Consider the following 115,343-nt stretch of genomic DNA (forward strand, 5'->3'; position numbering starts at 1 on the left):
GGAATGCTCCGAAATATGCATTCTTTAACTGTCAAACAAAGCTAATCGACACATTCAGAGAATTGCACGACGGCACACTGGCATTTCAAGGTAATAGGGCAATCGTCTTGAACCTAACTGAACCACTTCCCAAAGCACCAATCAAGCAGTGCTTAGAGCTAGCCTTAACTTATCAACAACGAAAACATCTACCGCTTCTTGGCGCGTAACTCTTACGCGCTGTCATTATATTTTTTAAACTGGTTATCTGTGTTCTAGCTATCACTCTTTAAAGCGCTAAGACTGTACCATCTTGATTAGTATCAAGAGGCTAGGGAATCTCTATAACCAACGCTGATTGTATTGCTTACCGTTTAAAAAGGTGTTCTAGTCACCTTGTATTTCAGACTTAAAAGGAAGTTGTATGAATTTAGATAAAGCCAAAAAACGTATCGCAAAGCAGGTTAAAAAAGGCGACCACGGATACCCAAAAATCACGTTAGCGTATTACGGGACGACCAAAGATCTCGCAACGGAAGTCGCGGTTCAATTTATGCTGGGTGAGGGCGATGGTGTTCAAGAAGAGCGTTTTTCTTGTGAAACCGAAATCCGAGATAATGAATTAGTTCAAACGACGTTACTCAAGATAATCGAGCGAGCAAATGTTAACTCAGTGATTGAAGTTGAAGGCGTGGCTGTTCTTTAGTTTGCTTTAGCCTGGAAACGAAGCCAACACGAGAACTCAGGTGTATAATCCACATTTTTATCAAATTGGGCAGGACACATGGCGATCTCGTTTGAAACTCAAAGACTAAAAGTAGAAGAAGTCGCAGGTGAACTTACTGTTCCTGAACGTTCGGCTCTGCTTGAGCGAGTACCTGGCATTCTAATCCCGTCAGTCGTTGAAAACCTTCCACCATACTTTCATGGTATTGTGTCAGGTGAGCTGGCTGAAATTTGGCTCGACCGAATGTTGTCGGAGAGCCGCTTACTTCAAGTGAAATCCAACGATAATCAATTAATTGGTTTTCTGTTCGCTTATGTAGAAGACGAAAGTGATGCTCATATTGGCTACTTGCTTGCAGAAGAATGCTGGGGCAAGGGTTTCGCGAGTGAGTTATTGCAGAGTTTCATCACAGAAGTCGCAAAAACCGAGTCATGGTCCACACTGATTGGCGGTGTCGACCGTTCAAACATAGCCTCTACACACTTACTTAATAAGCTAGGTTTTGTTGAGCAAGCCTCTGACGAAAGTGCCGTGGTTTTCTATGAATATAAGCTTTCTCGTCTTAACTCTTAATTCTTAACTCTGAGCTCTCAGCTCTTAATTTCTAATCCCTAACTCAAGCCACATCTGCGTTATACATTCATTGCCAATGTTTACGTCAATTGATAGGGAAGAAACCTTATTACACCATTCAACTGAGAACCGAGAGCAGCGAGTCTAGTTAACGTGGGCTAATTCGGCACTATGTGTTTCATTAGCGACTTTCCAATCGCCCCCTAAGGCTTTATAGAAAACAGGCTTTGTATCCACATTAGACCATACTGGTTTAGCGACCTCGACCATCTACCATTACGATGATTGTTTTAGAGATGATGCTGAGATCAGCGGCAATCCAAGACTTAACCGAACATAGGCTTAGTGCATAACTGTGGTCAAAACCTACTTTACGACGTACATCATCAATACAGGTGTCGTAACCTTGATTTACTTGTGCAAGCCCTGTAATACCAGGCATTACACCGTATGTGCGGTCGGCAAAGTAAGGAATTTCGTTCTCTAGTTTGGTGTAAAAAGTAGGGCGTTCAGGGCGCGGGCCAATTAGAGACATTTCACCTTTCAGTACATTGATCAGTTGTGGCAGTTCATCAAGACGTGTCTTTCTCAAAAAGCGGCCAACAGGCGTGATTCGTGGGTCATTCGCGGTAGCCCAAACTGCACCAGAGCGAGTTTCTGCATCCTCGTACATGCTACGGAATTTCATGATCTCAAAGATTTCCATTTTCTCCGGTGTCGATTTACCAACGCGCAATTGACGGTAGAAAATAGGGCCACGAGAAGTGAGTGCAATCGCCATCGCAATCAACGGAAATACGGGCGCTAGCAAAATCAAAGCAATCAGTGAGCTTACAAAATCGAAAGTACGTTTAGCACGTGAGATTTTGTATTGGTATAGGTTTTGGGTAGATAGCTGTTCGATGTTCATCATAATAAGTCCTTAATGATTTGCTCGTGTCCAAGGTGAGTTTTCTAGTCCGATTAGGTAACGAATGCCACCAATGAAGTTGGCGTAGTGTCCAACTATCAAATAAGAGATTAATGAAATAGGTTTGTTTACTAGACGCTTTGGCAAGATGCAGCCAAGGACGCCAATGGTATAAACGGCAACTTGAGCCCATAACAGCGCTTCAAATACCAAGTAGTTGCTAAGTAAGATTGAGCACACTAAGCACACAATCATTAAATATGGAGTGAGTAGGCGAAGTCCTTTTCCTGAAAAGAACGCAAACGCGATGCCTTTAAACTTCGGGCTGAACAAGGCAAATAATTGAATCGCTTGTTGCATGTTGCCCGCTGAAATACGAAGTCTTCTTTTGAAGTCTGTTTCTAGGTTCGATTCTTCTAGCTCTAATGCAACCATTTGGGTTTCGTATTCGGCGATGTAACCTTGTTTAACGATTTGCATCGGTAAGATGAAATCATCATTAATAGTGTTGAGTGGAAGCAGTTCAAACAGGTGTGTTCTAAACAAGTAGAAAGCGCCATGAGAACCCAAGCTAGAACCTAACGAAGCCTCAGACTCTTTAACCGCGGTTTGGTACTGCCAATACGTGTTTTCGCCTTCATTGCCTGTTGGACAAAGTTGATACGTTGCGTTTACCACTCCAACCTTGTCACTTTCAAAATGAGCGGCAGCTATAAGCAAAGCATCCAATGAAATAAGGGCAGAAACATCACTCATCGCCGTGATATCACTGGTTATACGTGTCACTTCTTCATTAACAACCGCGACTTTACCTCGGTTTACTTGATGGTCATGTATCTCAAAATAGACATCACTGCACATCGCTTCTTGTATGGTCATTTGTGCAATGGCGACTGTGTTATCAGTGCAACCATCGCAAGCGATAATGACTTCCAACTTCTTTTTTGGGTAATCGAGTGAAGCAAGGTTACGAATCTTGTCTGCGATCCACTGTTCTTCGTTAAATGCAGGAACAAGAACGGTGATGGTCGGCAACGTGCAATCTTGCTGTTCCTCTTTGTAGCAACGATGACTCTCTTCAACTTTGCGTGCGGGGTGGCTTTTCGCATACCAACGAAGTAACAAAGGGTAGGCTGCGTGATGATAGACAATCAACGCACCTGAAAACAAACAAAGTCCCGCAAGCAACCAATCAATCATGCGTAAGCTCCTTCTGATATATCGTTGTAAGACGAAACCATTTTGATGATGTCGAAGTTTTCGAGTACGTAGCGACGAGGTGACAAAAAGCGTTCATTTTGCTTTTCTAATAGCGCACTAGCTAACCCCACAATGCTGCCGCTTTTGACGAGGGCGCCGCTGACTGGACATAAGGTTTCATCGACGGCACCAACGTCCATTGCGACGGTTGGAATATTGCATGCTTGAGCTTCAAGTGTAGAAAGCGGCAGCCCTTCGTGGCGTGAAGGTAGGCAGAACGTATCCAACGCTCCGTAAAACGTGGTCATGTCTTCAACTAAGCCAAGAAAGATGACTCGGTCACTCAGATTCAAGCGGCTAGTCAGTTGCTCTAGTTGATTGCGTTTAGTACCGCCGCCAGCCAATGCGACAACCATGTTTGCAGGTAAAAGAGTCAGTGCTTTAATAAGTTGGTCTTGGCCTTTGACATGTTCTAGTCGACCTGCACAACCGATGATGTGTTTGTCTGTCGGCAGGTTTAGTTTTGCTCTCGCGTGTTCTTTCGACATTGGCTTAAACTTCTCACAATCAACGCCATTTTTGATGGTAATGATGTTCTCATAAGAAAAAGCAGTGCGTAGTTGGTTATAAACACGTGTCGCGTCGGCAACTAACGTTGGTTGAGCAGCTTTTAAAGCAAGCGCTTGTAATCGACGACGTTTGTTGTTGTTCAGATGCCAAGCGTCATGTTCGGTATGGATTCGAGTTGGAACCCCGGTTACGCGAGCGGCATAACCAGCGTATAACAGTGGGCCAATATGATGGGTATGAACCACATCAGGGCGAATCGCGTTGAAGGCTTTAATTAGCTTAATAATGATATTGAATTGTACGCCTGGTGCTTTATCCAAAAAGACGATTTGCTTTTTGTATGGCTCTAGCTTCGGCCAGTTGTTTATAGACTCTTGTTTAGTACCCTCTAAACTGACAATCAACACTTGGTCTGTTGGTTTAGCAAGGCGGAGCAAATCCAGAGTTAGGGTTTCTAATCCACCCGGTGCAAGGTGCTGAACAACGTGTATGATCTTTTTGCCATGCTTCGTTAAATGCGTATTCATAGTTTGGACCCTGCCTTTATAATTGTTGTTTCGCCTTTCTGACGTTTCTATTGAAGTAAATTCTTTAAAACGTTTAACTACACAAGGAGATTGCAGAAGTTGTGCCAACTAAATAATCTTTATTTTTCAGTTGTTTATGCCATTCAATTCCAGTGCGGTTTTCATTTCTCAAAATGGGAATCAAAACAAAATACAATTGAATGGCAGTTTGAATCATAGGGCTTGGGTAAATCGAAAGTAGCATTAGAACTTGGGGCTCTAAATAAACAAAACGCCAACCGAGTGTTGGCGTTTTGCTCTAGGATGCACGAAGCTAGGAAATTAGAAAGCTGTGAATCTAGCAAGTCAAAAATGGCTTTGAGGCTGACTAGCTCATTTTAGGGATCACCGTTATCACAGGGACACCCAAGATATCTTCGATTTCGTCTTTGCGTTTGATTGAAGAATCAAACAGTTCAAACAATACCGCTAAACCAATACCCAAACCGATACCTGCAACGAATCCAGCCAGAATAAAAACAAAAGTCGGCATGTTAGATTTGACACTCGGTGTGAAAGGCAAATCGATAATCTTCACACGTTTGTTTTGCTCGAATACACCAAGCGAACCCGTTAGTTGAGCCATTTCATAACGCTCTGTCAGTTCATCATATAGTTGACGTTTGATTTCAACTTGACGTTTAAGGCGGTACATCTCTTTTGCATTTTCGCCGAAGTTATTGGCCTTGTGTTCTAATTCGAAAATCATAGTTCGAAGGCTTTTGGTCTCTTCAGTTAAAGACTCAAAGCGAGCACGAACCAGCTGTAGGCTGTGTAATTGAGTGACCAGAAGAGGTTGGGTATCAGAAAGTTTGTTCAGTGTCGTACTACTTGCGATGTCCCAAAGCTGGTCGCTGTTCATCGTTGGCTGGGTTACCTCGAGCAAACTCTTACGTTCATTCTCTAGTCTGTCTAGCTCACGCACTTTAGCTTGCACAGCACTGTGCTTGTCCGTGTATTTAGCTTGTAACAAGGTAAGGTCGCTACGAATGTCGATGATCTGGTCTTCTAATTTACCGATCACAGGGTTGGTTCTTGAAAGTTGTTGGTCGATTGACCCTAAACTTTTTTCGACACCCGATAACTCGGCCTCTTTTTCTGCCAATGTTTGTTTGAGTGAAGCTAAGCGATTCAAACTTTGGCTCTGTACCTCAGGCGTCGAATGAACATTCTCATTCATGTATGCAGCTAGCGCTTCTTCTGCTTCTGCAAGCTCTGCGCTACGTTTGTCGATATGGATTTTCAAGAAGTTACTTGAATCTTCAATCGATGAACGTTCCGGTGCGAGTAACTGTTCAATGAAATGTTCACTTACCGAGCGCAGCGTCGCTTCCATTCCATTTGGTGTGTTCGACGTTAGACTTATCTTTAGAAAATCTTTTCCAAGCTGAGTCACCGTTAGACGTTGAGACAGGTCAGTAATGATCTCTTGTTTCTCAATTTCAGGCATATCTGGCGTGGTTAATTGCAGTTCATCAGCGACCGAGTAAAGCACATGTCGACTGTGAAGCAGTGTTCTTAATGCGTTAAGTCGATCTTTGAGCATCGTCGAAACGGCAATGTCTTCCAAGAATGGATTCATCTTGGCCGTTTCTTGAATCAACATACTGGTATGCGCGTCATATTTAGTTGGAGCCAACTTGCTCACACCAAAGCCTACAAAGGGCAAAATAAGCATTGGCAGAACGATAACGTAGCGTTGGCGCCACATCGCATTGATGATGACTAATAACCGCAATTTCAGATTATTCATAATAGCTCCAACATCCAATGTACAAAGTTACCACGGTTCTGCCAGCTCTCTTGTTCGACGACAGAGATAGGTGAGTTGCTTAGCTCGCGTGCATGATCAAGCGCCCAAATCATTTGGTTGGCACTGCCAACCGTGGTTACGTGCCCTTGATATGGAACCAAAGCAGGAAACGGTGTTGTGATAATGGGTGTGCCCGCCGCAAGGTATTCCATTAGTTTGAGTGGGCTACACGCTCGGATCTGCTCGTTATCAACAAACGGCAACAAGCTCACATCCCAGTGTTGAGAATAGCTTGGTAGCGTGTGGTGTGGACGAGGGCCAAGGTAATGTACGTTACTCAACTTAGGCAGCATGAGCGTATCAAGCTCGTTTGGACCTATGAAAACAAAGTCCCATTCCGGCATCGCATTCGCAACATGATCAATCATTTCATAATCAAGCCACTTAGAAAGGCTGCCATAAAAACCAGCAATAGGGCGGTGGTTGCTTGGTAAATCTTTTGCTCTTGGTGCGGGTGTTGAAAATAGGTCTACGTCGACACCATGTGGTAGCAAGTGCGCTTTATGCTTTGGAAATTTATCCATCAATTTTTTGCTAGCCGCGAATATAAGCGTTGATTTTTCGATTAGCTCTGATTCGTGCTGTGCAACGGTGTCATGATCAACACCAGCCAGCGCGCTAAAATCATCACCGCAGTAATAGACCACAGATGACTCGCCTAAGTGTCCGCACAAATCAACAGCGGTCGGAAGAGAAGTCCATAGGATAGGCGCGTTAAGATTAAGCTCTGCAATAACCGGTTTTAGTTGGTGCAACATCATTTGCTGAGCCAACTTTCTAGAAAATTTAGAAGCAGGCGCAGGGATTGTCTTTAAGTTAACGATAGTAATGTTGTCGTGTCCCTCAGAGTCGAGCATGTTTTGAGTTACGGCCTTGGTTTTACCAAACAACTTGTTGAACGCTCGGCTAACATCTTTGGCGGACAGCTTCGGTTGTCTTAAGCCAATTGAGTTGACCCATAAGACTTTGTGCTGCTTAGCAAGGTGACGAACTAAATGTTGAGTCGATGAAGGTAGGCCACCAAAGTCTTCACCAAATACGATTAAATCACGCATGGTCACCTCCATGAGTCTCTAACGAATCGAACATATCGGATTCTGTCACTTCAACGGGTTTGATGTGACCGACAACTCGAGCTGGGTTGCCACCTGCGATTGCGAAGGCAGGAATATTCTTTGTTACTACGCTGCCTGCGGCTATTACGGCACCTTCGCCGATGGTTACGCCACCTTTGACCGTCACATTCGTGCCCAACCAAACATCGGGTTCAAGAATGATGTCACCGATTTGCTGAGGGTCGTCACCTTCACCTAGCGCTCGGCGTTTTGCATCAAGCGGGTGTCCAGAGTATCCAAATAGAAAAGCGCCGCCTGCGATTCGTACGTTGTCAGAGATAACCACTTTACCTCCAACAGCGATAGTCGACTGCCAACCAATGTCGACGTTATTGCCAATCGACAATAGTGGGTGTTCCAAGCCTTCAAGTTGTTGAGTACAACCAGAGAATGTCGTGTGGCCAGAGATACGGCAGTTGTCGCCAATCGTAATTTGCACCGGACCGCTGACGAAAGGCAGTCCACCATACAAATACAGGCGTTTGCCACATTGAGCCACACGACCTTTGAAAGCCGGAGTCCAGTAGAAGAATCGCGTAAAGCCAGAAACCAGATTCACCACTAGCTTGTGCGCTTGATATAGACAGCGATTAAATAGTTTAGGGGTAGGTAGCTCTGCGCTTCTGATGTTTTTCAAAATGAAAAACACATTTCTAATTCGAGAATTAGGATGAAACTTAAGCCAATGTTTGAATTGATGTATAGATACTGACGTCATAATGAAAATCCTCTTTTTTGTTATATAGAAGTACTTTCATATATTGTGCCATCTAATAAATATAATATTTTCAATAGGTTAAAATGTGTCTTTTAGGTTTTCTCATTTTGACAGGCAGTTTGAGATACTTTTGAGACGCAAACTGTGAGTGCTGCAAGGATATAAATCGGCCAGTTGAAGCCTTGAGTCAAAAATGTACCCGACACGATTGTTCCAATCAGACCTGCATAGATCGCATAGGCGACCGCATTGAGTTCGGGGGCGATTTCTGTGGCCGAGTTTTTTAACCTCGTTAGCGTAGAGCGAGAGGTTTTGATCAAAGCAACGATAAGGCAGACAAAAATGATCAGACCAATAAAGCCTGTTTCTGCCAACACACCAAACCAGGTACTGTGAACGGCGTGATTCAGTCCGTCCCAATGCGAACTGTAAAAGAAGTAGTTCGAGAAGAAGTTGTTCAACCCTACGCCGGTCAGTGGATTCTCAACTGCCATCTTTATTGCTGCTTCCCAAGCATAGATTCGACCCATTGCAGATTCATCGATACCTTGTTCAGCGGCACCACCAGAAGATCTGTCTGAGATACCAGCAACTAAATAGAGCACCACGGCCGCGACAGTTCCCACTGAGATTAAGAGAACTTTAGAGCGCACTAGCTTCCACGCAAAAATACCAATCACCGCAATACACCCCAGTAGTCCGCCACGGCTTTGAGTGGCAATAATGGCGGCGAACAGTAACAGACAAACTAAGGCACTGATTAAACGTTTGGATCGTGAGATGCCAGTCGTGGTGGCTTGGCTTATTGTAAAGGCGAGTGGGAACATCAGTACCAGTGCTAGGTCGTTCGGGTCACCTAACATAGAGCCAAAATCGCGGCCAATAGTCACGCGTGAGCCCTCGACAAGCCCAATACCATTTACTGAGTTGTACACGGCAATAGAGCTGACTAAAGCGCCAGCGTAGATAATCGTCATCGCGGTTTTTGCGAGATTTTCCGTGGTGTTTACTAGCCAAGTAATCGCAAGCGTCATCACTATAATTTTCCAATAAACGCCCTTGAATTCTGCTAGTGCTATTGGCCTGTTGGACGCGAAGATAATACCAATGAAAACCAATACCCAAAATATGGCGAGCCAATTTAAACAAGGGTGCCAGAAGATTTTAAGTTCTTTACTGATTAATGCATGCCATAGAAGAGCCGACAGAGCGCCTAATGAAAGCATCAGCGGTATTTTTAGCGAATAGAGCTGAGGTATAGCTTCGTGAATTCGGAAAAATGAAAAGACAACGAACAGTAAAACTAACCAGAATGTTTTGTTTAACACGAATAACCCGGCCAATGGCACAAGAGCGAGCGCCACAATGACAGCAGGGTGAGGCACAAAGTACCAAACAACACCAAGCCCAACACACAAGGTGCTGATCGTGATGATGACTGGCAATCTATTGGCTTCAGGGTTGACCATTGTGACCTCTATTAGCAAATAAACTCTTTAGGACTCGGCTCGTAATCTTTTTAAGACGTAGTTACGCCTGATGTTAAAGATTGCAAAGTGAGTGCCAGTTATGCATTTTGTTTAACTTACTGATTTAATGTTGGATTATTAAGTGAGGGCGTAGCCTTGAGGTGAGTTTTGTCATTTTGAGAATCAGTATAAAACTGACTAAAGTACTTAAATCATCAAGCCCAAATAACCAGTTATCGACTAAGGCTAGAATTAACGGTCGAGTTGATAGATTTCCAACAACTGCGGGACAACGGCTTGTGGAGAGTATTGGTTTTTCACGGTTTCTATCGCGTGACTCTTGAGAGAGTCACGTTGCTCGTTCGTCAATGACATCCACAAAGATAAAAACTGTTCTAGCTCAGCTTCTGAATTTGCAAGGTAGCCGTTAACTTGATGCTCGATGAGTTGAGGCAAGTTACCAACTGAGGTGGCGAGAACGGGAATGCCACGAATCATGGCTTCTAATGCCGCCATAGGTAAGCCTTCAAAGCGAGAAGGGATGATTAACAGATCGATTTGGCTCCAGACGTCGTCCATATTGGTCTGATGCCCATGAAAGGTCACATTATCAGGCTGCGATTTAACTAAGATGTCCATTTCTGGCCCGTCACCAAAAAGCTCAAACCGAACATCAGGAAACTGTTTGGCTAATGCAACAAATCGATCAGGCGCTTTTTCATGGCTCAATCGCCCCACAAAACCAACATGGAATGGGCTTGATGAAGGGGAGCTTGTTAACCCGGTTGGCATTTTAACAAAGTTATTCAATTGATGGGTTTGACTCGGCACTTTCGCTTTAATCTTTTCACTGACCACGAGCGACTGATCAGAAAGAAAACTGCTGTAACGGTCGAGCCAATCATAAAGCCATACTTTGCCTGTTGGGGTTTCACCTGCGTGATAAGTGGTGATTTGCTTTGTGTTGTTGAAACGAGGCGGAAGCTTGATTAACTTGCTGACCAAACTGGCTTTGTAACCATGAGCATGGATAAGCCTTGGTTGATAATGTTGAACTGCACGTTTCAGCTGTGTCGCGCTATTGCCATTTGAATCTACAGAACATGAGGCTAAATCGGAGAGGTAACTAAAAGGGATGTTCAGCGCATTCAACTTTTCAACGATGATCGCTTCAGGATTAAACTTAGTCAAAAGAACGATACGAACAGCCTCTGAATACTGAGCGCTTTCCGATATCAGGCCTTGTGCTAATTCTAAAACATGCGTTTCTATGCCTCCAAAAGTTTGGCTGTCGATCAACAGCCAAATCTCATGAAGGTTTATGTCGAGTATACCTTGGTTAGGCTTGATTGTACTCATCTTCCGATTCCCAAGCCTGTTTCTTACGATAAACAGTAGAAGGGCTAAGTTCTAACAGCACAGCAGCGTTTAACACATTCCCATCGCAATGATTGATGGCATGTTGAATGGCTTCACGTTCTATTTGCCACATTGGACGAATAGCACCTTCGCTTGTGGTAAATGCAGGCGTCATCGGCTCGTTGTGAGCTTGAGCAACTGACGATTGTTCCAACTCTTCCGGAGTAATCGGTGGCAACTTAGCTTCTGGTGCTTCAACAACTGCAGGTTGAGGCGCAGTTACTCGAATTGGTGTCACTGATTTAGATGATGGAGCGGCATCTACTTTATTAATCGGAGGCGGTAACATGTCTTTAGTCACGCTCGTTTCATTGTTCAACACCACGATGTTACGGATGATGTTTTGCAACTGACGCACATTGCCTGGCCACGCATAACGTTTAAGTAGATTCTGCGTTTCTTTGTCTATTGATTTGAACTTCTTCTTGTCTTGCTTCGCGTACAGTTTCAAGAAGTGATTAGATAGGGTGACAATGTCACTTCCTCGTTCACGAAGCGGTGGCATTTCGATAGGCACAACGTGAACACGATAGTAAAGGTCTTCTCTAAAACGTCCTTCTTCTACTTCAACCAGTGGATCGCGGTTGGTCGCACAGATAATTCTGACATCCACTTTAATCTCGCGGTTGCCACCGAGTGGAGTAAACGTGCCAGTTTGCAAAAATCTGAGGAGCTTCTTCTGCATCTCCAGTTCCATTTCACAAAGCTCATCGAGAAATAGGGTACCGCCATGCGCTTGCATTGCTGCACCTTTACGGTCGGTTGTCGCACCGGTAAACGCACCTTTAACGTGACCGAAGATTTCACTCTCCATTAGGTCTCGAGGGATAGCGCCGCAGTTAATGGCCACGAAGGGTTTACCATTACGCTGACTCTCTTGGTGAATCGCTTCCGCACACACTTCTTTACCTGTACCACTTTCGCCGTTAATAAACACGCTGGCAGTGGTTGGTGCAACCGAATCAATGATCTTGTAAACCGCCTGCATGGGTAGGCAAGAGCCAATGAAATTATGAAAACGATCACGATCGAATTTGCTTTGCATGTTATCGACGAGGTTTTCGAGTTTCGCTCTTTTTAGATGCAAGCTAACAGAGGTCTTGAGTCGATCGGCTTGAATGGGTTTCTCTAAGAAGTCTTCTGCACCGCGTTGGATAAGGTCTACCGCGATGTTTACTGAACCATGCGCTGTCGCGATGATGACAGCGGTCGGTATTTCGTTAGCAGTAATCCAATCTAAGACTTCTTCGCCTGGCATGTCAGGAAGCTTAAGGTCGAGAATCACAAGCTGTGGAGAGTGCCTTTCAATGAAGGTCTTAGCTTCCGCGCCGGTTTCGACGTGGAAAATATCATAGGGCTCGTCTTTTACGTACTGCTTGTAGAGTACGGCGAGTGAGGTGGAGTCTTCAACTAACAATACCTTAGGGCGCATTGTGTATTCCTTTTGAAACTTTATCCTAACCAATCAATAACATAGTGATATGCAACCATCAATACGAGTCTTGTGTATTTGTTATCTACCACATGCAATCTTTTAAGAAGCGGCCTGTATAACTTCTCGCATTGCTGTTCATGATGGAGCCCATCTTATGGCGACTATATTAATAACGACTGTTTTGAGTTTTTAATCTGATACCGATAATGAACATGCAAAGCTAGCTGAAGCCTGCCTCTTTCCTTTCAAGCAAGGCTTTTATTGAACGCTCTGCGAGCTCTAGTAATTCATCAACTTGTCGAAATGCCGCATCATGACTCTGTTCTAAACATAGCTTTTCTAAAGCTCGAGCTAATTCACCCAAAGGGCGATTACCTAACGAAAGCGCTGTGCTGCCGAGAGTGTGGACCTCGAACTCAAGTGTTTGAGCGTCTTTCTGCGTGACTGCCTCTTTTATAGCGACCAAGCGTGTTTGTGATTCTTCGACATAATGGTCGATCAAGATAGGGATAATGTCCGCACTTGTATCGCGAATCATTTGCTCCAGAACGCTTTCATCGACAAGCTCGCTCACTTGTTGTGAGTTTAGATTTGTAGCTGCGTCTGACGCTAAAGTAGAATTCATCAAACTAAGTCCTTTTATTGAGCTTAATATCTGTTAATACTATTAAGTTTTAGTCATTTTCTAGAATAATTTCAACTGGTTGCCGTACAAATAGAGCATTTAATTGGCATCTCACTCATCTTGCTATTGGGTTTGTGACAAACCTAACGGACTGATTTTATTTTGTTTTCTCTTATGAAATATAAACTTAGGTGCCTATAAAGCCTAAGGTGCGGGTAGATCTCAGAAGAAAACGAGCCCGATACAAATAAAAAAGACCACTGCAGTGAAATAACAACAGTGGTCTTAGAGCGGGGTAGCAGTTTGGGCTAATCTAAATAGCGATAACGCAAATAGCGATAATTTAAACAGCCGAGCTTTAAATCACGAAAAGTAGGACTACGAAGCTTTATCAATCTTTGGCTTTGGGTCGGCTTCTACTTCTTCCTCGCTACTTTCTGAGAAGATATCAGCAACAGCGCTTCTCTCGAGTTCACCTTTTAGATTACCGTCTTCATCAACAACTGGAAGAGAGTAGTCACAAGACATAGTGTCCGGTAGCACTTCTTCAATCACCGCATCTGGTAAGATGGCAGGGACTTCTTCGTATATCTCATCACTAAAATCATGTACCGATGAATCTTCAACTGCGTCTTGTAGGCTCTCTTGTGTGACTAGGCCTTGATAGCCGTCATCCGTTACGTGATAAGCGTAATCGTTTTTCAGCATCTTCATCTGTGCCAGAGCACCTTCAATCGTTTCTGATGTGATTCGATACAGAGGAGGCTGCATAACGGTTTCAACGGTCAGTGCACGAGCACGGTTTACGTCTTTCACGAACGCTTCCACGTAATCATCGGCTGGATTTAGCAGAATCTCATGTGGTGTGCCTTGTTGTACTAACTCGCCGTCTTTCAAAATTGCGATTCTATCGCCTAGGCGGAGTGCTTCGTCCAGATCATGAGTGATGAAAACAATCGTCTTATGAAGCTTCTCTTGAAGTTCGATAAGCTGATCTTGCATTTCACTTCGAATCAAAGGGTCGAGTGCCGAAAAGGCTTCATCCATTAACAAGATTTCAGCGTTAGTACACAGAGCGCGAGAAAGGCCAACACGTTGTTGCTGACCACCTGAAAGTTGCGCAGGGTATTGCTTGCCGTAACCTTTCAAGCCCACGGTTTCTAACCATTCGTTGGCTTTTGCTAAACGGTCTTCTTTTTTGATGCCTTGTACTTCCAACCCGTACGCAACGTTTTCAACCACAGTGCGATGAGGCATTAAGCCAAAGCGTTGGAATACCATCGACATTTTATGACGACGGAACTCTTCTAGCTGTTTAGTGTTGAGGCTCATCACATCAATGCCTTCAACCATGATTTTACCTTGAGTCGGGTCAATCAAACGGTTGAAGTGGCGAATCAGCGTTGATTTACCCGAGCCAGAAAGCCCCATGATAACGAAGATTTCACCACGGTTAATCTCAAGGTTGATCTCTTTTAAACCAACGGTATGACCCGTATCCGCAAGAATCTGATCTTTGTGTTCGCCGTTTTGAACTCGGTTCATAACAGACATTGGTTTCGGTCCAAACACCTTGTACAGACCACTAATTTCAATCAATGGTTTAGTCATGCTTGAATCCTCCTAAATGCGCATTAGTTCTTCTTGCGTACGCCTGAGAAGCGCGGTCAAAAAGGATTGCGAGGGCAACGATGGCGAAACCATTCATCAAGCCTAATGTGAAGTACTGGTTAGTAATCGATTTGAGAACCGGTTGTCCTAGGCCTTTCACACCAATCATGGATGCGATAACAACCATAGACAGTGCCATCATGATGGTTTGGTTAATACCCGCCATGATCGTTGGCATTGCTAGAGGAAGTTGAACACCCCATAAGCGTTGCTTTTTGCTCGCACCGAAAGCGGTAGCGGCTTCAAGGACTTCTTTATCAACTAAGCGTATGCCTAGGTTAGTTAGACGAATTACAGGTGGGATCGCGTAGATAACCACGGCGATTAGCCCTGGAATCTTACCGATGCCCAGTAGCATTACCACTGGAATCAAATAAACGAACGCAGGCATGGTTTGCATGATATCGAGCATCGGCGTAACAATTGACTGAGCTCGATTTGAACGAGCCATCGCAATACCAATCGGAATGCCCAAGAATATTGAAACCAAGGTACATACAGTGATGATACTGAGCGTCCGCATGGTGTCTTCCCACATTCCAAAGTAACCAATGAGAAGTAGAGAAGCAATACAGCCTAGAGCCAGTTTCCAAGAACGGCTTGCTGCGTAGACAAGGCTGGTACACACAGCCAGGACTATAATCCAAGGTGTTGAGATAAGGAGTTTTTCAAACCAAACGAGGAATGAAAGAAGAGGGTCAAAGAGAGATTCAATCATTTCGCCGTATTCACGGGAAAATTCACGGTATGCGCCATCTAGCGTCTTTTTTATGGTTCGTAAATCACCGCGTTCCATCTCTGGAAAGCTTGATAACCAATTGCTGTCAGCCATTTTATATCCTTATAGTTCGGAGCCACTTGTCCATGCGATAAGAAAATCGCTAATGAAAAGGGCTCCGAATCATGAATAACATCAAGTATAGCGACGTTATTTCTGTTTTATTGTTGAAGCGTAATTACTTGTTATTAAATCAAGCTCTTACAGCTCTGCTTCAACTTTCTTAGCCACTTCTTCAGAAACCCATGGGTGCCATACTTCTGGGAATTCACTTAAGAAATGCAGACTCGCTTCTTCGCCATCAGCTTGGTTGTCTTCCATCCAAGCAAGTAGCGAGTTCATTTTGTCGTTCGTGAAACCACGTTTAGTAAAGTAGTCGTATGCTTCAGGAGCACGTGACGCAAAACTTTCAGTGGTAATCGTGTGAACAGGTGAAGGCGGGTACATGGTCGCTTTTGGCGATTCACAATCTTCTTTAGTGGTACAGTTAAGGAACTCTTCCTCATTAACGCCACTGCCAAAGTCGACTTTAACCATGTCGTATTTACCTAGCACAGCCGTCGGTGCCCAGTAGTAACCAAACCAAGCTTCTTCACGTTCATAAGCTTTTGCGATAGAGCCAGATAAGCCGGCACTCGAGCCTGGATCAACAATCGTGAAACCGCTGTTTTCTAGCTCAAGAGCATTAAACAGGTTTCCGGCGCTGATCTGACAGTTCCAGCCTGCAGGGCAGCTGTAGAATGCAGATGTATCTGGGTCTTCAGGGTGTTTAAATAAGCTTGCGTTTTTGCGTACGCCTTCGATGGTTGCCATTTCAGGGTACTGTTTTACTAGGTAAGCTGGAACCCAAAAGCCTTCTTCGCCGCCGTTCACAAGTGCTTTACCTGCGTAGCGAAGACGTTTTTCTTCAACACCTTTATCTAATGCGTCTTTTAAGCTGTTGCTCCAAAGTTCAGGTGCAACATCAGGCTGGCCTTTTTCGATCATAGACGTGCCTGTTGGCATAGTGTCGCCAGGGATAAGTTCAGCATCACACCCATAACCATGTTCAAGGATGAATTGGTCGATATTGGCGATCAGTGTTGCAGAGTTCCAGTTCATATCTGCGATTGTTACGCTGCCACATTCTCCAGCGTTAGCATTACCGCTGGCTGCTGCTACTAACAAAAATACGGAGCTTAACTTGTATTTCATATTGAGTTTCCTTTCTCTTTAATAATACAACTAAGGTAACCAAGGTAAATTGATTATCTAAATTGCTCGATGGTGATCCTTTCCGTGTATTTGAACCATTTGAGCAGAAGGAGGGATGGGTGAAGTTTGAATAGATAAACGTGCAAAGTCAGTGAAGTGTGATTTGCCAATTCATCCACTGTGTTTCAACAGCCATCGGATAACTTTGTCAAACTATTACAAATTCGTCAAAAACCACCTCTATTTATAATCTTAGGGAATAATCGTACGAATTCCATCTTTGATGCGATTTACATGGCACTTTAACCGTCTGTGTCACATTACCGCTAAAGTTAGGCGTGGGGCTGTTGATTTTTGAAGGGATTTAAAGGGGGTAAGACCATGATTGATGTGTGTGAAATGCGTTGAATGGTTTTTAAAATCTTATTTTTAATAATAACTTCGCCAAAAATACCCAATTTGGTTTTGAGTTATTCAGAGCTTTTGGAGCTTGAAGTCTAATAGGATAGGTAGCTGTCATGGTTTAATGACAGCCAGAAAGTAGCAAAAGAAAGTTACATCGGAAGGTTCAAAAACTCATTTTGATACAGCTTGTTTGCCAAGCTATCGCGAAGCTTAGCGGGGATGAATTTCATTCGATTGATTTGTCTGACCAACTCTTGTGCAAAGCTAGGCTTTTGTTTCATGTTCATCACGCAGCCCATTAGGTTGATACTTTGTGCATCAAGCAGCTTTTTCGCTTGTTCTAGGTGGTGACTCGACGTTTCACCATAGGCGACAACCATTAGTGTGCTGTCACAAGCACTCGCCACAGACTGCGCCGGAATGTTGCCTTTGTTTATGTTGAGAAGCGGTGAGGTATCAATGATGACTCTGTCGTATTTTTCTAACCATTTGTTGACCACTTTTTGTAACGTTGTCGGATCTTTATAAGCCAATTGCGTTGAAGCAACTTGTGGAGCAGGGACACCGATAAACGTACGCTGAGATTCAACATGTTCAATCAATTGACCTTGCTGATTATCTTCTAGCATATTCAAATCTTTGAAAGCAGGGTTGAATAAGTTGAGATCAACATAAAGCGTTGAATGACCCGCAAGAAGAAAACGCTCGGCTAATGCAGTTGCAATAGATGTTACACCGTCACCTGAATGGCAAGCGGTGACGCATATTGATTTTTGGCCGTTAAGTTCAGAAGCTAAATACAGTTGCTCGACTTCGGCATGGGTCGCTGAAATAGTCATTATAAAGCTCCTATTAATACGATGGTGGTGGTGATACGCAGTATGTCATCAAGTCCGACGCGTGCTTTTTCAATAAAGCTTTCGCGACGGTCTGGGATGTAAATCGTGTCACCAGCGCGTAGCACCGGCAAGTTGTAAATGTTCGCCGTTTTGCTGAATTCAACAAGGTCAAAAGTACGAGCCTGACCTTGGCAGCAAGACATATTGACGATGGTAATTTTTTCGACATAAGCATTGTCGGTAGGTCCTGCTGCTTCTGCCAGAATATCTAGAATGGTCATGTTGTCGTTGAACACATAACGCCCCGGATTGTTAATCGCACCAAGCACACGAACGGTTTCTTCTTTCGGTGTATCTAACCAGTTTTTGCCTTTCTCTGGGATGTAAATCGTGTCGCCAGTGGTTACGTTTGGCAGTAACGATTCGTCACCGGTTTCGAAGTACAGTGATAAGTTAAGTTTGCTTACTTGCGAATAGGTTTTGTCACGATGCGTTACTCGAACGTTGTGGATGTCGGCATCCTTTGTTGGACCGTCAGCCGCAGACAAGATATCAAGGAAGTGCATGTCTTTGGTGAAGCGGTAACGACCGGGTGCATTCACTTGTCCAAAGATGTAGATCGAAGCATCAGAGCTTTGACGAACCCATTGTGATTTATTGTCTGAAGGATCTTGTGGCAAGTCGTGAACACGCACGATAGAGCCCGCTCGAATTTGTGGCATTTGGTCACGTGGCGCACCATTTCGAATAAAATCATCAAGGTTAAACACAACTAGCTTTCTACCAGTAACAACTTCGATTTTCGATGTGTCAGCGCGTAGCGTAGGGCCACCGACGTGTGCCAATAATCCCATGAAATTCATTTCATCTGACCATTCAATACGACCAGGTCGATTCACCTCACCAATCACGTTAACTGCTCTGTCTGGCGTGATTTTCAACCAAGACTTCTCGTTCATGTCGGTTTTCTCGGGAACGAAAATCGCGTCACCAGCTTTGATGCTAGGAGGGTTAGAGTTAGGTAAGCCTTCAGTGTAAGCCGCTAAATCGAATTTAAGCACTCTGCCATCTGCTTTGATAACACGGATTTGTCGTGACTCTGCAAATCGAGTTGGGCCGCCCGCATTCGCCAAGATATCCATAAAGGTCGCGTCTCTTTTGCCTTCAAAAGCACCAGGGGCTGCGACTTCGCCCATTACGTAAACCATGTTGGCGCCGGATTTGATCTCTTCTTCTTGCTTGGGAACGAAAATGGTCGCACCCGGGCGTAAAATTGGAAGCAGACTTTCGTCACCAGAATCTAAGTAACGTTTTAGGTTGAATAGCGTTGGGGTGTTGTTCGAAATCACTCGGATTTGCTCAACACTGGCATAACGAGTTACGCCGCCCGAACGCATAAGTACGTCGACAAGGTCGGTGTTCTCTTTGTAAGTGAACGAACCCGGCGCGTTCACCTCACCAAACACTTTGATGGAGTTACGAGAATCAGCACTGTCACCTGAGTTAGCAAGCTTTGCTGCGTCAAACTCTTGCTCGATGTTACCGACTAATGGAGAAGCTGGAACGAATAGTGAATCCAGTGATTGAAGAGTAGGTAATGCTGACTCGTCTCCTGAATCAAGGAATCGTTTGTAGTTAAACTCTTTCTTATCTGCGCCTCGCTTAAGAATCAGCTTATCCAGTTGCGCGCCCGGGCGTAAACCACCCGCAGCGTAAAGTGCCATTTGGATGCTAGAACCTAATGAGAGCGTGTATTCGCCAGGCTGTTCTACATAACCTTGCACGTAGATGATGATTTGCTGCTCTTTAACATACACTGAAGCGTTCGAAAGATCTTTGTAAGCGGTTGCCAGCGACTCTAGAACGACTTTGTTAAGCTGTTCGCTGTCGTAACCCGCAACAAACACAGCGCCTACTTCTGGAAGAGTAATACGGCCACGCTTATCCACTTGGAACCCCGTGTTTAAGGTACTTTCACCGGGTACGTTAACTTGGATTAGATCACCGACTTGAACCGCGTCTGAAAACTCATCGTTAGCATTGACGACATTCGCAAAGCATAACGATAGGGTGATGATAAAAGCGATCAAGGATTTCATAATCCACCTCCCATTTTCTCGGCATTCTTAGGCGAGACAATTTCAATACTTACTCGGCGGTTCGTTAAACGCGTGCCGTCGGATTCACCTTCAAAAAGAGGGACGGTTTCGCCAACAGAGACGGCTTTGATTCGTTGAGCGCCTAGTCCAAAAATAGTCAGGTAGCGTTCGACTTGTTTCGCTCGTCCAAGTGCTAACTTGTCGTTGTATTCTTCGGCACCCGTTGCATCAGCATGGCCGGTAACAACAAGGTCTAGGGATTTGTGTTCTTTAAGTAAAGTGGTCGCCTCGGCCAGTCTTCCCATATATTTAGGATTTACTTCAGTCGAGTTTTCCGCAAATTGGTTGTCAACATTAAGCAGGTCATACAACTGTTCAATAACCGACAGTTGCATTCTAAATTGATTTTCATTTTTTGGTGGCTCACAGCGGGCTTGTGAAGTTACGTAATCCAGTTGGACCTCAAGTTCATTTAGGCGTTTTCTTTGGATCACTAAGTCGTTGGCTGCATCCAGTAGTAGACCACCTTGAAGTTCGCGAGCAATACGATTTTGCTTTTCGATTGCTTGAACAACAGCAGCGGGGAAACACCAACGAGCACCTTCTTGAATCAAAGCATCAAGGTGCAATTTAGCGAGCTGCCAATCAAAGCGTAATCCATGTTCCGGACCAAGAGGCTCGTCTGGCATGACAGGAGAGAAGTCTGAGTTTTGATAGTTAATAGAATCGTAACTTTCAGCCAAACCCCCTGTGCCTTGTTCAGGATAGCTAGTACAGCCACCCAGAACGAGAGCGGACAGAGAAAGGGCTATGTAGTTTTTCAGTATTTTCATGCCAACGTCCTATGTTTCTAATTTTTCTTATTATTTTTTGTTACTTCTAGCTTAGTGGGTCTTCATGAATTTGCAGGATTTTTTGAATTTACTGGGATAGCGTGGCCAATACGCAGCAAGTTCATAATTTCAAGAGGTTGACCCGTCACATTTTCAAGTCGCATGTTGCGCTCGCGTTCAGTCAGACGTTTGAACATATAAACAATCGCGCCAACACCAGATGAATCTAAAAACTCAACCTGACTAAAATCAACTTCGATTTCAGGGTGACCATCGTTAGAAATCACATCATCGATGTCGGTTTGTGCATCACGACTGCCTGCTGCATCCAGATCACCGAAAATAGAAAGTGTCAGTGTCGTTGTGTTTAAATCAATCTTACGTAGTTCCATAGCGATATCTCCTTTTCAGTATGTATGGACAATTGCACTGAATGTGCCAACTTTTATGTTGTTATTTTTCAATGGCTTATATTTATCGTGAATTCCCATCTCAAATTGAGAAAAGGCATTTCTCAATTTGAGAACTAAAAACGGCGGATCATATGAGAGCCATAAGTCATTAATTTAATGAATAGATGCAAGGGTTAGATAAGGTTGATGAGTGGATCGCATCTTCTAGCAAAGATTGTCTAACTGCGTGTTAGAGCACTTACGATTAAAAGCATTTGTTGACCACTACAGTTATTAATACGGAGAAGATGATGAGATTAACCAAACTGGCTTTAGCCACTCTATGGGTGTGTTCGCTTTCATCTCATTCATCCTATTTACCTCCGGACTATTTGGTGCTTGCAAACTCCTACCAGCAAGGCATAGATGTTTCTGAATACTGGAAGAGTGAAAAACTTGATGGGATTCGGGCTCTATGGGATGGACAACATCTTTATACACGCAATGGTAATCGTATTTACTCACCGAAGTGGTTTACGGAAAACTTACCTAAGGTCCATCTCGAAGGAGAGTTGTGGGCAGGAAGGGGCAAGTTCCACCTTGTTCAATCTACCGTTCTCGACCATACGCCGAGTGACACAGCATGGCGCCAAATCGATTTCATGCTGTTTGATATGCCCGGCGCTGCGGGAGATTATCAAAAGCGCTATTACAACATTTTGCATTGGGTAAGGGTGATTGGAGAATCTCATGTCAGGTACATAGAACATGTACCAATTCACAGTGAAGAGGCTTTGTTTCATCAACTTGATAATGTCGATGAGCGTAATGGCGAAGGTTTGATGCTTAGAAAAATCACCAGTCGTTATCAAGCAGGCCGAAGTAATGACCTGTTAAAGCTCAAAAGGCATCACGATGCCGAAGCTACAGTTATTGGATACAAGAGTGGGACAGGGAAGTATAAAGGGATGATGGGTTCAATTTTGGTTCACACAGAAGAGGGTGTGGAATTTTATATCGGCAGCGGATTCAGTGACCAGATGAGACTCGCACCGCCAGAGATCGGCAGCCGTATTACCTTTCGCTACAATGGTTTTACTCAAAACGGAAAACCCAAGTTTGCGCGCTTTGTTCGAGAGAAGAGTGAATACTAAGCCAGATGCGATCTACCTGACCATTAAACGAAAAAGAGCCCTGAAAATCAGAGCTCTTTTTTTTATTCGAAATCAGATAGACCGACTTAGCGAGTACGAATCTAGCGAGAACTAAATTCTAACTGAACGTCATCGTCCTGCTTGTGCATCCAGTGTAGACGCATACCCAGCATAATCGCGGCTGACGTTAGACCGACGATGAAACCAATCCAGAAGCCGTGCGCACCCATAGGGTCAACAATCCAATCTTTCATTCCTAAGATGTAGCCGATAGGAAGGCCAAGCAACCAGTAAGCAACGAAGGTAATGTTGAAGATTGAACGCATGTCTTTGTAGCCACGCAGAGCACCTGCAGCGATAACTTGGATGGCATCAGTACATTGATAAACCGCCGCGAACAACAGCAACTGCATTGCAACGGTAATTACCGCAGTGTTCTCTGTGTAAAGTAATGCAACCTGTTCTCTGAACAGGACAGTTAACGCCGCTGTCATTAAGGCTGTCACTAAACCAACAATGATACCTACGTGTGTCGCGATCTTAGCGCCTTCGGTGTTGTTTTCGCCCAACTTATGCCCAACACGAATACTCACGGCTGCACCGATACTCATTGGAATCATGAAGACCAGCGAAGAGAAGTTGATCGCGACTTGGTGCGCGGCAACAATCAACGAGCCAAGTGGGGCAACCAACAAGGAAACAACCGCAAACAAGGTTACCTCGAAGAAGATAGCGGCTGCGACAGGGAAACCAAGTCTAAACAGGCGAATTTGAGCTTTAAGTTGCGGCTTATGGAACGTACCGAAGATGTTGATTTTCGATAACCGTTTTGAAGTTAAAACGTAAGCGAATAGCAGTGCAAACATCACCCAGTATACGATAGCCGTTGCAACGCCACAGCCAACACCACCCAATGCAGGAGCACCAAGTTTTCCGTATACGAACATCCAGTTAAGCGGGATGTTTAATAACAAGCCAATAAAACCAATCACCATTGCAGGCTTGGTTAAAGACATACCATCGGTAAAACTTCGCAATGTTTGGAACAACAAGAAAGCGGGTACAGCAAACATCACCGCATTCATATAGCCGATGGTCTTTTCCGCCATGAGTTGTTCAATGTCCATCCACTCCAATATCAATTGTGTTTGAAAAAGCACACCAATGATTGGAAGGGAGATGACGAGCGCTAAAAATGCGCCTTGTTGAATTTCAAATGGAATTTTTACTTGTCGACCAGAACCATTCAGTTGTGCAACGACAGGAACCAACGCCATCAATAGACCAACACCAAATAGGATTGATGGTAACCAGATACTTGCTGCAATCGAAACCGCCGCCATATCGATAGCACTTACGCCACCGGCCATTACGGTATCAACAAAACCCATTCCAGTTTGTGCAACGGATGCGATCAATACTGGGGTCGCAAGTTTGATTAGATTCGAGGATTCTTCTTTGTAACGATGCACAAACAACTCCAAATAAGAGGGAAAATTAGAATAATAGTGTAGGAAAGGACATTCTGAAGGAATCAGAGACAATGATCTTAAGCTTCCACTGGACGAATCATAAAGAAATGTCACAATAACTGCTATGAAAAACTGTTACTAAAATGCTAAATAGGAATCTTATGTTTACAGGTATCGTTCAAGGTATGGCAACACTGGTTGCTATCAACAAAAAAGAGTCGTTTCAAACTCATACCATTGAGCTAAGCGATGAAATGGTTGAAGGATTAGCCATTGGTGCTTCAGTAGCTCATAACGGTTGTTGCTTAACGGTAACGGAAATTTCAGGTAACCAGATTGCTTTTGATTTAATGCAAGCGACATTGCGATTGACGAACTTAGGCCAACTGAATGTTGGTGACAAAGTGAATGTTGAGCGTGCAGCAAAGTTTGGTGACGAAATTGGCGGGCATAGCATGTCTGGCCACATTACTCTGATGGCTAACCTAGTCGATGTGATTAAAACAGAAAACAACCGTACACTTTGGTTCGAACTACCAGAAGAATCGATGAAGTACGTATTGAGTAAGGGTTACATTGGTGTTGATGGTTGTTCATTGACGATTGGCGAAGTGGAAGAGAACCGTTTCTCTGTCCACCTAATTCCAGAAACTCTGAATCGTACTCTGTTTGGCGGCCGTGAAGTAGGCGACCAAGTGAACATTGAGTTCGATCCACAAACGCAGGCAATTGTTGATACTGTCGAGCGTGTATTAGCGAACCAGAAATAGTAGTAGCGGTTTATCAACAGCATTTGCCTAAAAAACGCTGACTAAGTAAGAGTCGCAGACATTAAAAAAGAGCACATTGAGTGCTCTTTTTCTATTTTTGTGTTTCTGCGTTTTTCTAGGCTAGCCTCAAAATCGAGGTGTAGAGCCAACTCGACAAGAGAGTAGGTGTTAGAAGACTTGTTCGTCGTCTGCATCAATCGAGAGATTAATCCTGTCTCTTACCTCATCTACCTGCATGTCGAGGTGAATGGCATTGCAACATGCTGGGCAATCGTCATAAAAATCTTGGCTCCCATTAGAAGCATCAAGCGTTATGCTGATGGCATGCCCACAGTGGGGGCAGGAGACATGTTTCTCTGTGTATTTATGCATCGCGAATTCTCCTCACTGTAACTTGTTCCAATCGTAGTCGCTTTATAGAGCGACTTAGCTCGCTGTGATTGGTATTAAACGGCCTGTATCTTCTGAATGCATGCTTCAGTGTGTGCTAAATATTCGCCGCCAAATTGATTGCAGTGGTTAAGAAGATGGTACAAGTTGTAAATGTCTTTCCGATCAGTATAGCCAACGTCGAGTGGATTGACGCTCTGGTAACCTTCATAAAACTCTTTAGGGAAACCTTCAAACAATTCAGTTAACGCCAAATCACACTCATGGTCCCCCCAGTAACAAGCAGGGTCGTAGCAAATTGGGCCAAACGCAGAGTTAGCAACATTGCCATTCCAAAGATCCCCATGAAGCAAAGAAGGGCGAGGGTTGTGGCCAGCAAGACGCATATTCACCACATCAACGATGTCATCGATATCACCAAACTCGATGCCTTTCTCTTTGAGCAGTTGCAGTTGGAAACCAATGCGTTGCTCAGAGAAAAAGCGACCCCATTTCTTATGCCAAGGGTTGGGTTGAAGTGTGCTGCCGATATAGTTGTCTTGGTCGCAACCAAACTCTTTTTGCTCGCCCCATTGATGAAGCCGCGCAAGCTGAACGCCGAAATCGAAGCTATTGTTGCCCGTCTCGAGCGGTTTGGTCGGCAAGTAATTCAGAATAATGAACGAGCACTCTTTGGTTTTGCCAATAAGCACCAACTCAGGAACGTAAACAGTGGAGGTTTCTCTTAACAAGCGTAAGTTCTCAGCTTCAATTTCAAACTTAGGTAAAAATTCTCGCTGATTCACTTTCACAAAGTAACGCTCATTACCATCGCTGATCATATAGCAATCGTTAATGTCGCCACCAGAAACCTTGGTACGTTCAGTAATCTGAAAGTTAAATAGAAGAGTATCTGAAAGTTGTTGAGAAATGGCCTGCCACATAGGAAATCCTCAAAGACTGAAAGTTAAAAAGATTGAAGGTTAGAAATACTGTTTGTTTAATAGCAATAGTTTAGGATAAATCTGAACAATTTATAGACGCACTCGTCAATGTTCTTAGCTCTTCTTCATCTTACGTAGAATCAATTGGCCGAATTGTGAACTCGAACTGATTCAAGCTCTTTGAAATACAAACATAAATTGAAAACCTGACGTGATGAAATAGTTTGGAACTGGTCTCACAATCGAAACGGTTTTGAACGCCACAAACTGGAAAAGAGGTTTGAGCTTGTTATTGTCTAGCGACTAAATCAAATGAGCTTTTAGAGTAAGTTAAAAGGACTATTGTTAACTGGCGCAATACTTTGCTTCAAAGTTTGTCTTACACTTCTTTAGCGTGAATTTACTTATGTCGTAAGTAGGCAGGTATACCACATAAAGCTATATCGATTTAATTTTAAGCTGAAATACTAACTAGGATCATTTAAATGTAGTTTTGGGCAATAAAGTGATGACAAATAGCTTCATTTACATAGTATTAGGCAAGTACGTATTAATCTGCTCTAGAGCTTAAAACGGAGAATTATTGTGGTTGTAGAAACCGATGGCTATTTGGCTTTAATCGAGCACCTATCATTCAACCTTGATGTGTTTACCAATAGTAATGGTGATACTGGAAACGAAAGTGTCGAAGACATTGTTACCGACATGATTTCAACAAACATCATGGCTATTTTCGAGCAAAACCCAGAGTTGCATTCGAGCGTTCGTTTTCAACTTTTGAAAGAAGCAGATGCCGTAGTAGCGGATCTTGGTGAAGTATTAGCGGGTGTGTGGGCTAAGAAAGCGACTAACGAACAAATTGTATTCCTCGATGAGTACATCGCGTTAGTGAAGAACCTGTTTGATACTGCTGTTGCTAAATACGATTAACGGTTTGTTTGCTCATTTATCGTCGTAATTAATCAGCATAATAACAACGGGCGTTTAAGTCGTATCTTTCTAGAGTTACCTCGCTCAGCGGTTTATCTTTCGAACCGCTATAAACGCCTAAAGTGCCAAAACTTGGATGCCCAGTAAGGGTTATCTAACCTAGAAATAATGACACCTTTCGATGTCGAGGCATGTAGAAATTGGTTGTTTCCTAAATAAACGCCTACATGTCGCACCGTCATCGAAGTCTTGAAAAACACCAAGTCACCGCTTGTTGCCTGCCCATACGCAATTTCTTTTCCCTTTTTACTCTGGTCTTTTGTGGTTCTTGGTAGAGCTTGTTGAGTCGCATTTTGCACGGCGATTTGAACAAAAGCAGAGCAATCTATACCTCGAAATGAGGTCCCACCGAAATGGTATGGCACGCCTTTCCACTGTTCATACACGCTCATATAAGCGTTTGTAGTCAATTGTTCTGACTTTGATAGGGGTTTCTGTGCGGTTTGACTAAGCTGAGAAGGCGAAGGTGACGAGCTACATGCAGCCAATGTTGCTAAAGTTATTGTAACTACAGCCATTTTTCTGATTTTCATATGTAACTCTTCTGACAAAAAACTGAAATAAAAACGTCATCAAGGACTTCTAGTATACGACCTAACTTAAGGATATCTCTTTTCGTAGTCAAACTGGATTTCACATGCCCGACACAAATTTATCAATAAAACCCTCACGTTATACATTCTCGCTCATTCAAACCGTCACTGCTGTATTTATTTCCATTCTTTTACTTGTTATTTTTTTATCAATGGTTAGCATTCGGGGCGTTGAACGGGTCGGGGGACATTTTGATGCACTCTCGGAACAAGCATTACCCCTTGCTCTACATAACGCCGAATTAACGCAAAGCGTATTAGAACAAGTAAAACTTCTCACTTACAGCACCCAATCAACCGACTTAGATACACTGAATGCCACAAGGGGCTCAATTGACCAACTCGCGACAGAGAGCAATACCACGCTAGAGGAACTTCTTTTTATTTCCCAATCTTTTCCTGATGCGATCTCTTTAGAGCAACAACAAATCCTTGTCGATGACATGGCGCAACTGCAAGCTATGACCAACACGGTACTGCTGGCGCAGATTGAGATTCAAAGTAAGCAAAATCTGATCGACAGTAAAATGGGCGAGTTCCGTTATGGCGTTGGATCTATCGGACCAGAAATGAATCGAATCAGCTCATTCTTGGTTGAAGACAACCCAGAAGCGAGCGATGCAGCGAACCGATTCACATCCAGTGCGTCTGCTATGGCGAACACCTTCTTGATGTTGATGATGCAACCTGACATTGATAAAGCACAAGACGAATACCGTCAATTGAGAAACCGAATCGCAGGCCTTAACTTGGCTTACAGCGATTTTGCCGATTGGCATCCAGACATCGTTGATTTCGCGAGCTTGACGGCGCCTTACGAGATGGTGAAAGAAGGCTTTACCGAAGAAGGCGTGATCAAACAGATCCTCTTGAAACTCGAACTTGTTCAGCAGCAAGAGCAGAACTTAACGCAAGTTATCACCCTCGCGAATACAGTCATAAGCACATTGAATCAGTTGTCTTCTACCGCTTCCCATCTGATTGATGAAAGCGAACTGGTTGTAAATCAAACCATCACCAATATTGATCGTGTGTTGTTTATCAGCGGGCTGGTTATTGCCGTAATCATTGTGATTTCATGGTTCGTGTTACGCCGTTGGATGAATAAAGGGCTAAAAAACATTACTCAACAGTTGAGTTCACTTGCAGATCATGACTTCTCTAAACAGAGTGAATTGCTTGGGCCGCTAGAGCTTCAAGTTATCACTTCAAAACTCAATACGGTCGTTGATTCCACCGCGGACTCGGTTCGTTTAGTAACGCGTAACTGTGAGACGCTTTATCAAACGGCTGAAGTAAGCCATGACGCTGCAGAGCAAACCAATTCGAGCTTGAACGAACAGAACGAATCACTTCAGAATATGATCACCACCATTACTGAGCTGGAAGCATCGATTGGTGAGATTGCTCGTATTTCTAACGCATCGAACGACGATGCTCAAATAGCAGAAGATGAGTCAGTGAGTGGCAGCCAAGTGGTTGGCCTTAACCAACAACGATTACAAGCGCTTGAGCAATCTCTTAGCATGAGTGAAGAGTCGATGGCTGACTTGGATGGTCGAGTGAAACAGATTCGTGAAATGGTCGATATGATCAGCGGAATCGCTGAAAACACCAACTTATTGGCACTGAACGCTGCGATAGAAGCAGCGCGAGCAGGTGAACAAGGTCGAGGTTTTGCGGTAGTTGCAGACGAAGTGCGTAAATTGGCGAGCGGCACATCCCAGCAAACCACCAATATTCGTAGCATGATGAACGAGCTAGTAGCGGCAGCCGATCGCTCACGTGCTTCTGTAACGGAATCGAGAAGTGAGATGGCCAATGCACTGGAAACCAGTGGCGATGTAAGACAAGCCTTCGAGAAAATCGAATTTGCGGTTAGCCAGATCAAAGGGCGTGTTGAGCAAATCATGGTGGCTACCGAAGAACAAGCTCGTGCAACTGTCGATGTTACCCATTCAATCACTCGAGTATCTGAGCAGGGCGAGAATACTAAGCTGCAACTTGAATCTATGATCGAGAGTTCAGAGCAAGTCGGAGAGATAGCAGCGCACCAACAAGCCATGCTTCATAAGTACGTGCTGAAATAGACGAGCGTGATAGTTAAGCTAGTGTGCGAAAGAGTTTAAGCACTAGCAGTACTTAATCATTAACTACGCTTATAACGACTATCGATACAGAAGCGCCCTTAAATTCTCACAAGAATCTAAGGGCGTTTTGTTTTCGGATTAAGATAACTTTGGTATTAAACTAAGGTTGGTCTCAATATAAACTTGAGACTCAACTGAATTCGAACCTAGTCTTTCGTTGTCTGGAATCGTGCAAATGGCTGACGCAGCATCAAATCCAACCGTTGTTCTTTACCATCTTGAATCTCGGGAACACCAATATGCACCTTATCATGGCCAAGCTTGGGTTGGGCGCGGTAAGTCTTAAACCAGATGTCCCACACAGATAAAAAGAAACCAAAGTTTGAATGGGTTTCTTTCACAATGACCGAGTGATGAACGCGGTGCATGTCTGGTGTCACAATCACTTTTCTTAGTTGCTTATCGAACCATAGCGGAAGACGTGCATTGCTATGGTTAAACATTGCGCTCGCGTTAAGTACAATTTCAAAGATCACGACAGCAATGACAGGCACACCAAGCGCGATCACCAAGCTCACTTTGATAAGCATTGAAAGAATCATCTCAATAGGGTGAAAGCGCGTTCCGGTTGTGACATCGATATCGAGGTCCGCATGGTGAACTCGATGTAGCTTCCACAACCAAGGAACACGGTGAAACACCAAGTGCTGTAGGTAAATGGCACAATCCAAGAGCAATACACAGATCAGAATGGTCAATTCTTTCGGAAGTGACAGGGTATTGAACAGACCCCATTGGTTTTCTTGTGCGATAACCGCCGCTTGAAATGCTGCGATAGGAATTATAGTGGCCAATAGAAAGCTGTTCAAAGCGACTAACGCAAAGTTGTTTCCCCAGCGAAACCATTTGCTTTGAGTCAGTGCTTTACGTGGAAAACGGTATTCCCAAAGCGCACACAATCCAAAAACGATAATAAAACAAACAAGGCGAAGCAGTGATGGGTCTTGCATGGGAATTCCTTCTATCATTCTAGGGACACTGTAAGTACAATCGTGCCACTTTTCTAGATTTATCGTTATTGTCCATGAGAATCCACGCTTTTCACCGTTTATATCAACACCGTTTGTCTCTTTCAACCAAGCCGTTTAACGCGCGCGGGTGTAAAGTGGTTCGATGTGAGTTCTGTAAAATCAAACAAGATAGCTGTATCTGTGAACATCAACCAGACGTAAATACGAACGTCGCGACCATGTTGATCTTATCGGACAACGAAATACTCAAACCAAGTAATACCGGCCGTTTAATCCTTGATACCGTTAAAGACAGCTATGCCTACCTTTGGCACCGCACTGAACCGAATCAAGAGATGCTTGATGTGCTGAAAGACGATAAATATCAGCCAGTCGTGGTCTTTCCTGAAGATTATACCGATGACAAATCGCGTGTGGTTGCAGATCTTGCTGAAATGCGAGATTCGAACAAGACGTTGCTGCTGATCTTTATTGATGGTAGTTGGCGTGAAGCACGACGTATTTTCCGTCGTTCAGAGTATCTGCAAGACTTACCGGTGTTGTCGATCGAACCAGAATCGGTTTCGCAATACATGATGCGTAAGTCAGACAACGAACAACATCTCTCGACTGCAGAAGTAGCGAGCTTGGTTTTGAAACAGGCTGGTGAAGAGCAGGGCGCAAAGACTTTACAGCTGTGGTTTGAGACATTTCGTGAAAGCTACATGCTAAGTAAGACGCGTTATAAGTCCGATCCAACCAAACCAAGCCTGAACGCTTTCATAGAGCACACTAAAAATGAGACGTCACTCTAACCTTTAACCGCTTTGTGCTGACTTGTTGTTCAAACAGATTCGAACACGAGATAAGTTTGTTATCCATCACGGTTTGTAGGGGGAGTGTTATGGATAATGCGTCCTAGATGTTTAATTTGAAAAATTTATTTGCCCGAATTTAGGGAAAAATTGGAGAGATTTCATGTATTACGGCTTCGATGTTGGCGGCACAAAAATTGAATTTGGTGCGTTCAATGAAAAACTTGAGCGAGTAGCAACAGAACGCGTACCAACGCCTACTGAAGATTATCAACTGCTACTTGATACGATTGCCGGTTTGGTGAAGAAGTACGACAGTGAATTTTCTTGCGAAGGTAAAATTGGTCTTGGTCTTCCTGGTATGGAAGATGCTGACGACGGCACAATGCTGGTTGTTAACGTGCCAGCTTCAACGGGGAAACCACTACGTAAAGACCTAGAAGCACTTATTGGTCGTAGTGTGAAAATTGAAAATGATGCGAATTGCTTTGCGCTTTCAGAAGCGTGGGATGACGAGCTTAAAGACGAACCATCAGTAGCAGGCCTAATTCTAGGTACTGGTTTTGGTGGCGGGTTAGTTTACGAAGGCAAAGTGTTCTCTGGTCGTAACCACGTTGCTGGTGAACTGGGCCATATGCGTCTTCCTATTGATGCTTGGTTCCACCTTGGCGACAACGCACCGTTACTCGGTTGTGGTTGTGGCAAGAAAGGTTGTCTAGACAGCTACCTATCAGGTCGTGGCTTTGAATTGATTTACGAGCACTACTTCGGCGAGAAGAAGAAAGCAATCGAGATCATTCAAGCGTACAACGAAGGTGAAGCAAAAGCGGCTGAGCACGTTGATCGTTTCATGGAGCTATTGGCTATCTGTTTCGCGAACCTGTTTACCGGTCTTGATCCACACGTAGTTGCATTGGGTGGCGGTCTTTCAAACTTCGAACTTATCTACGAAGAGATGCCAAAGCGTATCCCTAAATACCTACTGTCTGTAGCGAAATGTCCAAAGATCATCAAAGCGAAGCACGGTGATTCAGGCGGCGTTCGTGGCGCTGCATTCCTTAACATTAAGTAATCGTGACTTAAGCTAGCTAAGGTTAGATAGTTAAAAAGTACAAATAAAAATGCCGCAATCTCGAAAGAGGTTGCGGCATTTTTTATTGTTCGGTGCTTTCGTTTCTTTAGCTGTTAGCTGTTAGCTGTTAACTACAAACGAAAAGCTAGAAACGACATATCAAGAAAAGAGCCAAGAGGGCTTACTTCTTCTTTTTACCAACACCAAGATTGTCTTTTTGCTTCAACGTAAGCTTAGTAAAGCCAAGCTTGCGGAAGTAGTTGTCTTGGTAGTTGCGAACCGCTTTAGTATCAGAAATCAACTCAAGCTGTTGCTCAGTTTTTAGATACTCAGAGATATCGATGCCTTCAGCTGCAGCAACAGCTTCTTGGATCGTGCGGTGTTCTTGTTTTGAAAACAGTAACTCTTTGTCTTCGTCTTTGTAAGTGTACAGAATGGTACGAGCCATGGTGCTCTCCAATAGAATTATTACTTTGCGCGCACTCTACATAAAAACAGTACGTGGCTCAAGGTTATGATAAGAAATCTTAAGATTATCGTTCTAACGTTTAGCGTAATTTAAGCTATTTGTCTTTTAGGCAACGAACAGGTTGTCTTTCACGAAACGAAAAGAACAAAAAGCCCCTTAACATCGAAAGCTCGATAGAAGGGGCTTCGTCTATGTCTTGGCGAAGATCTTCCAAATCACTTAAAAGCTTCTAAGTCAATTAAAAAGCAGCTAAGTCAATTTAGGTGTTTGAGCTTTGAATCAAACACGCCCTTGCAATGGAATGATCGTTACCGTTTCACCAACTTTCACGGTATCAACCGCTGGTGAGATTTCGATTAAACAGTTCGCTTCACTCATTGAACGCAGAATACCTGAACCTTGCTTGCCCGTTGTTTTCACTTCAAGCACGCCAGATTCATTCATCGAGAACACACCACGGCTAAATTCAGTACGGCCTTGGCGTGAGCGCAGTTGTTCAGTTGCTACAGCATTTGCTTTTACTGGTGTCCAGTTCGTTTGACCTTGCAGCTTACGGATCGCTGGCTCTACAAAGTTGATAAACGACACCATCACAGCAACAGGGTTACCCGGTAAACCAAAGAACGGCTTGTTCTCAATCTTACCGTAAGCCAATGGGCGACCTGGACGCATGTTGATACGCCAGAAGTTGATTTCACCCAGTTTATCTAACGCAAGCTTGATGTAATCCGCATCACCAACAGACACACCACCAGAAGTCAAAACCATATCGGTTTCAAGCGACGCAGAATGCAGCACATCCATCATCTTCTGCTCATCATCTTCAATGATGCCGTAATCGACGATGTCACAGCCGAGCTTTTGAAGCATGCCGATAATAGTAAAACGATTTGAGTCATAGATAGAGTTTGGTTTTTGCTCGTGACCCGGCGCTTGAACTTCATCACCCGTAGAGAACACACCCACTTTCACTTTACGCAGAACAGGGCAGGTACCAAAACCTAACGACGCCATCATGCCCATTTCTGGCGCTTCAATGCGTGTGCCACGTGTAAAGACAGGTTGGCCGATTTCTAAATCTTCACCTGCCATACGGACATTTTGTCCAACCGAGATTTTAGCATCAGGGAAGCTAACTTTATCGCCATCTTGGACGGCTTGTTCACGCATCACGACAACATCAACGCCTTCTGGTATTGGTGCGCCGGTCATGATTTTAACGGCTTCACCTTGTTGCACGATTTGCTCGTAGCTGTGACCCGCCATGACTTCAGCAACGATGTTGTAACTGTCCAATTCTAGATCTTCACTACGAATTGCATAACCGTCCATTGCAGAGTTGGTATTCTGAGGAACGTTGATTGGCGAGATCACATCTTCAGCCAACACTCGACCGTAGCCCTGCAGTAGTTCAACACTCTCTGTGAGATCAAGCGCGTCAATGCTATCAACAATCTTTTGTTGGCCTTGAGTAACGGTTACACCTGCAGGAGAGAACGAATCACAACACACTGCAGGCGTGTTGTCTTTTGAAGACGAACAAGAAGCGGTTTCGCTTATTTTCGAGGAACCGTCAAACGACTGAGCATATTCAATAATGAAATCACGAATCGCTTCTAAGTCACTGATCGCCATTTGTGGCAGTTCTGATTCCACTTGGCTGTCTGCAGCAATGGCAATAATGTTGTCATCGTTCGGGTATAACCAAGGTTTACCGACTTCATCTCTGTGCAATTCAATTTTAGGGAAAGCAATGTTCTTGCAACCTTCAACCAAAATCAGATCAAGCGTGTTGGTATCGAAACGTGTCAGAAGGTAATCAAAATCAGCTTCGGCTTCTGGCGTTTCTGTCATCATCACGTGACGGTTACGAGAAGCGATCAACATTTGATTCGCGCCCGCTTTACGTAAGCGGTAACTGTCTTTACCTGGCTTATCGACATCAAAATCGTGGTGAGCATGTTTAAGAACACCCACTTTTAAACCCGCATTAGTCAGCAGAGGCAGTAACGCTTCAAGTACCGTTGTTTTGCCTGTACCGCTATAAGCAGCAAAGCCCAATAGAGGAAGGTTAGGGCGTTGTTTTGAATCTTTCATTATTGAAGCGTTCCGAATTGGGTGAGTTCTTCTGGCGTGTTGAGATTAACAAAGCAGTTAGGAGAATCGCTAAAATCGACATATTCCGTGACACATTCTTTGTATAGCAAGATGATTTTACGATCACCACGTTCCAAAAACGCTTCTAGCTTTGGCAGAACACGTTTGTGGAATAGGGTGAATACAGGTTGCTTAAACTCGCCATCATGCGCGACAAGAATGTCACTGTCTTCTTTAACTGCAGAACAAAAACGCTCAACAAGGTCGTCACTGATTTGTGGGCTGTCGCAAGGGACAAAGCCGACCCAGTCTGTGCTCGCGTTTTTAAGGCCAGCATGAATACCGCCCAATGGACCTGGATAGTCAGGGAAGGAATCGGAAACAACCGGAGCAAATGCTTGGTAACTGTCTAAGTTACGGTTGGCATTGATAGTGATGCTGACATCTTGCTGTGACAGCTTGTTTATAACGTATTGAATAAGCGGAGAACCGTTGAGCTCAACAAGTCCTTTATCTTTTCCGCCCATGCGGCTGGCCTGTCCGCCAGCCAAAATAACCCAACTAGTTTGCGTTGGAAGCAGCATAAATATTCTCTTGTGCTTTATCTTTCTGAATAACTTGCAGAAGCGGCGATTCGGTCAAAGTATTGTCTTTGATCCACCATTGCTTCTTACATAAGTCGGTTAACGCGTTAGTTTGGTGACTAGTGATGACTAAACTCGCGCCTCTTTGAAGAAGATCTTCGGCCATTATCACCAATCTTTCAATAGATTCTTTGTCTAAAGAGGCACTTGGTTCATCCATTAGCAAGATTGACGGCTTAAGAATCCAAGCTCGTGCCATTGCAACGCGTTGACGCTCACCACCAGACAACACAGAAATGTGTTCATCTGCCAAGGTTTCTAAACCTACCATTCTCAGCGCATTAATTATTTGAGCTCGCTTATCTTTTTGGCTCTCTTTGTTAAAGCGAATGCCATAAGCGACATTTTGGTACACCGAACCATCAAAAAGATAGGGGGTTTGATGCAGGTAGATAATGTCTTTGAACTTGAGCCTAGGGAATAAGATCTGCTGCCAGCTTTGTGTCGGAGACTGAATGCGGCCGGAGCTTGGCTGAATCAATCCAGACAATATTTTAAGTAGGGTCGTTTTACCCACACCATTATCTCCTTTGAGATAAATGGCATCGTTGGGGCCGATCGACAATTCGGGAATATGGAACAAAACACGCTCTTTGTAGCGCATTGAAATTTGCTGCGTTGTTATTTTTATACTCATGACAGCGTTCCTAAGTTCTTAAATAGCCTTTTCCTCTCACACTGGAAAGGAAAAAGTTAAGGGCTAATGCCAATGCTAATAACACCATACCGAGGGCGACGCCTTGAGCGAATGCGCCTTTGTGGCTTTCCATAGCGATAGCTGTTGGGATGTTTCTTGTCATCCCCATAATGTTGCCACCGACCATCATTGAACAACCAACCTCAGTGACAATACGAGAGAAGGCAGCGATAGTTGCCGCTAAAAGAGGGAAGCGCGTTTCCCAAATTAACGTACACGCCACACGAGTCGTTGATACGCCAAGCGTGCGCGCCGTTTCAACCGCTCGGCGGTCACTGGCTTGGAGAGCGCCGTGCATCATCGCGACTAGGATTGGGAAACAGATCAGCATCTGACCTAGAATCATCGCCTTTTGGGTGAACAGTAATTCCCAATCACCGAGTGGGCCAGAACGAGAGAGCATCATGTACATCAACAAACCGATAACCACGGTTGGGATAGCTTGCAGGGTGTTGATCACCGATAACAATGCCCACTTCCCGGGGAACTCGGTATAAGCCAATAAGAAAGCCATAAGGATTGCAGGAACAATCACTAATGAGATGGCGGACAAAGATACGCTGAAAGATACCGCGACGATTTTCCACAATTCGTGGTCAAAACTCACTAGTAGGTTCATTGCATCAATCGTTGTTTGCCATAGGGTCATGAAGTATCTCGTGTGAATCGATAATAGATCTTTATCGGTAATGACTGATGTTAATCATAGCTGACACAAACTATTTGAGCTTGAATTGGCCAGCTATTGTTTTTAAGAGTGTTTCGTTAACTGTTTAGCTAAGTGTAGTGCTTGTTAGTTTTGGCTAGACCTTCAACGCTACGCTTTACAACCAACGACTCATTGCTTACAACAAAGTACTCTGCACTTACAACCAACTATTCTGCGCTCGCAACAAACAGCTGTTTGCCGTGCAGTTTAAAGTCGTTAATCAGTTTCTGGCCTTTAGGGTTAACCAGCCAATCACTGAATACTTTCGCAGCTTGGTAGTTGATGCTCGGGTAGCGTTCTGGGTTAACAAGAATCACTTGGTAAGGGTTGAAGAGGTTCTTGTCACCTTGGAAAAGGATTTTTAGATCCAGTTTATTTTGGTAAGCCAACCAAGTACCACGGTCTGTCATGGTGTAGCCTTGCATCTCTGACGCCATGTTCAGAGTAGGGCCCATGCCTTGACCAACACTGCGGTAACCACCAAAGTTTGGTTCAATTTTAGTTTGCGCCCAAATGCCCATCTCTTTCTTATGAGTACCAGAGTCGTCGCCACGAGACACAAACGTCACGTTATTAGTCGCGATCGCGTTGAACACATCTGCCACTGCTTTTTGAGATTCAATTTTTGCTGGGTCACTTTGAGGGCCCACAATCACAAAGTCGTTGTACATCAGCTTACGAGGTAAAACGCCGTAGCCTTTTTCTACGAAATTCGCTTCAGCTTTTGGTGCGTGAGTCATTACCAAATCAACATCACCATTTTCGCCCATGCGAAGTGATTTACCGGTACCCGCAGCAAGAACATCAACCTTGATACCAGAATCTTTTTTGAACTCAGGCAATAAGTAGTCCAGTAGACCAGAGTGATAAGTACTTGTGGTTGTCGCCAACTTAATATGAGTGGTGTCTTCCGCGCTGCTAGCCGTGTAACTGACGATAGATAGAGCTGCAATAGTTAGGGGAATTGCTTTCATTATTATTATGTCCATTCTGTTATAAATGAATGACATGCCTTCAATTTTAAAGGGCTCAAAGAGGGCATGTGCATAAGACGCTAATTGTTGTAATTAGAAATCTACACCTTATAAGCAATCTTAATGCCAACAAATAATGCATCAGATTTCTTTAAATTGCTGTTATTTCGGACAAAACTGAGTCTTTTACCCCGTTAAAATGAATCAAAACATGAGCTAGGACAAAATGTCGCACATTGTCCCTGTTGGAGAAAAGGTTAATTGGTACACTCTGTCCCAACTTTTCTCACCGGCTAATCATTATGTCTTTACCTAGTTCATCTGCATCCAATCTCAACCCGAACACATTGACTCAGTATCAGGCCTTTTCCGTTTTGGTCGTCGATGATGAATTGGGTATGCAGGCTATCTTAAAGAAAGCACTGGGTAAGTTCTTTGGCAAGGTGTCGAGCGCAGGGTCGGTTGAAGAGGCTGAAACGCTGCGTTCAAGCGAACATTTTGATCTGATTGTCCTTGATATCAACCTACCAGGCCGCTCTGGCATTGAGTGGGAAGAGGCGTTTAACGACAACGACAAACGTGCCGATGTGATTTTCATGACGGGTTATGCCGATCTAGAGATGACCATATCCGCGCTTAAGCTTGGTGCTTCAGATTTTATTCTTAAGCCGTTCAACCTCGAACAGATGATACAAGCGGTTCTGCGTTGTATGGATAAGCGACTTGATCAAAGAATGCAGTACGCGTTGAAGCGTGATGTTAGCCGTCATATCAAGACCGAATTGATCGGCAATTCAGACAAAACTAAACAGCTTAAATTGCTGATCAGTCAATTTGCACCGTCAAGAGCATCCGTTCTTATAGAAGGTGAGTCAGGTACGGGTAAAGAGTTAGTTGCTCGTGGTGTACATGAAGCCAGTAAACGCACAGGTCCATTTGTGCCAATCAACTGTGGTGCGATTGCTCCAGAGCTTCTAGAAAGTGAACTGTTTGGACATACATCAGGCGCATTTACTGGTGCGAAGAAAAACCGTGAAGGTCTTTTCCGAGTCGCAAGTGGTGGCACCTTGTTCCTTGATGAAATTGGTGAAATGCCACTGCCAATGCAAGCTGCATTGTTACGCGTGTTAGAGCAAAGAACCATTCGTCCAGTCGGTAGCGAGAAGGAAATTTCCGTTGACGTACGAGTGGTGGCGGCGACCAACCGAAATCTTCAAGAAGAGGTCGATAAAGGGCACTTCCGCCGCGATCTGTTCTACCGACTCAATGTACTTAAGATTGATGTGGTGCCATTGAGAGAGCGCCCGTCAGACCTGATTGAACTTGTTCCATACTTTACTCGTCTTTTATCGAGCGAGCTTGGCATGCCAGTTCCAAATTGGGCACATGAAGATATCTTGGCGTTGAACGAATACGAATGGCCGGGAAATATTCGTGAACTTAAAAACTTAGTCGAACGATGCATTCTTTTAGACAAGCCACCAGCACACTATTGGCGCGAGATTAATGGTGATCCTGTTCCTGCTAGCATTTCAGTGACGGTGTCACATGGTGCGGAAATGCCAAACTTGAATAATGCAGACGCTGCCGAGGGTTATCCAAACACTTGGACACTCAAAGAAGTAGAAAAATCTCATATAGAACAGCTGGTTAGTTTTCATGATGGCAATAAATCGGCAGCTGCAAGAGATCTTGGCGTCGCACGTAAAACGCTAGAGCGTAAGTACAAAGATTGGAACACAGAAGGCTCTGAATATGCCGATTAGACGTCGTTGGTGGTCAAAGTGGGCGTTCCGATTCAAAACCATGGTTCGCTACCGATTATTATTCCTTACATCTGCTCCGATCATTCTGACCTTGTGCGCGCTTGTGGCTATCACACTGTATTGGTCAATACATTACACGTGGCAGGGCGCTCTGATTGATGTCGATGAGCGTTTGGATGTTGCCGATAACAGTATTCACCTGATCCAAAATCAGCAAGCATACAACGTTCGTGCGTTCGCCGAGTCTTATAACTTTCGAACCAAACTCGCGAGTGATCTTTCACACGAAGAGCTAACTCGCTGGGTGTCTGAGAACAAATCTCGCTATGAGCTCGATTTTCTGCGCTGGCGCAGTGTCGAGAGCATGGAAAAGAAACTCGAATATCTAAACTTAACTCACAAGCCTTCATTTTTCAGTGTCTTAAGCCGTAATGAACTCAATTATCTCGATCGTGACCTCGCTAAAAAAGCGGAAGTTCCGATGCTCAACGGGCAAGAGGTCGAGACTCGCGGATTGGTAAGCAGAACCGTTGTATCCATCAAAGATGAACATGATCATGTGATTGGTTTTCTGGATGGTGGGATCTTACTGAATAACAGTACTCAACTTGTTGACCAAATCAGCAACCTTATCTATCCACAACGAGAAGGTTTTAATCGTCATATAGGAACGGTCACGGTTTTCCTTGATGATCTTCGTGTTAGCACCAACGTGCCTTTGAGCAGTGAAGACAGTGTAGGGCGCGCCATTGGTACACGTGTTTCTCACGAGGTTCACTCGAAAGTCTTGAATGAAGGTAAAGAGTGGCTAGATCGAGCGTATGTTTACGATGCTTGGTACATCACAGCTTACCAACCAATCCATGACCAGTTTAATAATGTGATTGGTATGCTTTACACCGGTTATTTGATTTGGCCGCTGATAGAAACGTACTTAACCAACCTTGGCGAAATTAGCATTACCATTGTGTTGCTTCTGTTGGCATCCGGTTTGATCGTTCACCGTGGCGCACGTGATCTTTTCAACCCAATCGAACGCATTCATAAAGTGGTGAAGCTAGTACAGATGGGGCAAGACAAGCGAATTGGTACGCTAGGTTTGGATGATCAACACGAACTGACACTGCTCGCTAAACAGTTCGATAAGATGTTGGATCTACTGCACGAGCGTAATCAAGAGATTCAACAAGCGGCGTCTGAACTAGAGTGCAAAGTGCATTCTCGTACCGCGAGTTTGAAAGAGAAAACTGAAGAACTTGAACTGCACATCAAGCTTCTCAATCAAGCCAGAGATAAGCTGGTGGTCAATGAAAAACTGGCCGCGTTAGGTGAATTAACGGCAGGTATTGCTCATGAGATCAATAACCCAACCGCCGTGATTCTTGGCAACGTTGAACTGATGAAGTTTGAACTGGGCGATGAAGTGAGCCGTGTAGATGAGGAAGTCCACGCGATCATGGAGCAGATTGACCGAATTCGAAATATCACACGAAGCCTGCTTCAATACAGCCGTCACGGCGGCGTACAAGACGAAATTACGTGGCAACATATCAACCCAATAGTGGATGAAAGTATTACGCTCGTAAAAACAGGTGCGAAGAAGAAAGGCATTGTGTACGTATCGCAGCTGAACGCTAAAACCTCAGTCGAGGTCAATCGAAACCAATTGCTACAGATTCTGGTTAACCTACAAATGAACGCGATTCATGCAATGGACGGTCAGGGCACGTTAACCATTTCGAGTGAAGACTGGGTTGAAAATGGTGTGTCTCATGGCGCTATCGTTCATGTTCAAGATGAAGGCTGCGGTATTAAGGAAGAACAACTGAAACGTATCTTCTCGCCTTTCTATACCACCAAACGAGATGGCACGGGCTTAGGGTTGTCAGTATCTCAGAGTATCTTGAGCCAAACTGGCGGCGAGATCCGAGTTGAATCTGAGGTAGGTAAGGGAAGTTGCTTTAGTATCTATCTTCAACAGAAAGCGACACCTCAATTGCTTGTATCAAACCTATAAGTTCTAAGAACTCATTCACTGATATTATTCATCTGATAATATTTCTAACGCGCTTGGGCTATTACACGAACGTTTTAGCCCAAGCACGAAAATTCCGCACTACTAATATATCGCAAACCAAATCTCAACCTCTTTCGGTTTGACGAGCACCTCTTTTTGGTTGTGTAACAAGGTGCATATCATTTGATCTTGATGCATATCATCTGAACTGTACGAAATTTTGATACCTTGACCGAAATCCATAATCAAAACAAATAATAAAGTCAGTCAGCTATGAAATTAAGTAACGCGAATAACTTAGTCAGAGATCTGCAATCAGGCGTGACTGAAATAAGCCAAGTCGTTGGTGTGATTCGTGATGTATCAGAACAAACGAACTTGTTAGCGCTCAACGCAGCAATAGAAGCGGCACGTGCAGGAGAGCAAGGCAGAGGATTCGCAGTGGTTGCTGATGAAGTTCGAAATCTTGCTAGCCGCACTCAAAATTCAACTAACGAAGTGCAATCCACGATTGAGAAACTGACTCAACAAGCAGAACGGACCTTTAAGGCAATGCAAAGCAGTAACGAGAAGGTTGATCACAGTGTTGTCGCGTCTAACGAAACCCGTCAACAACTCGATGTGATTGTGAATGAACTGCATAACGCCAATGACATGGTGGCACAAATTGCCGCAGCCTCGGAGCAGCAAAGCACGGTAGCCACTGAAATGAGTGAAAGTGTTACTGGGATTCATCTCGCTGCAAATGAGGTACTCCAAGCCTCACAATCGCTCGCAGAAGACAGTCAGAAAATGGCGAACACTACAGAACACCTTACTGAGCAATTGAAATACTTTAAGGTTTAGCATCAATAGGACTATTAGCTTAAAGATAAAAAGCTCATAAAAAACACCTCCGCACTTGCGATAAGTTCGGAGGTGTTTTTATTTATGGCTAGTCATTTGCTATAAGCAACAAACGTCTAAAGCATCAAGCCTAATGCGCCGCTACTGAAATTTTCGGTGGGTTGATGTTGTGCTTCTTAAACTCTTTCATCACACGCAAAGTAATGTCGGTTTCAAACAGCTTCTCATACGCAGTATCCACAACGTAAGCCTTACAAGTTAGCTGTATTGCTAGGTAGTTATCGGTAATCGTCTGTTTAACCAAAACCGTTACAGGTTTCGGCAAGTGGATATAACGACTTGAAGACGCCGCTTCTTGAATCAGATCGCGGGCTAGGGTGATGTCTTCATCCATACCAACGTAAAACGGAATCACCACCTGCATGTCCAACGCACCGTAGTTACCACTGGTGGTCACTTCATTTAAGAACTTGTTGTTCGGAATGGTAATGATGTCATCGTTCAGGGTTCTCATTCGCACTGAACGCAAACCAATGGTAATGATATCACCGTAGTTGCCTTCGAACGTGACGCGGTCACCAACTTGAAAGGGTCTATCAATCATTACCGTGATGCCCGCGATAAATGATGCTGCCAAGTCTTTAAGCGCAAAGCCGACCGACACGGCGAGGGTACCACCAATCAAAGCCAGTATTTGGTCGTTGATTCTAAAGCTCATCATGAACACGATAAGACCGGTGCTCACGTAGATAAAGAACTGAGTAAACGACTGCAGTTTTTGTAGCAACATTCGATATTGCACGAATTGGCTACCAAAACTGGTCACCATTGAGTTGATGAACTTGAGCAGTAACCACATCGCAGCAATAACGATCATGGAGAAGAACACGCCGCTCCATCGCACTAGGCTAGCTATCTTTGAGATGTTTTCTACATTGGCTAACTCTTCCGTCGCAAAGGTCGGGAAACTGACAGCACTTGCCAAGCCAACAAATAGTAGGATAAATAACTTCTTCATTTTACTTCACCAGTAGATGTTGACGGTCGAGAACGTTAGTAATGTGGCGGAACCAGTGCTCGGAAATTCGAGCCTTTTCTTCATGCCAACCAATATAACCACGGCTTTCAAAGTAACGCAGAATACCGGTTATCTCAGCCGTACTTAGCTGCGTACAATCAGACAATACTTCCGGAGAAGCGATTTCCAATTGCACGATAGAACGAAGCACAGCCAACATAGGTTTTGGCATGTTTTCCAGCTCCTGTGCTTCAGGAACATGGAACAAGCGCACCACTGCTTGATCGGTATCTTTGTTTCGATTCAAAGAGAGTCGGAAGAAGCGAAGAGCAACGGTAGGGTTACCATCAGAGTAATGCCACAAGATTCGGTAGAAACCTTGGCGGGCGCGATCTTCCTCGCTCATGTCATCTTGGTCCCACTGTTTAGGCACCACTAAACCATCAAACGATAACGGCTTCTCAAGCTCCGTATTGATACGGCTGTTTAAAAGCTCACCGACTTGTTTCTCAGTCCAACGTGGTAGAAAACACACCAAATCAAACAGCAGACGTTCACCACGCGCACGATCGACAAATCGCCAGCTCGATTTAGCAATCGAAATCACGATACGGTGGTTCTTTTTAGAACGGCGCAATAGGTTGGTTAAACGGATCAAATCAGACAAGCCGCCAACCATTGGCTTAACTAGACGTTGTGCATTGTCGATCGCAATCAGGTACGTGGTCTTGCTTTTACGAAGATGCGCCAAGATCTGAATCTCAGTCGCTTTTTCTTCCAAACCGATGCTCACCGCTAGATGTGCTAACAGCTCTTGGTAACCCGCGTAAGGGCAACTTACGTAGACAGGCTCAGCGTTAGAGACTTTGTGCAGCAGGGTATAAAGCAGCGTTGTTGCGCCCACACCACGTTCACCTGAAACAATACAGATAGCAGGGCTGTCTGACATCAAGTAGCGAGACAGTTGCTTAACCTCATCACCGGCGTAATCAATCAGCGTGCTGTCGATATTACCCGGTAGGATGTATTCATAGGTTTGATCGCCTTTGATTCGAACCAAGTTTTGCTGATTCTTGTCAAGGTCAGACTGCTTAGCCACTTCAATTCTAAACAGGTACGCCAAAGCTTGGCTAAACAGTGTGTAATTAGACAGTAAGGCCATGATGCGGTGTTGGAAGTTGTAAACACTCAACCATACGATGCCAATGGCCGTCGCCAATATATTAAGTAAGAAGGTATCCTTGCGGTTTACTGCCCAGTTCACCCATACCGGACGATCAGAGATGTGTTGCAGCGTATCGAAGACTTTCGCACGCCATAATCTAAGCACTGAAATGGTAACCAGTACAAACCAGAAAAATAGGGCGCTGTAGATCCAGCTATAGATAGTGCCTTTGCCTAGCGTGATACTCGATATTTGCAAAGTCACACCCGCAACAATGAAGCTCCAAACATAACGGCGAATGGTCGATAGGCGCAGCGCAATCACTTCTTGATTAGATGTGCGGCCCAAACGATACGCAAATTCCAAAATAAAGCTGATAGCAATCGAACCACCTAGAATCCACCAAGTGAAGATCTCAAGGAAAATCAGGTGTTGCAGGCTAGGGATGCTGGAGAGCACTCTTAGAGAAAGCGTAATCGCAATTAACCAAGCAATCGCACGATCAGCGCGGCTGATGTACCAGATCACACGTACTAAAAATGGAGGGTTCGTTTTCGCTTCAAGAAAATTAATTCTGAACAATTCGATCAAGCGAGTGCTGTTGGCAAGCCACCACGCTAAACCAAAATAGATAAACAACACTTTTAACGATGCACCAATCACAGGCACTGGCGAAATAAAGATGTCTTTAACGAGCGCTTTAAAGCTACGAATCTGGAAGTAAACAAGATACTCAATGTTGAGCTTGGTTAATTCCCACTCTTGTTTAAATTGAGTTACGCCGTAAGGGCCAAAACCCGTTAGGCGCTCTTTATTAGCGGAGTTCGTCTGCTCTAACAGGTGTTGCTTGCTCACATTCAAGCTATTCAACGTGACGTAGCTGGTTTGAACGGCAAACCATTGTTCGGCGTCGTTGTTTGCTCTGTAGGCTTTTATCTGTTGCTCGAAGGTTTTGATTTCCTGCTTTTGAACTTGTAGCACTTCAGCGAGCAATATATTGACTTGGCGTCTGTCCGACGGCTCCATAAAGAGGGGGTCGGGTAACGAATCAATTCGATCATCGAGATCAACAGCAGAATCGGATACCTGCGGCTGAGATTGTAAGTCATATTCCAAGTTGGCATGACTAGGCCAAGAGAGAATGGCCAAAGTGAGGATTAAGAAGCGCGATAGTGAACGCATAAAAGTCTCTTAGAATTATGAGGTTAGGATTACTATAGTTAGATAATCTGACTTTGTGAAATCCAACCCCGTGTCGGGGGCGAGTACTTTATTCCTGTTTCGAGCGATTTTGTCATGAAATTGTCAGGGATTAGGCTAGTATTTGAGCATCTTTGTTATGTCTGCTGTTGCGTTGATCGGGTTGGCTTTTACTGTGACCAATCAGCATACGATATATTCAATGGTTGGCACGATTTAGGACGTTATATACCGCCCATTATGGGGCGCTGTTCGATATTTTGTTTTTCCTTAAAATCGACGGCTTATCGGCGATAAATAGAAAATCAAAAATGTGAGTCAGCTCAAACTATGATTTGGCTAGGTTATCACTCACTTAATGGCCAGTAATTGCAATCAATACTTGCAGTTAAAGCCCTGAACAAGTAACGTTGCGGCGTTTTTCACATTAAAAAGGTAATGGCATTGATCTCCACAGCAAATATCACCCAACAATTCGGCGCTAAGCCACTTTTCGAAAATATTTCAGTTAAGTTCGGCGAAGGCAACCGCTACGGTTTAATCGGCGCGAATGGCTGTGGTAAATCGACGTTCATGAAGATCCTATCTGGTGAACTTGAGCCAAGTGCTGGTAACGTAAGCTACGATCCAAACGAGCGCGTTGCTAAGCTAAACCAAGACCAATTTGCTTACGAAGAATTCACGGTAATCGACACGGTTATCATGGGTCACAAAGAGCTTTGGGCTATTAAGCAAGAGCGTGACCGCATTTACTCTTTGCCAGAAATGAGCGAAGAAGACGGCATGAAAGTGGCTGACCTTGAAGTTCAGTTCGCTGAAATGGACGGTTACATGGCAGAAGCTAAAGCGGGTGAGCTTCTTCTTGCGGTAGGTATTGAAGAATCAATGCACTTCGGCCTTATGAGCGAAGTAGCACCGGGTTGGAAACTTCGTGTTCTATTGTCTCAAGTACTGTTTGCAGACCCGCATATCATGCTTCTTGACGAACCAACGAACAACCTGGATATGGACACCATCAAGTGGTTGGAAGATACGCTAAACCAACGTAACTGCACAATGATCATCATTTCGCACGACCGTCACTTCCTAAACTCTGTTTGTACACACATGGCTGACCTTGATTACGGCGAACTTCGTCTATTCCCAGGTAACTACGATGAGTACATGACGGCTGCGACTCAAGCTCGTGAGCGTCTACTGTCTGACAACGCTAAGAAGAAAGCGCAAATTGCTGAACTTCAAACGTTCGTATCTCGTTTCTCTGCTAACGCATCGAAAGCGAAGCAAGCAACGTCTCGTGCTAAGCAGATCGATAAGATCCAACTAGACGAAGTTAAAGCGTCTAGCCGTCAAAACCCATTCATCCGTTTCGAACAGTCTAAAGAGCTATTCCGTAACGCACTTGTGGTTGAAAACCTATCTCAAGGTTTTGAAGAAGACCTATACAACAAGTTCGACGGTATTTTCGAAGTAGGTGAGCGTGTTGCTATCATCGGTGAGAACGGTGTGGGTAAAACAACACTACTTAACACACTAGCTGGCGCTCTTGAGCCTCGCACTGGTGAGTACAAGTGGTCTGAAAACTCAAACATCGGTTACTACGCTCAAGATCACGCACATGACTTCGAACAAGACATGAACCTGTTTGATTGGATGAGCCAATGGCGTCAAGAAGGCGAAGACGAGCAAGTTGTTCGTGGCTTCCTAGGTCGTATGCTATTTGGTCAAGACGACATTAAGAAATCTGTAAAGGTTATCTCTGGTGGTGAGCAAGGTCGTATGCTTCTTGGTAAGATCATGATGCATAAACCAAACATCCTTCTAATGGATGAGCCAACAAACCACATGGATATGGAATCTATCGAAGCGCTTAACTTGGCTCTTGAGAACTACAAAGGCACATTGTTCTTCGTATCTCACGACCGTGTATTCGTAGACTCGCTTGCAACTCGTATCCTTGAAATCAAAGATGGCAAGATCAACGATTTCCGCGGTACTTACGCTGAGTTCTTGAAAGCACGCGGCTAAGCTTTAAGTTAGCCTTAGTTTTCAACTCTATGCGTTGGAAATTAAGCTATAAATTGAAAATTAAAAACGCCGTCATACTAAAAAGCATGACGGCGTTTTTGTATCTAGCTAAGTTTCTATGTATTTATCCTTGATGGGTCACTAACTATTTACATCAGAACTTTACAATTAGAAGCGGTTAGTGAATCACCAATCAAACCTACGCTTTTTTCCGACTGCTGATTATTCACCTTTCACATCAAAGTCAATCTTGTCTGCACCCGTGAACACTTGGAAGCGTAAACCTTTAGCGCGAGCAATCGTAGTGATGCCGAACTTCTGCGCTAAATCTAAGCCCATTTGTGTAACGCCAGAGCGTGACAGTAGAACAGGGATTCCCATCTGCGCAACCTTAATCACCATCTCAGACGTTAAACGGCCTGTGGTGTAGAAGATCTTATCTTCACCTGTCTCTTTGTTAAGCCACATCTCACCAGCCAATGTATCAACGGCATTGTGTCGGCCAACATCTTCAACAAACGATAGAACCTTGTCGTCTTTGCAAACAGCACAGCCATGAACCGCACCCGCTTTCTTGTAGGTGTCGTTATAATGAGTCAGCGCTTCTAGAGCCGTATAGATTTCAGATTGCTTAATCTTGGTTTGAGGCACTTGGTAATCTTCCAATTGCTTCATCACGTTGCCATACATGGTACCTTGGCCACAGCCAGAGGTAACTGTCTTCTTCTTAAGCGCTTGCTCAAGTTGGCTCGTATCTTCTTTGGTGATAACCGCTGCTGAGCTGGTTTCCCAGTCGATGATGATTGATTCAACGGCTTCTGGATCAGAAAGGAAGCTTTGGTTTTTCAAATAACCCAAGACTAATGCTTCCGGGCGTGAACCCAATGTCATTAGAGTTACGATCTCTTTCCAGTTCAACATAACGGTAAGAGGGCGCTCGCACGCAATTTGTTTCGTTAGCTTTTCGCCATATTCATCAAACACTTCAACTTCGATGGTCTGAAGTGGGTTTTCACTGGTTTTTATTATGTTTGGTTTTACCACAGTCACGTCCTACTTAATGAGATAGCGATTATAAGGGATAAGAAGTTAGGCAAGAGTCATCATACGACTCTTTAGAATACATGCGTTCTCTGTCACTTAGTCAGTCTTAGCTTTAACTCAAGCATTTAGCAATTCTCATTCCAAAATAGCGGCTATTCGAGAAAACATGAAGCATTCGATTAAAATAGCGCAAAATATGAGAGTTCACCGAGACTAACTGTCTCAAACCAACGCGATCGACTAACGTTATAGGGGTAACTTTACGACAAACGCACTAAAGACGGAGCAGGACTTAAAATGTATTGGCGTGTTTATTGCTTTGTAGAGGGTATATGATTATGCGAAGTACAAAATGTCCTACGTACGATCAGAATAAAGAAAATCAATTGGGTGCAGTATGTCTGAGATAAAAGAATTCCAAGAACACTACGAAAAAACAGAATCAGCTTGGCCAATAGGTGTCCAAAGAATAGAGAAAGAGATCAAAACTGGCATTTGGGTAGCAACTCAATGGGAACTCATCGGTTTTGAATTATCACCTGAACATGAAACCCCAGACGTATGTTTGCTTCAGTTGCACAAAGACGAGCGTACAGACTATCGTTTCAACCTAAGCTCTCAGCAACCTAAGCTTTTCTTAGTGATGGATAATGTCGATTCAGGCGTTAAGCCCGTCATTCAGTTACTTACAGCATCACAAACCGTTGCAGGGCAATACATGGACGGTGACAACCAAGTCCTTTCATACGACATTCCGTTACCTGTACAAGCTTGGATGGAAGCGTTCATCGGTCGTCATGGTGAGTTATTAGAAGCAAGACGTAAGAAACGTAAAGGCGCGGGTCGATCAAATGGCAACTAACTTTTTTAGCCGTTGGTCTCAACGAAAGCTTGATGAATCAACCGACCAACCTTTAGAAGCGCAACAAACGCTTGAGGAAACTGAGCTTACTTCCGCAAAGACTTCGTCTGCTGCTTCATCTATAGACGCAGAAACATCGGAGTCATTAGAACGTGGAACTTTGGAAAAAGAGTCTCCAGAACACGCTGTCGATTCTCAAACTATTGACTCTCAGGAGATAGCATCAGAAACGACTGAAGACTTGTCTGTTGCTCAATTATTGGTGTCAGAAGCTTCAGAAAGCGTAAAAAAAGCGGCATTGCGTAAATTATTCCTCTCAGAAGAATTCAACGTTCGTGATGGTTTAGATGATTACGACGACGATTACAGTAATTTGAAGTCTCTTTCTGAAGGGGTTGCGGAAACCTTGCGTGATTGGGTTAAAGACAAAACGGAAGAAGAAACTGCGCCAGAAGAAGAGCAAATCATTGATAATAAAGACGAAGGTGAAGTTTTAGAAAATTCTGAAAGCGATCTTGAGGTATCTGATAATAAACTTGAAACGTCAGAAAGTGCCGAAATAACCGAACAAGAAAAAGAACTGTATAAAAACACAGTATCGGATAATAACGCTACAATGTCAGACGAAGCAGACCTGAAAGAGGTGGGACAAAATATACCACACAAAGAATAGGTACATTTTGACTAAACACTCAATGAACCGCTTGCGACAAAATGTCCCAAGCGGTTTTTTTATACGCACAATAAACGTTATATAGGATTAAATCACTGAAATATAAGGCATATTAAATTGGCATGGCATTTGCAAAATAACGTTCATTATCAACTTTTTTGTAGATAGACGAGTTCACGGTCTGACGAACGACACACTGGCTAAAGGGTTAGTTGTTAACGGATTACTCAGCAAGTTCTCTCTCGCTTACTACAATAAAGGTTGAACAGATTATCCATGTCCAAAGATGGAACTGAGCAATGCTTAAACAATTATTAGAACAAGCAAATTCAAATAACGCTAAAGCAAGACTGTATGCATTTGAAAATACAGTTGAGTTAACAAATCTGATTCCACCTACTGTTAGCTACGAAAGCGGCGGTAATACACTTGTTATTGGTCCAACTGCGATCATTGAAAGTGCTGCGGCTCAATTACCTCAGTTAACAAGCCTAACACTGCTTTCGACAGATGGTGTGAAGGCAACGAATACTGAGTCAGAGCTTTACTACGCAAATGCTGTTCAGGTTTCAGGGTTCCTTGGTACGTTCGAAGTTCTAATCGAAAACAAAGGCCTAACCAATAACCTTGCAAAAGTAGCAATCAATCATGACTGTTTTGATGTGGTTTTGGACTTATGTCTGAATAGCTGCATGACTGAAGAAGTGCCTGTTCCTGGTTATTACCCAGTAGGTCGAGGCTATCCAAAACTGGCTGAAGCGTTAGAAGAAATTCCTACGTTAATGGGCACGTTTGATAAGCCTAAGTTCTTCCGTTTGGACACAGACCTATGTGCACACAGTTCTCGTGGTGTTAAAGGTTGTGAGCGTTGTGTTGATGCTTGTCCTGCTGGTGCACTTTCAAGTGAAGGCTCAGATAAGACGGGTCATAAGATCGAGATTAACCCTTACCTATGTCAAGGCGTGGGTACGTGTGCAACGAGCTGTCCGACAGAAGCTATCTCTTACGCATTACCTAACCCTGACGATACTCAAAAATTCATTGAACGTACGCTAGCTAACTACGAGCAAGCGGGTGGTCTGGATCCAATCGTACTTATCTGTAGCTCACGTCATGAGACTTACAACGTGATGGCTCTTAAAGCGCTACCAGATAACGTGATTCCAATTGTCGTAGAAGAACTGCCATCTATTGGTATCGATACTTGGTTTGCAGCTTTAGTTAATGGCGCAACTCAGGTTCTGTTTGCCGCATCTCGCTTTATGCCAGAAACGATCATTCGTGTTCTGAATAACGAAGTAGGGATTGCTCAAGAACTACTAGATCAAATCGGTATTCCAAAAGAAACCATCGATATTCTGTACTTAGAATCTCTACGTGAATGTCCTCCAACACTTTGTGTGGATTCATTCGACCTTGCACTTGGCGATCTTCAAGGCAACAAGCGCCAACGTCTATTTACAGCACTTGATGCGATGTCTTCAGCTCGTATTCCTGTTGAAAATATTGTTGAGCTTCCGTCAAACGCACCTTACGGCAACGTTTCGTGTGATAGCAAAGATTGTACGTTATGTATGAGCTGTGTGGCTGTGTGTCCGACACGTGCACTTCATACCGACGGGGCTTCCCCATCACTTAAATTTGTAGAACAAGACTGTATTCAATGTGGCTTGTGTGAAAAGGCATGTCCTGAAAATGTTCTGACTCTTACGCCTCGTATGAACTGGGTAAAAGAAGAACGTCAACAAGCGGTTGTGATTCATGAAGAGAAAGCTGCGGAATGTGTACGTTGCCATAAACCATTCGCACCTCAGTCTATGATTGACATGTTACAGAACAAGTTACGCGGTCACTCTCACTTTTCAGATGAAGCAGCGATTAATCGTATTGCTATGTGTGAAGACTGCCGTGTGGTGGATATGTTCGATTCAATGGCTCAAGACCCATTGAAACAATTGAAATACTAGGAGTTAGCCTTGGAAACGAATTTGGATCAGGCACAAGAACAGACACTAAGAACTGAGATCTATTTGGTTCTATCCGCACTGTTTCGCAGCGCACCTTCTGAAGAGGTGATCGACTTTCTAAAAACACTCGATATTGAAGCGTCTGAAAGCGCAATGCAAAAGGCTTGGATTGCCATTCAACAAGCGGCAACAGAATCAAACCGTGAAGCTCTTGAAGACGAATATCAAGATTTGTTCATCGGTATTGGGCGTGGAGAAGTCGTTCCATTTGGTTCTTGGCATCGCACTGGCGCCATGATGGAAAAACCATTGGCAGAGATTCGTCATGACTTAGAGCTTTTAGGCATTGAGCGTGACGATCAAGTGAAAGAGCCGGAAGATCATATCGCAGCACTGTGTGAAGTGATGGCGATGCTAACGGCTGAAGAAGAAGCACTGCAACAGGCGGTATTCAATAAGCACCTTGGCCCTTGGTTTAACTCTTTCACGCGTCAGCTTGAAGGGGCAGAAAGCGCGAACTTCTACAAATCGGCCGCTCAACTGTGTGAAGCATTCTTAACGTTAGAACAAGTGCGTTTTAGCGTGAATACAAAAAGCAGTAAGCACAAATTAAAGATTGATGTGAAAAACGTCACTGATTACGAGTAATCGAGCAGTACGCGATTATATCGATAGAGGGGCATTAAGCCTCCAAAAGATCTACCGTAAGGTAAGGAAGCAATGATGAAAGATAATAAAGATATAAATACAAGCCGTAGGGATCTACTCAAAGGCTTGACGACTGCAGCCGTTGCTGGTGCCGTTGTCGCTGGTACAACTAAAGTGGCAACCGCTTCAGAAACTGTTGAAATTTCGAAAGAAGACGTGAAGAAGACAGGGTATCGTGAGACGCAACACATTCGCGATTACTACGACACACTTTAGGAGATAACGGATGAAACTTGTCAAACGCTCCGATAGTGTGAGCAAAGAAACCAATCAGCTAGGTGTGTCTCGACGTGCCTTCATGAAAAACACTTCATTAGCTGCTGGTGGCGCAGTGGTAGGCGCAAGTCTATTTGCACCAGGTATGATGAAGAAAGCACAGGCTAAATCAGTCGATCCAGAAGCGAAAACAGAAGTGAAACGTACTATCTGTTCTCACTGTTCTGTGGGTTGTGGTATCTACGCTGAAGTTCAAAATGGCGTATGGACAGGTCAAGAGCCTGCATTCGATCACCCATTCAACGCTGGTGGACACTGTGCGAAAGGTGCAGCACTTCGTGAGCACGGCCACGGTGAACGTCGTCTTAAGTACCCAATGAAATTGGAAGGCGGTAAGTGGAAGAAGCTTTCTTGGGAACAAGCGATTGAAGAGATCGGTAACAAAGCGCTAGAACTTCGTAAAGAGTCTGGCCCTGATTCAGTTTACTTCCTAGGTAGTGCGAAACACAGTAACGAGCAAGCTTATGCATTCCGTAAGATGGCTTCGCTTTGGGGCACCAACAACGTTGACCACCAAGCACGTATTTGTCACTCAACCACAGTAGCCGGTGTTGCGAACACTTGGGGTTACGGTGCAATGACAAACTCGTTCAATGACATGCACAACTGTAAATCGATGCTGTTCATTGGTTCGAACCCAGCAGAAGCTCACCCGGTTGCGATGCAGCACATCTTAATCGCGAAAGAGAAGAACAACTGTAAGATCGTTGTTGCGGATCCTCGTCGTACGCGTACTGCTGCGAAATCTGATCACTATGTTTCTCTTCGCCCAGGTTCAGACGTTGCGTTTATCTGGGGTGTGTTATGGCATGTCTTTGCTAACCAATGGGAAGACCAAGAGTTCATCCGCCAACGTGTATTCGGCATGGACGAGATCCGTGAAGAAGTCGCGAAGTGGAGCCCAGCTGAAGTTGAGCGCGTTACTGGCGTAAGTGAACAAGACGTTTACCACACAGCAAAACTGCTTTCTGAAAACCGTCCGGGTTGTATCGTTTGGTGTATGGGTGGTACTCAACACACGACGGGTAACAACAACACACGTGCTTACTGTGTACTTGAGCTTGCGCTAGGTAACATCGGCAAGTCAGGTGGCGGTGCAAACATTTTCCGTGGTCACGATAACGTACAAGGCGCAACCGACCTTGGCGTACTGTCAGACACACTTCCAGGCTACTACGGCTTGTCTGAAGGTTCTTGGCGTCACTGGTCAAAAGTTTGGGATATCGACTTTGACTGGGTGAAAGGCCGTTTCGACGACAACGCATACGGCGGTCAAAAACCAATGAACAGTGCAGGTATTCCTGTATCTCGTTGGGTTGATGGCGTACTTGAAGACAAAGACAAGATTCGCCAACGCGAAAACATCCGTGCCATGTTCTACTGGGGTCACGCAGTGAACTCTCAGACTCGTGGTCCAGAGATGAAGAAGGCGATGCAGAAGCTGGATATGATGGTTATCGTTGACCCATACCCAACAGTCGCGGCAGTAATGAACGATCGCACCGACGGCGTTTACTTGCTTCCAGCAACCACTCAATTTGAAACCTACGGCAGTGTAACGGCGTCAAACCGTTCTCTACAGTGGCGTGATAAGGTTGTTGATCCTCTGTTCGAATCTAAGCCTGACCACGAAATCATGTACCTTCTTTCTAAGAAGCTTGGTTTCTCTGATCAACTGTTCAAAAACATCCGTGTTGAGAACAATCAACCATTGATTGAAGACATCACTCGTGAATTCAACAAAGGTATGTGGACGATCGGCTATACAGGTCAAAGCCCAGAGCGTTTGAAAGAACACCAACAAAACTGGCACACGTTCCACAAAACCACGCTTGCTGCAGAAGGCGGCCCAGCGAATGGCGAGACTTACGGTCTGCCTTGGCCATGTTGGGGCAACCCAGAAATGAAACACCCAGGTACGCATATCCTTTACGATACGTCTAAACCAGTTGCTGAGGGCGGCGGTAACTTCCGTACTCGTTTCGGTGTCGAATTTGAAGGTCAAAGCCTATTGGCTGAAGACAGCTACTCAAAAGGCAGCGAAATCAAAGATGGTTACCCAGAGTTCAGTGACAAACTGCTGAAACAACTGGGGTGGTGGGACGACCTAACAGCAGAAGAAAAAGCCTCTGCTGAAGGTAAAAACTGGAAGACTGACGTTTCTGGTGGCATCCAACGTGTGGCTATCAAGCATGGTTGTATCCCGTTTGGTAATGCGAAAGCGCGTGCGATTGTTTGGACATTCCCAGACCGCGTACCTCTACACCGTGAGCCACTTTACACGCCACGTCGTGATCTTGTTGCTGATTACCCAACATGGGATGACAAAGAGGCGATCTTCCGTGTACCTACGCTTTACAAGTCGATTCAAGAGCAAGACAAATCTGGTGAATACCCGATTATCCTGACTTCTGGTCGTCTGGTTGAGTACGAAGGTGGTGGTGAAGAGACACGTTCTAACCCTTGGCTAGCAGAACTTCAACAAGAGATGTTCGTTGAAGTGAACCCGAAAGACGCGAACGACATCGGCTTTAAAGACGGTGATGATGTTTGGGTTGAGGGTGCTGAGAAGGGCCGAATTAAGGTGAAAGCGATGGTTACACGTCGTGTGAAACCGGGGCTGGCATTCATCCCATTCCACTTCGGTGGTAAGTTCCAAGGCGAAGATTTGCGTTCTAAATACCCAGAAGGCACTGATCCTTACGTTATTGGTGAAGCTGCTAACACAGCAACCACATACGGTTACGACCCTGTCACGTTGATGCAGGAAACGAAAGTAACCCTTTGTAATATTCGTAAAGCGTAAGGAGTCTTAAAATGGCTAGAATGAAATTTCTTTGTGACACCAAGCGTTGTATCGAATGTAACGGTTGTGTCACTGCATGTAAGAATGAAAATGATGATGCTCTGGAATGGGGTATTCAACGTCGTCGCGTTGTGACATTGAACGATGGCGAACCGGGTGAAAACTCTATCTCAGTAGCGTGTATGCACTGTACTGATGCGCCTTGTATGGCAGTTTGTCCTGCAGACTGTTTTGAACATACAGAAGACGGCATCGTACTTCACAATAAAGATCTTTGTATCGGTTGTGGTTACTGCTTGTTTGCTTGTCCGTTTGGCGCACCTCAATTCCCTAAACAGGAAGCGTTTGGTGAGCGCGGTAAGATGGACAAGTGTACCTTCTGTGCTGGCGGCCCAGAAACAGAGCCAGGTTCTGTTGAAGAGCGTCAAAAATACGGTGCGAACCGTATTGCTGAAGGCAAACTGCCAATGTGTGCTTCGCTTTGTTCAACTAAGGCACTGCTAGCGGGTGACGCAGAGAAAGTTTCTGATGTTTTCCGTCAGCGTGTTGTTGAACGTGGTGCGAAAGGTGCAGGTTGGACAGACGGCAACGACCTTTCTTACGATGCGACTAAGAGCTAAGTAGGAGAGACATATGCTTACAATGTTTAAGCGTCTCTTCCTTGTAGTGCTGCCAATGTTGGCAGCACTAACAATGCTTTCTCCTATGAGTCATGCATCTGAGACGAACTCATCACAAACTCAATCGAGCTCTGCTCAACGAGAAATCACACAACTTGCTGGCGCCGATTTTTGGCGACAAGTGAGAAACGGTGAGGAAGGTTACACCACATCTCAATCAGCTGAGCATGGTGTGTTGATCAGTACTCCAGGTCAAACGTGGTACATATTGAAAGAGAAGTGGATGTCACCAGCCGGTGCCGTCGCTATCTTTGGCAGTATTGCTTTCGTGACTTTGATGTACGTTGTGATTGGCCCGCTAATGCTAAGCGCGCCAAGAACAGGCCGTAAGATCAAACGTTGGTCTCGACTAGACCGTGCCTTGCACTGGAGTATGGCGTTTACCTTCTTAACACTGGCGTTCAGTGGTTTGATGTTGGTTTACGGTAAGCACTTCTTGAAGCCGTACATTCCAACAGACCTTTGGGGCTTCATCGTTCTATTGGCGAAGCAATACCACAACTACATCGGCCCGATTTTCTATGTGCTGTTGATGGCTGTTCTCATCAAGTGGTGGCGCAAGTCTATTTTCAAGATGGTCGATGTACAGTGGTTCATGAAACTGGGTGGTATGGTCGGGAAACATAAAGGTTCTCATCCATCTGCAGAGTTTTCGAACGCGGGTGAAAAAGCACTGTTCTGGCTATTGATTGTTATGGGTAGTGTGGCTGCGATCAGTGGCTTGGTTTTAGACTTCCCAATCTTCGGTCAAACCCGTCGAGATATGGAGCTCTCAAACCTAGTCCACATGTTGGCTGCTTTGATCCTTATCTGTGGTTTCGTGTTCCACATCTACATCGGCTTGTTCGGTATGGAAGGGGCACTAGAAGGCATGGTAACAGGCGAAGTTGATGAGACTTGGGCTAAAGAGCACCATGATCTTTGGTACAAAGAAGTGATGGAACAAGAGAAAAACGGCGTTGAACAAAGCGCTAACGCAGCAACAGAGAAAACGGAAGGGGTGAATAAGAATGAACAAACCTCATAAAGGTATTTGGGTCGCTTACATACTAAGCTGCTTTACGCCATTTACTTGTCTTCTCTCTGGTGTGGTTGCCATCATCTACGCGGGCTATCGTTTAGATAAAGGTGAAGACGGCGAAGTAGTGGATACCCATTACTACGGCTTGATTCGCTCGTTCTTCTTGAACTTGACGTTCTTTGTTGTACTTATCGTGACAGTAGCGACCTCTAATGGCGTGTTGATCGGTGTTAACGATTACTGGTATCAAAACCACATTATCGATGACATCGCTTACTACATCCCGTATGTCGGCATGTTGTTTGGTGGTGTTGCGATTGTGGTTTGGTTTATTCGTATGTATCAAGGTATGCAGCGTTTAAGTCAAAACCTACCGCAAAACCCGACAACAGGTCCAAACTTGTAGTCGAGCATAGACTTACTAGATAGCGAATTATCTAGCACAATAGTCCTTTTGAAAGCCCAATGATTTCGGTCATTGGGCTTTTTGTTTCTAATCAGCAACAAAACTGAATGAAGCATGGTATTGACCGCTTCAATATGGTGCAACTCCCTTAATTGGTGCAATTCTTGTTTCAATTTTTACGCTTATTAAGAACCAAGAAAGTGCACTAATAAATTTATGCGCTATTAATCAATAATTTAAAAGTAAAACCTGTTGCACGAAAATTACCCTTCACACTTGGAACGCATCTTGCGTTCACTGTTGAGTCTTTAATTAATTACAACATTGAATCGCACGATATCAGTGCAAATCAGATAAAGCGAAGGAGAATGCTTTAATGAGTGAAACGGTGACTCAAGTTCATAGTGCAGTACAAACCCTTACCCAAAGTTCAGATACTTTATTCCTATTACTCGGTGCCATCATGGTTTTCTTGATGCACGCTGGCTTTGCTTTTCTAGAAGTCGGTACCGTTCGAAAGAAGAACCAAGTCAACGCGCTCGTTAAGATCCTGTCGGATTTTGGTGTCTCCGCCATTGCTTACTTCTTTATCGGTTACTGGGTTGCTTACGGTGCACACTTTTTTGCAGACGCAGAAACACTTTCGCAAGGCAACGGATATGAACTGGTTAAGTTCTTCTTCCTAATGACATTCGCTGCGGCAATCCCAGCGATCGTTTCAGGTGGTATCGCAGAGCGTGCACGTTTCTACCCAATTTTGATTGCGACACTGTTTACGGTTGGTTTCATCTATCCATTTTTTGAAGGCATCATTTGGAACGGCAACTTTGGATTCCAAGATTGGCTAGAAGGCCAGTTTGGTTATGGGTTCCATGACTTCGCAGGCTCTGTAGTGGTTCACGGCGTAGGTGGTTGGATTGCTTTGGTTGCGGTTTACTTCTTAGGGATGCGTAAAGGTCGAATCCGTGCAGGCAAACACACCAACTTCGCGCCATCGAATATCCCATTCTTAGCACTAGGCTCTTGGATCTTATGTGTCGGTTGGTTTGGCTTTAACGTGATGTCAGCTCAAGCAATCAACGGCATCAGCGGCCTAGTGGCGATGAACTCACTAATGGCCATGGTTGGCGGTATTCTTGCGGCTCTAATTGCAGGTAAAAATGACCCGGGTTTCATCCACAATGGTCCTTTGGCTGGTCTCGTCGCTATTTGTGCAGGTTCAGACTTAATGCACCCATTAGGCGCTTTGGTAACGGGCGGCGTGGCAGGCGCATTGTTTGTTTACCTGTTCACTTACATGCAAAACAAAACACAGATTGATGATGTATTGGGTGTGTGGCCTCTACACGGCGTATGTGGCGCTTGGGGTGGCATTGCAGCAGGTATCTTCGGCTCACAAACATTCTGGGGCTTAGGCGGGGTGAGTTTTGCTTCTCAAGTGGTTGGCACACTAGCGGGCATTGCTGTGGCTTTGATTGGCGCAATGATTGTTTATGGTGTGTTGAGCAAACTAACAGGCCTACGTTTAAGTGAAGAAGACGAATTCAACGGCGCGGATCTTTCAATCCATAAGATCTCGTCTATCAACGAAGACTAACGTCGCTCACTTTAATGGGTTTAAGCTCATCAAGTAGGCATCAGTTAAACAGAACTAAGCGGCTTCGGTCGCTTTTTTTGGTTCTGTGAAAAGCTAAACCAAGAGTTTGAGTAACAATGGCAGTATCCATCAAGCGAGTCATGTCACAAATAACCAATGAATTCAGTTGCCTAAGACTATGGTCTAATCCCCAAAACTATTGTTGGAATTTGAACAGTGCTAAGCTGTTACAAAGTGACATATCTAAAAGGACGTTATATGCATTTCCCATATCGAAATATCGTAATTCTTACTGGCGCTGGCATCTCTGCAGAGTCGGGGATACAAACATTCCGAGCACAAGACGGGCTATGGGAAAACCACAAAATCGAAGATGTAGCGACGCCTGAAGGGTTCGCAAAAGATCCTGACTTGGTACAAGCCTTCTATAACAAGCGTCGTCACGGCCTGCAAAGTGAGAGCATTCAGCCCAATTCAGCCCACAAGGCGCTAGGAGAGCTCGAAGACAAGCTTGATGGCAAAGTTACCATCATTACTCAAAACATCGACAATTTGCACGAGAGAGGCGGTAGCAACAACATTATTCACATGCATGGTGAACTTTTAAAAGCGCGTTGCAGTGAATCCAATCAAGTTGTAGAGCACAAAGGCGATATTGAAACGGGTGAACTTTGTCATTGCTGCCAAATCCCTGCACAAATGCGTCCACATATTGTTTGGTTTGGCGAAATGCCACTAAGAATGGGCGACATTTATTCCGCACTGGAAGAAGCGGATCTGTTTATCTCTATCGGAACTTCAGGTGTTGTTTATCCAGCGGCAGGCTTTGTTCACGATGCGAAAATGCATGGTGCACATACTATCGAGATAAACCTCGAACCAAGTGCGGTTGAAAGTGAATTTGAAGAGAAGCGCTACGGCAAGGCGAGTATCGAGGTGCCTAAACTGGTTGGCGAGTTATTATGTACAGAGAAAGGTTCTTTAACGGCCTAAGCCTTGTCTTTAATAACACACATCAGTTTCTGAATCTGAAAAAATAAAGCGGCTTACGCCGCTTTATTTACTTAACTTCTTAACTAACAATAACTTAGTTGTTTACTTTAAGTTTTTGGAAGTACTCGTCATAAATAACGCTCGCTTCACCAACTTCATCTTGCCACACACCGTTATCCATCACTGATTGTGGTGGGAAAACGTTCTTGTCTTCAGCAAATTCTTTAGGAAGAAGAGGGTAAGCGGTTTTAACTGGTGTCGGGTAACCGATCTCTAGAGCAATTTTCGCAGCGTTCTCTGGGCGAAGAAGGAAGTCGATCATCTTATGAGCCGCTTCAGTGTTCTTAGCGCCTGCTGGAATTGCTAGGCTGTCCATCCAGAAGATAGCGCCTTTTTCTGGCCAGATAATGTCAATCGTTGCGCCTTCTTGGCGTGCCATGTAAGCAGAACCATTCCAAAGCATACCAAGAGACACTTCACCTGCTAGGTAAGGGTTCGCTGGGAAATCTGAGTTAAATACCAATACGTTTGGCATTAGCTTACGAAGTTCTTCGTAGGCTTCTTTGATTTCTTCAGGGTTAGTCGTGTTTGGAGAGTAGCCCAGTTTAGATAGAGCGATATGGAAAACCTCACGAGAGTCATCCATCATCATCAGTTGACCTTCCCACTGCGTATCCCACAGATCGCCCCAGTTTTTAACTGAAGACTTGTCTAGCATGTCTGAGTTGATACCAATACCCGTCGCACCCCAGATGTATGGGATTGAGTAGTTGTTATTTGGGTCAAATGGCTTATCTAAGTAATTTGGATCCAAATCTGCAAAGTGGCTTAGCTTGGTTTTATCAAGCTCTTGAAGCATGCCTTCTTTACGCATCTTAGAAACGAAGTAAGTAGAAGGAACCACTAAGTCGTAACCCGTACCTTGAGTTTTTAACTTAGCGTACATGCTTTCGTTAGACTCATAAGTTGAGTAGTAGACTTTAATGCCCGTCTCTTCTGTGAAGTCTTCTAGTACTTCATTTGGAATATATTCAGACCAGTTGTAAAAATACAGTTCTTGGTCAGCTGCGAAAGAGGGTGTAGAAAGTAAAGTAGCAGCACACAATGCGCCGGTATACAGTGTTTTTTTCATTACTGTTCCGTTCATTTGTTTGATTTGGAGCTGGGTAGTGAACCCAAGGTAAAGGATTTCGAAAAATCGCGCTATATTATAGCAGCGATATAATAAAATAGGCAGCCTAAGCTGCCTATTCATTGATATTCTTATTTTTAACTTATTGATTATCTACGTTGACCTGTTAAGTAAACTGGTTACTTAGCCACAGTTAGATAATAAGCTAAATTACTGACCTGCTTTAAGTTTCATGAAGTAATCTTCGTACTTCACTGTCTTATCGCCAACCGCAGCTTGCCATTCAACACGATCAAGGTCTTCTTGCGATGGGAATAGCGCAGGGCTATCTTTGAACTTCTCGTTAGACGCTTTAACGGCCGTTAGGTAGCCTGTGTCACGAGAAATTTGCTCAGCAATTTCAGGGCGAAGTAGGAAATCAATCATCTTATGAGCTGCTTCTACGTTTACCGCACCAGAGCTAATCGCAAAGTTATCAACCCAACCGATACCGCCTTCTTTAGGGAAAACCAGTTTGATTGGTAGACCTTCGTTTTGCGCTGCAGCAGCAGAACCGTTCCACAGCATACCAAGACCCACTTCACCAGACATGTAAGGCGCGCCTGGGTTGTCTGAGTTAAATACTAGAACGTTTGGCATAAGCTTTTGTAGCTCAGCGTACGCTTCGTCGATCTCTTTTTCGTTGGTTGTGTTACCAGAGTAACCTAACTTACGCAGTGCGATGTGGAACACTTCACGAGTGTCGTCCATCATCATCAGTTGACCTTCAAGCTCTGGCTTCCATAGATCAGCCCAGCTTTGGAAATCTTCTGGATCGTACATGTCAGTGTTAACAGCAAGACCTGTGATCGCAACTACGTGTGGAATAGAGTAGTCGTTGCTTGGGTCGTACGGCTTATCTAGATAGTTAGTATCTAGATTCTTGAAGTTGTTCAGCTTAGTTTTGTCGATCTTTTGTAGCATACCTTCGTCACGCATCTTAGATACGAAGTAAGTCGACGGCACAACTAGGTCATAGCCTTTGTTGTGTGTTTTTAGCTTTGCGTACAGGGTTTCGTTCGACTCGTAAGTCGAGTAGATCACCTTGATACCAGTTTCATCAGTGAACTGTTCTAGAATCTCACTGTTGATGTAAGGTCCCCAATTCATGAATACCAATTCTTTGTTATCTTTTGCAAATGATGGTGCAGATAACATTGAAAGCGCACATGCACTACCAGCTAATAGAGTAGCCCATTTTTTCATTGACGTTAGCTCCAAACTAAACGTTGCCCGAAGGCAGTAGATAGAAAAACAGAATGGCAATTTACCATTCTGTTTATGATTAACACTTTTTTTGAACTTGAAGTCTCTTAACTTCTTAATCAAGCCAGTCTCTATATAGAGTAGGAGACTTACTTGATTTTTTCTCTCGCTAATGACTGAGAAATGATCACCAGTATTAACGACACCACTAACATCACTGTTGCTAGGGCGTTTACCTCAGGAGAGATACCCACTTTAACCATTGAGTAAATCTTCAGTGGTAAGATTTCATACGTTGGGCCGGTTACGAAAGAGCTAATGATTACATCGTCCAAAGACAGAGTGAAGCTCAATAACCAACCCGCAGCAACCGCTGGCTTAGCAAGAGGCAGAATGATCTGTTTTAGAATCGTCCATTCACTTGCACCTAAGTCTTTTGCTGCTTCTAGCATCTTCACATCAAAGCCATTCAAGCGACTGTATACCGTTACTACAACAAACGGTAGACAGAAGGTAATGTGAGCAGCAAGTAGGGTAAAGAACCCAAGTTGAACACCCATTACCAAGAATAGCGCAAGAAGCGAAATCGCCATTACGATATCTGGAGACATCATTACGATGAACAGCATGCCATTTACGATGCCTTTACCTTTAAATTGGTAACGGAATAGGGCTACTGCTGTAAGGCTCCCGACAATCGTTGCGGCTGTTGCTGAGAACACCGCTACGTTGATCGAGTGCCACGCAGCCTGCATTAGGCTGTCGTTGTTAATAAGCGCGTCATACCATTTAGTGGTGAAGCCACCCCATTTCATACCAAACTTATTGGCATTAAACGAGTTAGCGATCAATACGATAATAGGTAGGTATAGAAAGGCGTATACCAGCGCCATAAAGCTGAACTTAACTGTGCGCCCCATTAGTCTAGCTCCACTTTCTTGTTCAATAGCTTACCTGCTCGGTAGTAGGCATACAGCATCACAGCCATTGCCATGGTCAGTGCGATACTCGTCGCTGCGCCAAACGGCCAGTCTCGAGCGTTGAGCACTTGGCTCTTAATCACGTTACCAATCAATAGGTTCTTAGCTCCGCCTAATAGGTCAGAGATGTAGAACATACCTAACGCTGGCAGTAGCACTAACAAACAGCCGCCAATAATGCCCGGCATTGTTAGTGGTAGTACCACTTTCAATAGCGTTTGCAGTTTGTTCGCACCTAAATCTTTAGCCGCTTCTAAATACGTATCGTCCAGTTTTTCAATCGCTGAATACAGCGGCAGAATCATAAACGGAAGTAGGATGTACACTAAACCGATCATTACTGCGGTTTCTGAGTACATGATACGTAGCGGTTTATCAATGATATCTAACGCTAACAAGCTTTTGTTCAAGACACCTTGCGTACCCAGTACAATTTTTAATCCGTATGTACGAATCAAAGAGTTCGTCCAGAATGGTACTATCACTAGGAACAACATGATTGGACGCCACTTCGCCGGCATTTTTGCCACGATGTAAGCGAATGGGTAACCAATAATCAAACAAAGTAGGGTTGCGACAATTGCCATATAGAAAGAGTGCATCAACACTTTAAAATACAGCGGGTCAGCCAAACGCACGTAGTTATCGAGAGTGAAGGTCATCTCGATCAAGTTCGCTTCATCACGAGTTAAGAAGCTAGTACCAATGATCATGATGTTTGGAATCATCACGAACAACACTAACCAACCTGTGATTAAAGCAACAATTGCGTTTTGTAAATTAAACTTCTTGCTCATCTTCTAATACCACTTCCCAGCTCTCAACCCAAGTTACTGCAACTTTTTGGCCCAGTGAGTGATCAACATCAGGGTCATCTTCGTTGAAGAATTCGCTAACCATGACACGCATACCAGATTCAAGTTCTACGACTGAATCTAATGTCATGCCTTTATAGGTTCGCTCGACAATGTGGCCAACAATACCGCGTTGCTCTGACTCTTTAATTTCTTCGATTCGAAGATCTTCAGGTCGAAGCAATACTTGCAGTTTTTGACCCGGTGTTACGTCTTTATCGTGATAGATAATGGACTCTTCACCTTCGATTGTCGCAACAATGCGTTTTTCATCTTGACGAGATTTCGCTGTCGCTTCGAATACGTTAATTTCACCAATGAAACGCGCTACAAATAGGTTCTTAGGCTCTTCGTAGATCTCTCTTGGTGTTCCGTCTTGTTCAATCACGCCATCACGCATAACAATAATACGGTCAGACATAGACAGCGCCTCTTCTTGGTCATGCGTTACAAAAATGAACGTGATACCAAGTTGGCGTTGTAATTGTTTCAGCTCGATTTGCATCTGTTTACGTAGTTTGTAATCCAGAGCAGATAGAGATTCATCCAACAAAAGAACTTTAGGCTTATTAACGACAGCACGAGCGATTGCGATACGTTGCTGTTGACCACCAGATAGCTGGTGTGGCTTTCGTTGTGCCATTTGTTCTAGGCGCACCATTTTCAAAGCATCCATTACACGAGGTTCAATCTCGCTGTTTGGAACTTTCTGCATGCGTAAGCCAAATGCCACATTGTCGAAAACGGTCATATGCGGGAATAGGGCATAGCTTTGGAATACAGTGTTTACATGCCTTTGTTCAGCAGGAACTTGGGTTACGTTTTGTTCAGCTAATAGTATTTGACCACTATCTGCCGTTTCAAAACCCGCAATCATTCTTAGCACGGTTGTTTTACCACAACCTGATGGGCCTAAAATCGTGAGAAACTCACCATGATTTACGTTTAAATCCAGATTGCCGATGACTTCCTTACCATCGAAACTTTTACTGATGCCAGTTAGCTGTACTACTGGCTTTCCTACTGATTTTTTAGCGTTCAACGTCTGTTTTTCTCCACCTTGGTTCTATTTGAGACCTGTTGCTATACACCTTTAAGGCGCGCATCATAATCACCAAAAACGTGAATTCAAAGCATTTTTTACCTTTCGAAGATAAAAAATTTCGCAGGTAAAAGTAAACATCCTTTACCATACTGTTATTTACTGGGTCTACACCCTAACAAGTGTCTAATTATTAACCATTAAGACGCAAAAGCAAGCCTTGTTACAGATTCATATTTTAGTTTGTATCCGACATATGAGTATAATGAAGGTAATTTTTTATCAATAAGTTAGGTGGCTTCGCTTAATCGGCACACCTAGGTATCAATATGAACAACGACATCGAAAAAGATTTTAATTTGGGCGGTAGTATCAACCGTGCACTTTCTGGCGATTATGAGCTCAAAGCAACGGCTGTATTCCAAGAAGCTTGGAAACATACGATAAGTCACTTTCTTTCGTTTTCCCCAGCGATTATTGCTTTGATGTTTGTGCAGCTCGCTATCTTTTATATCGCACTAAAACTACAGCTTGGTGATCCCGCGGTTATCTTAGATGCAGTTATCGACCCAGAGTCGTTTACGCCACAAATCGTTGAATCGATTTTTATCGCGAACTTTAGCTATGAAGTGATCAGTGCGCCTATCTATGCGGGTATCTGTTTAATGGCAATGAGTCACGCCGCTGGCCTACAAACCAAAGTACGCCACATCGGTAAAGGTTTGCAGTTTACGGTTCCGGTTATTCTAGTGACTTTGTTTAGCCTAATGCTTCAAGGCATCGCAGGTATGATTCTGCCGTTCTTGTCTATCTACTTCTCACTGGCGTTCAGCCATTCGATTCTGCTGATTTGTGATAAGAAAGTGCCGCCAATGCAATCGCTGCTGCTTTCTCTGCGTGCTGTCAACAAAAAAATCTTCACCGTTGCTTCTATCTACCTATTAGTAATGCTGATGTTCATCGTCGCGGCAATGATGTACGGCATTGGCTTAATCTTCGTTTTACCTTTCTTCTTCCACGTGAAAGGGATTCTTTACCGCGAGATGTTTGGCATTAAACTCAAACTGATCGCGTCAGACAGACCAAAGAGCGACGACGACCACAACGGTAGCAACAATAAAGACCCACAGGTATTCGATGCATAACAACTCTAAATTAAGCGCAAGTAAATCACTTGCGCTAAAAGTGACAGCATTAGCCTTAGTTGGCTCGATCTCGTTAGTTGGCCCAATGCTTTACCAACAAGAAGAAGAGCGCAGGCGAGCGGGGCAAAAGGCTTCAGACTCAGAGCAAAACTTTGGTGACTTGACCGTCTCTTCTGATAAGCCAGATTTCGCAGCGATTGAAGATGTAAATAAAAAGAAAGACACCTTCTTTTCTTATCTTCGCCCAAGTATCAACATCGAAAACAAGCGAATCACCAAAGAACGTGCGTTTCTAACCAAGCTTTCAGAGACGGGGTTGAACAATGTTGACTCTGAAGACGCGTCATACGCAAAGAGACTAGGGAAGCTGTATAGCCTGCCTGTACCTTCATCGGGCTTAGATGACGCTTGGCTGAAAGAAATGTTGAATCGTGTAAACGTGCTACCTGAAGCGCTTGTGTTAACTCAGGCGGCCAATGAATCAGCTTGGGGTACATCTCGTTTCGCCACTAAAGCAAATAACTATTTTGGACACTGGTGTTACACCAAAGGTTGTGGCCTTGTTCCGCTACAACGTAACGAAGGTAGCTCGCATGAAGTCGCAACATTCTCTTCAAGCCAAGAATCCGTACATCGGTATTTCATGAACCTTAATCGTAATCGTGCTTACGCCGATCTAAGAGTGATTCGTGCAAAACTTGATGCGCAAGGTGATGATCTTTTAACAACCGCAACGGCGACAGAGCTCACCAATGGCTTGTTAAAATATTCTGAGCGAGGTTCCGACTATGTGACTGATTTACAAGCTATGATCCGTCACAACGAGGTATACTGGAAAAAGTAACTCATTTTGATACCAACTTGGTTGCCTTCGATAGTCGGCTTATACCAGTAATATCACAAAAAGAGCAGCTCATTGGCTGCTCTTTCTATTTATAAACGCTCAACTTCGACAAGATTATAATAATGAAAAAGACAGCACTCGCTTTATTAGCCTCATTAAGCCTTGGGGTTTCTCTTCCTGCTTCAGCGCAAGAATACATGTTCACGTATTCTAAGCTTTATACTCAGCTGAAAAACAACACCAAAGAAGGGCATGATGATGTCAAAGTTGCGGTCTTCTTTGTTGATCAACAAGCTCAGCAAACCTGTCACATCAGCAAAGCTTGGATGGAAAAAGAAGAGCACTACGAAGAGCTAAAAGTCTCTCCGGCCAATGAACTGCTTCTACCGGTAGATCAAAACCTACGCTCAGCAAACCCTCTTATCTTTGTACAAACTCAAGAACAGGAATGTGCGTATTCTTTTGTGGTGATGACTCAAGAGCCTTTAGCTGGCACAGTAGAAGTTGCACAGATAGAAAACCTATTGCCACAGATGCAGGCGATGCTTGAAGACGTCAGCGGTATGTTCTCTGGTTGGTTCACGCCAGATATCCAAGGGTTCACGCTAGAGTTCGCTAATAAGCTGGAAGGCAACATCGAGCTTTCAAATGGCAAGCAACTACCAATCAAAGAAGGGCGAGCGAAATTCACCTTAGAAGAACTGAATGGAAGTGACAGCATCACGTTGCCAGAACCAACAGTTCGCGTATTGCCGTACATTCCCGCGCAATAATTTTTAACGGAATCATTGTTAGTGAAGTAAAAGCTTAGCGGAATCATTCCCCTAAGCTTTTACGACATATCTTAAAGCAGCCTCATCGAATTAGATCAGGCTGCTTTTCTTTATCTATGATACCAACCGAGAGCTTGTGAAGCCGCGTTTCTCTGCCGTTTAGGCGCTTATCGAACAATAAAAGCAGAATCTTTCTATTACTCAGCTTGTTTATCCGGCCGCTACTATTTCAACATCAAATAAAAATCCGTATAATCCACGCCCTAAAACAGTCCCACTAGCAATCTACAGTCGGTAATACGACGATGTGAGAGTCGCAATGAACCAAAACGATAATAGAAAAGAAACACTTGAATTCAACAAACTTCAGAAACGTCTGAGAAGAAATGTTGGAAATGCCATCATCGACTACAACATGATCGAAGAGAATGACGTAGTAATGGCATGTATTAGTGGCGGTAAAGATTCATTTGCGATGCTAGATATTTTGCTACGTTTACGTGAAGCAGCACCGATCAAATTTGATGTTGTGGCAGTAAACCTAGATCAAAAACAACCTGGGTTCCCTGAACACATTCTTCCTGAGTACTTTGAAACGCTGAACATTCCTTACTACATCGTAGATAAAGACACGTATTCAGTGGTTAAAGAGAAAGTGCCAGAAGGTAAAACAACGTGTGGCCTATGTTCTCGTCTTCGTCGTGGTACTTTGTACTCATTCGCAGAGAAGATTGGTGCAACTAAGATCGCTCTGGGTCACCACCTAGACGACATCGTTGAGACCATGTTCCTAAACATGTTCCACGGTGCGCGCTTAAAGGCTATGCCACCAAAGCTTCGTTCAGATGATGGTCGTAACGTTGTTATTCGTCCACTGACTTACTGTCGTGAAACGGACCTAATCAAATACGCAGAACATAAAGAGTTCCCAATCATTCCTTGTAACCTATGTGGCTCTCAAGAGAATCTACAGCGTCAGAACATTAAAGCGATGCTAATTGATTGGGATAAGAAAACGCCAGGTCGTGTTGAGAAGATCTTCAAGTCAATTCAGAACGTAAGTCCAAGCCAACTGGCTGACCGCGAGCTGTTTGACTTCGTGAACCTTCCACTAGACCGTAGTGAAGACCGCAAAGCGTACGAATTCGAAGAAGCTGAAATTTCATCTTCTAACATCGATGAGTCAATGTTCATCGACGTAACGAACGTATAATAAGAATAATCGTTGTAGAGCAATAGATGCGCCTACAACAGACAAACAAAAACGCCTCAAGCAATGCTTGAGGCGTTTTTTATAAGTTAAACTATCCCTGACCTAACCTTTCGAAAGGTTAGGGTCTAGTGGGCTGACGTAACCAGACGGTTTAAGAGCCAACACATCACAGTTAATCTTATCGATAACATGTTCCGCGGTATTACCAATAAACACGGCAGACAAGCCAGTACGACCCGTTGTACCCAGAATCACCATCGCAGCGTTATTTTCAGAAGCGACGCGAGGAATAACATCTTCTGGCAAGCCTTGTTCAACCACAGTTTGTTCTTCACACATACCGTGCTTCTGGCGCAATGCTTTCATTGCCGTTAAGTGATGGCCACGAACCGCATCGGTATAAGACGTTGGATCAAACTCTGGCAGTTCAATGGTAATATTCGCAGGTGTCACTGGGTAGGCATTCACCAAGAACGGTTCCGCATCCAAACGACCGGTGATCTCTAGCAATCTGTCGACCATCGTATCGTTAAGCTCTAAATGAGCTTCTGTTTCAGAACCTACATGAACTGAAGCAAAAATCTTCGCGTGATCTGGCCAGAAATCGTTTTTAACCAATAGCACTGGGCTAGGGCACTTTCTCAACAGATGCCAATCGGTTGGAGTAAAGATGACAGATTCCAAGGTATCGTGCTTACGCGTGCCTTTGATTAAGATGTCGTGCTCACCACTGTAAACCTCGGCAATGATCGCTTCGTATGGGCGGTTGTGCCAAACCACTTGTACATTAAATTCAATAGAATCATCTAGGTAAGGTTCTGCGACTTTATTCATCCAAATTTCGCGTTGATGAATTACGCCTTTGCGCATTGCGTCTCTTTCATCGATAGAGAGCATAGATGTCATTTCATACGAGAAGTCGTATATCGACAAAAAGAAAGTGATGTGGCTTGTTGAGGTGCTTTTCTTAGCAAGTTGGATAGCACGAAATAGAGCAGGCTGCTCATCGTGATTAATGTCTGCGACAACTAAAATTTTGTTATAGATACTCATAACTAAGCCTACTTTTCAGACCGAACATATAAATAATGTAGCGTAGTTATGGAGAGATTAAGAGAAATATAAGAGGTTTTAAGAGAGAAACATGATGTAGCTCATTATTGAACTACATCATTGATATCTAGACTATTCTTTTGAAACGCCAGCAAGTTCCATCAACGCATCGTGATCTTCGATAGTGATATATTTGCCTTTAACGCTCAAGATGTCTGCTTTTTGGAAACGACCTAGAAGACGGCTGATTGTTTCAACAGTCAAACCAAGGTAGTTACCAATATCACCACGAGTCATCGTTAGGCGGAACTCACGCGGGCTGAAGCCACGTTGAGAGAAACGAGTAGAAAGGTTGTAAAGGAATGCAGCAAGGCGCTCTTCCGCGTTCTTCTTAGAAAGAAGCAGAATCATTTCTTGGTCACCTTTAATCTCGTTACTCATCAGGCGCATAATTTGCTGACGCAATTTAGGCATTTTTCCTGATAGGTCATCAAGAATCTCATATGGGATTTCACATACCATAGAAGTTTCTAGCGCTTGTGCGAAACTAGGGTGTTGGTCACCAGTAATCGCATCGAAGCCAACAAGATCGCCCGCTAGGTGGAATGCAGTAATCTGCTCATCACCTTGCTCGGTAATCGTGTAGCTCTTGATCGTTCCAGAGCGAATAGCATATAGAGATTTAAGCTCGTCACCGGCTTTAAATAACTCTTGGCCTTTTTGAATAGGCTTTTTTCTCTCAATGATCTGATCAAGTTGATCGAGTTCAGATTCATTCAAAGTAAACGGAATACAGAGCTGGCTAATACTACAATCCTGGCAATGGATCGCACAGCCACCAGACTGAACACGTTTCGTCACAGGCTTTTCAGAAATCATAACAATCTTTCACTATTTGATATACGTCAATATTTTAGCATTCCTTTATCCAGTTGGGTAGTAAAAAAACCGGATTTAAAGATTACCTATACGGTATAAATAATGAGCTGCAATGCCATATATCCGGTATAGAAACCGTAAAGGAGGATTAAAATTGCGCCTAATTGGCGAAATAAGTCAGCTTGTTGCAGTTTTTTGAGGAAATTAGCGCCCATGCCTACTGTGAGCATTGCTGGGAGCGTCCCTAAACCGAAAGCAAGCATAATACCTGCACCGTTGTACCAACTTCCTGATACGGCCGCCCACGTAAGCATTGAGTAAACTAAGCCACATGGTAGCCAACCCCAAATAAAGCCAAACGGCAAAGCGTGGCTAAGGTGCTTCAAGGGTAGAAATGATTTACCTAAAGGAGAGATATAACGCCATAGCTTCTGTCCGACTTTTTCAAAGAACAACAAGCCGAACCACCATTTACCGATATACAACCCTAAGACGATCATGAAGCCAGCAGCAAATAATCGCAGCCAACCTAGCAGAGCGTTAAAATCGCTTAGCTGACCTATCGAAGAGATTGCACCGCCAATCACACCGCCAATCACGGCATAACTTAGCAAGCGCCCTAGGTTATAAAGTAGGGGAATAACAGGGGAAGGTTTACTGTTGCCAATCGAAAGAAGCGACGCAATACCACCACACATTCCCATGCAGTGACCTGCGCCGATCAATCCAACAACAAAGGCTCCGATCCAATCAGGCGTCATCGTTCTTTTTGTCTACGTTAGTTTGGCTCTCGCCGTTAGCTTTCTCATTCTTGGCAGGTTTACTATCAGAATGGTTGTGAGCCTTTTCGTCTTCATCAAACAGAATGTTGTGACCTTGACGTTCTAGGTCTTCAAACTGTTCGCTCTTCACCGCCCATAGAAAAATACCAACAGCGATGCACACCAGAACAATCGCAATGGGGATCAGAATGTATAAACTTTCCATTATTTACCTTGCTCTTTTAAAAGCCTTAACGAGTTAGACACAACAATAATAGAGCTGGCAGACATGCCCACAACGGCAATGTATGGAGCAACCAAACCTGCAACAGCCAATGGAAGAATGAGTAAGTTATACCCTAATGACCAAGCTAGGTTTTCACGGATTATCTTACGCGTTTTTAACGCCAAAGTACGCGACTTAAGTAATCTATCGAGCTTATCACCCAACAACACCATATCCGCAGAAGCTTTCGCGACATCCGTACCGCCGCCCATAGCAACTGAAAGGTGGGCACCCGCAAGAATAGGGGCATCGTTAATGCCATCGCCAACCATCATAGTGATGTCACTGGCATCTCGAGAATTCAAGTAAGCAAGTTTATCTTCAGGTTTCGCGTTAGCAACAATATCAGTAATACCGATCTCTTCAGCAACAGGCTTCGCGTTGATCAAAGAGTCGCCAGTCAGCAGAGTTGTTTTGATGCCCGCTTCTTTAAATTGCTTAATAAACTCGATGCTTTCTTTACGAATGGGATCTTCATAAGTGAACGTCGCGATATGACGACCCGCCATCGACAAGTAAATACCGTTACTTTCCGATGGTTGAGCTTCACCTAAAATGAATTCGCTACTACCAATCGCAACTTCTTGGCCGTTCCACTCACCAGTGATGCCTGAACCAATTACGTTATTGACAGACTCTACTTCGATATCATCAGAAAGATGAGTCTTGAACGCTTTAGCGATAGGGTGGTTAGCGTGTTGTTCCAGGCTCGCCGCTACTTTGAGACAAGTGTCTTTATCAAGTTCAGCGAAGGTTTCAACTTGGCTGATACGAATATCACCCTCAGTCAATGTACCTGTTTTATCGATGATCAAGTGATTCACTTTGCACAAGGTTTCGAATACGTGGCCTTTGCGCAGCAAAATACCGAAGTTACCCATGCGAGACGTTGAACAAGTAATCGCCGTCGGTGTTGCCAGTGACAGAGCACAAGGACACGTTGCTACCAATACCGAAAGCATGATCCAGAAAGCGTCTTCTGGTCGTGTTTGGTGCCAGTAAAACCAAGTACCGAATGAGATGATTAAGATCACCGCAACAAAGTATCGAGCCACAACATCAGCAATTTCTGCAATTCGAGGTTTAGACAATTGCGCTTCGTCTTGCAGGCGAACGATGTTGGAAATCACCGAATCCGCTTTTGACGTCATTACTTCCAATTCAAATGATTCATCACCATTCAATGTACCAGCAAAGACGGTATCGCCTTCGTTTTTGACTACATGGATAGATTCGCCAGTCAGCATCGATTCATCGATATGAACTCTGCCAGACAATACTTTGCCATCGGCAGGAATGTGCTCACCCGGTAGAACGCGAATTTGGTCGCCAACTTTTAAGGTTTTGACTGGAACTTGTTCGCCATCTAACGTTGTTGCCATAGCAGGAACGAGCTTAAGCAGGTTACCACTAGCAGCGGCGGCTTTACGACGAGCGCGCATTTCAAGGAAACGACCAAGCAGTAGGAAGAAGGTAAACATCGAGATAGATTCGAAGAATACTTCACCTTTCTCTGTCACCGTTGCGACCAAACTTGCAACGTAGGCAAACAAAAGAGCGATCGACACAGGTACATCCATACCCAATGTTCGACCTTTGAGGCTACGCCACGCGTTGATATAGAAAGGCAATGCAGAGTAGAGCAGAACCGGTGTTGCAAAGATTAAGCTCACCCAACGGAAGTAGCTTTTGAATTCGGGCTCAAGGTTACCGAAGACTTCAAGATACAACGCCACAGCCAGCATCATGACCTGCATGGTTGCTAAACCAGCAATACCAAGACGATAGAGATAATTCTTCATCGATCGATGATAGGCGGCTTCTTGTTGATCAGCCTCAAAAGGTCCGGCTTTGTAGCCTAAGGTATGGATTGCAGACAACAGCTCGCTCAGTTTCGTCTGAGTGTTGTCCCAACTGAGCAGGGCGCGGTTAGTCGTGGTATTAACACGAATACTAACAACCCCTAACTTTGAAGAGACTTGCTTTTCAATAAGCCAAGCACAAGCAGCACAAGAGACACCTTCTAGTGACAATGTCACTTCAGAGGTGTTTTCAGAGTTACGGACGAACTCCAATTGAACATCTTCGTTGTCGTAATGACTGAGTGCCAGAAGTTGCTCTGGCACGAGATCCGCTTTTTCAGCTGGAGCGGTACGATATTGGTAGTAAGAGACCAGACCGCTATCAACGATTGTCTGGGCTACGGTTTCGCAACCCGGACAACACATAGGTCGCACCGATCCTAAGATTTCTACTTTAAAATCCGTTTCCGCTGGTACATCTTCACCGCAGTGATAACAGGATTCACACATAAGATTTAGTTCGTTAGTTGAGTAGGAGTATCAATAGGGAAGTTCATGCGACCTTGCACTAACCATTCAGAATCATGCGGAGAAAGCTCGATAAACCATGGACCTTGCATTTCATGATCCAGAGTCAACGTGTAGTTGCCTCTCGCATCAGCGGTCAGTAGCTGAGTAAAATCACGGTCAGGCAGCGTTCGGTGCACGAACATTGCGCTAATAGCAGGGAAGTGGTCTAGTTTGCCTTTGTCGAGAGTAATGATAACTGAGTTACCTTTCTCGCTAACTGAAGCTGATAAGCCAAGCTCTTTAGCAACATTTACTTTCGAAATGTCGACATTAATACCTTTACCTTTTTTATAGTAATCTTCAGTGACAACGTTAACTGAATGGTTGGTAAGTATCGCGACTCGAACCAATGTTAGCATAGAAACGCCAACGGTTAGGAAGATCAAAAACCACGGCCAAAACTGCTTATACCAAGGTTGTTCCATATTATTATTCTCAATATATACAATGAAATAAAACTATTTTTTACAAACACTTAAGGTTATAACTGTAAAAGAAAGACAGCCCCTTAAGAAGGGGCTGTTATTATTATGTTACTCTTTATCTGAGTTGCTGAGGCTCCAGACGTAGGCAGAGACGAGCTGAACCTTATCCTCACCGAGGATGTCCTTCCAAGCCGGCATTACACCAGAACGTCCGTACATGACTGTTTCCGTCACATCAGCGCGAGAATCGCCGAATAGCCAGTCGCGGTCAGTCAGGTCAGGGGCGCCAACAGCAGGGTTACCCTTACCATCAGTACCGTGACACGCTGCACACACTACAAAGCGAGCTTTACCAGCCTCTGCTTCACGTGCGTTTACGCTACGACCAGAAAGGCTAAGCGTGTAGCTAACTACTTCTTTTACGCCTTCTTCGCCAAGAGCGTCTTTCCAACCTGGCATTTGACCGACACGACCATGCATGATGGTAGTAACGATAGCTTGTGGTTCACCACCATATAGCCATGCGTCATCAGTTAGGTTCGGGAAACCTTTCTGACCACGTGCATCAGAGCCGTGACACTGAGAACAGTTTTGTAGGAACAAACGTTGGCCCACTTTGATTGCATCGGCATCTGATGCAATGTCAGGGACGGAACGTAGACCATTTTCGTCGTGAGCTAGCTTTCTGAATGCTTCACCAAAGTAGGTGTCTGCATCATCAAGCTCTTTCGCGTATGCGTCTAACTGTTTGTTTGCTTGCGCAGCAGCGATTGCAGATCGAGACTCTTCTACGCTACGAACTGTTTGGTTTGAACTCGTCCAACCTAGTAGACCTTTAAAGTTGCCAAGGCCTGGGTATAGAGCTAGATAAACAGCTGCAAACACAATTGTGCTAACGAAAAGGTATGTCCACCATTTAGGTAGCGGGTTATTAAGCTCACGAATACCATCGTATTCATGGCCCATATCCTGACCTTCTTCTACACCTGTTTTATCGTTGGAACACCAACGAAGTAAGGCTGCACAGCCAATCAATGTACCGATTGTGATTACTGTTACCCAAATACTCCAGAATGTACTCATTACTTCGTCACTCCTTGATTTTTATCTTTCGCAGGTGCTTCATCAGCGAACACTAGGTTTGCATCTTCGTCGAAGCGCGACTTACGATTTTTACCGAAAGCCCACCAAACGATGCCGATGAAACAAGCAAAAACAGTAACAGTCCAAACACTTTGAAATGTAATAATGTCCATAATTATTCCTTATTTCATTGCGTGGCCAAGCGATTGAAGGTAAGCGATGATTGCATCCATCTCTGTTTTTCCTTCAACATCTTGTTTAGCGTTAGCAATTTGTTCGTCTGTGTAAGGAACACCAAATTGATTACGGAAGATTTCAAGCTTCTGTTTAGTCAATTTGCCATCAAGTACATTCTCAGCAAGCCATGGGAAACCAGGCATGTTTGATTCAGGAACAAGTTCGCGAGGGTCGATAAGGTGAACGCGGTGCCACTCATCAGAGTAACGATCACCAACACGCGCTAAATCAGGACCAGTACGCTTAGAACCCCATAGGAATGGGTGTTCCCAAACGCTTTCGCCAGCTACAGAGTAGTGACCGTAACGTTCAGTTTCAGAGCGGAAAGGACGAATCATTTGGCTGTGACATACGTTACAACCTTCGCGAATGTAGATATCACGACCTTCCATTTCCAGAGCAGAGTAAACACGTAGATTTTCTACAGGTTCAGTAGTCTGCTTTTGGAAAATAAGTGGGGTAATTTCTACTAAAGCACCAAAACTGATAGCAATAACGATAAGAATCGCTAGTAGGCCAACATTCTTCTCTACCAACTCATGGCGATTATTTGAATTTGAGCTCATTCTAAATCTCCTTAAGCCGGTTGAGGGATAGCTTTAAGGCTATCTTTAGGTGCAGAAACAGTTTTGTACGTGTTGTATGCCATTAAGAACATACCAGATAGGAAGATGAAACCACCTAAGAAACGTACAAAGTAGAACGGGTAAGACGCTTCTACAGATTCAACGAAGCTGTAAGTTAATGTACCGTCAGAGTTAACTGCACGCCACATCAGACCTTGCATCACGCCAGAGATCCACATTGCTACAATGTAGAAAACCGTACCAATCGTTGCTAACCAGAAGTGAACATTGATTAGGGATACAGAGTACATACGCTCTTGACCAAATAGTTTAGGAACTAAGTGGTAAACCGAACCGATAGAAACCATTGCAACCCAACCTAACGCACCAGAGTGAACGTGACCGATAGTCCAGTCCGTGTAGTGAGATAGTGCGTTAACCGTTTTGATTGCCATCATTGGGCCTTCGAAAGTCGACATGCCGTAGAATGATAGAGAAACGATTAGGAAACGTAGGATTGGGTCGTAGCGAAGCTTATGCCACGCACCAGATAGAGTCATAATACCGTTGATCATGCCACCCCAAGATGGAGCAAACAGAACCAAAGACATAACCATACCTAGAGATTGAGTCCAGTCAGGAAGTGCAGTGTAGTGTAGGTGGTGAGGACCAGCCCAGATATACAGAGACACGAGAGCCCAGAAGTGAACAATCGACAAACGGTAAGAGTAAACAGGGCGACCAGCTTGTTTAGGAACGAAGTAGTACATCATGCCTAGGAAACCAGCTGTCAATAGGAAGCCTACCGCATTGTGTCCGTACCACCATTGCACCATTGCATCGATCGCTCCGGAATAAATCGAGTACGATTTAAACGCAGAGACAGGAACAGCTAGGCTGTTAACGATGTGCAACACGGCAACCGTGATAATGAAGGCTCCGAAGAACCAGTTTGCTACGTAAATGTGCGATGTCTTACGTTTAATCATGGTTCCGAAGAACACGACCGCATAAGCTACCCACACAAGAGTAATAGCAATATCGATTGGCCATTCAAGTTCTGCGTATTCTTTACCAGAGGTTAAACCTAACGGTAAAGTAATTGCAGCGGACAGGATAATCGCTTGCCAACCCCAAAAGGTAAAGGCTACGAGAGGGCCACCAAAGAGACGCGTCTGACAGGTACGTTGTACAACATAATATGATGTTGCAAACAGCGCACTTGTACCGAACGCAAAAATAACCGCATTAGTATGCAGGGGACGTAAACGACTGTACGTCAACCACGGCGTATCAAAGTTTAGCTGTGGCCAAACTAATTGAGCGGCAATCAAAACACCAACGCCCATACCGACAATACCCCACAAAATTGTAACTAGGGTAAATTGACGGACGACCGTATAGTTGTAGTTTTGTTCAAGCTGCTTTTCTTGGCTCATTTGCATGCTTCCAATTTCTTATTTACTACACTTTACTTCCAACACGACTCACGTCGTAATGCCACCCAAATTAGAAAAGGAAATTCAGCCTATTCAGGGCTTTATTTCCACTTGCTGATTTTAAAAAAAAGTGGCATTTTCAACGCGACACTATACTTGAATTAACAAATCAATGACAGAGTAGTAACCTTACGCTTGGTCTGGAATTGGATTTTTATTTAAAAACTTTGAACTTTGTAACAAGGAGTAAAGATTATAATGGCGGCACAAAAGCTAACAAAAGGCAGGCTTGTTCAAATTATCGTCATGTTGGTTATTTTAATAGCTGCATTTACTTGGAGAACAGTAACATACGATAATAACGAAACAGTAAACTGTATAGTTTCAAAACCTTGTAAATTTGGTATTGATAATCATAATGTTTCAGTTTCAAGTAATAACCTAGGGTATTCGATCGAAACATCTAAAACTGGCAAATTTATCATTAGCTATAATGAAAGCGGAATTCTGGAAGAAAAAGGACCATCAAATTGGCTGTTACAAACTAGTGATAAGACCTCATCAATAACGGTTACATTTCCACAACAGATAAGCACGTTTTCTGTAAACCTTTCTAAGGAGTAACAGAGAGAAACTGGGGCACACCTCGGTTCTTTTGATAGAAACATGTACCAAATCAGTGAAACACAATGCATTAAAGTGTTATAAAGAGAGCATTAATAAAGTTACCCAGAATCTATGAAATTTCTATCAAAAGTCTCTTACTCCCTAGACGATAAAATCGCAGTAGATGAGTTGCTCAGCGGGGTGGAAAACCCTGACGATATTGCTTGTCTTATTTGCTACTGCACAGAAGAGTATTCGACACTCGCTGTGCAGAGATATTTCGTAGATGCTCTCCCGAACACTCCCATACATGGCTGTACTACTTGTCACGGCATTATGACCGAAACTGGTTTTCATTCTGGTCCAGTCATTGGCGTCCTCATTATTTATGACTCGGGGATCAACGCCTATGGTACGGGAATCGAACATTTCAGCGACTCCATAGACCGCAGTACCTTCAGCGCGATAGACAAAGCACTCAAGAACGCCAACCGAGAAGGTGAAATTCCTGATCTTATCTTGCTGCATTCCACACCGGGTAACGAAGAAAAGGTGATGGCGGCTATCGATAAGAAATTTGGTACTGAAGTGCCAATTATTGGTGGCAGTGCTGCAGACAACCAGGTTTCCGGAAATTGGAGTATCTTCACCGAAGAGTCGCTGTCTATAAATGGTGTGTCTTTAACGGTAGTGTTTGCGTCTCAGTCCATCTATTCCTCTTTCAGCGCGGGTCATACGCCTACGCGGTATTCAGGCACCGTGACCAAAGTAAGAAACCGAATTTTGTTGGAGATAGACCACAGGCCAGCCGTCACCGTTTACAACGAATGGACTAATTTCCACTTAGATGGCAGTGATGATGGCTACATATTCGAAAAGTCGTCAGTCTACCCATTAGGCAGGAAAGTCGGCTCTTCTTACGATTACCCATATTTCAAATTGTCTCATTCGATCAGAGAGACGGAGTGTAATGGGATTGAGCTGTTCACAGACATCAGTGAAGGCGACACCATCTACCTGATGCAAGGGTCTAAGCAGCAGTTGATTAGCCGCGCCGCGAATATCATTCACTCCTCATACTACAACGACATGGATCTTGAAGAGAAACTAGGGGCGATCAATATCTTTTGTGCAGGCTCAATGTTGAACCTTAAACAAGATATGGATGAGGTTTGTGACCAAATAAATCAAGCACTTAATGGGCTCCCATACATATGTCCATTTACGTTTGGTGAACAAGGCAGGCTCTCTGGTGGCGAGAATGCACACGGGAATTTAATGGTATCGTCTGCAACGTTTTATAGGTTGAAAAAGTAATGGGTTCTGAAGGTCAAGAAGCGCTGCAAGAAGCACGTATTGAACTGCAAAAACTAAAAGCCCGTGAGCGAAAGCTGGCTGAAGAGAACAGGGTGATCTTATCAACCATCTCTGCGATCAGTAAGGCAAGTAACATATCTGAGATATTCTCCAGTCTCGAGTTCGTGCTCAAAAAATACATTAAGTTTGATGACTTTATCGTGGTATCAAGGGTAGGGAACGAAGGCAGTTTCAAAACCCTGCTAAGCAATAACAAAGTCTTCGAACAGATGAATTGGAGTGATTGTGGCAAGTTATCTCGAGTGATCAATGGAGAATGCGCCATCCTTTTTGAACCCAAGTCTCTGGGTGAATTCAATTCCTTACATCCCATTATCCTCGATCAAATCAACTCTGTTCTAATTACTGGTATCGATAGCGGACTAACACAATCCGTCATCATCTTTATCCACTCGAATACCAAGCACTTTAGTATTGAAACTAAGGCCACACTAAACCGTTTTCGACCGTTGATAGAGCGTGCTGTTTTCGATATTGAGAACAAAGAAAAGCTTGAAGCAACCGTTCGAGAACGTACCGCAGAGCTTGTCACAGCAAGAAAAGACGCAGAAAGAGCCAACAAGGCCAAGTCTGAATTCCTCGCGATGATGAGTCATGAATTAAGAACACCGCTAAATGCCATAATTGGCCTAATAGACGCCCTAAAATCCACATCATTGAACGAAGAACAACAGTCTATACTGCTTAATATGAGCACATCATCTGAGCTATTGCTGGCAATTATCAGTGACGTATTGGATTTTTCTAAGATTGAATCTGGGTGTTTCTCGTTGGCTCCTCGATGGAGCAACGTAAGAGACACTGTAACTTTTGTATTATCTGAACAAAAGAAGACAGCAGACGATAAAGGTTTGCCGCTAACAGTAACTAGCGATATCCCTGAAGGTGAACTTCATTACATCGACCCAAGTCGCTTGGCACAGATCCTATTTAATTTGATCGGTAACGCGATTAAGTTCACTGAGCGTGGGCATGTCCATGTTTCTATAAAGTACCAGCAGAGCTCTTTCTATATAACGGTGGAAGACACAGGGATTGGCATTAGCTCGCAACAACTTTCGTCGCTGTTCAGTCCATTTGTGCAAGCTGATAGCACAATCACACGTAGATTTGGTGGCACAGGTTTAGGCTTGGCCATCACTAAAAGACTGGTTGAACTGATGCGCGGGCGCATATCGGTAAAGAGTGAGCCTGGAAAAGGCTCCAAATTCGAAGTACAGTTGCCAGTGCTTACTAGAGTTACGAATAATCTGGCTAACAAAGAAGACGAATCTTCACGAGAGTTAAGAAGCCGTTATTCAGTGTTAGTTGTCGAAGACAATCCAACGAATCAAATGGTGATAAAGTTAATCCTTACAAGACAAGGCCACGAGGTTTTCATCGCAAGTAATGGTGAAGAAGCGATTGGCTTTATTGAAAGAGGCAACGAATCAATAGACATTATCTTAATGGATGTGTCGATGCCGGTCATGGATGGATTAACCACAACCAAATACATGAGAGACGCAAACATCAAAACACCAATCGTTGCGCTAACAGCACACACATCAGTAGAAGACAAATGTTCGTGCTTAGATGTCGGCATGAATGATTTCGTGACCAAGCCAGTAAGAACTAAAGAGATCACAGAAGCAATTGATCGATTAATGCTTGAAGTCTAATAAACGTATTCTTAATCGAAGATTAGGAAATATGTTTATTAGGTATTTTATGGTAAATAGCTTTACTGTTAAATAGAACATCGATTTGGTAGATAAACAAGAGGCAGGGCATCGCACAAAGATACCTGCCTTATAAATACCAAACACCATTTAACATAATATACATAATACGCACCAAAAAAGGAGATTGAAATCTGAGAGGTTTCAGGGCCTGTTACTCGCGTAATTTTACGTATAGCGCCGCATGAATCTATCTATTTAATTACTGGCTGGCTTTGACTCCGCGTTAATTGGATTAAATCGTGATGGCTTTATCACATGTCTGCTCAAACTTAATTAAGACTTCTAATTACGGATGCCTCTCCAAAGTTAGTCCAGAGTCTCTGCTGGTTGAGTGTTAAAAGCTATTACCCTGATTTTGCTTACCAAAAGAACCTAGATGATTAACGCTTCCACTAACTCTCGGTCTATTGTCCGTACTACCAATAAACTGAAAAGACTTGGTTACTCTTGTTCGCTAGATTTAACGGTCCCAAAAGACCAAGCGAACTCCCGAATCATCTAGTCTTGTTTACCTATGTTGGCTTGTTCTTCACCAAATTGAATCAACTATCAACGTCATCAGTAACATCCGTACTCGTTTTTCAAACCACTAACTTTGAATTTTCTGATGCCCAACGGTCATTGTTACCAAACTGCGTTGCCATCCAAAACGAACTTCTATAAACGACTTGGCTAATCGTAAGTTACAGTGCAACATAAATTCTATTAACCTCTGTCTGGACTATATTAACTTGTCTCATAACTGCGATAATGACACTTCTATTACCAACAAGTCTTTAAAATCAGATCTTTAGGCTAGTTCTCAATTAGTTAGAGTATCTTTTGTTTGTTAACATATTCTGGAACAGAATAACTTATTATCTTAGAAGGCTTTACATGAAAATCAGTACAATCGCCCTATCGCTATTCACCGCTTTTTTTGGCATCAGCTCGCAGGCGCTTGCTAGTGAAAACGAAAACTCACCTAGAGAGCATGGTCATTTTTATGCTGGTGTTGATATCGGCTTTTATAATGAAACTGAATTAGAATATCGTGGCAGCGCCATTGAAGATTCATCTGATCTATCAGACTTTAGCTATAACTTGGTTGGAGGCTACGAATTCAATACACATGATGTCGTCAAACTGGGGCTAGAAGCCGAGTACCGAAAAATCGGAAAAGTTAGCTATAACGACTTAATGGATATTGAAGGCCATGCTTTCTTCGTAAACATTAAACCAAAGTTTATTGTTGAAGGTGACGTATTAGATCTGTATGTATCTTTATTAGCCGGTGTTGGCTCTATGGATATGGAAGCGAAAGCTTTTGGAGTATCAGACTCTAAGTCTGAAGCAGCCTACCAAGTTGGTGCTGAGCTTGGTGCGATGGTAACAGACAACATCGATATCCATATTGGTTACCGCTATGCAAACGTTGAAATTGAATCCATCGATGTGTCACCTCAAACCGCTTACCTAGGTGCAAGGTACCACTTCTAAACTTGATTCACTCGTAGGCTCAATACTACTAAAGCCGTCCTTTTAAAGCTCGGCTTTAATTTTGATCACCTATTTCCCTACTCGACCTCTACTTTGACAATTCAATTCAACCATAAATAAAGTTACGTTGTATCTTCTGTAAAAAGTTACAACTTGAAAGCTTTGTCCTAACGCAAAATAAACCACTTTAACAGGCTACTACTTCGTGTTTAAATTTTGATCTATCAAACAGTTATATGAATAAATTTGGTGATTAAGCAATCAAATGCTATGCATTCAATCCTTAAAAATAAATTAAAGTGTTAACATCAGGCAATTTTGTAAACTAGGTGTTTGATATGTTGCCTAAACTTTATAAGTTCAGATCGCTCCACGACAGAAACATACAATCTATTTCCGAGTGTTCGTTGTGGTTTGATTACGCTAAAACTTTTAATAACCCTTTTGAATCTAACCACGTATTCAACAAAGAGCTTCAACAAAACTTTAAGATCATGTGTTTCTCTCAGTCGAGCGACCACCCAATACTATGGTCGCAGTATGGTGACAACTTTAAAGGCATGTGTATCGAGTATGATCTCAACTGCTATAACGGTGAGGCCAATCTCAACTGTTTTGAAGTCCAGTATGAAGACGAACCGAATATGTTCCGCCCGGCATCGCTAAGAGGTTTACAAACATCAAGACTGGGAGCTGAGATATTCAAAATTAAGCATTCTAATTGGCGTTATGAAAAGGAATACCGCTGGGTATTACCTGATGACGAGATGATCGGAAATAAACTCTACCTTAATAGAGAGTGCCTAAGCTCGGTGATTCTGTCAGAGCACGCTCCTGCCGACAGGAAATTGAAAGTTCTGATGACTTGCCAGCGCCTTGGTATCCCTGTTAAACACGCAATAGCAAAGCAAGAGTCGTTTACCTTCGAAGTGGTCAGTTAAGTAGAGTGTAATCCTACTGTTTAGCGCCAAAACAAGACATTCACATAAAGTTACAGCGCAACAAAAAAGAGAGCGACATTAATGAGACTCTCTCTTTTTATTACATGTTCACCGTAAGCTTTCCCAATCCTTTATCTTGCATCTGCTCAATCGTCGCGATAGACATTTGAACAGTTGAAAACCAATAAGGTCGGTGCTTAACGTTAAATAGTTCACTATTATCTAACGCCTCGAAAACAGAATATTTTCTACCTTGAGCCAAAGCTGCACCATAAACCGTTCGCTCAAGTACTGGAATGTCATTCACTTCCTCTAGAAGTGCCCTCTTGATGAACTGATTTCCAGGGCTCCAATCTATAAATTCAACGAGGTTTTTTAGTAGCTTAAGCTCTAGCTGCTCGACCATTGATTCAAGAAACTGTGTGTTTGGCATCACCTCAGTACAAGCATAATATTCGTCATGCTTGTCACTTGCTTCACGATAACCAAGCATCGTTTTTACCAATGCGTCTTCAAACGTTGAAGAAAAGTGGTTACAAATTAAAAACAAAGGCAGAACTCTCAACACACCAAGTAAAATGCCTACGTTAGGATCTTTAACCGACGTTTCTTGAAGTCGAATTCGAGTCGCATTTGACGTCACGACCAAGTGTTGCCAAACCTTAGGTGTGATGTGTTTAATGTTGCCATCATTCCACTTAATCAGCTGTTGACTCATTAACAATGGGAACAATAAACGACAATTTTCTATTCCTATTTGTCGTGCTGCAACTTTTGGATCGAGAATTACCTTAGATTTCTTTCCATATTTATCTGCAAACTCTTGATTGGAAACAAACTCGATTAAACTTGAGCTCAATGGCCTACTTTTCGCGGATATTTCATGGAGTTTGGAAAAGTTTAAAGATGGCGAATACGCAACACTAGCGAACTGATTGTAATCGGGTAAGTCTGAAAACAACGAACTTATTAAGGTACCTTGAAGCTTCTCAAGCATTAGCGCAGAAGCGGCATTGCTGACATCATCGATAACGTATCGTAAGGTTTGTTGCTTCGCGTCGACTTTTTCACGATGAGCATTGACTCTATCCTGCTCGCAGCGCAATAAAATACGTTGATTGTGAGATATGCGGTCAGATTCATCAAATATGACACTATCACAATACCTATTTTCCAAACTTAGTAACGTGTCTACTGTAGATTGTGCGAGCTTATATTCAGGTGAGATTAACCATCGATTAAAGCGAGCTTCAACATTGATTGAGACCTTCCTTGAGATCTCAACTACTTCAGGGGTATAACTTTTATTTGCTAACAACAACCGTGACTTTCCTTTGCCGTAAATGCTCTTGTATCGGCATATCCTGCCTTTATAACAAAACTAATATTAATAGAAATTAGAGATTGGTTCACGAAATTGTTTCAATAAAATTAAGGATATTTAGTTATAGTGCGTTGAGAGTGGCTAGTGTGTGATATGTAGCCGGATATACTTTTCTGGAAAGCTGTATTTGAACCTTTTCTTCGTCGGTAGGTGTTTTTTCGCCTGCTTGCAAACTTTACTATCTCCAGACGTTTTCACCTTTTTGATTCTTGCATAACCTTTAGAGTGCTTCATCTCAATCATCAGATCGCAATAACCCTCGAAATCAACATTACTCTTGTTGAGCCCTTTCATGACGGTGACTTTTATCTTTTTAGCTACAGGATTAACCAATGCATCGTCGGGAAAAGCGACTGGGGATAAAAAACATAATAGTAATACTAGATATCTCATACTGCTCTCTCTTTGTTGAGGGTGAGAACAGTATGCGGAGATTTAAGAGAAATGAAGGATTAACTTAGTATGAGGATTGACCAGCTAACGCGTAACTCTCAACGATTACGCTTTCTTTGAGCCTTTAGACTTAAAACCATTATGCGGGAACACGTTACGAATACGTTGCTGTACGTTTTTAGGAACATCTTTAGTGAACTTGAGATTGTAACCAGAACGTTTTGCATACACTTTTAGCTCGCCTTTAAAGGTATTGTTATGACCAATCTCTTGAAGGTTGTGCTTAAAGCTCGGTGGAAGATGCCCTTTAACTTGTTCGATCGCCCCGTCGCTAAATTTAATTTTCAATACCGGTCGATCGACTGCTACTAACCAAAAAACTAATACCGCACCGATTAAGATTACGTACATCATAATGTCACCACTACTGTTGATGGTTATTTATCGTCAGAAAGGAGCTTGCTTAAGTCTTCTTTGAGGCTAGTCACCGTCTTGCTGGCCTGCTCACTACGAGACGCTTCGCTAACCAAATACTCGATGGCATCTGAGAGCGTACAACCTAGCTCGTTCGCACGTTGAGATAGCTTTTCCCATACACGGTAATCAAGGTCGATTGATTTCTTCTTTGTATGAACTTGTTCAGCATTGAAGTGGCGTTTTCGCTTAGCTCTGATCGCTTGTTTAAGCTTGTTATCGAGCTCAGGAGACATGTTGTTAGAGATCCACTCAAGAACACCCGTAGGCTGGTGTTCCAGCTTCAATAAGGCTTGAACAGCAACGTCAGCTTCACTTGAATCAATATGGCAAGTAATCGATTCACCTTCTTTCCACTTTTTGACCAGATAGTTCCATTTCCAACCACATTCCAAGTTTTCAAGTTGCTGATATTTCATGTCTAATCTCGAGAGTTAATCCTAGTGACAGCGTAACCCAGAATAGGTTATTTCACAATTATTGTCTTGAAAGAATAGACCAAGATCATACTTATATTAGCTTAGTGATTAGTAACTACCACATAGAGCTACAAGCGAGATCGGTTTTTCTATATACTCCCTACCTCATTATCATAATCAGAAACTTAAATGACTCAAGTAGATTGGCGACATGTTACGCCTCAGTACGACGAATATAGCGCTCAATTAGAGCAATTCCCTGACATCTCGCCTTTCCCGTTTTCAGATATTCAACATAGATTCAAAGATGCGCTAACCCGCTTTGTTCGCTTGTCTAACCTTTCGCGCGTTTTACTGGTAAATGCTCCGGACAATTCAATCTATCGTCAAATGATTGTTGAATCTCTAGTCACTGCTTTAGATGATCACACTCTGCCGGTTATCAAAACTGAGTCTTTAAATGCTGCCTCTCTATTTGACCAAGTTCAATCGAAAGACGGTAAGGTTATTGCGACAAAACCTGGCCTACTGGCTAGAGCAAACAACGGTTATCTGATCGTTTCAGCAAACCTGATCTTGGCAAACCCAGGAAGCTGGTTACTGCTTAAATCTGCGCTGCTTGGTGAAGCTGTAGAGCCTATCAGCAGTAACCCTGAACACTTGAATCAGTCGCCAACCTTACCTCTTACTTACAATATTAAGTTAATTGTAGTTGGAGACAGAGCTCAACTAGGTGACCTTGATTACCTAGACAGCGATATTCAAACCGGTTTTTGCCTATTCAGCGAAATTGAACAGGACATTAAGCTCTCAGAAGACACTCTGACTCAATATCTTGGTTACCTTAAGTGGCTTCAACAACGCTATGAATTACCAAACATCACGCAACAAGCGTTGACTGGCATTCTTACTGCCGGAGCAAGAGAAACCGAAGATCAAAGCTATATCCCACTGTGCCCTATTTGGCACAACGCGTTATTGAACGAAGCTTTGATTGAAGCCGACAATGGTGAGATTGATATTCACCATATCCAGCAAGCTCAACAGCACAAATACAACCGTGAATCTTATCTACCAGAACGCGCCCTTGATGATATTCGTGATGGCCAAGTCATTATCGAAACTGAAGGTGAACAAGTTGGTCAAGTTAATGGATTGACGGTCATCGATGTTCCGGGACACCCAATATCGTATGGTGAACCTGCACGAATTTCCTGTGTTATTCACTTTGGTGATGGTGATATTGCCGATGTTGAGCGCAAAGCCGAGCTGGGTGGTAATCTTCATGCTAAAGGTATGATGATCATGCAAGCATTTGTGAGCAGCGCACTAAACCTTGAAGATCCATTACCATACGCAGCTTCCGTAGTATTTGAGCAGTCTTACTGCGAAGTAGATGGCGATAGTGCTTCTCTTGCGGAGTTGTGTTCTCTGGTTAGTGCTTTGTCTGAATACCCTATCAATCAACAAATTGCGGTTACAGGTGCAGTTGACCAATTTGGACGTGTGCAAGCTGTTGGCGGGCTAAACGAGAAAATCGAAGGCTTCTACCATGTGTGTAAGCACAACGGCTTAACAGGCGAACAAGGTGTGATCCTTCCAAGATCGAACTTAAGGCATCTTGCACTAAAGCCTGACCTTATTGAAAGCATTAAGAATGAAGAATTCCATATTTGGTCTGTGTCTAATGTAGACGAAGCAATTCCTCTCATTATGAACAAACCATTTAGAGACGATGAACAAGAAAGCGTTCTGAGTAAAATCGCGGAACGTATTGAAAACTTTGAAAGACATGAGCACCCTATTGGAATCGTTGGACGCATTAAAAACTGGTTTGTCTAGTACTGATCGGACTTGTTTAGCGTACACCTGTTCACTAATATGCACCTATCAAAAATCGGAGTAATTGATAATGCAAAACAAACGTGATTCTTACACTCGCGAAGAGCTTCTAGCATCAAGCCAAGGCGAACTATGGCCACAAGGCCCTCAACTACCAGCACCGAACATGCTAATGATGGATCGCATCACTAAGATGTCTGAAACTGAAGGTGATTACGGTAAAGGTTTAGTTCTTGCTGAGCTGGATATTACTCCTGACCTATGGTTCTTCGATTGTCACTTCCCAGGTGACCCTGTAATGCCTGGTTGTCTAGGCCTTGACGCAATGTGGCAGCTGGTTGGTTTCTACCTTGGTTGGGTTGGCGGCGAAGGTAAAGGTCGTGCTCTAGGGGTTGGCGAAGTGAAATTCACTGGTCAAATTCTGCCTACAGCGAAAAAAGTAACTTACGAGATCCACATGAAGCGTGTTGTTAACCGTCGTCTAGTTATGGGCCTTGCGGATGGTCGCGTACTTGTTGATGGTAAAGAGATCTACGTTGCTAAAGATTTGAAAGTTGGCCTTTTCCAAGATACGTCAGCATTCTAATCTAATAGTTAGATTTTTAGTAAAGCAGCCCATGGCTGCTTTATTTTCGTTCCAATAAATTTAGTTATAGTGCATTAAAGTATCCCGTATTAAGCTTGAAACAGGATAAATCCACCAGCGATACGCTTATGATAGCGAAACTAGAATGCTACATAGCTCTGGGAGTCTTTGTGTTGTTCTGAAACTAACAAGGCTCCAGCCGTTGTAATCAACAGACAATGGAGCCCTGACCTTGAATTCTTTACGCCCTATCTACTTATAGAGACCTGATTGCTTGTCATCTTTGGCGTCACGCCATCCACCTAACCAATAAGACCGAGAATCCATTTGGCTATATGGGCAAGCTTCTTGCGACCGTCCATTTAAACCAGCCTTGTAGCCTTGAGATTGTGCTCGTTCTAGTCGATCACGCTTTTGTCTCTTCATAGTGCAGTCCTCATACGGGTGTTACATTTACTAACATACAATGATTACAACTTTACGGAGTTTTTGTGACTCCAACTTTAAGAATCGGTCAAATTTTCACTTTTCTCAAGGTGAAAAAAAGCCCGAGTTCAGAATTGTGAACTCGGGCTCAGGAGATAAAATTATTTAAATTTTCTGCGGAACCCTAATAGACCAAGCACAGTCAAAGTTAACCAACCTAGGCTACCACCTTGGCGCTCAACTTTCTCGGTGTCGGTGCTACGAGTTACTACGCTATCAATGTCAGAGCCAGTGTCATACCTTGCTCCCTTGATTGGGATAAGCTTAACAGCTACAACCTTTTCGACTGCGTTAGATGAGGCACCACCACAGTATGAGTTGTGTGATGTTGTGTCATAAGGCTTATCATTACCGTCGACTGTACATTTGATAGCCGTTGCTGAAATCACGCCAGCATCATTGATATCCGTCGCATCAATGATTCTAAATTGGTTATTGTGACTAGACGCATCACCATCATTTGTTAAGTCATCTAACCACCATGCTTTACCACCAAAAATATCAACACGGCGTTCATCAGTTGAAGACGGGAGATCGTAAGGGTAGATAAAGCCTCTATGTCTACGCTCACTACCATCAACCTCACGAGTGGTTTCTGCATCTATTTGACCGACAAACTCATTGAAGTTGTTAACGGCTTTAGCTTCACCACTTGAGCCACCAAAGAAGATACCACCAGACAGGTATGTTGCCGTCGGAGTCACTGCAGATGCATCCGTAACAACGAAAATCTTGTTACCTGCACTACCGCTCTCTGGTACATAACCATTACGCTTAGAATAACCCACAGCAAACAAGTTATCGTTGATGTCAGTAGCAACGGAGTTACTGTATCTCGCATCATCGTTAGATGAACCAGACTTAACCTCTGCACCGCTAATAACTTTCGTTGACCAAGAGCCTGAAATGTCTAATGAATCACTAACAAAAACACTTGCGTTCATGTCTTGAAGGTCGCCATTCCCATCTACAGTGTTGTAACCGACACCATAAAAGATCGAACTCGACTCAACAATTGAACGCATACTGCCTTGAGCAAAATAATCGCCTTGTTGGGCATTACCACTTCTGACCCAATCAATTTCTTTTGTTGTTGTGCCACCCCAAATTGCCGCTTTAGAAGCAAACGCCTTATCTGGTTCAGAAGTGTCAGTCGGATCAAACTCTTCAGAGATACTACCTACATTGTAAACGGTACCGTTGCTTGCCGTTATCGCTTTCCAAGCACGAGTTTCTGAAGCTCCAGTTGGCGCCGCTGTCGTCGTAAACAATGCATTATTGCGAATATCATCTTTGGATTTGATCCCCACAGGTTGGGCATTCTCATCTAAAGAATTGATTACCGTATTGCGAGTTTCAAAAGTATCCCCACCTTCAACAAACGCTTTCGCATTTACGTGAGTAAGGTCATTTCTTTCCTTACTCCAAGTGTCATTCCAACGGTTTTCAGCCCAACTTTCACATGTAGAATATCTCAGCTCTCGATAACAATAGTTTTCGAAATCATCACGCTCTTGAATGTACTGAAATGGTGCATCCATTGCGAATGGTACTTCTTCACGATAACTTACCGCTTCAAGCGTATCGCGAGTCTCACCAGCAAGTTTAAATGCACTATCGGTACAGTTGGTTGCAGCTGAATCGAAGCAACCTAACGCAAGCTCATTCGTTCCGTCTGTCGCAACACCAGGTTGAATCGCCACACCATTGATTTCAGAGGCACCTGTAATTGAAGGAGTGACTTCAACGACCTTGTAAAGCGCAGCATTGGCATTAGTTGCAGCTAAAACTAATGCTGCAACTGTAGTTAATTTAAATTTAGTACAAGTCATTATTACTTCTTAACTTTCCTGTTGTAGTGCCTCGAGCTCTTCCCAGCGCTCAAAAGCAACTTCAAGCTCCTGCTCTGCTGCAGATAGCTTATCTAAAACTGGTTGTGTCTGCTCTACAGATTTTGAAAAGAAGCTGGGATCGTTGACTTCTTCCTGAAGAGTTTCAATTTGAGTTTCCAATTCTTCTAAACGCATTGGTAGCGCTTCTAGTTCTCGTTGTAGCTTATACGATAACTTCTTAGGTTTAGCCTTAACTGGCGCAGTTTTGGGAGTTTCCTCAACTACTTTCTCGGGCTTTGATGGCTTTTCAACCTGTCGGTACTCTAATGCCTGCTTTCTTTGCTGCTGGGCATCATGGTAACCACCAACAAATTCTTCAATAACGCCATTACCTTCAAAGATCCAACTTGTCATTACCGTATTATCAACAAACTGACGATCGTGGCTCACTAAAAGCAGCGTACCCTGATAGTTGGCAAGCAAATCTTCTAAAAGTTCCAAAGTTTCGATATCTAGATCGTTGGTTGGCTCATCGAGAATCAGCAAGTTGTTCGATTTGAGGAAAATACGAGCTAATAACAGACGGTTTTTCTCACCACCAGACAGCGCTTTAACAGGAGTACGAGCACGTTTAGGCGAGAATAAGAAATCTTGTAAGTAGCTAAGCGCATGACGCTCACGACCGCCTACTGTGACTTCTTGCTTACCATCCGCTAGGTTATCGATAACCGACTTCTCTGGGTCAAGGATCTCGCGGTATTGGTCAAAGTACGCCACTTCAAGTTTCGTACCGCAATGCAGACGACCTGAATCAGGTTTTAACTGGTCAAGTAGCAACTTAAGAACGGTACTCTTACCACAACCATTCGGGCCGATAAGAGCGATACGATCGCCACGCATGATGTTGAAGCTGAAGTCCTTAACAATTTCTTTGCCTTCAAAGCCAAAGTTAAGATTCTCAGCTTCAAATACAATCTTGCCTGAACGCTGGCCATCGTCGATTTGGATAATCGCTTTGCCCTGCACTTCACGACGGTTCAAACGTTCTTCACGTAGCTTCTTAAGCGCACGAACACGGCCTTCGTTACGAGTACGACGAGCTTTGATGCCCTGACGAATCCAAACTTCCTCTTGAGCAAGCTTCTTATCGAATTCAGCGTTTTGCATTTCTTCAACACGAAGCGCCTCTTCTTTCTCAACAAGGTAATTTTCGTAATCGCCCGGGAAAGAGCTCAATTTACCGCGATCAAGATCGACAATACGTGTTGCCATCGATTTAATGAACGCACGGTCATGCGAGATAAAGATGATTGAACCGCGGAAGTCTTTCAGGAAGCCCTCTAACCATTCAATGGTTGCAACATCCAAGTGGTTAGTCGGTTCGTCGAGTAGAAGCACGTCAGGGTCACATACAAGCGCACGAGCAAGTGCCGCTTTACGTTGCCAACCACCAGACAAATCTGTCAGTTTGGTTTCAGCAGTCAGCTTAAGTGCTGCCAATACGTTACTTACACGATCTTCAAAACGCCATGCATTAGCATGATCCAGTTGTTCTTGAACGCGAGTAAGGCGGTTTAGATTCTTTTCACTTGGGTCTGTCGCGATGAGATCCAGAAGATCATGATAGATCTTCAGCTGTTCGCCGATTTCAGCAAGGCCACCAGCAACATAGTCATAAACTGTACCTTGTTCATTACGCGGTGGATCTTGTTCTAGACGAGACACAACCACATCTTGCGTGATTTGCATCTTACCGTCGTCCATGATGATGTTTCCAGATAGGATTTTCATCAATGTCGACTTACCAGCGCCATTGCGCCCTACTAAACATACACGTTCGTTTTCTTGCAGCACGAAGTCCGCACGATCTAATAATGGGTGATCACCAAACGCTAATTGCCCATTATGAATTGTAAGTAATGCCATTCTTCTTTAACCAATCATTAAGTTCTAACAAGCCAAATGGCCAGTTAAGCTCTGAGCTTTGAGAAAGGTCAGAGCTTTCAAATTTGAGCACCGGAATAGTGACCCCGTAACGGGAAAAGAGCTCATCATCAAATGCAATGTCAACAACGTTGACGTGATGGCTAATGTTTAACTGTTCCGTGAGTTGGAATGCCATCTCACATAGATGGCACCCTTCTGTACTGTAGAGAGTCAGCACTATATATCCTTATACGATCTCTTAACTACTTATGTGTAATCAACCAGCAGTTATGAATGTGCTTATTGCGAGAGAAGTCCAATGGAAGTGTCTTCGCTGAGATATTCTGAGCCTTAAGACCTAACTCATCTAGAGCTTCCAAGTCCATTTTGAAGTGACGCTTGTTGTTAGAGAACACAATCGTGCCTTCTTCACGAAGAAGACGTTTAAGGTTTTCCATCAGCTGAATGTGATCACGTTGAACATCGAAAGATTGATCCATACGCTTTGAGTTAGAGAACGTAGGTGGATCGATAAAGATCAGATCATAAGAACCCTGCTCTTTAGCTAGCCATTGTAGACAGTCAGCTTGAACAAACTGATGTTGACGACCAACACGACCGTTAAGCTCCATGTTCTCTTTCGCCCACTCTAGGTAGGTATTAGACATATCAACAGTAGTTGTAGAACGAGCACCACCCACAGCAGCATGAACAGATGCACTTCCTGTATAAGCAAACAAGTTTAGGAAATCCTTACCTGCGGCCATCTCACCGATACGACGACGAGTGATCTTATGATCTAGGAACAACCCGGTATCTAGGTAATCATGAAGATTAACAATCAGCTTAACGCCATACTCGTTCACTTCTAAGTTCGATGAGTCTTGAGCCAATTTCTGGTATTGAGAACGGCCTTTCTGTTTCTGACGAACTTTAAGCACAACGTTGTTTGCTTCTACGCCTGTTACTTGAATAGAAGCACGGATGATATCGGTTAAGCGACGTTTTGCCTTCTCTTCCGGTACATCTTTAGGCGCTGCGTATTCTTGAATCACAAGGTGACCTGGGTATACATCAATCGCTACATTGTATTCTGGTAGGTCAGCGTCGTAGATACGGTAGCAATCTAATTGCTCTTTCTTAGCCCACTTGCCAATTTTACCGATGTTCTTTTTAAGACGGTTCGCGAAATCAGGTGCAATCAATTGTTCTTGCTCGCCTGATGGACGCTCTGACATCGGACGATCTGAAATTGAGTAGTTCTTTTGGTGACACGGTAACGCACCGTTGTTCAACTTGAACTGTTTATCTGCACGCATGCGTAAGCAGCTTAGTAGCTCGTCTGAGCTAGAGAAGATAGATGCGTTACAGCCACCAAATTCAGCTTTGAGCTGTGCACCGAATGCTGTGTAAAGTGCAATAAGACCCGGCTCGGTACCAAGACGTTCACCGTAAGGCGGGTTAGAAACAATCACACCATCAGTAAACTCTGTAGGACGCTTAAGCTTTGCAGCATCGCCTACTTCGAATTCAATCAACTCTTCAACACCGGCACGACGAGCATTGTCACGCGCAGTTTTGATCATACGTTCATCATTGTCGTAGCCATAGAACTTACATTCCACTTTCTTAACACCACGACGACCTTGAACGTTCGCTTCAGCTTTCACTTCAGCCCATAGCTCTGGTTCGAAATCTTCTAGTGATTCAAAACACCACTTCTGACGTTTAACACCTGGAGCCATGTTTGCAGCCATCATCGCCGCTTCAATCACTAACGTACCTGAACCACACATTGGATCTAGGAAAGGCTTAGTCGCATCCCAACCACTACGAAGAAGAATCGCTGCAGCAAGTGTCTCACGCAGAGGTGCGCGACCTGATTCTGGACGGTAACCACGTTGGTGAAGACCGCTGCCCACCATATCAACACCAAGAATCGCTTTATCACGGTGTAGACGAACGTGAATTCGAATGTCTGGGTTCTCTTTGCTGATAGAAGGACGAGGCAGAGACTTCTTCTCGAAGCAATCAACAACGGCATCTTTTACTTTCATCGCACCGTATTGGCTATTGCGGATTTCGTTGTTCGTACCATTGAAGTCAACAACAAAACGCTTAGAGCTATGGAATTGATTTACCCAGTTAACCGCAGTGGTTGATAGGTACAAATCCATGTCGTCCATACAAGTGAATTCAGAAAGGACACGTACAAATCGAGAAGCCAAACGGCTCCACAAACAACAACGATAAATTTGCTCATTGGTGGCTTTGAATTTAACACCTGCTTGAACAGGTTTTGCGTTTGTAATCCCTAGTTGGGTTAGTTCTTCAACTAATAAATTCTCAAGGCCATTTGAGGTAACCGCTAGATATTGATTCATAGTGTTCTTTTATTGATAAAAATGAGCTCGATTATACCTGAATTTGTTACTAGAGCATCACACTAAACTCGTCTTTTCATTGAATCTTTCTTCTAACTGGCTAGCAAACGCGCAGTGTTGAAGCGATCGCTTACCCACATCCCCTTAGAACATAAGACTTATCAAACCAACACGATTCAGGACCAAATACCGACCAAAGCGACAATGTGAATTTATATTCACCCCAAAATTGGTATATACCAAGCGTGAATTTAGTGTGAAAGTTAGCTACAAAAGGACATAAACAGGGAATAAAGATGGGTAAATTACACTTCTGGAGATAAAAACAGGCAGAAATTAAGGTGAAAAAATAGTCGTAAGTTCACTATTTAAATGGTTAAGCAGTGATGTATTTATCAGGGTGAGGTTTTTTAGGCACAAAAAAATCGGCTAATGAGCCGATTTGGGGGAAGATTTGACAGGTTGGTGCGTTGCGATGTGTGTGAGAAATGATGGACTAGACTGAAGGCTAACCAACCATCGCAATGTGCGTTTGATGAAGAATAGCGTTCGCGTCTATCATTCTATCGTGCATGACCTTAATCGAGTCGCCAAAGCGTAACCCTTTTGAAGGCGTTAACAGGAACTCTTCTAGGTCAACAAATGCACATAGGCTCGCACACTCTCCCACTTCTAATACAATGAAATACCCTAAGCTATGCTCGTTATTCATTTGTACAATATCCCCTTCTTGAGGGTATTCGTGGCCAACGCCCTGTGAGTCGAAGAACCAACTCTTAGGCTGTACAGGCTTATGGAAACGCTTTGCTGCCACACAATAGAGTGCTAATTCAGCTTGACGAGGCTCAGACAGTTCTAAGCCAGAAATTTGTTCTTTGAAGGTTTGGTATGAAGATGCGTCATCAACGGTGAATTCATTATCTCGAAACGCGCAGTCCACCAGCTTATTGCGGACCAGATTCGTTTTGAAAATCATATCCTCTCCGAGGTTTAGCATTAATGAACATTGCTGCTCATCGTAATACCAACTCCATGTATCGCTAGGTTTAAGCATCATTTCGTCTCACACTGTTGAACCATTCCATTAGGTAAAACGCAAAATTACCTTCAATTACAGTAATTTTACTGAGCAATAGGCAAAAAAAAAGAGGAAATGAATTCCTCTTTCTTGTCGCTTTTCTCTACAACTCAGTGAGTTACAGTGTCTCTTTTATTAAGACGATGCCAGATTGTCGCTTTTCAGAAATAAAAGCGTCTTGCCGTTTAAAGATTTTTAACGATGTCACCTACAAGGCCTGGACCTTTGTAAATGAAACCAGAGTAAACTTGTACAAGCTTAGCGCCTGCCATCATTTTCTCTTTTGCAGCAACATACGAATCAACACCACCTACCCCGATGATAGGCAGTTGGTCACCAAGCTCTTGATAAAGTTTACGAACAACTTCAGTACTGCGAGATTGAACTGGACGTCCACTTAGACCACCCGCTTCGTCGCAATGCTTCATGCCTTCAACGATTGAACGATCCAATGTCGTGTTTGTTGCGATCACACCATCGATCTTATTTTTGATCAATGATTCACAAATTTGGCTGATTTCATCGTCACTTAGATCCGGAGCAATCTTAAGAGCAAGAGGAACATATTTACCATGCTTCTCTTCCAGTTCAGTTTGTTTCGTTTTCAGTTCAGACAATAGATCGTCTAGTGCTTCGCCATATTGCAGAGAACGAAGTCCTGGAGTGTTTGGTGAAGAGATGTTCACAGCAATGTAACCAGCGTATTGATATACCTTCTCCATACAGATCAAGTAATCTTCAGCGCCCTTTTCAATTGGTGTGTCTTTGTTCTTACCGATGTTGATGCCTAAGATGCCGTCATAGTTCGACTTCTTAACATTCTCAACAAGGTTATCAACGCCTAGGTTATTAAAACCCATGCGGTTGATGATGCCTTCAGCTTCAACAAGACGGAACAAACGAGGTTTGTCGTTACCCGCTTGCGGACGCGGAGTAACAGTCCCTACTTCTACAAAACCAAAACCCATCGCGCCAAATGCATCAATACATTCGCCGTTTTTATCTAGACCGGCAGCAAGGCCAACTGGGTTTTTAAAAGTAAGACCCATGCACTCTACAGGTCGATGAGGTAATTGTTGGCGATACAAAAGATCAATAGGTGTGCCAGTGAAGCGTTTGAAATTTTGAATTGCAAGATCATGTGCCTTTTCGGCATCAAGTTGGAAAAAGCCAGTTCTGGCTAGACGGTAAAGCATTGTGCCTCCGATAGAAAAAAGCCCCGTGTAAACGGGGCGATATTATTTACTTATTTACTCAACTATTCAATCTATTACTGACTGTAAGGGTAAGATAATCGAGTTTGCTAACGAATGAGGTTCATTATTAAGCAAACGTTATCGTTTCTTCAAGTTATTAAGCCATTTCTAATCTCAACCTTAGTACAGCCATCAGGTCACTTAACAACAAACAACGTTTGCGTCGAAGTTTGTTCTTCAAAAGTCGTTAGGCCTATTGTTTCCACTTTACCGAAACGAAAAAGGCAGACCTTGTGGCCTGCCCTTATACTTTTTCGTCTTATCTAGTAACTAGTCTTTTGACATGCAGTTTAGATTCAACAGCATCAATTCACGCAATGCTACTGAGAACTTAGCAAACTCATGAACAGAACCTACTTTGAATTCGTTTAGGATGCTTTCCCAACGATGTAGAGAAACAGAGTTACTTTCCATCCAGTCATCAAGCGCTTTAATCACATCGATATCTGAAGCACAACCACAGTTAAGTACTTGACCAGTTAACTGGCGTTGCTGCCAATCCAGATCTTCTCTGAATGCTGCACGCGCCAGTGCTTGCCAGTTGTTGTCTATAGCTTGGCCATTGATTTGCTTCAAGAACCAGTGCAGTGACAAACGGTCGCCTAGGTTGAAGTAAAGCTTAGACGCTTGCTGTACTGTTTTACCCGTTTCACGAGCCACTGTAGATATATCCAGTGCTGAGTACAGGCTAGACAAACGAGCCACTGAATTAGCCAGCTCAGCGTTTACACCTTGGTCAATCCATACTTGAGCCATTGCTTGATGCTCTTCTACTTCTGAAGCCACTAGGTTTTCATCCAGCTTCTCAGTAATTGCGACGACATCACCTTGGTAAAGCTCAATCAATGCATTCACTGACTGTTTACCGGTACGGTTTCTTAGCAACCAGCGTGCTAGACGACGAAGCGTACGACGTACATGGTAAAGCAATTCGTATTGAGCTTCAGAACTTGAGATGTTGTCCAGTTCACGGATGCTCTTCAATACCTTACCCAGGCCGTAGATTTCACGTGATGCCGCGTAAGCATTCGCAATATCAACAATGTTCGCGCCCGTCTCTTCTTGCAAGCGAGTCACGAAGTTACAGCCCATCTCGTTAACCATTTGGTTAGCAAGCGCAGTCGCAATGATCTCTGCACGAAGTGGATGGTTATCCATGTGCTGAGAGTAGTTACGGCGTAACTCTGTTGGGAAGTATTGCATCAGTTGTTGAGCATGGAACTCATCATTCGCAATGTCATCACTCACAAGATCTTCTTTTAGAACCATTTTACCGTAAGCGATCAATACTGATAGCTCTGGTCTTGTTAGTGCTTGGCCCTGCTTCTCACGTTCTAGCAGCGTTTCGTCATCTGGGATGTATTCCAAACCACGGTCTAAGTACCCGGCTTTTTCCATTGTGTGGATAAAGCGGATTTGCTCTTTCACTAAGCCTACACCTTGATGCTCAGTAACAGAGATAGACTCAGCTTGGCAGTAAGCGTCGTCTAGTACGATTTCACCTACTTCATCTTCCATAGATTCAAGAACTTGGTTACGTTGCTTAACGGTAAGATCACCATTAGACACCAAGCCATTCAAGAAGATCTTAATGTTAACTTCGTTATCCGAGCAATCTACACCACCAACGTTATCGACAAAGTCAGTATTAACTCGACCGCCCGTTAGAGCGTATTCAATACGACCCAATTGAGTCATACCCAAGTTACCGCCTTCACCAACAACCTTAGCTTTCAGGTCACGGCCATCGATACGTAGCACGTCATTTGCACGGTCACCCACATCGGTATGAGTCTCACTAGAAGACTTAACGTAAGTACCAATACCGCCGTTCCAAAGTAGATCAACTTTCATAGACAAGATCGCTTTGATCAAGTCGTTTGGTGCCATTGATGCTTTCTTGGTACCCAGCATTTTCTGAATTTCAGGTGTCAAAGAGATAGACTTCGCTCGGCGAGAGAAGATGCCACCACCTTGAGAAATCAGGTCTTTATTGTAATCTTCCCAACTTGAACGAGGCAGATTAAACAGACGGTCACGCTCTACCCAGCTTGATGCTGATTCTGGATTCGGGTCAATGAAGATGTGCATGTGGTTAAACGCAGCTTGCAAGCGAATGTGCTTAGATAGCAGCATACCGTTACCAAATACGTCACCCGCCATATCACCGACACCAATGGCAGTGAAGTCTGTGCTTTGACAGTTAATACCCATTTCGCGGAAGTGACGTTTAACCGATTCCCAGCCACCTTTCGCCGTGATACCCATGGCTTTGTGGTCGTAACCGTTAGAGCCACCCGATGCAAACGCATCACCTAGCCAGAAGTTGTACTCTTCAGCTACTGAGTTCGCTAGATCTGAGAATGTCGCGGTGCCTTTGTCGGCTGCAACAACCAAGTATGGGTCATCTTCATCGTGACGAACAACGCTCTTAGGTGGGATAACCTCACCTTCAATGATGTTGTCTGAAACGTCTAGCAATGCACGGATGAAGCGCTTGTAACAACGTTGACCTTCAGCAAAGATCTCGTCTCGGCCAGACATCATGTGTTGACGCTTACAAACGAAACCACCTTTAGCACCAACCGGTACGATAACCGTGTTCTTAACTTGTTGCGCTTTAACTAGGCCTAGAATCTCAGTACGGAAGTCCTCTTGACGGTCTGACCAACGTAAACCACCGCGTGCTACTTTACCGCCACGTAAATGCACACCTTCAATGTCTGGTGCGTAAACGAAGATCTCAAACGCAGGAACCGGCGCAGGGATATCTGGAATCTCGCTTGGTCTCATTTTCAGAGCCAACCAAGGTTTAGACTGCTTATTCTCGTCTACTTGGTAGTAGTTAGTACGAAGCGTTGCAGTGATCATTTCCATGTAGCGACGAATGATACGATCATCATCCAAGCTTTCTACATGATCCAACTGTTCAGTGATCTTCTTAATAAGATCTTGTTGGCCTTTTACGCTGCCCTTCAGTTTCGGGTCAAAACGCTTGCCGAATAGGCTCACTAGCCCTTTCGCTAATTCTGGGTAATGAGACAATGTGTCTTCAATGTATTGTTGGCTGAATGGGAAACCAACTTGACGCATGTAACGAGCATAAGCACGTAAGATTGAGATTTCACGGCCAGAAAGACCAGCGCCAAGTACTAAGCGGTTGAAACCATCGCTGTCTAACTCACCCGCCCAGATTGCCGCAAAGGCTTGTTGGAAAAGATCGCGAGCTTCACGAAGATCAATGGTCTTATCGCTCTTGTGCAGCATAGAGAAATCAAGGATCCAATAGGTCACACCGTTGGTTTTACGCACTTCATATGGAGATTCACCGATAACGCGTAGGCCAAAGTTTTCAAGCATTGGCATAACATCAGAAAGGTGAATTGGCTCATCGCTGTGGTAGAACAACTTCAAACGAACGGCTTTTGAATCTGCCGCTTCTTCTTGAGGACGGTAGAAAAGCATACCCAGTTTGTTGTCTTCACTTAGCGCTTCTAAACGTTCAATGTCGGCAACAGCAGAACCTGGCATCATGTCTTCTTTGTACGAACGTGGGAATGCACGCATGTACTCTTTCGACAATGGAAGACCTTTGCTTTCACCGAAGTTTGCAATGATAGATTCAGACAGACGGTCATCCCACGTAGACGATACTTCCATTAAATTTTGCTCAATTGTTTTCACGTCCACATCCATGTTGTTGTTATCAACACGAACAATATAGTGCGTTCTTGCTAGCGGGCTTTCAGAGAAGTACGTTGTAAATTCAACCTCTTCTTCACAACCAAAGTACTGTTTCAAGATGCGCTGTGTTTGGCGACGAAGCTCAGTGTTGTAACGATCTTTTGTTACGTAAACCATGCAGCTAAAGAAACGACCAAACGGGTCTTTGCGAACAAACAAACGCAGGAGATCGCGATCTTGCATTTGTACTACGCCCGTACCGACTTCTAGTAGCTCTTCTTCTCGAGCTTGCAGCAGTTCATCACGTGGGTAGTTTTCAAGAATGTTGTGCAGCGCTTTGTAAGAGTATGAACCTTCACGGTAACCACTCGCATCCAAAATACGTTCTACTTTCTCGCGAACAAGAGGAATCGTTTCAACGGTTTGGTTATAAACGGCAGATGTGTAAAGACCAGTAAAGCGGTGCTCACCAATGACCTTACCGTTCTTATCGAACTTCTTAATACCAATGTAATCGTTGTAAGCTGGGCGGTGAATGCGTGAAGCCGTGTTGCCCTTGGTTACGATAAGCACATAAGGCTTTTTCGCTTCAAGACGTGCCGAATCAGAAAACTCAGATAGCTTAACGTTACGTACACGATCTGAGTTCGCAAACAAACCAAGACCTTGCTCCTTGGTCGGTTGCAGTTCAGTGTCGCCGTTAACTGAAACTAGGTCATATTCCTTATAACCCATGAATGTAAAGTTGTGTTCGCCTAACCAACGAAGAAACGCCAACGTTTCATCAAAGCGCTGGCCGTCTACTGGAATGCTCTCTTTTTGCTGTTCAACTTGATTGGTCACTTCTTCAAGTCTTTCAACCATCTTCAACCAATCGTTCACGACTAAGCTAGTGTCGGTAAAGATATCCAGCAACTCCGTTTTAAGTGCTGTCATTTCAGCTTTACTACTCAGACGGTCAACTTCGATATGGAAAAGCGATTGGAATGCACCTTCGTTATTGCTTACACCGACAACACTGCCCTTATCTGAGCGAGAGATTTGTGTTGGGTTATGAAGCATAAGGTGAGAAGAAAGGTCTAGGCGAGTCAATGCCATTTTTACGGAATCAACAAGGAATGGACTGTCTGGAACGACTATCTCAACGATAGTATGAGTAGACTGCCAACCTTGACGACTTACCGTCGGGTTGAATACGCGTACAGAGATTTCGTCGGCTTTCTTTTCATTGATGTGATGCCATAAGCTAACTACAGCACCATATAAATCGGATTCGTTTCTCTGAGTTAGATCGTCGTGAGAAACGTTACTAAACAAGTGTTGAGCAAGTTGAGTTACGAGAGGTCGATGAGCAAGGTCAAGTTTGTCTTGAATCAGCTTGTAAACTTTTTCAAGTAAAACTGGAACCACAGTTTCACGTGCGGTCATAGTCACACTCCACAATTAGAATTATATTTTATTATTAGGGGGATCACTTAATCTGGTGTTTGAAACGTGCCGTTGAGCGCTTTTCTACTAACGAGTTAAGCAAAGGTAATGCATTCATTTATTGTAAAAGCATTATTGAGAAATAGTTAATTGTTTTGGAGGTGGTAAGAGGTGAAATGTTTGATTATGTGATTAAGATTCCTTTTAACTCACTAGGCATGCCAAGGTTTACAGAGCTTCTAACTTAATAAACTTATTTTTTTGGTCAGTTGTCAGCCTAAACTGCCCTCTAACCCCTATTTGTGTAAGAAATGGTCTGAATCGAGTTGCAGGTAACTGTAAGCGTAAACCTGTTGTTGTTATCACTTGAACTTTACTTGCCGTACCAGAATAGCTGGCCAAAAACTGCTGATATGAGATGTTAAGTTGGAAAATATAGCGATTCATACGATACCTGTATAAATATACAGTACCAGTGTTTTTTGGCACTTTTAGATGTCTGACGGTGAAACTGAACTTGAAGCTGCTCTAGCTTATCGAAAATTCGATGAACCAGAAACAAAAAATCAGTGGCAGATATTCTCTACCACTGATGACCTTTCGTTGTAGCAAACAGTTACCTGAATGCGCGCTGACTTAAGCCTCTAGTGCTTTCGTCACTTTCTCAAACAAGTCTTTTGCTAGGTTGTCCATGTTCTTTAACGTCTCTAGTTCTTTTTTGATCAGAGCTTGGCGTTCATCGTCGTACTTACGGAATTTAAGAAGTGGATCAATCAGACGTGAAGCCACTTGCGGGTTGCTGCTGTTCAGTTCACGTAAGATCTCGCCTGCAAATGCATAGCCTTGACCAGACTTGTCGTGGAATTGAACCGGGTTCATGTTTAAGAATGAACCGACCAAGTTACGGGTACGGTTCGGGTTCTTCAAACTGAACGCCTGATGCGACATCGACGCTTTGATCACTTCAAGTGCGTTTGAACTTGGGTTTGTACCTTGCAATGCAAACCACTTATCCATAACAAGACCATCGTGTTTCCACTTGTCACTGTAATCCACCATCAAGGTTTCACGACATGGTAGTTGTGCACTGTTTGCCGCGCCCATTGCTGCCATCGTATCTGTCATGTTATTCGCTTGTTGATACATCGCAACAACCAAGTCATTACCCTGCCCAGTATGAGCTAAGTAACTTAAGCAAACTTTACGTAGAGTACGCTTACCAATCGAATCGTGATCGATCGTGTATTCTGTTAGTGCGTGGCTGTGATAAACCGCCGCTAACTCGTCTTCAAGTTCTGCAGCTAATGTAACTTTCATCGAGTTAAGAACCGATGCGACCGCATCAATATCAACGCGCTCGTACCAACCCGATACTTCATTGTGGCTTGGTAGAGAAAGCATTTCTGCAATAAACGCAGGCTCTAGTGAATCACTCAGCAGTACGCCACGGAATGCATCAACAACAGAATCAGAAAGCTCAAACGCTTGACCCTGCTGAACTTTCTCCACGTTACTGCGGATGTACTTCGCTAATAGCATTTGACCCGCATCCCAACGAGAGAATTCATTGCGAGCATTCACCATCAAGAAGATCAGTTCTTCATCTGAATAGTTGTACTCCAGTTTCACTGGCGCAGAAAATTCACGAAGTAATGATGGGATCGGTTGCTCAGAAACGTTTTCAAACACGAACGTTTGCTCTGCTTCTTTCACATCTAATACATTATGAACTGGCTTACCGTTACATTGTAACTCAACAACTTCACCCGCAGCTGTGTACAGCTCGATATCAAGAGGAATATGCAGAGCCTGCTTTTCCGTTTGCTCATGAGTTGGCGCTGTTACTTGGCGAGTTGTTAACGTGTACTGTTTCTTCTCTGCGTCGTACTTACTTTCAACAGACAGCGTCGGCGTACCAGATTGGCTGTACCATAAACGGAACTGAGATAGGTCGATGCCCGACGCATCTTCCATTGCCGCGACGAAGTCTTCACATGTTGCAGCCGTACCATCGTGACGTTCGAAGTAAAGCGTCATGCCTTTTTGGAAACCGTCTTCACCCAACAATGTGTGGATCATTCGGATCACTTCACTGCCCTTTTCGTACACAGTCAATGTGTAGAAGTTATTCATTTCTATCACTTTTTCTGGACGAATTGGGTGAGACATCGGACTTGCGTCTTCAGCGAATTGTGGCCCGCGAATAATACGAACATTGTTGATTCGGTTTACTGCGCGAGAGCCAAGATCAGATGAGAACTCTTGATCGCGGAATACGGTTAAGCCTTCTTTCAAGCTCAGCTGGAACCAATCGCGACAAGTCACTCGGTTACCGGTCCAGTTATGGAAATATTCATGGCCGATTACTGCTTCAATACCTAGGTAATCTGTATCCGTTGCAGTTTGGTCGTTTGCTAGAACGAACTTCGAATTGAATACGTTCAAGCCTTTGTTTTCCATCGCACCCATGTTGAAGAAATCAACGGCTACGATCATGTAGATGTCTAAATCGTACTCTAAGTTGAAACGTTCTTCGTCCCACTTCATTGAGTTGATCAAAGAAACCATCGCGTGGCTCGCACGGTCTAGATTGCCTTTATCAACAAAGATTTCTAGGTCAACTTTACGACCCGATTGTGTAGTGTATGCGTCACGAAGTACATCAAAGTCACCCGCTACTAAAGCAAACAAGTACGCTGGTTTTGGATGTGGGTCTTGCCACTTCACCCAATGACGACCGTTTTCAGCTTCACCTTCATCTACACAGTTACCATTACTTAATAAGAATGGGTTCTCTGCTTTGTCTGCAATTACCGTTGTAGTGAATTTCGCCAACACATCTGGGCGATCCATGTAGTAAGTGATACGGCGGAAACCTTCAGCTTCACATTGAGTACAGAACGCGCCACCCGACTTGTACAAGCCTTCAAGTGCACTGTTCCCTTCAGGGTTAACTTCGGTAACGATGGTTAGAGTAAATTCTTTTGGAAGGTCATTCAGCGTAAGTTGAGTTTCAGACTGCTCGTACTGAGTCCATTCGTTGCCTTCAACCAAAACAGAAACCAACTTCAAGCCTTCACCATCAAGTACTAATGTCGTGCTGTCTTTCTCCTGCTTAACACTAGAAACAGCCGTAACAATGGATGCTGAGTCGTACAAATCGAAAGTAAGATCGATTTCAGAAATCGTGTGAGATGGTGATTGATAATCTTTACGATACTTGGCTTGAGGTGTATGTGCCATGACGGGTTCCTTTTGATCGTTATACGTAATTATTTTTTAACTGTATATATCTAAAGGTTGAGCGCCAATAAAACAAGGGGAATATTAAAAAAAGGAGGCATTGTAAGAAAATGCCTCCATGTTTTGCTATTTTATCAATCAAATCAGACAGGAACGCCTAAGAAATGAACTGTGCACAATATTATCAACGAGTACGCCGTTACTGCTAAAACTCACGATTATCGAATGCGATTGAGTACCGCAAACATATCTCCCTCTTCACCTTGCAGCGTTAACACATCGCTGTTCAGTGTATATCGAGTGCCGTGTTCACCGTTCTCATAAAGTAACACTAGTTGATCGCCTTCTGTGTAATACACCCCGCGACGAATGACTTCACCACCTTCTTCATCTGATACTCGGAACATGAATATAAAGTCCGGCTGAAGGACTAAATCCATTTTTTGAATGTTACTCGCACGTAGATCGCTTCCAGACAGTTGGGCACTTGACCAGATTCCCGCCAATGCATTTGGCAAGGCCTTAGTGAACATAACACCGTTAAGATTCAGCATGTTGTGATTACTGCTGTACGCGTATACCTGAGGTTCTGAGGTATTCAAACCCAAAATAATCGTGTCTTCATTGGCGTTATACAAACCTTCCCAATGATCGACACTGTAGTCTTTCTTTTGGATATCGATAGTGAATGAGTAGTTTGAATCAAGAGTGAGCTTGATCGCTCTAAAGTTTTCAGTGCCTTGCTCAGGATCAGGATTCATCAAATACCAATCACCAAGCAGCAAAGGAAGGTCAAAATGAGATAGATTACTATCACTTTTTGATTGTTGGTTACTCGAAGCGACCTCGCTCCCAAAAGCCACAAAACTTAAACAAGATAAAAATAGTAGAATCCATTTCATAAGCGTCCCCTCGTTTTCTTTAAGCTTAGGCACGTAATGAATAGAAAGCGAAAAAATATGATCTAAGTCACTAAATTTTAAGTGCGAAGTAACTTAAATGTCATTATCACTCGAAAAATAATACTTAAATTTAGTTATTTTTACAGTGTACTTCACAGCCGAAAATCAAATAACAGTGGTTCTGCAGCAAGTTAAAAAGCGAGGAAGCATGCCGTTAACATGACATTATTCGAGGCAAGAACACAGGTACAAAAAAAGCGAGCCTAGGCTCGCTTTTCAAATAGTACGTCTTTAAACAATCACCTTATAACAGGTATTTTGTTTATTTCTTGATCATATCCAGCATGATAGCAACTGATTCATCAAGATAAGCATCCGGGGCTTCGTAGTCTTTTGGAATATCATCCAACGTTTTAAATGCCTCTAACTTAGCGGCTTTTTGACGTTGATTGATACGATCTAGACGAAGCGCATCCGCATCATCGCTCTCTTGCTGACGTACCTTTTCATTCAAAGAAAGGTCGTTATCGTCTTTATCTGCCTTATATTTTTCAATATCTTGCGCGATAAAGCCAAATTCCATGTCTGTCGCAATACGAGCTTGGTGTTGAGCTGTTAAAGCAGCAATTTGCTCATCGTTACGCTGTAACACTGAGTAGTTTGCTTTATCAATGCTGTCCCAAGGTAGAGCATTGTCTTCAACACTTTCACCAGTATCTACCGGGTCTATTGGCGTTGGGTAAGCAATATCAGGTACTACACCTTTGTTTTGCGTACTGCCACCATTGATTCGGTAGAATTTCTGGATTGTGTATTGAACGTAGCCCAACTCTTTATCGAACAAATCATAGATATGATTCAAAGAACGATGTTGTTGTACCGTACCTTTACCGAAAGAGTTTTCACCTAGGATGATTGCACGACCGTAATCCTGCATCGCTGCTGCAAAGATCTCAGATGCCGAAGCACTGTAGCGATTCACCAATACCGTTAACGGACCTTGGTAACTGATTTCACCATCAGTATCGCTGTTCACTTTGACACGACCGTAGCTATCACGAACCTGAACAACAGGCCCCTCTTTGATAAATAAACCAGAGAGTTCGGTTGCTTCCGTTAGTGCACCACCGCCATTGTTTCGCAGATCAACAATAATACCTTCAACACCTTGCTCTTTAAGCTCGGTGATCAGTTTATCGGTATCTTTAGAAAGACCAACATAGAAACTAGGTACTTCGAGTACACCAATCTTCTTGCCATCTTTCTCGATAACTTCTGATTTAACAGCGCGGTCTTCTAAACGAATCTTATCGCGTACAATTGTGACAACGTGACTTTTTGCATCTTTACCGTCTGGCAAGATCTGTAGCTTAACTTTAGTCCCTTTCGGTCCTTTAATTAATTGCACTACATCGTCTAAACGCCAGCCGATAACATCAACAATTTCTTCGCCATCTTGACCAACACCAACAATGCGGTCTCCATCACTCAATTGTTTGCTGTTTGACGCAGGGCCACCAGCAACTAAAGAGCGAATAACGGTGTAGTCGTCTGTCATCTGAAGCACAGCACCAATACCTTCTAGAGATAGGTTCATCTCAGATTGGAATTGTTCTGCATTTCTTGGAGAAAGGTAACTTGTGTGAGGATCAACTTCACGCGCAAATGCGTTCATGTAGATCTGGAAAGCATCTTCATTATGCGATTGCGTAATACGCTTCATCGCATTGTTGTAACGCTTTTCCAAAACTTCTTGAATCTCTGGCCACTCTTTACCAGTAAGTTTTAGATTCAACGCATCATATTTAACGCGTTTTCTCCAAAGCTCATTCACTTCAGCGATATCTTTTGGCCACTCAGCTTCACTACGATTGAGCTCAATACTTTCATCGGTATCAAACTTAATCTCTGTATCTAGCAAAGACAATGCATATTGAAAACGTTCAAAACGCTTCTGCATAGACAGATTATAAACATCGAATGCAATCTGGTTATTGCCCGATTTCAGCTGATCATCAATTTGTTTAGATGACGCAGAGAAAGAGTCAATATCAGCTTGAGTGAAGATATTACGATTATAATCCAGCATCTCTAAGTAACGATTAAAGATAGCTTGAGAGAAATCATCGTTGAGATTGAAGTGTTTATAGTGAGAACGAGTAAATCGAGAAGTAACACGTTTACTAGCAGTTTCGTGTTGGACCTCAGGAGCGAGTAGAGGTAAATCGTCCTGATCTAATTTGGCTTCAAGAGCCTGAGCTGAAGCTGCTAGCCAAAAGCTAGCAGCAATCAGTGTCAATTTTGAACGGCATTTCATGCGTAGGAGTATCTCCTTTAAGCGCGCAAGTGCTCCGCTTTAACAACCATTTGTAGGCCGTTTGCTAACTGAACACGCACATCTTCCTTATTGATTTCAACAATGGTCGCAGCCATGTTTCCTTTACCCATGTTCACATTTACTTCTTTGCCAGCGATGAATTCGTCAGCGTTCAAAGCGCGTGTTTCTACAGGCTTTTCTACTTTTGGTGCTTTAGGCGCTTGACGACGAGGCTGTTGAGCTTTCTTCGCCTTAGGTTTCGCTTTGCCTTCTTCACGAGCTTTTTGTGCTTGTTCTTTACGACGAGCCTGAACTTTCGCTTTGCTTTCAGCAAGTGTAGCTTTAGCGTGTTCAACGTGCTCTTCTTCTAGTGTGCCACACGCGTTGCCGTCTAGGTCAACACGTTCTGCGCCAGCTTTTACGCCGTGCAGGTAACGCCATGATGATGTGTACTGTCTTAACGCTGCACGAAGCTGAGTCTTACTTACTTTTTCGTCTTCATTTAGACGTTCAGCAAGATCTTGAAAAATACCAATTTTAAGTGGCTTCGCTTCACCTTCTAGAGTAAAGCATTTAGGGAAACATTCAGCAATATATGCGATAACTTCTTTGCTGTTTTTTAACTTTTCAGTGTTTTCCATGTGGGTTCCTGGTTTTTGCGGTTTTCCGCGAGCATTAAGAAAATATTTTTACGTATTATAGAGAGATGCTTGGGAAAAACCACAGTAAGAGAATAATTTATGCCTTGTTCGCGTGCGAATTAAGCAGCTTTTCCACTTCTGCCATGAAAAATGTCAATCCGTCCTCGTCAATTTGAGAAAAACGACCAACATTTGGGCTATCAATATCAAGAACGCCCGCGATTTTTCCGCCAATCGAGAACGGAATAACGATTTCTGAGTTACTTGCAGCGTCACAAGCGATGTGACCTTCGAACTCATGAACATCATGAATGCGCTGAACTGTATTCGACGCAACCGCAGTTCCACACACTCCACGCCCTACCGGAATTCGCACACAAGCAGGTTGACCTTGGAAAGGACCCAGTACAAGTTCGTCTTTTTCCTTAGCTTGGTCCTGCTTCATTAAATAGAAACCCGCCCAATTCAAGCCATCCAATTCCATGAATAATAATGAACTGATATTAGCAAGATTAGCAGTTAGATCGGTTTCTGATTCAATTAATGCAACGGCTTGTTTGGTTAAGCGTTGGTAATGTTCTATTTTCATATTAACTTCCAATTAAATTGAGACTTCCATTATCAAGAGAACGCAGTAGAATGCGGCCATCAAACTAAATAGGACTTATTCTCATTACAATGAACAATTCAGAAGACACTATTAGCCGTTCTTGGTTAATAACTCAAGTAAAAAAACACAAGTCCAAATTACTGTTTGCTAACATTATTGCCATATTTGCAACTCTCATTAGTGTCCCTATCCCGTTGCTCATGCCATTAATGGTTGATGAAGTATTACTCGATAAGCCCGCTTCAGGCTTAGAGATGATGAACCACCTACTTCCATCTTCATTACAAACACCGACTGGCTATATAGCACTAACTTTGTTGTTAGTGATTATCATGCGCTCCGTTAGCCAAGCGTTGAACATTCTGCAAGGGCGTCAGTTTACGCTTGTGTCCAAAACAATTACCTATCAAATGCGCAGCAAGATGATAGATAAGCTTGGTCGCATCAGTATTAGACAATACGAAACCAAAGGCAGCGGCGGTATCAACGCCCACCTAATAACAGACATAGAGACAATAGATAAGTTCATTGGCTCGACTCTTTCTAAATTTATCATCAGCTTCCTGACCGTGTTCGGTACAGCGATCGTGCTGTTGTGGCTAGAGTGGCGTTTAGGGTTGTTCATTTTACTGGTCAATCCTGTTGTGATTTATTTCTCCCGTAAACTAGGCAGCAGGGTCAAACACCTTAAGAAATACGAAAACCAATCTTTTGAGCGCTTTCAAAACCGTTTGGTGGAAACCTTAGATGGCATTTACCAACTGCGCGCGGCGAATAAAGAGCGTATCTTTCTCGATGAGCTTAAGGTTCAAGCAAACCAAGTAAGAATCGATGCCGACAAATACGCTTGGCAATCTGAAGCTGCTGGCCGTGTTTCGTTTCTACTCTTCTTATTAGGTTTCGAGCTTTTCCGTGCCGTCGCGATGCTAATGGTGTTATTCAGTGACTTAACCATTGGTCAGATTTTCGCGGTATTTGGCTACTTGTGGTTCATGTTAGGCCCAGTTCAAGAGCTACTAGGGATTCAATTCTCTTGGTATAGCGCGAAAGCGGCACTGCAACGCATCAACGATCTTCTTCAGTTAGAAGAAGAGAAGCGCCCTATCAGTAAAGTGAACCCATTTACTGAAGATCAAGAAGTGACAGTCGACATCGAAGACGTTACATTCTCTTACACATTAGAAAACACTGTTTTAAATAGGCTATCGCTGCACATCCCTGCAGGTAAAAAAGTCGCTTTGGTCGGTGCGAGTGGAGGGGGTAAATCTACGTTAATCCAGTTGCTGATTGGGGTTTACCAAGCAGACTCAGGTTGCATTCGCTATAACGGTGAAACAACCGACGACATCAGTTTTGATGTAATACGCAATCAAATTGCCGTTGTTTTACAACAACCTATACTCTTTAACGATACATTAAGGCATAATCTGACCCTTGGTGCTGAATACGACGAAATGTCGTTGTGGCGTGCGCTTGAAGTCGCTCAAATGCAAGATGTCATCAAGCAACTGAGCAATGGCTTAGATACACAAATTGGTAGGAATGGCGTTCGACTGTCTGGTGGTCAACGACAACGCTTAGCAATAGCTCGTATGGTGCTGAGCAATCCTAAGTTTGTTATTCTTGATGAAGCGACATCTGCACTCGATACAGCAACAGAGTCAGCACTGCATAAAGCGTTGAGCGAGTTTTTGAAAGATCGCACAACTTTGATAGTGGCTCATCGATTATCAGCGGTGAAACAAGCCGATCTAATCTATGTTTTAGAAGATGGACAAGTCACACAGACGGGAACACATGGTGAATTGGTTGAACAACAAGGACTCTATCAAACACTCTACGGCAGTGTGCAATCGCACGCCTGATGTTTGTGGCTCTGAGTCTTTAAGTCGGGTTGCTAACCTAACTTACGTTTCAACTTGGGAGGTCGCGTGACCTCCCCATCCGTAACCAACCCTTTATCAACAAAACACCAATGCGACAGCAGCTCAGTGCGTCTTTGCCAGGGCTGCGAACTTCCCGTAGATAAAATGGACATCCCTTTAGGGAAATCAGCTTACTGCCCAAGATGCGGAACTCAGCTTTATAGAGGCGGTACCCCTAGCCTCTCTGGAAACCTAGCAATCGCAATTACCTGCTTATTGCTGTTTATCCCATCGCACTTTTTTGAATTCATCAGTATTCGCCTGATTGGCGTCATGATACCCGCGACGTTACCATCGGGTGTTTTTACCTTAATGGGCGAAGGCTTTCCTCTACTTGGTTTGCTGATCCTGTTCTGCAGTTCGATCGCTCCGTTGCTCGTGTGCACCTCGGTACTCATCACTCATGCATCACTGCGTCTTAAGATCTTCACACCCTTTCGTTATGCATTAGCCATTATTCAGACTCTCAAACATTGGATGATGTTGGATGTGTTTCTGGTAAGTTTGGCGGTCTCATGTTTCAAACTGCAAGATTACTCTGACATTTTCGTCGGCCCTGGTTTGATTGGCCTGATTCTTCTGCAGCTTTTCAGCGTATTACTAGTAAGCCGTATCAGTGTACGTCGCTACTGGGAAGCTTGGGCAAAAGAATCCGAATACTCTTTTGCTGAGAGTAAGAACGTACACTGTCACAACTGTCACCTATCTCAGCCTGACGGTCATACTTGTGTGCGTTGTCACCATGACTTATACCACCGCAAGCCCTACTCTATACAGAAAACTTGGGCTCTGCTATTTGCCGCAT

General features: G+C 43.7%; 99 protein-coding genes and 2 pseudogenes (1 of these 101 running past the window's edge). 37 read left to right on the plus strand and 64 right to left on the minus strand.

From position 1 onward, the window contains the following. The 3 genes and pseudogenes from AB4209_RS11350 to AB4209_RS11360 all read left to right on the plus strand — a co-directional run. Positions 1 to 209, plus strand: a pseudogene (locus AB4209_RS11350) (DUF1801 domain-containing protein); the annotation flags it as partial. Positions 210 to 403: 194 nt separating this feature from the next. Continuing rightward, a complete protein-coding gene (locus AB4209_RS11355) occupies positions 404 to 685 on the plus strand; it encodes a hypothetical protein (protein WP_017059577.1) in 282 nt (93 codons plus the stop codon). 78 nt (positions 686 to 763) lie between these two features. After that, positions 764 to 1,279, plus strand: a complete 516-nt coding sequence (locus tag AB4209_RS11360; protein WP_102333317.1) for a GNAT family N-acetyltransferase — start codon at positions 764 to 766, stop codon at positions 1,277 to 1,279. A gap of 253 nt (positions 1,280 to 1,532) precedes the next feature. Here the strand turns inward: AB4209_RS11360 and AB4209_RS11365 are convergent, their stop codons facing one another. From AB4209_RS11365 to AB4209_RS11445, 17 genes are all read right to left on the minus strand, one after another. Beyond that, a complete protein-coding gene (locus AB4209_RS11365; RefSeq protein ID WP_017063903.1) occupies positions 1,533 to 2,192 on the minus strand; it encodes a sugar transferase in 660 nt (219 codons plus the stop codon). Between the two features lie 9 nt (positions 2,193 to 2,201). Next, the gene (locus AB4209_RS11370) at positions 2,202 to 3,389 is read right to left on the minus strand and encodes a glycosyltransferase family 2 protein (RefSeq protein WP_372055908.1); all 1,188 of its coding nucleotides are present in this window, start codon (positions 3,387 to 3,389) and stop codon (positions 2,202 to 2,204) included. After that, the gene (locus AB4209_RS11375) at positions 3,386 to 4,486 is read right to left on the minus strand and encodes a glycosyltransferase (RefSeq protein ID WP_017070860.1); all 1,101 of its coding nucleotides are present in this window, start codon (positions 4,484 to 4,486) and stop codon (positions 3,386 to 3,388) included. Before AB4209_RS11375 ends, AB4209_RS11370 begins: the two co-directional genes overlap by 4 nt. A gap of 367 nt (positions 4,487 to 4,853) precedes the next feature. Then, a complete protein-coding gene (locus tag AB4209_RS11380) occupies positions 4,854 to 6,278 on the minus strand; it encodes a Wzz/FepE/Etk N-terminal domain-containing protein (RefSeq protein WP_017063900.1) in 1,425 nt (474 codons plus the stop codon). Beyond that, positions 6,275 to 7,393 (minus strand): glycosyltransferase, encoded by a 1,119-nt coding sequence (locus tag AB4209_RS11385; RefSeq protein WP_017059584.1) that lies wholly within the window; start codon positions 7,391 to 7,393, stop codon positions 6,275 to 6,277. Before AB4209_RS11385 ends, AB4209_RS11380 begins: the two co-directional genes overlap by 4 nt. Further along, the gene (locus AB4209_RS11390; protein WP_017059585.1) at positions 7,386 to 8,171 is read right to left on the minus strand and encodes a DapH/DapD/GlmU-related protein; all 786 of its coding nucleotides are present in this window, start codon (positions 8,169 to 8,171) and stop codon (positions 7,386 to 7,388) included. Before AB4209_RS11390 ends, AB4209_RS11385 begins: the two co-directional genes overlap by 8 nt. A 92-nt stretch (positions 8,172 to 8,263) precedes the next feature. Beyond that, positions 8,264 to 9,640: an O-antigen ligase family protein gene (locus tag AB4209_RS11395; RefSeq protein ID WP_372055910.1), complete on the minus strand. Its 1,377-nt coding sequence runs from the start codon at positions 9,638 to 9,640 to the stop codon at positions 8,264 to 8,266. Positions 9,641 to 9,892: 252 nt separating this feature from the next. Next, positions 9,893 to 10,999: a glycosyltransferase family 4 protein gene (locus AB4209_RS11400; protein WP_102320216.1), complete on the minus strand. Its 1,107-nt coding sequence runs from the start codon at positions 10,997 to 10,999 to the stop codon at positions 9,893 to 9,895. Further along, positions 10,980 to 12,491, minus strand: coding sequence for a sigma-54 dependent transcriptional regulator (locus AB4209_RS11405; RefSeq protein ID WP_017059588.1), 1,512 nt, complete (start codon positions 12,489 to 12,491; stop codon positions 10,980 to 10,982). The genes AB4209_RS11400 and AB4209_RS11405 overlap by 20 nt, the downstream gene beginning before the upstream one ends. Before the next feature lie 223 nt (positions 12,492 to 12,714). Next, on the minus strand, positions 12,715 to 13,119 hold the full coding sequence (locus AB4209_RS11410) for an Hpt domain-containing protein (protein WP_017059589.1): 405 nt from the start codon (positions 13,117 to 13,119) through the stop codon (positions 12,715 to 12,717). Between the two features lie 378 nt (positions 13,120 to 13,497). Next, complete coding sequence (locus AB4209_RS11415) at positions 13,498 to 14,730, minus strand: glycine betaine/L-proline ABC transporter ATP-binding protein (protein ID WP_017059590.1); 1,233 nt, start codon at positions 14,728 to 14,730, stop codon at positions 13,498 to 13,500. Further along, a complete protein-coding gene (locus tag AB4209_RS11420) occupies positions 14,723 to 15,622 on the minus strand; it encodes an ABC transporter permease (protein WP_372055912.1) in 900 nt (299 codons plus the stop codon). The genes AB4209_RS11415 and AB4209_RS11420 overlap by 8 nt, the downstream gene beginning before the upstream one ends. A gap of 147 nt (positions 15,623 to 15,769) precedes the next feature. After that, complete coding sequence (locus AB4209_RS11425; RefSeq protein ID WP_017063893.1) at positions 15,770 to 16,762, minus strand: ABC transporter substrate-binding protein; 993 nt, start codon at positions 16,760 to 16,762, stop codon at positions 15,770 to 15,772. Between the two features lie 554 nt (positions 16,763 to 17,316). Further along, positions 17,317 to 18,006, minus strand: coding sequence for a tyrosine-protein kinase family protein (locus AB4209_RS11430; RefSeq protein WP_050052521.1), 690 nt, complete (start codon positions 18,004 to 18,006; stop codon positions 17,317 to 17,319). Beyond that, positions 18,006 to 20,105 (minus strand): SLBB domain-containing protein, encoded by a 2,100-nt coding sequence (locus AB4209_RS11435; RefSeq protein WP_017067079.1) that lies wholly within the window; start codon positions 20,103 to 20,105, stop codon positions 18,006 to 18,008. The genes AB4209_RS11430 and AB4209_RS11435 overlap by 1 nt, the downstream gene beginning before the upstream one ends. Continuing rightward, a complete protein-coding gene (locus AB4209_RS11440; RefSeq protein WP_017067078.1) occupies positions 20,102 to 20,938 on the minus strand; it encodes an OmpA family protein in 837 nt (278 codons plus the stop codon). Before AB4209_RS11440 ends, AB4209_RS11435 begins: the two co-directional genes overlap by 4 nt. A 62-nt stretch (positions 20,939 to 21,000) precedes the next feature. After that, entirely contained in the window at positions 21,001 to 21,330 is a 330-nt protein-coding gene (locus tag AB4209_RS11445) for an STAS domain-containing protein (protein WP_050621341.1), read from the minus strand. 311 nt (positions 21,331 to 21,641) lie between these two features. On the opposite strand from AB4209_RS11445, the gene AB4209_RS11450 reads away from it, so the two are divergent. Further along, positions 21,642 to 22,484: a DNA ligase gene (locus tag AB4209_RS11450; RefSeq protein WP_372055915.1), complete on the plus strand. Its 843-nt coding sequence runs from the start codon at positions 21,642 to 21,644 to the stop codon at positions 22,482 to 22,484. A gap of 101 nt (positions 22,485 to 22,585) precedes the next feature. Here the strand turns inward: AB4209_RS11450 and AB4209_RS11455 are convergent, their stop codons facing one another. Next, complete coding sequence (locus AB4209_RS11455; protein ID WP_372055917.1) at positions 22,586 to 23,956, minus strand: MATE family efflux transporter; 1,371 nt, start codon at positions 23,954 to 23,956, stop codon at positions 22,586 to 22,588. Between the two features lie 161 nt (positions 23,957 to 24,117). On the opposite strand from AB4209_RS11455, the gene AB4209_RS11460 reads away from it, so the two are divergent. Further along, complete coding sequence (locus tag AB4209_RS11460) at positions 24,118 to 24,726, plus strand: riboflavin synthase (protein WP_017063887.1); 609 nt, start codon at positions 24,118 to 24,120, stop codon at positions 24,724 to 24,726. Between the two features lie 168 nt (positions 24,727 to 24,894). On the opposite strand, the gene AB4209_RS11465 is transcribed toward AB4209_RS11460, so the two are convergent. Continuing rightward, on the minus strand, positions 24,895 to 25,098 hold the full coding sequence (locus AB4209_RS11465) for a CPXCG motif-containing cysteine-rich protein (RefSeq protein WP_004733789.1): 204 nt from the start codon (positions 25,096 to 25,098) through the stop codon (positions 24,895 to 24,897). A gap of 74 nt (positions 25,099 to 25,172) precedes the next feature. Next, entirely contained in the window at positions 25,173 to 26,039 is an 867-nt protein-coding gene (locus AB4209_RS11470; RefSeq protein ID WP_017059601.1) for a fructosamine kinase family protein, read from the minus strand. Between the two features lie 585 nt (positions 26,040 to 26,624). On the opposite strand from AB4209_RS11470, the gene AB4209_RS11475 reads away from it, so the two are divergent. Then, a complete protein-coding gene (locus tag AB4209_RS11475) occupies positions 26,625 to 26,969 on the plus strand; it encodes a DUF3802 family protein (RefSeq protein WP_010440912.1) in 345 nt (114 codons plus the stop codon). A gap of 107 nt (positions 26,970 to 27,076) precedes the next feature. Here AB4209_RS11475 and AB4209_RS11480 read toward each other — a convergent pair whose 3' ends face one another. Next, on the minus strand, positions 27,077 to 27,562 hold the full coding sequence (locus tag AB4209_RS11480; RefSeq protein ID WP_017059602.1) for a C40 family peptidase: 486 nt from the start codon (positions 27,560 to 27,562) through the stop codon (positions 27,077 to 27,079). A gap of 104 nt (positions 27,563 to 27,666) precedes the next feature. Here AB4209_RS11480 and AB4209_RS11485 point away from each other — a divergent pair, with 104 nt between their 5' ends. After that, complete coding sequence (locus tag AB4209_RS11485; protein ID WP_372055919.1) at positions 27,667 to 29,712, plus strand: methyl-accepting chemotaxis protein; 2,046 nt, start codon at positions 27,667 to 27,669, stop codon at positions 29,710 to 29,712. A gap of 206 nt (positions 29,713 to 29,918) precedes the next feature. Here the strand turns inward: AB4209_RS11485 and AB4209_RS11490 are convergent, their stop codons facing one another. Continuing rightward, on the minus strand, positions 29,919 to 30,722 hold the full coding sequence (locus tag AB4209_RS11490; RefSeq protein WP_372055921.1) for a sterol desaturase family protein: 804 nt from the start codon (positions 30,720 to 30,722) through the stop codon (positions 29,919 to 29,921). A 68-nt stretch (positions 30,723 to 30,790) separates the two neighbouring features. Between AB4209_RS11490 and AB4209_RS11495 the strand changes: the two genes are divergently transcribed. Continuing rightward, positions 30,791 to 31,537: a tRNA-uridine aminocarboxypropyltransferase gene (locus AB4209_RS11495; RefSeq protein WP_371722153.1), complete on the plus strand. Its 747-nt coding sequence runs from the start codon at positions 30,791 to 30,793 to the stop codon at positions 31,535 to 31,537. Positions 31,538 to 31,700: 163 nt separating this feature from the next. Beyond that, a complete protein-coding gene (gene nagK / locus AB4209_RS11500) occupies positions 31,701 to 32,609 on the plus strand; it encodes an N-acetylglucosamine kinase (protein WP_017068179.1) in 909 nt (302 codons plus the stop codon). A gap of 181 nt (positions 32,610 to 32,790) precedes the next feature. Here nagK and AB4209_RS11505 read toward each other — a convergent pair whose 3' ends face one another. The 6 genes from AB4209_RS11505 to AB4209_RS11530 form a co-directional block, all read right to left on the minus strand. After that, complete coding sequence (locus tag AB4209_RS11505) at positions 32,791 to 33,057, minus strand: DUF2960 family protein (RefSeq protein ID WP_017063882.1); 267 nt, start codon at positions 33,055 to 33,057, stop codon at positions 32,791 to 32,793. 300 nt (positions 33,058 to 33,357) lie between these two features. Beyond that, positions 33,358 to 35,175: a bifunctional molybdopterin-guanine dinucleotide biosynthesis adaptor protein MobB/molybdopterin molybdotransferase MoeA gene (locus tag AB4209_RS11510; protein WP_372055923.1), complete on the minus strand. Its 1,818-nt coding sequence runs from the start codon at positions 35,173 to 35,175 to the stop codon at positions 33,358 to 33,360. Further along, the gene (gene mobA / locus AB4209_RS11515) at positions 35,175 to 35,759 is read right to left on the minus strand and encodes a molybdenum cofactor guanylyltransferase MobA (RefSeq protein WP_004733776.1); all 585 of its coding nucleotides are present in this window, start codon (positions 35,757 to 35,759) and stop codon (positions 35,175 to 35,177) included. Before mobA ends, AB4209_RS11510 begins: the two co-directional genes overlap by 1 nt. Continuing rightward, positions 35,737 to 36,456, minus strand: a complete 720-nt coding sequence (locus AB4209_RS11520; RefSeq protein ID WP_004733775.1) for an energy-coupling factor ABC transporter ATP-binding protein — start codon at positions 36,454 to 36,456, stop codon at positions 35,737 to 35,739. Before AB4209_RS11520 ends, mobA begins: the two co-directional genes overlap by 23 nt. 10 nt (positions 36,457 to 36,466) lie before the next feature. Continuing rightward, positions 36,467 to 37,165, minus strand: a complete 699-nt coding sequence (locus AB4209_RS11525; RefSeq protein ID WP_017068184.1) for an ABC transporter permease — start codon at positions 37,163 to 37,165, stop codon at positions 36,467 to 36,469. Between the two features lie 227 nt (positions 37,166 to 37,392). Next, positions 37,393 to 38,199: a substrate-binding domain-containing protein gene (locus tag AB4209_RS11530; protein WP_372055925.1), complete on the minus strand. Its 807-nt coding sequence runs from the start codon at positions 38,197 to 38,199 to the stop codon at positions 37,393 to 37,395. 302 nt (positions 38,200 to 38,501) lie between these two features. Here AB4209_RS11530 and AB4209_RS11535 point away from each other — a divergent pair, with 302 nt between their 5' ends. The 3 genes and pseudogenes from AB4209_RS11535 to AB4209_RS11545 form a co-directional block, all read left to right on the plus strand. Further along, positions 38,502 to 39,965, plus strand: coding sequence for a sigma-54 dependent transcriptional regulator (locus AB4209_RS11535; RefSeq protein ID WP_029235435.1), 1,464 nt, complete (start codon positions 38,502 to 38,504; stop codon positions 39,963 to 39,965). Next, positions 39,955 to 41,982: a cache domain-containing protein gene (locus AB4209_RS11540; RefSeq protein WP_017059613.1), complete on the plus strand. Its 2,028-nt coding sequence runs from the start codon at positions 39,955 to 39,957 to the stop codon at positions 41,980 to 41,982. The genes AB4209_RS11535 and AB4209_RS11540 overlap by 11 nt, the downstream gene beginning before the upstream one ends. 282 nt (positions 41,983 to 42,264) lie before the next feature. Continuing rightward, positions 42,265 to 42,828, plus strand: a pseudogene (locus tag AB4209_RS11545) (methyl-accepting chemotaxis protein); the annotation flags it as partial. Positions 42,829 to 42,958: 130 nt separating this feature from the next. Here the strand turns inward: AB4209_RS11545 and AB4209_RS11550 are convergent. Both AB4209_RS11550 and AB4209_RS11555 read right to left on the minus strand, forming a co-directional pair. Beyond that, a complete protein-coding gene (locus tag AB4209_RS11550; protein WP_048612067.1) occupies positions 42,959 to 43,846 on the minus strand; it encodes a mechanosensitive ion channel family protein in 888 nt (295 codons plus the stop codon). A gap of 1 nt (position 43,847) precedes the next feature. After that, a complete protein-coding gene (locus AB4209_RS11555; protein ID WP_372055927.1) occupies positions 43,848 to 46,193 on the minus strand; it encodes an ATP-binding protein in 2,346 nt (781 codons plus the stop codon). A 462-nt stretch (positions 46,194 to 46,655) separates the two neighbouring features. Here AB4209_RS11555 and AB4209_RS11560 point away from each other — a divergent pair, with 462 nt between their 5' ends. Beyond that, positions 46,656 to 48,239: an ABC-F family ATPase gene (locus tag AB4209_RS11560; RefSeq protein WP_050650342.1), complete on the plus strand. Its 1,584-nt coding sequence runs from the start codon at positions 46,656 to 46,658 to the stop codon at positions 48,237 to 48,239. Between the two features lie 222 nt (positions 48,240 to 48,461). Here AB4209_RS11560 and AB4209_RS11565 read toward each other — a convergent pair whose 3' ends face one another. After that, positions 48,462 to 49,283 (minus strand): formate dehydrogenase accessory sulfurtransferase FdhD, encoded by an 822-nt coding sequence (locus AB4209_RS11565; protein WP_017068189.1) that lies wholly within the window; start codon positions 49,281 to 49,283, stop codon positions 48,462 to 48,464. A 397-nt stretch (positions 49,284 to 49,680) separates the two neighbouring features. Between AB4209_RS11565 and AB4209_RS11570 the strand changes: the two genes are divergently transcribed. From AB4209_RS11570 to cobB, 11 genes are all read left to right on the plus strand, one after another. Further along, positions 49,681 to 50,145, plus strand: a complete 465-nt coding sequence (locus AB4209_RS11570) for a DUF3305 domain-containing protein (protein WP_017070541.1) — start codon at positions 49,681 to 49,683, stop codon at positions 50,143 to 50,145. Beyond that, on the plus strand, positions 50,135 to 50,818 hold the full coding sequence (locus tag AB4209_RS11575; protein ID WP_372055929.1) for a DUF3306 domain-containing protein: 684 nt from the start codon (positions 50,135 to 50,137) through the stop codon (positions 50,816 to 50,818). The genes AB4209_RS11570 and AB4209_RS11575 overlap by 11 nt, the downstream gene beginning before the upstream one ends. Positions 50,819 to 51,117: 299 nt before the next feature. Continuing rightward, positions 51,118 to 52,785, plus strand: coding sequence for a 4Fe-4S dicluster domain-containing protein (locus tag AB4209_RS11580; protein WP_372055931.1), 1,668 nt, complete (start codon positions 51,118 to 51,120; stop codon positions 52,783 to 52,785). 9 nt (positions 52,786 to 52,794) lie between these two features. Next, on the plus strand, positions 52,795 to 53,433 hold the full coding sequence (locus tag AB4209_RS11585) for a molecular chaperone (protein ID WP_017059621.1): 639 nt from the start codon (positions 52,795 to 52,797) through the stop codon (positions 53,431 to 53,433). A gap of 75 nt (positions 53,434 to 53,508) precedes the next feature. Beyond that, on the plus strand, positions 53,509 to 53,709 hold the full coding sequence (locus AB4209_RS11590) for a twin-arginine translocation signal domain-containing protein (RefSeq protein ID WP_008217926.1): 201 nt from the start codon (positions 53,509 to 53,511) through the stop codon (positions 53,707 to 53,709). A 10-nt stretch (positions 53,710 to 53,719) separates the two neighbouring features. Further along, entirely contained in the window at positions 53,720 to 56,575 is a 2,856-nt protein-coding gene (locus AB4209_RS11595; protein WP_372055933.1) for a formate dehydrogenase subunit alpha, read from the plus strand. A gap of 11 nt (positions 56,576 to 56,586) precedes the next feature. After that, positions 56,587 to 57,195, plus strand: coding sequence for a formate dehydrogenase FDH3 subunit beta (gene fdh3B, locus AB4209_RS11600; protein WP_004742271.1), 609 nt, complete (start codon positions 56,587 to 56,589; stop codon positions 57,193 to 57,195). Between the two features lie 13 nt (positions 57,196 to 57,208). Beyond that, entirely contained in the window at positions 57,209 to 58,282 is a 1,074-nt protein-coding gene (locus AB4209_RS11605; protein WP_017068194.1) for a formate dehydrogenase subunit gamma, read from the plus strand. After that, positions 58,266 to 58,682, plus strand: coding sequence for a hypothetical protein (locus AB4209_RS11610; protein WP_017059624.1), 417 nt, complete (start codon positions 58,266 to 58,268; stop codon positions 58,680 to 58,682). The genes AB4209_RS11605 and AB4209_RS11610 overlap by 17 nt, the downstream gene beginning before the upstream one ends. Before the next feature lie 376 nt (positions 58,683 to 59,058). Then, positions 59,059 to 60,279, plus strand: a complete 1,221-nt coding sequence (locus tag AB4209_RS11615) for an ammonium transporter (protein ID WP_048610990.1) — start codon at positions 59,059 to 59,061, stop codon at positions 60,277 to 60,279. A 258-nt stretch (positions 60,280 to 60,537) separates the two neighbouring features. Further along, complete coding sequence (gene cobB / locus AB4209_RS11620) at positions 60,538 to 61,272, plus strand: Sir2 family NAD+-dependent deacetylase (protein WP_017063867.1); 735 nt, start codon at positions 60,538 to 60,540, stop codon at positions 61,270 to 61,272. Between the two features lie 94 nt (positions 61,273 to 61,366). Here the strand turns inward: cobB and AB4209_RS11625 are convergent, their stop codons facing one another. The 5 genes from AB4209_RS11625 to potA all read right to left on the minus strand — a co-directional run bounded on the left by AB4209_RS11625 (position 61,367) and on the right by potA (position 66,525). Continuing rightward, a complete protein-coding gene (locus AB4209_RS11625) occupies positions 61,367 to 62,404 on the minus strand; it encodes an extracellular solute-binding protein (protein WP_017059627.1) in 1,038 nt (345 codons plus the stop codon). Between the two features lie 210 nt (positions 62,405 to 62,614). Then, positions 62,615 to 63,649, minus strand: coding sequence for an extracellular solute-binding protein (locus AB4209_RS11630; protein WP_017059628.1), 1,035 nt, complete (start codon positions 63,647 to 63,649; stop codon positions 62,615 to 62,617). Between the two features lie 149 nt (positions 63,650 to 63,798). Beyond that, positions 63,799 to 64,569: a spermidine/putrescine ABC transporter permease PotC gene (gene potC / locus AB4209_RS11635; protein WP_017059629.1), complete on the minus strand. Its 771-nt coding sequence runs from the start codon at positions 64,567 to 64,569 to the stop codon at positions 63,799 to 63,801. Then, positions 64,569 to 65,426 (minus strand): spermidine/putrescine ABC transporter permease PotB, encoded by an 858-nt coding sequence (potB, locus tag AB4209_RS11640; protein ID WP_017059630.1) that lies wholly within the window; start codon positions 65,424 to 65,426, stop codon positions 64,569 to 64,571. Before potB ends, potC begins: the two co-directional genes overlap by 1 nt. Beyond that, positions 65,410 to 66,525, minus strand: a complete 1,116-nt coding sequence (potA, locus tag AB4209_RS11645; RefSeq protein WP_017059631.1) for a spermidine/putrescine ABC transporter ATP-binding protein PotA — start codon at positions 66,523 to 66,525, stop codon at positions 65,410 to 65,412. The genes potB and potA overlap by 17 nt, the downstream gene beginning before the upstream one ends. Before the next feature lie 329 nt (positions 66,526 to 66,854). Between potA and AB4209_RS11650 the strand changes: the two genes are divergently transcribed. The 4 genes from AB4209_RS11650 to ttcA all read left to right on the plus strand — a co-directional run bounded on the left by AB4209_RS11650 (position 66,855) and on the right by ttcA (position 70,500). Beyond that, on the plus strand, positions 66,855 to 67,670 hold the full coding sequence (locus AB4209_RS11650) for a membrane protein (RefSeq protein WP_017063864.1): 816 nt from the start codon (positions 66,855 to 66,857) through the stop codon (positions 67,668 to 67,670). After that, on the plus strand, positions 67,663 to 68,514 hold the full coding sequence (locus AB4209_RS11655) for a glucosaminidase domain-containing protein (protein ID WP_102393736.1): 852 nt from the start codon (positions 67,663 to 67,665) through the stop codon (positions 68,512 to 68,514). Before AB4209_RS11650 ends, AB4209_RS11655 begins: the two co-directional genes overlap by 8 nt. A 122-nt stretch (positions 68,515 to 68,636) precedes the next feature. Further along, positions 68,637 to 69,287 carry a DUF2987 domain-containing protein gene (locus tag AB4209_RS11660; protein ID WP_372055936.1) on the plus strand — a complete coding sequence of 217 codons (651 nt, stop codon included), beginning with the start codon at positions 68,637 to 68,639 and terminating at the stop codon, positions 69,285 to 69,287. A 319-nt stretch (positions 69,288 to 69,606) separates the two neighbouring features. Further along, a complete protein-coding gene (ttcA, locus tag AB4209_RS11665; RefSeq protein ID WP_017059635.1) occupies positions 69,607 to 70,500 on the plus strand; it encodes a tRNA 2-thiocytidine(32) synthetase TtcA in 894 nt (297 codons plus the stop codon). A gap of 102 nt (positions 70,501 to 70,602) precedes the next feature. Here the strand turns inward: ttcA and uspE are convergent, their stop codons facing one another. The 10 genes from uspE to ccoN all read right to left on the minus strand — a co-directional run bounded on the left by uspE (position 70,603) and on the right by ccoN (position 79,607). Continuing rightward, positions 70,603 to 71,553, minus strand: a complete 951-nt coding sequence (gene uspE / locus AB4209_RS11670) for a universal stress protein UspE (RefSeq protein WP_017066876.1) — start codon at positions 71,551 to 71,553, stop codon at positions 70,603 to 70,605. 132 nt (positions 71,554 to 71,685) lie between these two features. Next, entirely contained in the window at positions 71,686 to 72,432 is a 747-nt protein-coding gene (locus AB4209_RS11675; protein ID WP_017059637.1) for an FNR family transcription factor, read from the minus strand. Between the two features lie 86 nt (positions 72,433 to 72,518). Then, positions 72,519 to 73,193: a sulfite exporter TauE/SafE family protein gene (locus AB4209_RS11680; protein WP_372055938.1), complete on the minus strand. Its 675-nt coding sequence runs from the start codon at positions 73,191 to 73,193 to the stop codon at positions 72,519 to 72,521. Then, complete coding sequence (gene ccoS, locus AB4209_RS11685) at positions 73,183 to 73,419, minus strand: cbb3-type cytochrome oxidase assembly protein CcoS (RefSeq protein WP_048615953.1); 237 nt, start codon at positions 73,417 to 73,419, stop codon at positions 73,183 to 73,185. The genes AB4209_RS11680 and ccoS overlap by 11 nt, the downstream gene beginning before the upstream one ends. Further along, on the minus strand, positions 73,419 to 75,791 hold the full coding sequence (locus tag AB4209_RS11690) for a heavy metal translocating P-type ATPase (protein WP_372055940.1): 2,373 nt from the start codon (positions 75,789 to 75,791) through the stop codon (positions 73,419 to 73,421). Before AB4209_RS11690 ends, ccoS begins: the two co-directional genes overlap by 1 nt. Before the next feature lie 5 nt (positions 75,792 to 75,796). After that, positions 75,797 to 76,276 carry a FixH family protein gene (locus AB4209_RS11695; protein ID WP_017059641.1) on the minus strand — a complete coding sequence of 160 codons (480 nt, stop codon included), beginning with the start codon at positions 76,274 to 76,276 and terminating at the stop codon, positions 75,797 to 75,799. Positions 76,277 to 76,384: 108 nt separating this feature from the next. Then, a complete protein-coding gene (gene ccoP / locus AB4209_RS11700) occupies positions 76,385 to 77,359 on the minus strand; it encodes a cytochrome-c oxidase, cbb3-type subunit III (protein WP_017063857.1) in 975 nt (324 codons plus the stop codon). Continuing rightward, the gene (locus AB4209_RS11705; RefSeq protein WP_004733679.1) at positions 77,359 to 77,532 is read right to left on the minus strand and encodes a CcoQ/FixQ family Cbb3-type cytochrome c oxidase assembly chaperone; all 174 of its coding nucleotides are present in this window, start codon (positions 77,530 to 77,532) and stop codon (positions 77,359 to 77,361) included. Before AB4209_RS11705 ends, ccoP begins: the two co-directional genes overlap by 1 nt. 9 nt (positions 77,533 to 77,541) lie before the next feature. Next, positions 77,542 to 78,162 (minus strand): cytochrome-c oxidase, cbb3-type subunit II, encoded by a 621-nt coding sequence (gene ccoO / locus AB4209_RS11710; protein WP_017059643.1) that lies wholly within the window; start codon positions 78,160 to 78,162, stop codon positions 77,542 to 77,544. A gap of 11 nt (positions 78,163 to 78,173) precedes the next feature. Further along, entirely contained in the window at positions 78,174 to 79,607 is a 1,434-nt protein-coding gene (ccoN, locus tag AB4209_RS11715) for a cytochrome-c oxidase, cbb3-type subunit I (protein WP_009846707.1), read from the minus strand. Between the two features lie 252 nt (positions 79,608 to 79,859). Between ccoN and AB4209_RS11720 the strand changes: the two genes are divergently transcribed. From AB4209_RS11720 to AB4209_RS11740, 5 genes are all read left to right on the plus strand, one after another. Next, positions 79,860 to 80,225 (plus strand): hypothetical protein, encoded by a 366-nt coding sequence (locus tag AB4209_RS11720; protein ID WP_372055942.1) that lies wholly within the window; start codon positions 79,860 to 79,862, stop codon positions 80,223 to 80,225. A 114-nt stretch (positions 80,226 to 80,339) separates the two neighbouring features. Continuing rightward, positions 80,340 to 81,524, plus strand: a complete 1,185-nt coding sequence (locus AB4209_RS11725) for an FIST signal transduction protein (RefSeq protein WP_017070551.1) — start codon at positions 80,340 to 80,342, stop codon at positions 81,522 to 81,524. After that, a complete protein-coding gene (locus AB4209_RS11730) occupies positions 81,524 to 83,245 on the plus strand; it encodes an ATP-binding protein (protein WP_017070552.1) in 1,722 nt (573 codons plus the stop codon). The genes AB4209_RS11725 and AB4209_RS11730 overlap by 1 nt, the downstream gene beginning before the upstream one ends. Positions 83,246 to 84,184: 939 nt before the next feature. Continuing rightward, the gene (locus tag AB4209_RS11735; protein WP_017059668.1) at positions 84,185 to 84,787 is read left to right on the plus strand and encodes a porin family protein; all 603 of its coding nucleotides are present in this window, start codon (positions 84,185 to 84,187) and stop codon (positions 84,785 to 84,787) included. Positions 84,788 to 85,125: 338 nt separating this feature from the next. After that, the gene (locus tag AB4209_RS11740) at positions 85,126 to 85,728 is read left to right on the plus strand and encodes a DUF2971 domain-containing protein (protein ID WP_136982178.1); all 603 of its coding nucleotides are present in this window, start codon (positions 85,126 to 85,128) and stop codon (positions 85,726 to 85,728) included. 100 nt (positions 85,729 to 85,828) lie between these two features. Here AB4209_RS11740 and AB4209_RS11745 read toward each other — a convergent pair whose 3' ends face one another. The 4 genes from AB4209_RS11745 to matP all read right to left on the minus strand — a co-directional run bounded on the left by AB4209_RS11745 (position 85,829) and on the right by matP (position 88,398). Then, the gene (locus AB4209_RS11745) at positions 85,829 to 87,049 is read right to left on the minus strand and encodes a hypothetical protein (protein WP_017066879.1); all 1,221 of its coding nucleotides are present in this window, start codon (positions 87,047 to 87,049) and stop codon (positions 85,829 to 85,831) included. 144 nt (positions 87,050 to 87,193) lie between these two features. After that, the gene (locus AB4209_RS11750; RefSeq protein ID WP_136982179.1) at positions 87,194 to 87,505 is read right to left on the minus strand and encodes a hypothetical protein; all 312 of its coding nucleotides are present in this window, start codon (positions 87,503 to 87,505) and stop codon (positions 87,194 to 87,196) included. 105 nt (positions 87,506 to 87,610) lie between these two features. Further along, positions 87,611 to 87,919 carry a DUF3634 family protein gene (locus AB4209_RS11755; protein ID WP_017059672.1) on the minus strand — a complete coding sequence of 103 codons (309 nt, stop codon included), beginning with the start codon at positions 87,917 to 87,919 and terminating at the stop codon, positions 87,611 to 87,613. Positions 87,920 to 87,942: 23 nt separating this feature from the next. After that, the gene (gene matP / locus AB4209_RS11760) at positions 87,943 to 88,398 is read right to left on the minus strand and encodes a macrodomain Ter protein MatP (protein WP_010440786.1); all 456 of its coding nucleotides are present in this window, start codon (positions 88,396 to 88,398) and stop codon (positions 87,943 to 87,945) included. 189 nt (positions 88,399 to 88,587) lie between these two features. On the opposite strand from matP, the gene AB4209_RS11765 reads away from it, so the two are divergent. Both AB4209_RS11765 and fabA read left to right on the plus strand, forming a co-directional pair. Then, the gene (locus AB4209_RS11765; protein WP_017066880.1) at positions 88,588 to 90,240 is read left to right on the plus strand and encodes a Lon protease family protein; all 1,653 of its coding nucleotides are present in this window, start codon (positions 88,588 to 88,590) and stop codon (positions 90,238 to 90,240) included. 70 nt (positions 90,241 to 90,310) lie between these two features. Beyond that, positions 90,311 to 90,826, plus strand: coding sequence for a bifunctional 3-hydroxydecanoyl-ACP dehydratase/trans-2-decenoyl-ACP isomerase (gene fabA / locus AB4209_RS11770; protein ID WP_017059675.1), 516 nt, complete (start codon positions 90,311 to 90,313; stop codon positions 90,824 to 90,826). A 252-nt stretch (positions 90,827 to 91,078) separates the two neighbouring features. Here the strand turns inward: fabA and rmf are convergent, their stop codons facing one another. The 14 genes from rmf to AB4209_RS11840 form a co-directional block, all read right to left on the minus strand. Continuing rightward, the gene (gene rmf / locus AB4209_RS11775; RefSeq protein WP_017059676.1) at positions 91,079 to 91,252 is read right to left on the minus strand and encodes a ribosome modulation factor; all 174 of its coding nucleotides are present in this window, start codon (positions 91,250 to 91,252) and stop codon (positions 91,079 to 91,081) included. A gap of 161 nt (positions 91,253 to 91,413) precedes the next feature. Next, entirely contained in the window at positions 91,414 to 93,144 is a 1,731-nt protein-coding gene (locus AB4209_RS11780) for a DUF3466 family protein (protein WP_136982181.1), read from the minus strand. A gap of 9 nt (positions 93,145 to 93,153) precedes the next feature. Further along, the gene (locus AB4209_RS11785) at positions 93,154 to 95,070 is read right to left on the minus strand and encodes an ABC transporter ATP-binding protein (RefSeq protein WP_017068914.1); all 1,917 of its coding nucleotides are present in this window, start codon (positions 95,068 to 95,070) and stop codon (positions 93,154 to 93,156) included. Beyond that, positions 95,048 to 95,308 carry a glutaredoxin family protein gene (locus AB4209_RS11790; protein ID WP_019823251.1) on the minus strand — a complete coding sequence of 87 codons (261 nt, stop codon included), beginning with the start codon at positions 95,306 to 95,308 and terminating at the stop codon, positions 95,048 to 95,050. The genes AB4209_RS11785 and AB4209_RS11790 overlap by 23 nt, the downstream gene beginning before the upstream one ends. A 25-nt stretch (positions 95,309 to 95,333) precedes the next feature. After that, positions 95,334 to 97,454, minus strand: coding sequence for a bifunctional 23S rRNA (guanine(2069)-N(7))-methyltransferase RlmK/23S rRNA (guanine(2445)-N(2))-methyltransferase RlmL (gene rlmKL / locus AB4209_RS11795; protein WP_017059679.1), 2,121 nt, complete (start codon positions 97,452 to 97,454; stop codon positions 95,334 to 95,336). A gap of 508 nt (positions 97,455 to 97,962) precedes the next feature. Then, positions 97,963 to 98,511 (minus strand): cell division protein ZapC, encoded by a 549-nt coding sequence (locus AB4209_RS11800; RefSeq protein WP_145575834.1) that lies wholly within the window; start codon positions 98,509 to 98,511, stop codon positions 97,963 to 97,965. Positions 98,512 to 98,717: 206 nt separating this feature from the next. After that, complete coding sequence (pyrD, locus tag AB4209_RS11805) at positions 98,718 to 99,728, minus strand: quinone-dependent dihydroorotate dehydrogenase (protein ID WP_136974293.1); 1,011 nt, start codon at positions 99,726 to 99,728, stop codon at positions 98,718 to 98,720. Positions 99,729 to 100,058: 330 nt separating this feature from the next. Continuing rightward, a complete protein-coding gene (locus AB4209_RS11810) occupies positions 100,059 to 104,900 on the minus strand; it encodes an NAD-glutamate dehydrogenase (RefSeq protein WP_017071898.1) in 4,842 nt (1,613 codons plus the stop codon). A gap of 228 nt (positions 104,901 to 105,128) precedes the next feature. Continuing rightward, the gene (locus AB4209_RS11815) at positions 105,129 to 105,347 is read right to left on the minus strand and encodes a DUF2835 domain-containing protein (RefSeq protein ID WP_081325156.1); all 219 of its coding nucleotides are present in this window, start codon (positions 105,345 to 105,347) and stop codon (positions 105,129 to 105,131) included. A gap of 189 nt (positions 105,348 to 105,536) precedes the next feature. Then, the gene (gene pepN / locus AB4209_RS11820) at positions 105,537 to 108,143 is read right to left on the minus strand and encodes an aminopeptidase N (RefSeq protein ID WP_372055946.1); all 2,607 of its coding nucleotides are present in this window, start codon (positions 108,141 to 108,143) and stop codon (positions 105,537 to 105,539) included. Positions 108,144 to 108,361: 218 nt separating this feature from the next. After that, positions 108,362 to 109,045: a hypothetical protein gene (locus AB4209_RS11825; RefSeq protein WP_017068918.1), complete on the minus strand. Its 684-nt coding sequence runs from the start codon at positions 109,043 to 109,045 to the stop codon at positions 108,362 to 108,364. A gap of 322 nt (positions 109,046 to 109,367) precedes the next feature. Beyond that, the gene (gene prc / locus AB4209_RS11830; RefSeq protein WP_372055948.1) at positions 109,368 to 111,362 is read right to left on the minus strand and encodes a carboxy terminal-processing peptidase; all 1,995 of its coding nucleotides are present in this window, start codon (positions 111,360 to 111,362) and stop codon (positions 109,368 to 109,370) included. 17 nt (positions 111,363 to 111,379) lie between these two features. Continuing rightward, positions 111,380 to 112,003, minus strand: a complete 624-nt coding sequence (proQ, locus tag AB4209_RS11835; protein WP_017057223.1) for an RNA chaperone ProQ — start codon at positions 112,001 to 112,003, stop codon at positions 111,380 to 111,382. A gap of 97 nt (positions 112,004 to 112,100) precedes the next feature. After that, a complete protein-coding gene (locus tag AB4209_RS11840; RefSeq protein ID WP_017066966.1) occupies positions 112,101 to 112,592 on the minus strand; it encodes a GAF domain-containing protein in 492 nt (163 codons plus the stop codon). An 89-nt stretch (positions 112,593 to 112,681) separates the two neighbouring features. On the opposite strand from AB4209_RS11840, the gene AB4209_RS11845 reads away from it, so the two are divergent. Continuing rightward, on the plus strand, positions 112,682 to 114,478 hold the full coding sequence (locus AB4209_RS11845) for an ABC transporter ATP-binding protein (protein ID WP_017059690.1): 1,797 nt from the start codon (positions 112,682 to 112,684) through the stop codon (positions 114,476 to 114,478). Between the two features lie 54 nt (positions 114,479 to 114,532). After that, positions 114,533 to 115,343, plus strand: partial view of a paraquat-inducible protein A gene (locus AB4209_RS11850; protein ID WP_102321147.1) — the 5' portion only. 473 nt of this gene lie beyond the right edge of the window; only the first 811 of its 1,284 coding nucleotides appear in the window; its start codon is at positions 114,533 to 114,535; its stop codon lies beyond the right edge, outside the window.

Origin of the sequence: Vibrio sp. 10N.286.48.C11 (assembly GCF_041469805.1) — a bacterium.
In the GTDB taxonomy this organism is placed as follows: Bacteria; Pseudomonadota; Gammaproteobacteria; order Enterobacterales; family Vibrionaceae; genus Vibrio; species Vibrio crassostreae_C.

Bases quoted from the DNA above. Each gene is read 5' to 3' on its own strand.
- AB4209_RS11355 (WP_017059577.1), top strand. From the start codon at position 404: ATGAATTTAGATAAAGCCAAAAAACGTATCGCAAAGCAGGTTAAAAAA.
- AB4209_RS11360 (WP_102333317.1), top strand. From the start codon at position 764: ATGGCGATCTCGTTTGAAACTCAAAGACTAAAAGTAGAAGAAGTCGCA.
- AB4209_RS11365 (WP_017063903.1), bottom strand. From the start codon at position 2,192: ATGATGAACATCGAACAGCTATCTACCCAAAACCTATACCAATACAAA.
- AB4209_RS11370 (WP_372055908.1), bottom strand. From the start codon at position 3,389: ATGATTGATTGGTTGCTTGCGGGACTTTGTTTGTTTTCAGGTGCGTTG.
- AB4209_RS11375 (WP_017070860.1), bottom strand. From the start codon at position 4,486: ATGAATACGCATTTAACGAAGCATGGCAAAAAGATCATACACGTTGTT.
- AB4209_RS11380 (WP_017063900.1), bottom strand. From the start codon at position 6,278: ATGAATAATCTGAAATTGCGGTTATTAGTCATCATCAATGCGATGTGG.
- AB4209_RS11385 (WP_017059584.1), bottom strand. From the start codon at position 7,393: ATGCGTGATTTAATCGTATTTGGTGAAGACTTTGGTGGCCTACCTTCA.
- AB4209_RS11390 (WP_017059585.1), bottom strand. From the start codon at position 8,171: ATGACGTCAGTATCTATACATCAATTCAAACATTGGCTTAAGTTTCAT.
- AB4209_RS11395 (WP_372055910.1), bottom strand. From the start codon at position 9,640: ATGGTCAACCCTGAAGCCAATAGATTGCCAGTCATCATCACGATCAGC.
- AB4209_RS11400 (WP_102320216.1), bottom strand. From the start codon at position 10,999: ATGAGTACAATCAAGCCTAACCAAGGTATACTCGACATAAACCTTCAT.
- AB4209_RS11405 (WP_017059588.1), bottom strand. From the start codon at position 12,491: ATGCGCCCTAAGGTATTGTTAGTTGAAGACTCCACCTCACTCGCCGTA.
- AB4209_RS11410 (WP_017059589.1), bottom strand. From the start codon at position 13,119: ATGAATTCTACTTTAGCGTCAGACGCAGCTACAAATCTAAACTCACAA.
- AB4209_RS11415 (WP_017059590.1), bottom strand. From the start codon at position 14,730: ATGACTAAACCATTGATTGAAATTAGTGGTCTGTACAAGGTGTTTGGA.
- AB4209_RS11420 (WP_372055912.1), bottom strand. From the start codon at position 15,622: ATGGCTGACAGCAATTGGTTATCAAGCTTTCCAGAGATGGAACGCGGT.
- AB4209_RS11425 (WP_017063893.1), bottom strand. From the start codon at position 16,762: ATGAAATACAAGTTAAGCTCCGTATTTTTGTTAGTAGCAGCAGCCAGC.
- AB4209_RS11430 (WP_050052521.1), bottom strand. From the start codon at position 18,006: ATGACTATTTCAGCGACCCATGCCGAAGTCGAGCAACTGTATTTAGCT.
- AB4209_RS11435 (WP_017067079.1), bottom strand. From the start codon at position 20,105: ATGAAATCCTTGATCGCTTTTATCATCACCCTATCGTTATGCTTTGCG.
- AB4209_RS11440 (WP_017067078.1), bottom strand. From the start codon at position 20,938: ATGAAAATACTGAAAAACTACATAGCCCTTTCTCTGTCCGCTCTCGTT.
- AB4209_RS11445 (WP_050621341.1), bottom strand. From the start codon at position 21,330: ATGGAACTACGTAAGATTGATTTAAACACAACGACACTGACACTTTCT.
- AB4209_RS11450 (WP_372055915.1), top strand. From the start codon at position 21,642: ATGAGATTAACCAAACTGGCTTTAGCCACTCTATGGGTGTGTTCGCTT.
- AB4209_RS11460 (WP_017063887.1), top strand. From the start codon at position 24,118: ATGTTTACAGGTATCGTTCAAGGTATGGCAACACTGGTTGCTATCAAC.
- AB4209_RS11465 (WP_004733789.1), bottom strand. From the start codon at position 25,098: ATGCATAAATACACAGAGAAACATGTCTCCTGCCCCCACTGTGGGCAT.
- AB4209_RS11470 (WP_017059601.1), bottom strand. From the start codon at position 26,039: ATGTGGCAGGCCATTTCTCAACAACTTTCAGATACTCTTCTATTTAAC.
- AB4209_RS11480 (WP_017059602.1), bottom strand. From the start codon at position 27,562: ATGAAAATCAGAAAAATGGCTGTAGTTACAATAACTTTAGCAACATTG.
- AB4209_RS11485 (WP_372055919.1), top strand. From the start codon at position 27,667: ATGCCCGACACAAATTTATCAATAAAACCCTCACGTTATACATTCTCG.
- AB4209_RS11490 (WP_372055921.1), bottom strand. From the start codon at position 30,722: ATGCAAGACCCATCACTGCTTCGCCTTGTTTGTTTTATTATCGTTTTT.
- nagK (WP_017068179.1), top strand. From the start codon at position 31,701: ATGTATTACGGCTTCGATGTTGGCGGCACAAAAATTGAATTTGGTGCG.
- AB4209_RS11505 (WP_017063882.1), bottom strand. From the start codon at position 33,057: ATGGCTCGTACCATTCTGTACACTTACAAAGACGAAGACAAAGAGTTA.
- AB4209_RS11510 (WP_372055923.1), bottom strand. From the start codon at position 35,175: ATGAAAGATTCAAAACAACGCCCTAACCTTCCTCTATTGGGCTTTGCT.
- mobA (WP_004733776.1), bottom strand. From the start codon at position 35,759: ATGCTGCTTCCAACGCAAACTAGTTGGGTTATTTTGGCTGGCGGACAG.
- AB4209_RS11520 (WP_004733775.1), bottom strand. From the start codon at position 36,456: ATGAGTATAAAAATAACAACGCAGCAAATTTCAATGCGCTACAAAGAG.
- AB4209_RS11525 (WP_017068184.1), bottom strand. From the start codon at position 37,165: ATGACCCTATGGCAAACAACGATTGATGCAATGAACCTACTAGTGAGT.
- AB4209_RS11530 (WP_372055925.1), bottom strand. From the start codon at position 38,199: ATGAAAGCAATTCCCCTAACTATTGCAGCTCTATCTATCGTCAGTTAC.
- AB4209_RS11535 (WP_029235435.1), top strand. From the start codon at position 38,502: ATGTCTTTACCTAGTTCATCTGCATCCAATCTCAACCCGAACACATTG.
- AB4209_RS11540 (WP_017059613.1), top strand. From the start codon at position 39,955: ATGCCGATTAGACGTCGTTGGTGGTCAAAGTGGGCGTTCCGATTCAAA.
- AB4209_RS11550 (WP_048612067.1), bottom strand. From the start codon at position 43,846: ATGAAGAAGTTATTTATCCTACTATTTGTTGGCTTGGCAAGTGCTGTC.
- AB4209_RS11555 (WP_372055927.1), bottom strand. From the start codon at position 46,193: ATGCGTTCACTATCGCGCTTCTTAATCCTCACTTTGGCCATTCTCTCT.
- AB4209_RS11570 (WP_017070541.1), top strand. From the start codon at position 49,681: ATGTCTGAGATAAAAGAATTCCAAGAACACTACGAAAAAACAGAATCA.
- AB4209_RS11575 (WP_372055929.1), top strand. From the start codon at position 50,135: ATGGCAACTAACTTTTTTAGCCGTTGGTCTCAACGAAAGCTTGATGAA.
- AB4209_RS11580 (WP_372055931.1), top strand. From the start codon at position 51,118: ATGCTTAAACAATTATTAGAACAAGCAAATTCAAATAACGCTAAAGCA.
- AB4209_RS11590 (WP_008217926.1), top strand. From the start codon at position 53,509: ATGAAAGATAATAAAGATATAAATACAAGCCGTAGGGATCTACTCAAA.
- AB4209_RS11595 (WP_372055933.1), top strand. From the start codon at position 53,720: ATGAAACTTGTCAAACGCTCCGATAGTGTGAGCAAAGAAACCAATCAG.
- fdh3B (WP_004742271.1), top strand. From the start codon at position 56,587: ATGGCTAGAATGAAATTTCTTTGTGACACCAAGCGTTGTATCGAATGT.
- AB4209_RS11605 (WP_017068194.1), top strand. From the start codon at position 57,209: ATGCTTACAATGTTTAAGCGTCTCTTCCTTGTAGTGCTGCCAATGTTG.
- AB4209_RS11610 (WP_017059624.1), top strand. From the start codon at position 58,266: ATGAACAAACCTCATAAAGGTATTTGGGTCGCTTACATACTAAGCTGC.
- AB4209_RS11615 (WP_048610990.1), top strand. From the start codon at position 59,059: ATGAGTGAAACGGTGACTCAAGTTCATAGTGCAGTACAAACCCTTACC.
- cobB (WP_017063867.1), top strand. From the start codon at position 60,538: ATGCATTTCCCATATCGAAATATCGTAATTCTTACTGGCGCTGGCATC.
- AB4209_RS11625 (WP_017059627.1), bottom strand. From the start codon at position 62,404: ATGAAAAAAACACTGTATACCGGCGCATTGTGTGCTGCTACTTTACTT.
- AB4209_RS11630 (WP_017059628.1), bottom strand. From the start codon at position 63,649: ATGAAAAAATGGGCTACTCTATTAGCTGGTAGTGCATGTGCGCTTTCA.
- potC (WP_017059629.1), bottom strand. From the start codon at position 64,569: ATGGGGCGCACAGTTAAGTTCAGCTTTATGGCGCTGGTATACGCCTTT.
- potB (WP_017059630.1), bottom strand. From the start codon at position 65,426: ATGAGCAAGAAGTTTAATTTACAAAACGCAATTGTTGCTTTAATCACA.
- AB4209_RS11650 (WP_017063864.1), top strand. From the start codon at position 66,855: ATGAACAACGACATCGAAAAAGATTTTAATTTGGGCGGTAGTATCAAC.
- AB4209_RS11655 (WP_102393736.1), top strand. From the start codon at position 67,663: ATGCATAACAACTCTAAATTAAGCGCAAGTAAATCACTTGCGCTAAAA.
- AB4209_RS11660 (WP_372055936.1), top strand. From the start codon at position 68,637: ATGAAAAAGACAGCACTCGCTTTATTAGCCTCATTAAGCCTTGGGGTT.
- ttcA (WP_017059635.1), top strand. From the start codon at position 69,607: ATGAACCAAAACGATAATAGAAAAGAAACACTTGAATTCAACAAACTT.
- uspE (WP_017066876.1), bottom strand. From the start codon at position 71,553: ATGAGTATCTATAACAAAATTTTAGTTGTCGCAGACATTAATCACGAT.
- AB4209_RS11675 (WP_017059637.1), bottom strand. From the start codon at position 72,432: ATGATTTCTGAAAAGCCTGTGACGAAACGTGTTCAGTCTGGTGGCTGT.
- AB4209_RS11680 (WP_372055938.1), bottom strand. From the start codon at position 73,193: ATGACGCCTGATTGGATCGGAGCCTTTGTTGTTGGATTGATCGGCGCA.
- ccoS (WP_048615953.1), bottom strand. From the start codon at position 73,419: ATGGAAAGTTTATACATTCTGATCCCCATTGCGATTGTTCTGGTGTGC.
- AB4209_RS11690 (WP_372055940.1), bottom strand. From the start codon at position 75,791: ATGTGTGAATCCTGTTATCACTGCGGTGAAGATGTACCAGCGGAAACG.
- AB4209_RS11695 (WP_017059641.1), bottom strand. From the start codon at position 76,276: ATGGAACAACCTTGGTATAAGCAGTTTTGGCCGTGGTTTTTGATCTTC.
- ccoP (WP_017063857.1), bottom strand. From the start codon at position 77,359: ATGAGTACATTCTGGAGTATTTGGGTAACAGTAATCACAATCGGTACA.
- AB4209_RS11705 (WP_004733679.1), bottom strand. From the start codon at position 77,532: ATGGACATTATTACATTTCAAAGTGTTTGGACTGTTACTGTTTTTGCT.
- ccoO (WP_017059643.1), bottom strand. From the start codon at position 78,162: ATGAGCTCAAATTCAAATAATCGCCATGAGTTGGTAGAGAAGAATGTT.
- ccoN (WP_009846707.1), bottom strand. From the start codon at position 79,607: ATGCAAATGAGCCAAGAAAAGCAGCTTGAACAAAACTACAACTATACG.
- AB4209_RS11720 (WP_372055942.1), top strand. From the start codon at position 79,860: ATGGCGGCACAAAAGCTAACAAAAGGCAGGCTTGTTCAAATTATCGTC.
- AB4209_RS11725 (WP_017070551.1), top strand. From the start codon at position 80,340: ATGAAATTTCTATCAAAAGTCTCTTACTCCCTAGACGATAAAATCGCA.
- AB4209_RS11730 (WP_017070552.1), top strand. From the start codon at position 81,524: ATGGGTTCTGAAGGTCAAGAAGCGCTGCAAGAAGCACGTATTGAACTG.
- AB4209_RS11735 (WP_017059668.1), top strand. From the start codon at position 84,185: ATGAAAATCAGTACAATCGCCCTATCGCTATTCACCGCTTTTTTTGGC.
- AB4209_RS11740 (WP_136982178.1), top strand. From the start codon at position 85,126: ATGTTGCCTAAACTTTATAAGTTCAGATCGCTCCACGACAGAAACATA.
- AB4209_RS11750 (WP_136982179.1), bottom strand. From the start codon at position 87,505: ATGAGATATCTAGTATTACTATTATGTTTTTTATCCCCAGTCGCTTTT.
- AB4209_RS11755 (WP_017059672.1), bottom strand. From the start codon at position 87,919: ATGATGTACGTAATCTTAATCGGTGCGGTATTAGTTTTTTGGTTAGTA.
- matP (WP_010440786.1), bottom strand. From the start codon at position 88,398: ATGAAATATCAGCAACTTGAAAACTTGGAATGTGGTTGGAAATGGAAC.
- AB4209_RS11765 (WP_017066880.1), top strand. From the start codon at position 88,588: ATGACTCAAGTAGATTGGCGACATGTTACGCCTCAGTACGACGAATAT.
- fabA (WP_017059675.1), top strand. From the start codon at position 90,311: ATGCAAAACAAACGTGATTCTTACACTCGCGAAGAGCTTCTAGCATCA.
- rmf (WP_017059676.1), bottom strand. From the start codon at position 91,252: ATGAAGAGACAAAAGCGTGATCGACTAGAACGAGCACAATCTCAAGGC.
- AB4209_RS11780 (WP_136982181.1), bottom strand. From the start codon at position 93,144: ATGACTTGTACTAAATTTAAATTAACTACAGTTGCAGCATTAGTTTTA.
- AB4209_RS11785 (WP_017068914.1), bottom strand. From the start codon at position 95,070: ATGGCATTACTTACAATTCATAATGGGCAATTAGCGTTTGGTGATCAC.
- rlmKL (WP_017059679.1), bottom strand. From the start codon at position 97,454: ATGAATCAATATCTAGCGGTTACCTCAAATGGCCTTGAGAATTTATTA.
- AB4209_RS11800 (WP_145575834.1), bottom strand. From the start codon at position 98,511: ATGATGCTTAAACCTAGCGATACATGGAGTTGGTATTACGATGAGCAG.
- pyrD (WP_136974293.1), bottom strand. From the start codon at position 99,728: ATGCTTTACCGTCTAGCCAGAACTGGCTTTTTCCAACTTGATGCCGAA.
- AB4209_RS11810 (WP_017071898.1), bottom strand. From the start codon at position 104,900: ATGACCGCACGTGAAACTGTGGTTCCAGTTTTACTTGAAAAAGTTTAC.
- AB4209_RS11815 (WP_081325156.1), bottom strand. From the start codon at position 105,347: ATGAATCGCTATATTTTCCAACTTAACATCTCATATCAGCAGTTTTTG.
- pepN (WP_372055946.1), bottom strand. From the start codon at position 108,143: ATGGCACATACACCTCAAGCCAAGTATCGTAAAGATTATCAATCACCA.
- AB4209_RS11825 (WP_017068918.1), bottom strand. From the start codon at position 109,045: ATGAAATGGATTCTACTATTTTTATCTTGTTTAAGTTTTGTGGCTTTT.
- prc (WP_372055948.1), bottom strand. From the start codon at position 111,362: ATGAAATGCCGTTCAAAATTGACACTGATTGCTGCTAGCTTTTGGCTA.
- proQ (WP_017057223.1), bottom strand. From the start codon at position 112,003: ATGGAAAACACTGAAAAGTTAAAAAACAGCAAAGAAGTTATCGCATAT.
- AB4209_RS11840 (WP_017066966.1), bottom strand. From the start codon at position 112,592: ATGAAAATAGAACATTACCAACGCTTAACCAAACAAGCCGTTGCATTA.
- AB4209_RS11845 (WP_017059690.1), top strand. From the start codon at position 112,682: ATGAACAATTCAGAAGACACTATTAGCCGTTCTTGGTTAATAACTCAA.